Raw genomic sequence first — 91359 nt, 5'->3', positions numbered from 1 at the left:
GGACCGCGGCGGCCTTCTCCTCAGGGCTGTAACGGCGCGTCGTGGGCTTCCCGGCAGACTGTTCCTTCGGCATACCTGCATCCTCGTTTCCAAGGTCAGGAGCCTCCAACATTTCCAGGGCGATTCAGACCCAACGCGGGTAGATAGCGCCGTTGCTGCCACGGGCGATGGCGGCAATTGCGTCGCGACCTTCACCCGGCCATACTCCCGCTGTTTCAGCAGCTGCAACGCTGGAACCGCTCGGTCTCGGGCGTCGACCAGGGCGAGAAGACATCAGCATCTGCGATTTGGCGCACAGGGACAGGCTAGGCCAACCCGCGATCGTACGGCGGCTCTATAGTTCGGATAGATGAATTTCTTGTTGAGGTAATATTAGGCAAACTTATATCGACATTGACCGGCCCTCGGCGACGTCGCCATGCTGATCTTTAACTCTTCCGGCGCACCAAGTTCGGCCGCGGCAAGCTATTCATTGCTGCCTGACATGACCGCAGCTGCCACGGGAACTCCACCAGACGAGACCAATCGCTCCCGCGGTTTGGTCCCAGCGAACCGCGAAGCTGCATCGCGGATCACCTGCTCATCCTCGGAGCGACTCTCTGGCATGCCACCATTGCCGGCCCCCGGACATGTGAAATGAACACCAAACCGTTCTTCCAAGTTTCCGCAGCCGTAACGAGATAACTTCAGCCCAGGTTGTGGAGGTTTGTTTCTTCGCCCGGCGAGGTCCTGGCGCCGAGCGGAATTGTGAGCTCGAATATTTGCTGAGGAGCCAATCGCTACTTCTCGCCGAAGGCGCCCGCGAAGCTAGTGTTGCCCATGCTTTCCCTCTGGGTGGCGTCCAGAGCAGCCAGTAGGCGGGAATTCTCGATGACAATCATCTCTACGTCATGCCCCTCGTCGGCATAGTGGCGATGCCAGATCCACGGCGGCGTATACACGAAGTCGCCCGCGCCCCATCGGACGCGTTGATCGCCAATCTCCGACCAACCCGAGCCATACCGCACGAAGTGAACCGACTCATGTACGTGTCGATGAAGGTCACTCCCCTCGCCCCCGGGAATCTTCTGCAGAAAAAGCTCTACCGAGCGAGCAGGTATTCGTAGGAGCAGCCCAATCTGAGATGGGCTGCCAGTCTGGATCCAGTGAGCGTCGTCGGAGCTAACGACAAGGTGCTCCTCCCCCACGTGCTGGCTGTCGCGGCCTGCTGCTCGTGCCATACTCTTCGAGAATTCATCTATCTCGTCACGGGATAGCGTCATTGAACGGGCTCCTTCGTGTATTTCTTCGTTGAGTCCACAGAATTGTTGGCTTGCTGGGAAAGATGACACCCGGTGGAACAATGCGGTGCCAATGGGGTTCGACAACCACAGAAACGTGTAAATGTCATTGCAGGGGGATGCACCCGTCAGCATTCGTCGGCGCGGCTTGAGGTTTGGCTGGATCAGCTCTGGTTCTGCTGAGTGCGTTATCGCCCGTCGCAATTGCCGACGGCGGAGCCTCGTATGAAATGACCCTGCTTAGGGACATAGATGCCGCCATCGGAGTGAAGGTGCGCTTCGCGGCCTCGCGGCGACATGCACTGGGAACCACTTTGTGGGGCTTGTCATGAAGCGTTGAGCAGTCCGCATAGTCTGGGCGCTGACTTGCTTCTTGACTCATTGGAGCTTGCCGTACACCGCAACTACAGCTGTGCGGTCGATGGAATTCTCTGACCACACCCCGATCCGGGTGTTTGCACAGTCAGACATGACCGCAAAATCGACCGGGTCGTAATACCACTGGTTGATCAGCTCGATGCCGCTCAACGCGAGCGCTGGATTTATCGCAACGGTTTCAGACACCACGCCGCTGAATCCCGCGGCTTCCGCCCGCACCTGAGGCGTGGAACCATCCGATCCAATGTCGCCGTCGACGTTGCGGTTGGCCAGCGCATCGCGAGCGTGCCACTGGGCAGCGAGCTGGAGGGTCGGACTAATGATGATGTCGTTCGGGCAGCCCGCCTGGCGTTGAATGGTGTAGACATTGGCTACCACGCCGTCATTGAGTCGCTTGTTGTCGCCGTGCGCGACGGGCGGTATCAGTAGTGCTTGCACGGCAAGTACTGCAACGATACCTAGTGTCAAACGGGGCAGGAGACCGGACGCCGATCCCTCTTTGACCGTCTTCACCCTGCGTGGAGTGGGTACCGAAGCGTCGAATTTGTCACGGCAAGGGCGCTTTTCGTGCATCGAGTTACTCGTAAGCAATTTCATCAGTGTGGCAGTCTGTCGGGGGGCCGGCCGCAGCCTCGTCCCACTGATCGAAAAATGGACGGGATCCCACCAGCAGCGGCCGACGGCGCAGCGAGGATCAAGCTCGCCACGGCTCTTCGATCGATGCGCAAGGGGTGCCACTGAGAATTTGGTGTCACACGAACCAAAACTGAAATCGATGTGACGTGCTGATCCCAATCACGCCGGCGACCGGACTTGATCGCGATCTCCGCGCTGATCGCCTGCTGACTCGCCAGGGCGCCGTCGGGATTGCTGTCGATCAACGCTGTCACGGCGCCTACGGTACCGACGACTTCGAGACTGGCGAACCGATGAATTTCACTCAGCGGAAGGGGGCCCGAAATTGGCAGGCATTTTTCGACGCGCAGAACCACTGTCGACTCGTGTCTGCTCAGCACAATCAGCGCCTTGACGAGCGGCTAACCGGCTGACCTGTCCGAGTTGGCCCGCAGGGCCGGGCTGCCGGTTGCCAACACACACCGCCTTGTGGCCGAGTTGGTCGCCGGCTCGCCACCGCCGCGCCGCGGGGACGGGCAACAGTACGTGGTACGCAGGATTTGGAACCACCGGATTGCTGGCGGGGCCGGAAGGCCGCTTGCGCGAGGTGGCTGAACAGTTCTTGCTTGACACGCATATGCAGCTGCCCTCGCCACGGTGCACCTCGCCACGCGTAATGACGATGAGCTGCTGTACCCGAACGCATGACGCGACGTGCGTCCGTCAGCACCGTCGGCTGCCGTCGAGTTGTCGTGATTTGCAACGAATCGGTGCATCTCCAAGAAGGTCGAAGTGCTACAGGTTGGGCGCGAATCGGAGTCTCCGCAGCGCTTACGGGATAGACGTCCACGGTTCTCCCCGGCAATGTTCGGCAGAGAGCCAACGCCCTCCGTCAGTTTCGAACATTAAGCGGAGGAGTAGGCGAGTCGGTCCGCCTCAAACCCCCAAACTGCCGAACTACCGCCGAAGGAACCGCATACAAGATGACCATCACGACACCGCTCGGATCCGATGCTAGGGCGTGGGCCACCGAGAACCTTCGAGGCTTCTATATGTGTCCTGTCACGCCCCTCACCGACGATTTCGAGCTGGACGAGGACGGTCTGCGGCAGAACATCGACGCGTTTGTGGAGATGGGTTGCACTGGCCTCGTCGTCGGCGGCTTTTTCGCTGAGGGATGGAACATGACACTGGCCGAATGGCAGCGCTACCACGAGGTAGTCGCTGACGCCACCGCCGGCCGCCTTCCCTTGTTTACGATCATTCTGGACTCGTCGGCGTACCAGGCGGTCGAAAGATTACGCTTCGTGGCGTCTCTGGGCTTCACCGGCGCCGAGATAATGAACCCATCGGTGCAGCTCAAGACCGACGACGACGTCGTAGACTACTTCGACTTCGTGGCGCCTGCCACCGGGCTGGCGCTAGTGCTCTACCGGACGCCGGTATCTAGTTTCGTGTACAGCCACGACGCCGTCGCTCGCATCGCCGAGCACTCCAACGTCATCGGGATCAAGAATGGCACTTTGAGTTGGACCGACAGCATCGCATTACGCCGCCGCTTCGGGGACCGCCTTGTCATCAGCGAGCCGAATGAGCGCTATTGGGCGCATGATGCTGCGCTCTTCGGGGGCCAGGTGCTTTATGGGGAGCTCTCCCTGATCCTGTACGGGAAACGGCGGCAGGAACTGCACCACTACACCGACCTTGCCTTCGCTGGTGAACTGGCGGGGGCACTGCCTGTGTCGGCGAAGCTGGACGCAATCCGCCAGGTGTACGAAGAGGTGCTCATCGGCCGCATCGCGGCAACGGGTTCCTACGTCGCGGCGATGCCTTATCTGAAGGCGTGGTTCGAGCTGTTGGGGCTTCGTGCCGGCCCGGTACGGCCGCCCGTCAAAGGCCGGCTGTCTGCTCCGGAGCGCGAAGTTCTGCAGGAGAAGCTGACGGCCGCGGAGGCCATTTGATGCGCGTCTTGATCCTCGGCGCGGGCGGGCTCGGTTCGGTCCTGGGCGGCTATTTGGCGAACACTGGCGTGGATGTCACCCTGGTCGGTAGGCCGGCGCACACCGAGGCGATCACCCGCGACGGCCTCCGAATTACGGGCCGTCGGGGCGACCTGGTGATCACCGACAACTTGACAGCGGTCGACCAGACCGCCAAGGCCACTGGACACTTCGATTACCTAGTGTTGGCGGTGAAGGGCAAAGATACGGCGCAGGCGCTGGCAGAGGCTGACGGGCTGCGCGATGTCGTGAGCAGCGCGTTGTCGGTGCAGAACACCGTCGTGAAAGATGCGACTCTCGCCGGGTGGCTTGGGCCGGACCGGGTGATCGGAGCCTCCACGATCGAGGGCGGCACCTTGCTCGAACCGGGCCTCGTACGCAATCACCTAACAGCTGAGGTGACCGCTTACTTTGGGGAACTTGACGGCTCATGCAGTGCGCGCGTCGACGACCTGACGACTGCCTTCAGTAACGCCGGCCTTCCTGCAATGGCGGTGGGCAACATAGAGCAGGTCGAGTGGGAAAAGCTCGCGCAGATCGCGCTGGCGGCCGCGTGGTCGGTCACCGCGCTGGGCGCAATCCCTGGCGCCTCGGTCTTCGAGGGCATGGAGGTGCCTGAGGGAGCGATGTACTTCGTCGCGCTGGCGAAGGACCTTCTCGCGGTCTACCGCGCGAAGGGTTACGAGCCGATGAACTTCTTTGCGCCTCTATCCCGCCTCAAGGAACTCGACGCCCTTCCGACGGACGAGGCGATCAAGTTTGTCATCGGACAGGGCAAAGTAATGCGCGAGAAGGGAAACACGGGCCACCCCTCGATGTACGAGGATGTTCTGCGACGACGTAAGACAGAGGTCGACTTCATGCTGGGCCCTTACGTCGCCGCCGCTGAAGAACTGGCCATGGATGTGCCCACGCTGCGAGTCGCCTACCAGATCATCAAGACCGTCGACGGATTCCTGGCCTAGCCGCTGACGCCGTTCGATGGCGCTGCGCCAAGGCGAATTCAGCTCGCGCGCAAAGTATGTTGGGGAGTGACGCCGAACTTGCGCCGATAGTCCGCGCTGAAGCGACCCAAATGACCAAAGCCCCACTTCATCGCTACGCGAGCAACAGTGACGGCACCCTCGGACGACGCCGCCAGTTCTGCGTGCGCACGGATTAGCCGGACTTCGCGCAGATACGTGAGCGGGGGAACCCCGACGTGCCGCCTGAAGCTCTCTTGAAGAGCGCGGACACCGATACCAACCTCGCGCGCAAGATCGGTTGTCGTCCAACTCCGTTCGGGATGCTCCTCAATCAGGTCGAGTGCTGTCCTCAGCACTTTGGGCGGCGGCGCCGCTTGTTGGTCGCCGGCGGCGAGCGCCATGGCCTGGTAATGGGGTTGGGCGAGTAGAAACCCATGCATAAGCAAGTGTTCGAAATGTCGCCCGGTCATCGGATGTTGCACGATGCTCTCAGGGCGAGAGACCTCTCGGTACAGTATCGATAGCAGCGCAAGCCAAGCCCGGCTGCTGTCCGCCGTCAGGTTCATGCTATGCGTGATATTCAACGGTCTAATCGCAGGTCTTCCAAGCAAGCCTTCGAGTTCGAGTTCCAGATCCGCGCGGCTGAACTTCACGCATAGCTGGCCACAGTCGGCGGCCCACTTGATGCCAGCAGGACGGCCTGGGAGGAAAACCGCCGCCTGCGTGGGCGTCGCTTGAGCAGTGGCTGAGCCGCACCACGAATCGGCGTGGCTCGTGAGGGGAACGTTGATGTGGTAATCATCGAGTGCAGTCGAATTGACGAGTTCGACATCCGCACCGTACCGCAGGTAACCGATGGTCACAGCACCGATGCGGGCGGCGCTGAGCCGGGCATTCAACCGCTGGCCGCGCCCGGAGAAGCGGAGACGGTGCGGCGTGAAAATTTCCGAAGCGAGGTGCTCGGCCGCGCTCAACTGTTCAGTGCATACGGTTTCCCGTCGGCTAAAGTACGATTCCGCGATCTTCGCCGTCGCCGCCATTGGCAACACCTCACTTTCTCGCTGCGGAAAACGCAGCTCGCCGACAGAGTCTGTCGCTCCGCCGAACACCAACGCCGAAGGTCTGGCCCCCTGACTCAGGGTCGTGCGTCACGGACCGCATGCACAAAACCATTCTAGTAGAAGAGGGCTCTGTTAATCAGAGAGGTTTGGGGCGGACACCCGGCGGTGTGGCTGCGGTGATCATGACCGGCACCAGGTTGGACGTGAGGCGTCGTAATGGCACCAGCTTTCATAGCTCCTCGACCTCGCCGTCGGACCAGACAACCTTGGTTCCGTAATCAGGGTGCGCGTAGATGTGCACTTTATACAGATGGTCTAGGTCATCCCACCAAACGCAAGAGCCAGCGCCCACCATCCAGCGCTGCGCGACACGGCCATCAGAGAAAACGCATAGCTCGAATTGCACTTCATCAGGCGCGTTGTAGTTGTCCTTTGCGAAGCCATCTTTTGCGGCTGTTGCAAGCCGACGATAGACGACAGCCGTTCTCATAGCTCAACCTCTAACAATCCCATCACGTCGTCGAGGAGCTATCGGCCTTCTTCTGATGTGAGCCGTTAGCGGCGTTATTGCTGGCGGTCGGCATCGCGTATGGTGATCGCCGCCGACGGGCATTCGTGCGATGCCGCACGGGCTGCGACTACTAGACCAACCGGAATGTCGCCCACCAATGTTTCCGCCTTCCCAGCGGCGTTGATCGCGAAGACGTCTGGCGCGACGTCCACGCACAAACGGTAGCCGCAGCACCGACGTGGATCGACTTCCGCATGGACCATTTGTCCACTCCTCACTAAGTGCGCCCCTCACCGACATGGCTCAAGCGGTCCCAGGCCGAGGCGCCTGCAGTTGTCTTACAGACGTCCCGCCGACCATCTGTGAAAGGGTGAACGAGAAACGATCCGCTACTGCGTTCTGGCGCCACCTCAATCGCGGGGACCGTAGGGGTCTTGAAGAAACCGAGAAAGGCTCTCCTTGGTTTGCCACGACAGACTCTCAAGTTCCAGTGGGTCGAGCTGAATACGGAACCCAAGGCGGGGACTGGCGATCTCCAACCGCTCTCCGTTGCGGGTATAGATTTTGTCGACAGTGACGAACGCGAACTCGTTCGCGATGGTCGTTTCCGTGCTGGCATCGCCTGTCACGACTGCACCTTCCTAGGCGTTAAGTGATGCAACCTCAACGTCACCCGTTAAAAGAAGTTAGCCAGGTTGTGGGTGCCGACAACGGCGTGATCAAGCACTACCCGTCGGCTCGCTAACCGCAGGCCCATCTCACTGCGGCGGATGACATCGTGGCGCTCCGCAGAGATGAGGTCGTGCTGCGGACTGTCCCCTCTATTTCGGAACACGAGGAGATTGGAGCGGACATCGTATTCGTCCGTCCCTATCCCGGGCTGTACCCGCACATTCGACACGTGGTGTCGGATCCGTGAGGGCGGATCTTCTGCCCATGCGTATTCGGTGTCCAGACGTAGCACCCGCAGCTGCAAGCCTGCGTAGTCGTCGTCCCAGTGGGTCATTGTCGTCGAATTTCCGTCGCCGTTGGCCCGTTCTCTACTCATGCGCACCGGGATGATGTACCGGATATCTTCGGCACACAATTCCAGCCAATCGTGAAACCGGCCGTCATTTAACAGTTCCGCCTCTTGGAACAGGAAGTTCTCCATCTCGCAGCGGAGCAGAAGCTGTTGCTCGACCGTCGCTACCATGGCACACCATCCTTTATGACTTGGTTGATTGTGGTTGTGAGACAAGCAGGTGCCTGATGCCTCATCAGGCGACCTCGTCTGCATTGGTCCGAGATTGCGCGAGTAGTTGGGGTTTGGGCTCGGTTTCGCTGGCGTCATCGCCTGAGTCGGTGAGTAACTCCAACAGGCGACCCCAGAATTCGCGTTGGTTACGCTCCGCGTACCCGCTGGACAGGGGACGACCGGGCCCCTTCCACGTGTCGTCGCTGGTCAGCACACCCATGCCCATCTCGAAGTTGAGTGTCTGGCTGCCTGCGAGAATGCCTTGCGTTCCCGCAGTGATGGAGCGCCAAGTCTCGGCGTCGTCCTGTTCGAACACACCGGAGATGCCGAACGTTCGTACGTAGGTCTCATACGACTGCTGTTTGAACTCTTCGTCGGCATCCTTCTCGACGAGAAACCACGACCAGACTTCCATCGTGTCGTGTGACAGTGGACGCCACAGCCGAAATGTCAACATCGGCACTGGCATTGACTTGTTGTCCTTACCGATGAGGACGTTGAGGAACGACAGGTTGGGAAAGACCGTGCCGTGAATGAAGGCCGAACGCTGAAGCATGTCTGCGCGGTCCTGATCGCCGTAAGCCGCTGCGAGTCCATCGACGATCTCGGGTGGATAGTTCATAAAGGGCGGCATCGGTTGCCCGGGCGGCACCCCGAGGACGCCGAGGCCGTGACCGTTGGAGAGACTGATATGCGCCGGCTCCGACGCGAATTTCGGATCGGGCGGAGCCAGACCGAGCTCGACCGCCGATCGGTGCGTCATCAACGTGTGGTAGGCGTCCCCGACAAAGTTGTCCGCGCCGAGCTTCCAGTTGGAGTCGATGATCCAACGCTGGGGCTCACCCCGCACCTCCAGTCCACCCTTGGACTTCTGGGTGATCAGGTCCAGATACCACGCCATATCGCCCAAATAATCAACGAGAGGTTCTGCCTTCTCGTCCAGGCAACCGAATATCATTCCGCGGTAGTTCTCGAGGCGCGGAACCTGGGTAAGACTCCACTCGTTCTTGTCCATCTCGACCCCATAGACCTCTTTTTGTGCGGGTACACCCGCCAGAGTTCCGGTATTGCGGTAGGTCCAGCCGTGATAGGGGCAGCGGAAGTGCGAAGTGTTGCCCATCTCCGTGCGGCACAGCATTGTTCCGCGGTGCCGACACGAGTTCGCCATGGCGCGCACTTCGCCGTCTTCGCCGCGGACAACGATGATCGAACCGCCACCCAGATATCGGACCACGTAGTCCCCTGCCTGGGGGATCTCCGTCTCGTGGGCCAGGAATTGCCAGCACCGGCCGAAGACTCGCTGAGCTTCGAGCTTGTGGAGTTCTGCGTTGGCGACCAGCCCGGCGGGCAGACGGCCCTTAGCAAGGCCTTCTTGGCCCGCCGCTACCAGTTGCTGAATGTCGTTCTTACCGACAATAGACATGTACTTCTCCTACGTTTCTTGGATTGGGCTGCGTAATGTTCTCTTGGACAGATGTTCTCGTGATTGCGGCGTTCATGTTGTTGCGGCTTCGAGTGCGCCTGGTGGTGTTTGGGCGACCATCTGGTGGCCCCACACACTGGGTCGGTCGTACTGAGCGACTGTCCAGGTTTCCTCGTCGACGGTGACCGCATCCCAGCCGTACTCGAGGTCAAACCCGCTCGGTGTGCGCACGTAAAACGACACCATCCGATCGTTGACATGGCGCCCCAACGTCATGCTCAGCGGAATGTTGCGCGACATGCACAGGTCATAAGCCATCCCCACGTCATCAAAACTTTGCACCTCCACCATCACGTGGTGCAGTCCCCGCACACCCGGCATCGGAGTCAACGCGATGCTGTGATGGCGCGGGTTGCAGTGGTAAAACCACAGATCCATGAAGGTGTAAATCTCATCGCTCTTCTTGAACCCCAACACCCCCCGCAAAAACCGGTCGGCCTGCGCAAGGTCCGGCGTCGCCAGCACCACATGACCCAACCCCTGCGCACCGGTGACAAACCCCGACATCGCACGACCGGGCCGGAAGGAACCCGGCACCACCTTCTGACCGTAAAACAACTCATGACGCAACCCCGAAGGATCCGACAGCGTCAAAAAGCCCAACACACCGCGGGCCGCGCAGTCCTCCTCGGTCCCCACCTCAAACCCAATGCCCCGCTTGTGCAGCAACTCCCCAGCAGCCTCAAGCGCATCCTCGCTGCCCACATCCCAACCCGCATACAACATCCGGTTGCGCTCCCCGTGATGCACAGCCAACCGGTGATCGACGTCATCAATCCGCAACAGAACCGACCCACTGGCCGCCTCCACCGCCTCCATCCCCAAAACCTCCGGACCGAACTCCAACCACTCCTTCGCATCCGGAGACTCCACACCCACATAACCCAACGCCTTCACCAACACGTGTAAAACCTTTCTAAGGCGACCGAACGTCATTGCGCATCGCGCCGGTGGCGAGTTCCAGCCCTCCCGACGGCTGGTTCAGACCCCGCACGCCCAAGCCGCCGTCACTGTTGATGACGACGCCCGTCACCGCTCGCGAGTTTTCTGCAGACGCGAGTAGCAAGTACAGGCCGGCATGATCGGCAGGCTGCTGGGCGTACTGCAGAGGGTTCGTGACACTCATCATGTCGGCGATGCCGGGCACCGATGACAACACGTTTCCGCCCTGGCCGAGGTCTTCGATACCACGTAGGCCCGTTATCGTGCCGCCTGGAGCCACGCCATTCACCCGGATCTTCGGCGCCAACTCGTACGCCAGTTCACGCACTACGCCAACGACTGCGTGCTTGGAAGCGGTGTATAGCGGGCCGCCACTAGAGGCATAGAAACCAGAGTTGGAGACGGTGAAAATGATGCTAGGCCCATCGCTTTTGAGGAGTTCAGGAATGGCGGCCCTAGCACCAAGGAGGTAGCCCTTGACATTGACCGCGAAGATCTCATCGAAGGCGCTGCTGAGGTCGGCTCCGTCGAAACCCACCAAAGGGGCAAAGTAATCGAAGATCCCAGCGTTGCCGACGAAGACGTCGAGCTTTCCGAACGTATCGACCGTTTCGCGCACCGCCATGACGTTGTCTGCATACGACGTCACGTCACCTGTTACCGCGATGAGCCTGCCGTCGGCGTTGCCGATGGTAGCCAGGTCGCCTTCCGAGCGATCCAGGACGCCCACGCATGCGCCCTCGGCCAAGAAACGCTCGACCACGGCCAAACCGATTCCGGCTGCCCCGCCGGTCACCAGGGCGACTTGCCCGGTCAACCAACTCAAAACTATCGTCCCTCCGGTGATGCGCAATGCTCTTGTTGCTCTGCATCTGCCCACCAGTGTCCTCGCCGCTGAATGGGGGGTCTATCCGCGCAGCGCTGTCGAAGCTCCGATTCACGCGGGTCTCGATGCTCGGGCGAGGAGAGTGCGGGGGATGTCTACGCCAATGGTCCGATGGGATCGGAAGCCGCGTCCCAGACCACCCGCGGCAATGGACATGAGCGCGTGCCCGGATGTGCCTATGAGGACCTTTTCTCCGATGGGTGGCACGACAAACCATGGGTTTCGAGGCGCGCCAACTCGTGACGCCACGCGATGGTCTCGTTGAAAGCGTTACCGAGATCAGGCAGCTCTGCTGCATCAGCGTCGGGCAAATCAGCCAGAGTGCCACCCGCAGAAGCGATCTGGAGCGACAAACGCGAGATCGTGTCGACGCTGATGGCCTGCAGTACGGCCCGCTCGACGGTGTCCGCAGCACTGGTGAGGCCGTGGGCCCGGAGAACGACCACCGGCCGGTCTGCCATAGCAGCAACCATTTCCTGGGCTAGTTGCCGATTGCGCACCAATACGCCTCGCCGATAGACCGGCACGCCAGCCGCGGCGAGCCGAAAACCGGGTATGTCAAACGCTCCGACGATCGGTCGGACAGCCAGACCGGCGAGATCGGCGGCGACTACCGCCTCGGGGTGCGCATGAACCACAGCATTGACATCGCGGCGGGTGCGGAGCACTTCGGTGTGCAGTGGCAACTCGTTCGGCGGCTGGTAACCATCGTCGAGTTCTCCTTTGCCGCCCGCTGTACCGTCCAACGTGACCATCCGGATGTCCTCTGCGCTGGTGAACGCGAGCCCTCGCTCGCGCGGACCACGACATCGGATCAGCAGTCGATCTCGGTCGACGCGCAGGCTGATGTGGCCGAGGATGCCTGGCGCCAAGTCGCGCGCCGCCAGGACGCGACAGGCCAGCGCGATGGCGTGTCGTTCAGTGTCTAGCCCTGCACCCGAAGGGGTGGAGCTCATCGCCAACTCGGGGTTTCGGTGTCGACGCCGTCCTTGACGACGACAGCGAAGTCCGCGGATGCCTTACCCAAACTGCGATGGGCGGTGCTGGCAGCGCAGATGGCCATCCGGTTCGCCTCCTTAACCGTTCCTATAGGGCTTGGGCTGTTGAGGCCCCGAAGCAGAAGGCATCGTTAACCACGAGCCATCACTTCCACGCAGTTAGGCGCTACACCCAATAGCCTTACTGTATAACAGAAATTTTCTCTGTAAAACAGAGACTCTGGTTTCGGTGTGGGCCTATTGTCGCCGACAGTCCGCGCAGGCGGCGCAACAACGACATTGGGACACATACCCTTTCGCGAGCGAAGTCTCGGCCGCCCCACGGTTCTGCCGGTTGACTGGGCCAGAGGGTGGGCAGACATGCCCTCGTCCCAGGATCACGGCCACGACATCTTCCGTCGACCGTCGGGGTTCTCAGTGCAAACGTCGAGTAGATCTGCGGATAACCCACACACCCGCCGAATCAAATTTCGCGTGCCTCACGTTCGACGCGCTAAACAGTGACTTCGCAGTTCGTCCAGGCGACGGCCATTCCCATCAGGGCGCGGGGAATGGGCTCATAGACGCTGGCCCATGGCGTGTTGCCGCCGACTGCGCCGACAGCACATATCCACGATCTCAGCTCGATGTTGCCAGAGTTGAGCAGGTCTTCGCTGGTCAGTTTGCTCAGCTCGTAGCCGTTTCCGGTAGCAAGGCACTTCAGGGTGCGGCGATCGAATTCGTCGTCGATTGAACCGTGAACGCGCGGCCCATCGTAGGCAGCCCACGGAAAGCCGGCAGTGAAGTGTGAAAGTCCACCGGACGCGTAAAGACCTATCCTCTCGTCTGCAGGGCGGCGTGACCGCACGGCGTCGGCAATCGCGCGGCCGAGCGCGAAGCACCGTTTAGGCGACAACGACGGCACGTGAACGGCATTGAGGAATACCAACACCACTGGGATTTGGTGGTCTCCAAGGATATTGGCCACAATCTCGCCATGGGCGTGTGAGTGCAAGGTGGTCTCACGGAAATCGACAACGGTGGCGACGTCGAACCCCGCCTCGACAGTGTGCTCACTCAAGTCCTTACTGAGCTCGGGCGAACTTTTCCAAAACCGCGCGTCTGGCAAGAAGCGGTCAGACACTGTGAACCCATCTCCTGTGTGGATGGCTATCTGGGGCAGTGCCGAACCGTCGAAGTTCTCGTTCTGGTCATCACCGATGATGATCAGGCAATCCAGTCGGTCTTGTCTGATGCTGTCACGCAGCCTTTGAAGCCCGTTCTCGATGTGCGCGTAACGCGCCGCAGCGTCGTCGAATGGTTCTTCGTCTTTCCTCAGGCGAGGTGGGGTCTTACCGCGTCGCAATGTGTAGCTTTGCCTGTTCTTTATGCGGAAGCCTTCCCACCTGGGAGGCGGGATGAAAGTGAAGGCATGGGACGACGCGTAACCGGCTACAATCTCACCCACGATTTCTCCTCATCTGAAGTCACAGCGATACCTGGTGGGAGAGAACGACTTCGCGATCTTCGTAGGCCGACTGCAGGATGGCGAAACATACTTCTAGCGTCGCGCGCCCCCAGCGACCGTCGTGCTGAACAGGGCGGTCCTCAGTGATCGCCCGATGTAGTTCAGCCAACTCTGCGGCCCTGCCCCGCATGGTGCGCGCGACCGGTATTTCCTGCAATCCGTTCTGCCCGTACACCACCAGCCCGTCGGGCGACTGCCTGATCGCGCCGCGTTCGCAGGAAACCACGGTCAGGCCGAAGTAGGGGTGGTGGATGATCTCTCCGGGGGCGGAGTAACCCCACAGCTCCTGTGACTCTTCGGTCGTCGTCGCAGCACCGTAGCGGCCCTGTTCCTTCTGAGCTTCCAGTGCGACTTCAAGGTGGTCAGGGTTCTGACTGAGCGCAGCGAAGTTGTTGGCTACTCGCTGGTTGGCTTGGGGGCTGCGGCGGCCGCCGTCTTCTGCCACCCACGAGTGCAACTCCGCGACGTCGAAGAAAGCTCGCGCGTCATAGACGAGCGTGGCGGAAGCTCCTGATTTGAATCCGAGATGACAGGTGTATCCCCCGACGCATTTCCGGACGTCGTCCCATATTGTCGACGCACGCACTGTTCTGGCCAAACCGCCGACTATTTGCCGCACGATATCGACCTGATGGGGCCCCTGGTTGAGAACTGGCCCGCTGGTCGAGCGCAATTCCGAAGTAGGCCACGGTCGCCGATTGAAGTCATTGAAGTTCCAGGTGTTGACCATGAGCAACTCGCCGAGTTCGCCACTGCCGACAAGTTCGGCCATCGCTCGCACCGGCGCGTCAAAGCTGTGTGTGTGGCCGGCCATCAGCTGTACGCCCGCTGCCTGGGCCGCCTCGACCATTGCAGTGCAATCGTCGATCGACATGGCCAACGGCTTTTCGACGATCATGTGTTTTCCGTAATGTGCGGCCATTAGCGCATGCTCCCGATGCAGCTCGGGAGGGGTGGCGATGTAGACGACGTCCACGCTTGGATCGGCACACAGTTGCTCTGCGTTCGTGTAGGTCTGGCCGGAAAACTCGTTGGCGAAGCGGGCGAGCGAGTGTGATCGGGTATCCGCAGCCGCCACAACCCGATACGGCAGCGTCGACATGTCCGGGTACTGCTGGAAGATTCGGGCGACTGCCTGACCGATTCCGAGAAATCCTAGGCCGAGCTCGCGTGACGCGACATCTGTCATGTGCGACCTAACTGAGGGCTTGTGGACGACTGGGCATTAGAAGAAGATCGAAATCGCTCGTGGAAGAACGCTATGAGCCAGGGTGATGTCCCGGGCGGCCAGCAGCAGGCACGAGTCTTCGTCTCGGCGTAGAACGTCTTGTCGCTTGCCGATGAAGAAGCTCTCGTGGCGTTCGTGGCGTACGAGAAACACCATGACGCTGGATCGGACGCTCAGCTCTTGATCGGATACATCGGTGACCAGGATGTCGCTGACTATGCGCTGAGTGATCGTGCGTGGAGTTTCCCCGGGGGCGAGCCCAGTAGCCAGCCGGGCAATTCTCAGCTTCAGCGATTCGTAGTCGTCGTTGAACAACAGAAACGGCGGTAGGCCGTCATCATCGTCGACCGGATGCGTGCTGGACTCTGGGAATGGCATCGTGTATCTGACATCCGGCGCCAATAAGCCCAGCCACTCGTCCAGCCGCCCATCATCGAGAAGCATGGTCTCCCGCGCATAGAATTCGTTTATTCGCAGCCGCAGTTCCACGTCCAACTGGCTGGTCTCCATGGCTAGGCCGGCTCCGTCATAGTTCGGTGCCAGTGCCGATAGAACTCGCGCTGGTAGGCTTCGCTGATCTGCGGCCTGACATTGCCGGGTAACTCCGCAACCAGCGACTCCATTGGTTCGACGTCCTCGCCGAGTGAGTAGTTGAACGGCACATCCCGGGCGACTCCGGTGTCAAGGGCGTCAGACAATCGTTCGAAGTTTTCGTGATCATCGGGCGTCACGAGACCGGCCGCCGATTGCCGCTGACTCAAGACGAAGACCATGCGTTCCTTGACAGCACGGGGCGCGGAGCTTTCCACCAGACACCACTCCCAAACCTCGGTCAACCGCGGTCCCCGAGGCTGCCACATGATGAATCCCCGACCGTAAAAGGCCGTGCCCATGCCAATCATGCTGAAGTTTGGGAAGATATTGGCTACGTGAAAGCTGTAGGGCTGCACGGGGGATGTCGCCAACCGCTCGTCTTGCAGGCGCTGCCGCTCGGTTAGCCAGTCGACTGCTTCGGTACCCAGCGTTTCGGCTTGGGCGAGATCGTCCTGATAGAAATTCTTACCGACTGCCAGTTGCAGCAACCCATGGGGCGCGCAGCCGTCGAGAACCACGCTGTAGTGCTGCCCCTCGTCTATCGAAAAGTTGATGCGGGCAGTCTGCCCAGCTTTCGACAGTGCGGAAACCGATCCGTGAGTGGCAGCGAAGTGATACTGGTCGCCGCCGAAGTTCTCGGCCAACAACTTCCAGTTGACGGGCATGAGGTAGCGGTGCAGGCCGGGAACGACCTGCAGGCCGTTGGGGTCACAGTCGAGTAGAAAGTTGTCGAGGTACCACAGCAGGCCCTCCCCCAGATATTCTTCCAGCGGCGGCGCCGACTGATCCCAGCAAGCAAAGATAAGTCCTTTGTAGGTAGCTACCCGGGGGGAGACGAGGCCCATGCTGGCCTTATCGAACTGCGGCCCGTAGGCGCTCTCGGCTAGCGGAACACTGCGCAGCCGTCCGGCAGTGTCGTAACTCCAGCCGTGATAGCTGCAGTGAAAGATGTTCGCGTTGCCCTTGTCGAACTGACAGACTTTATTGCCCCGGTGCCGACATTTGTTCAGCAGCACACGAACACGAGATTCCTTGTCCCGGCATACGATCACGGCGTCGTCGGCCATATAGGTTGTGCGGAAGTCACCGGGCTTGGGGATCATGGACTCGTGGCCGACGAATAGCCACGACCGCTTGAAGATGGAGTCGAGTTCCCGCTGGTACACCGCCTCGTCGTAGAAGGCCGAGGAGTCTATCGGCAGCGCCGGGCCGGTTTTGGAACCGATTGTCTCCATCAACGTTGCCCTCGGGACTCGCGATCACCTTGAAGATAGTTGGTGAGGATTTGGTTGAACTCTTCCGGCCGTTCCCACTGCGGCCAATGGCCACAATCCTCCATCAATGCGAATTCAGCGCCGGGAATTAGCTCGGCTGCCCGCCGTCCGAATTCCACCGTCGCCGAGGGATTGTGACTCGTCCACAGCACGAGCGTGGGCCTGGTCAAGCTGGTCAATCGCTCAGCCGTGAGATTGTCCTCAGCAGTCGCCGCTGAGGGCGGCGCCGTCGCGTTCGTCAGTGCCGACCGCGATTCTTCGCTCTGGTAAAGCGCCCACCGCAGCGCCACCAGTTCATCGGTCAGGTCGCGGTCAGGGTGGTGGAAAAGCCACGCCATCCTCTCCCGCACATTCGCCGGACTCGGGTCAGCCAGGAATTGCCGGGTGACCCGGGCAAGCTCTGCGCGCCCGGCAGCGGTGCGAGCCTCGGCATCGGCGCCGACCTCTAGCGTCAACCGCGCGCCGCACACGTAGATCAACCGGTCGACACGGTCGGGATGTTCCAACGCAGTCCACGCCGCGATCCAACCTCCTAACGACTCGCCCACCAGGTGGGCTCGGTCGATGCCTTCCTGGTCCATGTATCCGAGTATGTGACTGACATAGTCCTTACGCTTCGGGGCGACCTCACAACCACTGGTGAGACCGTGACCCAACAGGTCCAGCGCATGCACTCGGAAATGACGCGACAGCGCCGTCACGTTGCGGGCGAAGGCTTCGGCGTGACCGCCTCCCCCGTGCATGAGAATGAGGTCCGGACCTTCCCCTGCCTGAATTGTCCTGGTTCGGACGCCGTCGACATCTACGAAGCGTGTTTCCGCTCCAAGCAAGCTCACACAAATTGAAGCGTCTTTGAGCAACCTTCGACGTCCCCTCAGCCAGTACAGTACCCAGTTTTTATCATACTTCCCGAATATCTGCAAGGTAGAAATTTAGGCTCCTGTGTAAATGGGACTCTCGAAGGGGAGACGATGCCCACGTCACGCGGGCGCAGCGGTGCGGCTGCCGACGCAAACTGTCGACCATCACATCGACACAGTTCTTCGCTGCGGTCGTGCAGCGTCGTATCAATAATTCTTCTGTGCCGCAATGTCATTCGCACCTCGCGACAAACCCTGAACGCCACGCGGACTGCCACGTTTCACCAAGGTCGGACGCAACCTAGCCGACGAGCGAACGTTCTTCTCGGGAGTACTCACTACCTGAGTGCACCCGATAGACCCCTCAGTTGGAGCCGTGGATGCCAAGCGAGGACCGGTGAGTGGACGTCAGCACCGTAGCGGCGTCGACCGTCCTATACCCGGGGACCGATCAGGAGGTGCGCTGGCCGCTCGGGTAGTTCTCCAAGCAATCTATTAGTTCGTTCAGTCGTGCAAGCAGCTGCTGCCTGTGTCGCGGGTTGATACCGGCAAAGAGTCTCTGCAGAAAGTCGTAATGACCGGGCAGAAACTCGGTCATGAACTGATCGCCCTTCTTCGATATCGCGACCACAACCGAGCGCCGATCGCGGGGATTCACCTTGCGTGTGACAAAACCTGCCTTGGTCAGCGTGTCCACCACGCTCGTCAGGCTGGCTTGGCGTACGGAAATAGAATCGGCCAGTGCGCCCATCGTCATCGGCCCGTCGGCGCGCTTCAGGACGGTCAGAACGTTGAACTGGCTCATCGAGAGGTCTACCGGCGTCAACTCATCGACGGCTACCCGACCGAAGGCGGTCACAGCACGGTAGAGCGCAAGCGGGAGCGCCAACGAAGAGGGGTCGTGATCGGGTCCGGCTTCGCGGGTCTTGGCCGCGACCTGTTCGGCCATCGTCAACTTCTCGGTACTCATGAAGTCCCTTGCAACGTTGATCAGCGGTTCGGCAGACATCTCCACCGGGTGGTGATCATACCGGCAAATGGTCGGTAGTCTTTCTTTCCGCTCACCGATATTCGGCCCGTTTACAATTCAGTTAGCTATACAGCGTGACGGGGGTCGCACTCAAGACGTAGGGGTTCACTTCGGAGGCATCGACCGGATTCGTTGAAGAAGTTCTGTGCTTTCGGGGTAGGCACGGTCGCGAAACTCCGAGGCCGCAACACTTTGGAAGAAGTCCACGACGGGCTCAAGCGTCCTGCTGCGGATACCGGCGTTCGTCGCCATTCGTTCCGCGAGCGCGGAGTCTTTCGTAATGGTGCTAGCGGGGGCGCGGTTTCTAACTGACTCGGTGTCGTGGCGGAAGTACGCCGCCGCCGTGGTGAGACCCGAGTCCCCCCCGCTGCACTCCGCGATCGCGTCGGCTACCTCGCCGGCATTCAATCCCATCGCCTCAGCGATTAAGAGGGCTTCCGCCGAAGCGAGGTACCAGCTGTACTTGATGTGCTGGTTGAGAAGCTTGGTGGCATATCCCGCACCTCGATGGCCGCAGTACACCAAGGTGCGCGAGACGGCGGCGAGGACATCGGCATCAGGGCCGAGCACCCCGCTTGGGCCTCCGACCAGAACGGTCATGTTCGGCGCCTTTCGGCTGACGGGGCAATCGACAAAACGCCTCCCAGCCGCGTCGTAGGCCTGACCGATGATTGCTGCGACCTCGGGATTACAGGTCGACATATCCAGCAGGGCGGCCCCGTCGGCAAGGCCGGCCAGGACACCTCGCTCCGACCCGAGCGCCACCTCCAGCACCTGACTCGGCCCCGGGAGGAACGTCAAAACGACATCACATGCGCCGGCCAACTCACGCGCGTCCGCAGCAGCCTCGGCGCCTAGCTCGACAATTGGGCGTAATACGTCGGGCCGAATGTCGAAACAGACTACGTAATGGTCCGTCGCAAGAAGTGACGCCGCCAGCGCGGAACCCATGCCGCCCAAGCCGATCACGCCGACCCGCCTCATGACACCGATCACCGAATGTCAGGCCGTAAACCGACTACCGACACCGTCGGCGAATGCCGGCATCTGCGGCCTGGTGGCTCAACAGACGGCTATCCCAGCGCCGGATCGGCGAATCGGACACTGTTTCGCTTGGCCGCCTCAATGAGGGCCTTCACGTCACCCGGACCGTTCGACGTTTCGTCCACGTCTGAAAAGAAATCCAGCGCGCCGCCCGGGCAAGACGAAGTCGTGATCCACCGGGCGCCGTCAGAGAGAACGCGATAGGCGTGCACGACGCCAGCCGGCACTCGAATCGCCTCACCCACCTGCAGGGTCGCTTCTTCGCCGCCGCGGCTTACCCACAGTTCGCCCTCCAGCACGACATAGCTTTCATCCCAGGGATGCTGGTGCGGCGGTGGGCCCGATGATTGCGGAGCGCGCACATCGAACATCTGGTACCCGTCGCCGACGAGAAGCGGGCGCATTTCCTCTGTCATCACACGCAGGGCGGTCACGTCATCGGCACGCCGCTTCGGTTGGAGCGAAGTAGACAATCCAGCTGCCCCCTCATCGGTCGCGGCCCATCAAATATGTTTAGAGAAGAATATATTTTGCCGTGCTGAAGGTCAAGGGTTCAAGGACATGGTCCGGCTTCATAGAATGATCGACAGGTTCTTAGCGAGTAAGACCGTTTGGTCGAGGAGTAGCCGGCGACGGCACAGTTGCCAGTCACCGGCGACGCGGCGCAACCGGTCCTTGCGCCGGCCGACCAGCAAATCAGTCTCATCGGCGACCCGGTTTCGATACACCAGGAACCTGCAACTCACATCGACTTCCGCGCCGTCTACTCCTTCAATACGCACGTTGGTAACCAGGTGTGACACTCGCGAGACGGGTTCTTCGGCCCAGTGCAGGCCAGTCATCAGCTGCTCCACCCGCAAAGCGACGGTCTCCTTTTTCTCGTCGAACCAGCAGATGTCGTGACCTTCCTGAGTCTGCTCCAGCTGCGCGAGGTCGTCGTAGGCGACGTTCGCCCGCAGTGGAACGGAGTACTCGTAGTCGTCGGTGAGCAGACCGAGCCATTCGGAGTAACGTCGTTCGTCGAGCAGGTCGGCTTCCCGATTGAGGAAATCGGCGATTTCGGCCTGAAGCAGCAACTTCTCTACCGCATCCTGCCTCGTGGAAATTTCACCGCCCGTTGCACTCACGACCGTGCGGCTCTCTCGTCGGATTTGGCAAGTTCGATGAGTTGAGGCCACGAGAGGTTGTCGGTGAACTCGGCCCATCGCCGGTAAAAGGCGCGTGCATTCACCTCGCCAGCGATGGGGTGGTGAGAATGCACAGCCTGGTCGAGCGCACTGGGAGTTTCCATATCGAGACCCTGCTGATAGTTGTAGGGATAGCGCCGGGCTATCACGCCCTGGCTGGCCTGCGTCGCGTAATTCCAGTTCTCCATATCGTCTTGCTCCGTCATCCCTCCAGGACCCGAGTAGCGCATGTAATAGCGGCGCAGCCAGTCACGTACATCATCGGGTGCGTTCTTGTCGATGAGGTACCACCGCCACACTTCGGTTTCGGTGGGGCTGATCGGGTGTGACACCAGGATCGTCCGCGGAAAACCGGCGGAGAACGACATATTAGGGAACATCGTCGCTGGGCCACGACCACCGAGCTGTCTGCCCTGCGCCTCTAACCGCTCTTTACGGAGTGCCCAGGCCTGGGAGAAGTACTCACTCAAGGCCGGTTCTTCGGCGAACTCAGGATAGGCGATCTCATACGCCAGGTTGTCCGATGCACCGTGGCCCGTACGAAACGACGTCTTCACTCGGCCCTTCGAAAAACCACCCTGATCCTGTCGTTCACCGTGACGCCGGGAGTTTCTGCCGCCCGGGCCGATACCCACCTGTTCAACTGAGGCGTGAGTCGTCGCCCCGTGATAGGTATCGCCCAGAAAGTTTTCTGAAACGAACTTCCAATTCGATCTGATGCGCCACTTCTGCACTCCACGGAACACCTCGGTCGCGCCCTCGGTGCCATCGAAAGCATCAGCCAGGTTGTCCAGCCAATAGTGAAAGTCGCCGACATACTCGTCGAAATCCGGGGCGGCGGGGTCCCAGCACGCGAAGATCAGGCCCTTGAAGTTGTGCACCTTGGCAGCCCTGACAAGTCCCCAACTCGCTTTGTCAAGGCCATTGCCGTAGGCCATGCCCTGCTGCGGCACACCGTGCAAATCCCCTGGAGTGGACACCAGCGAACCGTCCATCGAGTACGACCAGCCATGGTAGGGGCAGGTGAACTGCAGCGTACGGCCCTCGTCATAGCGACACACCGCCATACCCCGATGTCGGCACGAATTGAGGAGGACATTCACATCACCTTGAGCGTCACGGGTCAACAGCACCGGATCCGAACCCATCCTCGACGAGAAGAACTGGCCCGGCGCAGACACCTGCGAGGCATGGCCCACAAACAACCAGGCTCGCGGAAACAAATACTCCAACTCACGGTTGAAAATCGAAGCATCGATGAAGATTTCGCGACTGATCTCCCCGCGATCGACATCGACGAGACTACGAGCGGTTTGATCTGAACCGCCTGAAGTAATCATTCTTAACGTCATCGCTACCTTTCCTTTGCTGTAATGCCCGAACCACCCCCGAGACAGCCGTAACTCAGATCACCACAAACCGTCACCGCGTCTGCCAGCGTCGAGCTCACGTCGTACCTCGTCGAGTGGAGCCAGACCCCGGTCGGCCTGCAAGCAGCAGAACTCATGTCGGTTGAAACGCAAGTACATTCGGGAACCAACTCGTCTCAACCATGGTCGACGCACTCACCCGCTGGTACTTGCACGTTCACGGCCGTCTCACTCACACCGTTGCGAGACGTAGAGCCGAGACGGGACAACTGCGAATTGCCGTGACGATCCTTGCCTCAGCGCTCTCGGTTACCGTGTCATTAAGAATGACAACGGTTCCCGCATCACCGATGTCGAAGACGTCGGCCGCTGCAACGACACAGTTCGCGTAGCCTTGGCAGACCTCCACGTCCGCCTTGATGACACTCATTTGACCCCTTCTTGTCCTACAAACTTCTGATGAGCTTTGCTTTTGCCATCGAGGGCGATGGCGGCAATCCCTTGCACCGCTTGCCGATCCCCGGCGAAGACACCGAATTCGAGATCTACGGTTTCTGCGCCAGCCTGGGCATGCTTGCCAGTCACCGTCCATCGCGCCTGCACGACGTCGCCCGGGTGAACTGAGGCACTCATCTTGAACGGACCCAGATGCACCAACCTGCCGCGAAGGCCCATCCAGCGACGAAGCCCGGTCTCGAAAAGAGTTTCCAGGCCACGAGTATTGAAGATGATGTCGGCAAGCCCCGCGGCATGAGCGGCCGCGGCGCTGTGGTGTATCCCGGAAAACATGCGATCCGCGGCAATGTTCATCACAATGCGCTGGTAGGTCAGGGCCAGAGCCGGTCCGCGCACTTGCGCACCGACCGTAACGTCGTCGAACTGAAGTGGCGTGTTCCAGTCGACACTGGTATCGGCATCGTCCACTGAGCGCGTGCGGGGACCTCGGTCGCCCTGCTGGGCGCGGGCCGAAGTGCCGGGCTCAGGCCTGGAGGCGTCGTCTGGGTCGTAGTTGAAGACGGTATTTCGATTGAGCGCCACCAGTTCTCCCGAAACCTTCACGTACTCCGACTCGTATTGCAGGAAGACTCCGGTACCCACCCGGGTGCGCTTCTGCTCTACCGAGATGATCGTCGTAGTCCCCTGCAACCTGTCCCCCAAGTACAGCGGTGTGTGGTATTGCCACTCGCTGCTGACGTTGACCGATCGGCTGAACGGCAGAGCCAGCGTGTCGGTGATGTTGCCCGTCATCTCCTGCCCGTCGACCAGATAGGGACTGGGCTGTCCGGGTGCCCAATACGGCGGCAGCCCCCACAGCGGGGTCATCGTCACCGGGGCCACGACGCCGAGGTAGCCGTGCGCCTTCGCTGCCGCCTCGTCGTCATGCAGTGGGCAGGCAAAGGTGAAAACCTCCAGTTTGCGGCGGATGTCGTTCTGCGTCACCGAGTCGGCTCCTCGAAAGTGGATCTTCTCACCGACACGATCGCGTAACTCGTCAGCGGCGGCCATTGCCCCGCACTTCCGCAGCGGACAGCCGAAATGCCGGCAGCACAACATCATCGGCGGCGTGCACGTAGATAACCTCGACGGCCGCATCAACCAGCATCGCCGTCTGGTCGGCAACTAGGTCCACTATCCGTGCCACCATCCGCACACCCTCATCCATTTCGACAACGGCGCACACGAACGGGACGGCCTCGTCGAACCCGGGATGCAGCGCGCGGTGAATAACCGTGTGGCTGAATACCACTCCCCTGCCCGACGACCTCTGCCAAGACCAGGAGTTACTGCCGCAGCCAGCACACGTCAGGCGAGGAACGTGACGCCAACGGCCGCACCTTGAACACCGCTGAAACGACAGCTCCTGACGTCGGCAATGCTCATAGAACTCCGCCGTGAGACCTTCCAGGGATGGCAACAGCGGTGCTGCGACATCCGTTTCCGTTCGCCTCACATCGGGCCCCTTGTGAAGCGGCCAGTCACAACGCCGTCACCGACGCAATATGGCGAGAGCACCTGAACCCCATCCGCCGCCCATACCGGTCACTACGGCCAACTCCGCGTCGTGGACCTGGCGCTCCGCTAAGCCCCCGCGCAGTTGCCGCACCGCCTCGACCAGATTGTTCATCCCTTGCACGTGCGCTTCGGAGAGCAAACCGCCATTGAGATTCGTCGGCAACAGGCCGTCCGCGGCGATACACCCGTCGAGTACAAAATCCGCTGCTTCGCCCGGCTTGCAGAATCCGGCCGCTTCGATCTGCCGCAACACGTTGACAGTGAAACTGTCGTAAACCTCGAGCAGATCGATATCAGACGGGGCGACACCGGCGTCGGCAAACGCGCGCGGCGCCGCCTCGGCGAGCCCGATCTCCAATGGATCGGCCCTGTTGGCGAATTCGTCGACGGGAAATGGGCGACCTTCCGCCACGCTCATCACAAACACCGGCCGGTGCGGGCCGTCAGCCGCACATTCGGCCCCTGATACCACCACCGCCGCTGCGCCGTCGGTCTCCAAACTGCAATCGAACAAACACAACGGCGAACTGATCGGTGGAGCGTCGAGGTAGTCCTGCATCGTCAACTCACGGCCGCACATCACCGCATTCGAGTTGAGCTGCGCGTTAGCACGAAACGCAACTGCCACCGCCCCCATCGCTTCAGGCGGCACGTCATACTTGCGGACGTAGCGGTCGGCCACGAGCGCATACTGGTGCACCGCCGACACCGCGCCCTGTGGCGCGTAATAATCCCGGACAACCTTGCCTATCGCCATGTCCGCGCTCGATGCCATCCCGCGGGCACGCGGACCTGAGTACCCACACCAGCCCGCGGGAATGAGGACATGGCGAGCGACGCCCGACCAAACCGCCATCGCCGCAGTTGCCAGACCCGCCACACTTGCCGCGCCTCCGGTATGGGAAGTCACCGCGTAACGAACATTCGTCAGGCCAAGATTCGCGATAAAATCTTCGGCCGTGCCACCGTTGATCGGGCAGATGAGGCCATCGATCTCGCCAACCGACAGCCCGGCATCCACGATCGCGGCATGGGCCGCTTCAAGCTGCAGGCCAAGGTCCGTTGCCGACTCAGTGGCATCACGACGGTAGACCGTATGACCAACGCCGACGATGCAAGCCTTGTCCCGCAGCGAATTCAATGCCCGGGAACCTCTCCGTCAACGTCGACCGCCCCGACGACGCCACTCGATACCAGCGCCTCGTACTCCGAGTCGGCCAAGCCGAGCCACTCAGTCAGCACCTCTTGGCCGTGGATCCCGAGACGGGGCCCGGTGCTGCGCACGGATCCGGGAAAGTTCGTCAACCTCGGCACCACCCCGGTGACGCGGACCGGACCCAATTCCTGGTCAGCGACCTCGACCAGGCTCTCGCGAGCCGCGAACGTGGGACTGGAGAACATCTCTGCCGGCGTGAAGATCCGCGCAGCCACGACACCGGAGCTCGCGCAGGCCTTTTCGACAATATCGGAGTTGTTTTCGGCGAACCACTGGCGAACCATCTCGCCGAGCTCCTCGCGGTGCAACATCTGCAGTTCCTGTGTCGCGTACTTCGGATCGTTGCGCAGAGTCGTGCCGCCCAGCAGTTCGAGCAGGCTCTGTACTGACCGGACGGTGCCGGTCGCCACGGTGTACCACACCCCATCGCAACTGAGATAAGTATCTGACACCGGTGACGGGCTGACCTGAAACTGGTTGCCCTGACGCTCGGCAACATAGTTCAACTGGTCGTAGAGGATTACCTGCCAGTCGATACCACGAAACAGTGACTCGTAGAGAGCCAGGTCGATACATTCCCCATCGAAGCGATTCCCGATCGCTTCACGCTTGAAGAGTGCTCCGGCAACAGCGAACGCACCCATGATTCCTGTCGTGACATCGCCCAGGGAGAAACCGAAATGCGTCGGTGGTCGGTCGGGGTGCCCGGTGATGTGTACCGCTCCGCTCATGGCCTCGCCGACCCGTCCGTATCCCGGCTTTGCGCTCTCCGGGCCGATCTGGCCATACCCAGAAATCCGCAACATGATCAGCCGCGGGTTCGCTGCGTGCAGTTCCTCCCATCCCAGTCCCCAACGCTCGAGCGTTCCCGGGCGGAAGTTTTCGATCACCACGTCGGCGCGTTCGACCATTTTGCGCACCAGCGCTTGCCCCTCGGGGAGACGCAGATCGATAGCGACGCTTGACTTGTTCCGCGCCGCGGACTTCCACCAAAGGTGCACTCCGTCTTTCCTCGGACCGGACCCGCGCAACATGTCGCCTGAACCGGGGTCTTCGATCTTGATGACCTGTGCTCCGAAGTCGCCGATCAGCGACGCAGCGAAAGGCGCCGCGATCACATGCCCCAGCTCGAGGACTGTCAGACCGTCGAACAGGCTCTCCATATTGGCAGACACTTAACTCCTTTGGTGCGGCGGCGTGACATCTACTGCGTGCGATGCCGGTCGCAGCTATGCCAATGGGTCGATCAGTATTTTTACGTGTGCATCGCGGTTGACGCGCAATTCCTCGAAGCCCTGACTGACCACGGCATCCAACGGGATCTCGTCGGTGATGAGTTCACCAAGGCTGATCGCCCCCGTAGCTAGTAAGTCAAGAATCGCCGGGACCTGCCTTTGCGCTTCGTAACAAAATGAGAAGCCAATATCTGCTTCGCGCATGATGCTTCGATTGATGTCGATACCAGCCGGAGCCTCCCAAATCGCCACGACCATCAATCGACCGCGGGGGCGCAGCACGCCCAACGCCGCATCAAGCGCGGGTTGTACGCCCGCAGCGTCGAAGGAGATGTCGACGCCGTTTCCGTTCGTCAACGTCCGAACCACCTCAACTGCATCCTCAGCCAGAGGATCGATTACGCGCGTAGCCCCGACCCGGTGGGCGGCAACGCGGCGCGTCGCCGAAACCTCACTGACGATGACCTGAGTCGCACCTTGGGCAAGTGAGAACTGCACCAGGGCGAGGCCGATCGGGCCAGCGCCGGCGATGAAGACGGTCCCACCCGCTGCCAACCCGCTACGGCGGACAGCGTGGTACGCCGACGCGATCGGTTCAACGACGGCAGCCTCGGCGAGACTGATCTCATCCGGGATGCGAAACAACGCCTTCGTCGGCAACGACGCGTAGTGGGCAAGTGCTCCGTTGACAGCGAAGCCGATGAAACCGACTGTTCCGCAGAGTGCTTCAGCGCCCTGTTTGCAGAAGCCGCATTCACCGCAGCCGAAAACGCCGACGCCGCAGACTCGGTCACCTTCGGTGAACTCGCGCACGCCGGGCCCGACGCCGACCACCGTCCCGGAATATTCGTGGCCAATGACGACCCCTGGCGCAGCATGCATCGGACCGGCGATGTACTCATGCAGGTCTGTGCCGCAGATCCCCGCTCGGGCCACCTCGATGACCACTTCGCCCGCACGTGGACTCGGGTCGGGAAGCTCTTCAATCCGCACGTCTTCGCGGCCGTGATAAATAGCTGCGCGCACCTACCGGCCTACCTTAAGGACAGACCCAAATTCGCTCGGCCACAACGTTCGTGGGCCGGAGTTTCGGCGGAGGCGCCGCCGTAATGATGTCAAGCTCACCGGCACCTTAGATCCAGAATGACAGGTTGTGCGTGGGCAATGTGGTGTGATCCAGCAGGATCTCGCGCTGGACCAGTTTCAAACCCGTCTCGTCGCGACGAATAATGTCTCGGCGCTCGGCAGCGACTGTCTCCGCCTTAGGCTCGTCCGCGCGCGTGCGCACCAGCAACGCATTCGACGTCACACGGTACTCATCGCCGTCCTCACCAGACCTGACCCTGACATTGGTGATGAAGTGCCGGATCCGCGACGGAGGATCCTCAGCCCAATCCGACGACGTTCGGTGCCGCTGAATACGCATCTTCAGACTCGTGTAGTTATCACTCAGGTGCATAGAGCGCTCAGAGAACCCCGGGCCACCTGCTCTGCGAAGCGTCTGACGGACGCGCGCGAAATAGTGCACATTCGGTGCCAGCAATTCCAGCCACTCTTCGAACTCATCGCGATCCAACAGATCGGCCTCGTCGAAAAGGAAGTCTTCGATTTCCTCGCGCACGTCGCGCGAAACCCTCGCAGCCTTAGGTGGATCCTGCGGCACCGTTGTCGTCATACGTTCTCATCCCTTCTCGGTGTGGCCAGATAGTCGAAGTACTGCTTCCAGTACTCGCGCTGATTCTGTTCGGCGTAGCCACTGGCCAACGGTCGTCCCGGGCCCAGCCACGTTGGATCAGGAGCCAGATTGTCCAGTCCCATCTCCAGGTTCAGCTCCACACCACCAGCCAACTCGCCGCGTGTTCCCTTGGTAATAGCCTGGAATATCTCGGCGTCATCCTGCTCGAAGACACCCCCGACCCCGAACGTCCGAACATAAGTCTCAAACGACTGCTGCTTGAACTCTTCGGGCGCGTTGCGCTCCACGAAGAACCACGACCACACCTCCATACGAGCTGCGTCCAAGGGACGCCATTGCCGCAAGGTCAGAATGGGCACCGGCATAGACTGCCCGTCCTTGGCGATGAAGGCGTTCAAGAAGGACAAGTTCGGGAACACATTGCCATGAATGAACATCGTCCGTTTCAGCATCTCGCCATGGACGTCATCGCCGTAACCCTCGCTGAGACCGGAGACGATTTCCTCCGGATAGCCCATGTACGGCGGTGCGGGTATGCCGGGTGGTGCGCCTAGAACGCCCGCCCCGTGCCCGCCCGATAGGCTGACGTGGGCCGGCGAAACGGCCACATTATCGGGCGGTAACAACCCCAGCTCACACATCGAACGGTGCGTCATGACCGTGTGATAGCCGTCCCCAACAAAGTTGTCGGCGCCGGTCTTCCAGTTCGCGTCAATCACCCAACGCTGCGGGGCACCCCACGCCTCAAGGCCGGTCGGGCTCTTCTTCATCATCAAGTCGAGATACCAGCGCATGTCCCCGAGGTACTCATCCAGTCCCGGCGCCTCATCCGACACACACCCGAAGACAAGGCCCGCGTACGAGTCCAGCATCGGCAGAGCGCGCAACCCTAGCCGACTCTTGTCGAACGCAGCACCGTACACTGCCTGCTGCGCAGGTATCGCGATGAGATCACCGTTGTTTCGATAGGTCCAACCGTGGTACGGACACTGGAACGCCGACTCATTCCCAGACTCGGTTCGGCAAAGCAGCGTGCCGCGGTGCCGACACGAGTTCGACATCGCCCGAATCGTCATATCCTGCTGCCGCGCGACAATAATTGAGTTATCAGCGATGTAGCGCACTACATAGTCACCCGCATTGGGGATCTCGTCTTCGTGGCAGAGAAACTGCCAGGTCCTACCAAATACTCGCTTCAATTCAAGCTCGTAAAGCGCTGCATTAGCGATGAGAGACGCAGGGAGGCGACCCTTTAGGATGGAGCCGCGCGCATTCTCTAATGTTCGCATTGTCGTCGCATCAGGCGCCATCGAATCCACCGGGCGCACCTTCCTATCGATTGTGCCCGTAGAACGTGAGCACTCATGTGGGCTACACCACACGGAAGCTTACATAGGATGATAACTGTTTGCAAGCTATTATTTAGGCCACCGCGGTAACGGCGGTATCAGCCGGCATCCCCTCGCAGACCGACGTCTGCCACCCAGGACTCCAACCGAACAGGGTTCTTCTCGACACTCGCGGCCCTTGGTCCACCAATCCCGCCATCTGACCCGACTTCTGCAGACCCCACAGCGACCCTGGCATGTTGCAGGTTCGCTAGGCCGGACTGAGAGTCGTTCGTTGAGCGATCCGGCCGCGGCTTTCATTCAGTGTTTGGCGGCGGCGCTGACTCTTGCTATCGCATCGCGCAGCGCCCTCAGTTCATTACCCTCAAGTGCCGCAAGCGCTTCGGGAGCCGGGTCGTCGACCGCATTGATGGTGGCCACCATCGACCAGCCGGCGTCGGTCAGTGATACCACTTTGTACCGCCGGTTGGTGGGAATAGTCTGACGCATGACTAGGCCGCGGTCCTCCAGATCGTTGACGGCCACCGTGGCCGCCGGGGGATCGATTGTCACGGCGTGCGCGACCTCTTTGACGGTCATCGAACCGCGGGACAGCCGGAGCAGGATCCGGATGCGACTGAAAGGTAGGCCCGTCTGGTCGACGGTCGCTCGCCTCCAACTGTCGCGGTTGTCGGTGACCAGTGCGGTCATCGCGCGCCAGACCTCGTCCGCTTCCGGATTACGCGACATCGGCAGCCTCCCGTCGCGGATCGGTTCCTGCGATCAGCGGCGCCAGATGCTCTGCTGAGCGCAGCGCGCGCTTCGACGTCGAGTAGACACCGAGCGTGAAGATCAGCACACCAACTCCAGCGAACACTAGCCATAGGGGCTGGGCGGAGACCGCGAAATCTACGTTGGTGTCGCCCAATGCCGCACCAGCGACCGGGCCGCATATGGCCACACCGATGGCGACGCCCACCTGTCGGCTCGTGGATGTGATAGCCGCCGCCGCACCGGCGCGGTCGGTCGGCATACCGCTGACGGCCGCGGTTGTGACCGGTGCGTTCACCATCGAAGTACCGACGCCGAAAACCGCAAAGGCGACCAGCATTCGCCATTGCGGGGTAGCGTCGCTCATCTGCGCGAGCATGAGAGTCGCGGCGACGATCAATGCGCCGGCGATCATCAGCGACGGTCTGGCACCAAATCGCCCCACCAGCCGGCCAGACAAGGGCGAGAAGATGAATGCGCCGACGGCCACGGGCAGAAACATCAGCCCGGTGTTCACCGCTGAAAGCCCGCGCTCCCCTTGCAAATAGATTGACATCATGAACAGGAACGCGCCCCATGCAGCGAATGCGCACACCGCGATGGCCGTCGCCGAAGCAAACGGGATGCTGCGGAAGAATCGGAGCTCGACGAACGGGTCGAGGCGGCGTGACTCGTAGCGCAGGAATGTCGCGAAGGCCAGCGCTGCGAGGCAACAGCTAACGACGACGCGGGTGTCGGTCCAGCCCATCCCTGGCCCTTCGATGAGCACGAACACCAGTCCGAACAGGAAGACCATGCCCAGGACCAAGCCGATCAGGTCGACGTGGCGCATGGTGACCGACTTGGATTCGGGAACGAAGATCGCGGTCAACAGCACCGCTAGCGCGCAGATCGGCACGTTGATCCAGAACACTGCTCGCCAGTCAACATACTCGAGAAGTATTCCGCCCATGATCGGACCCAAGGCCATCGAGATGCCTACGACGCCCCCCCATATGCCGATGACGCGCGCGCGCTCCACTCTGCCGGTGAACACCTGCGTGACGATCGACAACCCAGCAGGAGTGAGCATCGAACCGCCGATCGCCTGCAGGAAGCGGGCGCCGATCAGCGTTTCGACGTTGGGAGCCACGCTGCACAGCAGGGAGGCCGACGCAAAGATTGTCAACCCGATCTGCAACGTACGCCGCCGACCGAATCGGTCGGCCATGGCACCCGAGAGCAGCAATAGCGAGGCCACCATCAAGGTGTAGATGTCAATGACCCACTGCATTTGCGAAGGCGACGCCGAAAGGTCGGCGCGGATGCTCGGGATTGCAACGTTGGCGATGGTCACGTCGATCGACACAATGAGCACGCTCAGGCAGCAGGACGCCAGGACGAAGGCCTTGTGCCGGCGGCTCAGTTGTTCGACAACAGTTTCATTCACACAACTATTTTGAAACTACAACTGATGCTAGCGCAAGTCGGCGGATACCAGTCGATTGCGTGCTGCCCGACCCGAGGCCGGACATAGCCGCCGCCGCGGGCATCGGAGGGGTTCCGGGGGCACAGCCGCGTGTCACATACCCGCAACGGAGCGATGCCGTGTCCCGAGTCGATTTTCTAATCGGTCGCTTATCGTCTGAGGCGCCGATGCACGGCCGAATGACGCCCTACGTCAAATAGCAGTTCTCCCAGAGGATTTCGACTGCGAAAAAGGTCACCGTCCGCTGTAGGCGCCTTCCAGCGCATCGACGCAGTTCAGTCCAAGGTGACGGTTACTGCCTTGACTTGGGTGTAGGACAGCAGTTCCTCCGTGGACTCTTCGGATCCAACACCTGACGATTTCCGACCGCCGAAGGGCAACCCCCAGTAGTGGCGTGCACTGCCGTTTATCCAGACGTAGCCAGCATCAAGTCCCGCAGCCATGCGGTGGGCTTGGCTTACGTCGTTGGTCCACACCGCGGCGGTCAACCCGAACTCGACGCTGTTGGCAACTTCGACAGCCTCCGCTTCGTCACGGACGGTCAGCACCGAAAGAACGGGCCCGAAGATCTCGTCGCGGGCGACATCGGCTTGTGGTGCCACTCCAGCCAATACGGTCGGGGCGACATACCAGCCTTTGCTACCAACACCCTGCGCGCGTCCTCCACCGGTAAGCACGCTGGCGCCGCCCGCCCGTCCTGACTCGATGGCCCGCAACGACTTTGAGTATTGCGCTTGGTCGATGACGGGTCCCATGTCCGTGCCGTCAACGAGCGGGTCGCCTACCTTGATGGCAGCGACCTGATCGACGACCAGATCAATCACCTCGTCAGCGATCGCTTCGTGCAGCAGCAGTCTGCTTGTTGATCCGCATGATTGGCCCGCTGTGGTGGTGAAGTTCATCCCTACCACGGCGCTTTTGGCAGCCGCCTCGAGGTCGGCGTCGGGCATGACGATCATCGGGTTCTTGCCGCCGAGTTCCAGCGTGACGTATTTGACGCCGTGCTCGGCCGCCAAGCGCTGGATATGTCGGCCCGTGCGCGGGGAGCCGATGAAGCCGATTCGCCGGACTAGTGGATGGGCAACCAACGCGGCGCCGGCAGTTGCCCCGTGCCCGGTTACCACCCCGAATAGGCCTTCGGGCAGGACCTCCCTGGCCAGCTCGGCGAGCCGGATGGCCGACAACGGTGTTTGATCGGGAGCTTTGAGCACCACGGCGTTCCCCGCCATCAGCGGAGCGGCGATCTTGGATCCTGCAAATAGGACGGGATGATTGAAGGGGACGATTCGAGCGACTACGCCGTAGGGCTGCTGCAGCGTGTAGTGCAGGTTCGCCGAGAGCGGGATAGTCCGTCCGCCGAGGTCGAGCGCGTCGTCTGCCATCAGCTCGAGCACGTCGGCCGCCCAAGTGACGTCGTCGCGCATCGCAGGCAGTGGAAAGCCGCCGTCAATTGCGTCGAGCACTGCGAGCTCTTCAGAGTGATCGCGCATGAGTGTCGCCAAGGCCCGCAGCGCGGTGCCGCGCTGGCGAGGCGTCCGCAGCGCCCAATCGCGTTGAGCGGCATGTGCAGTCGCCACCACCCTGTCGACATCCTCACTGCTGCAGTCGGGCACCTGGGTCAGCACGTCGCCGGTACACGGATCCTCCACGTCGTAGACGCTTTGGCCCTGCAAAGTTGCGACACCTAGCGGGAGCGTCCACGTTCTCATGACTGCACTCCGTGGGTCGTCTACCACTCATCGCCTCCTTGATAGTTGACACGTGCTTGTCAGCGGGCATCCTCTTGCTAGCAGATAATATCTCCGCAATACAGAAAGTTTAGCTCATCGAAAGCGTGCTCCCAAAGCTTCGTTGCCTGCCGGCTGGCTGCATCACCGCACGGATTCGAAGAATGCGCGGATGTCGTCGACGAAGAGCCTCGGTTGTTCCAGAGCGGCGAAGTGCCCGCCGCGCGGCATGGTCGTCCAATGGGTGATGTTGTAGATCGGTTCGCACCAACTTCGCGGTGCGCGCAGGACCTCCTTGGGGAAGGCAGCAATACCAGTGGGCAATTCCACACGAGTTGTCGCGTCCAGGGTCTTGAAGCTCTCCCAGTACAACCGGGCCGAGGAGGAGCCACTATTGGTAGCCCAGTACATCATGACGTTGTCGAGGAGCTCATCGCGGCTGAGCACGTTCTCGGGATGGCCGTCGCAGTCCATCCACGCTGCGAATTTCTCGACGATCCAGGCCATCTGACCGACCGGCGAATCGGCCAGTCCGTAGCCGACGGTCTGAGGCCGGGTGGACTGCTGCTCGGAATAGCCTGTCTCCCAACGCTGATAAGTCGTCAGGGCGGCCAGGGCCAGCTGTTCTTCCTCGGTCGGATCGGTGATGCCACCCGCTGGAGGGTAAGCGATCGGCATGTTCAGATGGATGGCGGCGCAGTGGCCGCGGTTGCGGCCCATTTGTGTGGTGATCGCTGCGCCCCAGTCGCCGCCTTGGGCGCCGTAGCGCTGGTAGCCGAGGCGCAGCATGAGCGTCTCCCAGGCCTGCGCGATCTTCCCGACACCCCAGCCGGCGTTGGTGGGCTTGCCGGAGAAGCCGTAGCCCGGAAGCGCCGGGCACACCACGTGGAAGGCGTCCTCGGCCCGTCCCCCGTGGGCAGTCGGGTTGGTCAGCGGCTCGATCACGTTGTGAAACTCCACGATCGAGCCGGGCCAGCCGTGGGTGATCACCAGCGGAAAAGCCTCTTGGTGCGGAGATCGCTGGTGGATGAAATGGATGTCCACGCCGTCGATTTCGACGACGAACTGATCGAATCGGTTGAGGGCGGCTTCACGGGACCGCCAGTCGTATCCGTCGGCCCAATAGGCGGCAAGTTCGCGGGTGTACCCGAGCGGGATGCCCTGGGTCCAGTCCGGTACACATTCGGCTTCCGGCCAACGGGTCCGCGAAAGACGCGTTCGTAGATCGTCGAGAACGTCATCGGCGACGTGGATGCAAAATGGTCTCACTGCGCGCAGGGCACTCAAGGTCACTCCTCACACGCTGCTATCGGCGGACTCGAGGGCCACCAGCCGACCTTGAAGTTGGGATGGTGCTCATTTCGGCTCGAAACCCGATATCAACCAGTGGGATCCGACCTTGTCGAGGCTGACCTGGACTACGGAGTCGGTCTCTGTCGGCGCGTCTTTGCCCACAGTGGTGGTTTGGTCGACGAACACCATGACGATGGCACGGTTCTTGCTTACGGAGACGGAGGCGGCGGCTGACACCCTGGCGGTGGCTGAGATTCGTTGCTGCTGCGCCCCAGGAATCACGACATCCTCAGTCAACGATGTGTATGAACCGCGAAATGGTCCCGTCAGTTGATCCCGCGCAGCCTTCAATTTCTCGGCTGCCGTTTCGGGTGTGTAGGACAGCATCGCGACCGTAGCTTCGGTGGCGACCTGAACGGTTTCAACGCGGGCGCGATCCTCGTCACCGGCGGTCCCTTCTTGATACTTGAAGTAGGCCGCGCCCAGCGCGGACAACAACGCGATAGAGGGCAAGAGCCAGAATCCGAGCATCCGCACGAAAGTGCCGCGACGATTGTCTGTCGAGGCAATATCATTGCGGTTCAAGCGTTCTGGTGCTACGGCGGCCTCGCATCCCGACGCGCTGTTCGGTGTTTTCCCGGGTGTTGGTGGTTGGTCGTCGGCTCCGGCGGAGTGGGCGGCGTCGCCGTCATCGGGCTCGACTTTCGCTGGTGAATTCCTCATACCACGAACTCCACGTCGGCGACCTTCGCATCGTTGCCGACTTTCTGCACCGTGACGCGCATTCGCCATGACCGGGGTTCCTGTTCTGGCCCATCGCCGACAGTGGTCTTCACGCTGACCGCGACCAGCACCTGGGCCGTGTCACGGGAATGCGATTCCAAGCCGGCCTCGGTAATGGTGCCCACCGATTTGGACTTCACCTTGTTGACCACGTCGATGAACGGCTGTGACCGCTGGGAGAACTCGTCGTAGAACGTGCCGGTAGCCGAGTCGAGAATGCGCTTTACTTCGACGTCGGCGTGCTGCCAGTCGATCGTGGTCAGATTCAGTGCGCCTTGCCGTCCGACCTGCACGAATAGCTGACGTTGTTCGGCGGCCTGATGCGCTTGGTAGGTCTGGAAGCCGAGCCAACTGGTCAGTGCGGCCATCGTCAACGCTGCTACCAATCCCATCACAAGCGCCAGTCGCTGCGGCTGCATTCGGTTGCGCCAAGCGCGAGAGGTGTCCCGCTGGTGTTTGCCGTCGACGACTTCGGGGTCCTTGCTGTCGGCGCCCGCACCACCAGCGCCCTTGTCGACGCCGACATCGAGGGTGTCATCAGGGACAGGCGAGCACAGTGTGGGATCGTCGCCGGGGGGGTCGTCGGCGGTGTGCATGCTCACGGTTTACCGTCCTTTGGCGGAAGCAGCATGTCCTGCCAGGTGTGCTGCCCGACAGCACTCTGGCCCAAATCCGCTTGCCTGTACTGCTTGCCATCAGGTCCGATGTAGCTGCCGGTGCTCGGGTCATACTCGGCGACCGCAATCGGGGCGGTCACCGGCACAGGGGGGGGCGGGTCTGGCGGCGGCTGCGGAACCGGCTGACCGGACAGCGTCGCGTTCGGATCACCTTTCCAGTTGGTGCCCTCATTGAGCGGTACGTAGTTCTCGTCGCTCTCGCACATCTTCACCGTCGGCGCGCGCTTCCCCGGCCGAGTCACACACGGCAGGTTGCGGGCCCCGCGGACGTTCGTGAGGCCGGACTCCTGCGGGATCCGACAGTACAAGTCACCTGGCGGCTTCGGTGGATAATCCACTTCAGACGGTGCGCGTTGTTGTTGGGCAGGTAGGTATCCCGTTCTGCACGGCGGCGGCACATTGAGGTTCAGGTTGAACGACAGGAACAGGCCTTTGTAGTCCTGTTTGGTGTTCCGGTTGGCCAGCGCGGCACCCTGGAGGCCGGCGATCTCGATCGGATACAGGGCGAGGATCTGCTCGAGGTTGGGTTGATAGGTCAGCGCCACCTGCCCGAGGCTGACCAGATTGGCCAGCAGGATGGGCAGGGTGGGCTGTACCCGGTCGAAGAGCTGACGTACCTGGTCTGCGGCGGGGGGTCCGTTGACCAGTAAGCCCTGCACCGATTCATCCTGCAGCTGCAGCTGATTGGTGACTTGAGCGAGGTTACTCGCCCAGGTCTGGATGGAATCGGAGGTTTCGGTTTGGGTGTCGAGGATGGGTTTGGCGTCGTCGATGAGGGTGGTCAGGGCGGGTAGGTTGTTGCGCGTGTCGATGGCCAGCGTGGTGGCGCCCCGCGTCAGCCGGGCCAGGTCGGGACCCAGGCCGCCGAAAGCGATGTAGGACTCGTCGATGACCGTCGTGAGGTTGTCGCGGGGGATCGCCTGAACACCGGTGTTGACCGCGCGTAGCAAGGCGTTGATGTCGGGGGGCACCGAGGTGCGGTCGGCCGGGATGACGTCGCCGTTCTTCAGCGGCGCACCGTCACCGCTTCGCGGCACGAGGTCGACGAACAACTCGCCGACCGCGGTCTGGCTGCCCACGTGGGCATCGAGGTCTGCTGGGATCTTGGTGTCCGATTGCAGCGACAGCATGGCGTCGACCCCGCCGTCGCTGAGGCGGACGTCTGAGACCCGGCCCACCGTTGTGCCCCGGTAGGTGACGTTGGCGTCGCGGTACAGGCTTGCTGCGTCCTGAAGCTTCATGGTGACTTGGTAGCGGCCGACACCGAAGAGCAGGCTTGGCAGCCGAAGATAGGCGAAGGCCATGCTTCCACCGGCCACCACGGTCACCATGGCGAAGATGGCCAGTTGCAGCCGGACTCGTTTGCTCAGGTACATTACGGTCCTTGATCCAGCCGGTAGGGGACGATCAACGGGTTTCGCGCGGTGTAGGGGCTGGGCAGTTGTCCGATCGTGCGGCCCCACTGCAATTCCAGTTCGGTGAGGTGCCCTTCGAACCGGGTACCGGTGAACAGCCCCGCGTCGATACGACTCAAAGTCAGGTCCACGATCGTGGTGATGTTGGCGTAGTCACCGCGCCACCACTTGGTCAGGTTGTCTTTCACGAACGGAATCGTGGTGAACAGGTTCAGGGACCGGGTCAGCGCCGGGCCAGCGTTAGCCAGTGATTCCAGTACCGGTCCCATGTCGTTCAGGATCTGGATCAACGAATCTTGGGACTGGTTGACCGTGTCGGCGGCCAGCGCGCTGAATTTGCCGAGCTGGTCGACCGCCTCCACCAGCTGATCGCGTTCGGCGTTGATAACCGCCAGCGCGTCGGGGATTGTTTCCAGGGCCTTGTCGATGATCGGCTTTTGCGCCGCGAACTGGGCGACCAGATCGTTGAGGCTCTGGGTGGCTGCGATGATGTCGCCGATTTGACCGTTGACGTTCGCGGTGAAGGTGTCCAATTGTGTAAGCAGGCTGCGGAAGTCGGCTTCGCGGCCTCCCAGCGCAGACGTGAGGGCGGTGGTGATGTCCTGTACTTGCCCCACTCCGCCACCGTTGAGCAGGAGGGATACCGACGCCAGGGTCTGTTCGGTAGACGGGTAAGCTCCAGCTGAGGTCAACGGGATCAGTGAACCGGCCCGGAGTTCTCCCGCGGGACGAACATCGGTGGGGGGTGCCAACTCGATGTGCAGTGAGCCCAGCAGGCTGGTTTGACCCAACGACACGGTCGAGTTGGCGGGAAGGTCGACGTCGCCGTTGAGTGCGAGTGTGAGCAGCGCATGCCAGCCTCGACGCTCGATCTTCGTGACGGTGCCCACATTGACGTCGCCCACGCGGACACGTGAGTTCGGCTGAAGGGTTTCGACATCGGGCATTTCGGCCTGAATCGTGTAGGAGCCCTGCCCGTGGCCTTGCGTCCCGGGCAGCCGAAAGGAGTTCAACCCGCGAAAGCCGCATCCCGACAGCCCGGCGACGGTCAGCGCGATCATGATCACCGCGGCGGCGCGGGCAGGCCTCGTGCATGTCATGAGCCGCCCCCGGTTGGAATCATCATGCCGGGCAACCCGGCGGCTGGGTCGGTCTGCCGATTCGACGGGCCGGGAATCGGCACTTCGGCCGGCAGCGCTGGCCCGGTAAGCGGTGGCGGCGCGTCCGGGTCGGCGCCGGTCGCGGCCGGCAGCGTCGGCTGCGGCGGAACGTAGTCCGGGCGCATCCAATCCTCGCTGTAGGTGACTTCATTCGGTCGAACAGTCGCACCGACGAAGGGGTTGACCCCGATCGGCGGGAAGTTGTATTGGCGGTTCTTGATGATCGGCGCCAAGTACTGCACACATAATTTCGCCGACTGCTCGTTGTTCAGTCGCGAGGCGGCCTGCACTGCGCCGCACAAAAAGGTGATCGGATCGGAGAAGTTGGCGACATTAAGAGCTCCGGTGAGCGTGCCCTGGGCGGGCTGGTAGAGGTTGGCGGCGTTGGACAGCGTCGTCGGCGCGATGTGCAGCAGCTGTTCGATGTCGTCGGTGCTGTCTGTCAGCGCCTGTGAAACCGACGTCAACTTGTCCGAGGTGGCGCCGATCGTGTCGCGGTTTGCGGCGACGAACGCGGTCACCTCGCCCACCACGTCATTGAGGTTTTTCACCGCGTCCCCGACTTCGGTGGGCTCGTTGGCCAAAAGCCCGGTGACCGACGCAAGGTTCTGATTCAGCTGACGTATCAGGACGGTGCTGTCCTGCAGCGCCGAGACCAGTGTCGACAGGTTTCTGACGCTGGTGAAGATGTCCGGGCTGTGATCGGCGAGCGCGGACACCGATTGGGACAGCCTGATGATGGCGTCGCGGATCGCCGGACCCTGACCGCGCAAGTTGTCGGCGGCGGTGTTCACCAGGGAGCCCAGCGTGCTCACTTCGCCCGGCTCGGTGGGCTGCAGCAAAGCGGTCAGCCGTTCGAGCTGTTGGCGGAATTCGTCGAACTCCACCGGAACAGCGGTGCGCGCCCGGGGGATGGTCGCGTTGTTCTGCAGCGTCGGGCCACCAGCGTAGCCCGGGGTTAATTGGATGGCACGGGACGTGACCAGTGTCGGGGATAAGATCACGGCTTTGGCGTCGGCGGGCACCGGGTATTTCGCGTCGAACCAGAAGGTGATTCTGACCTGTGTGGGTTGCGGTTCGATGGCCTCGATCCTGCCGACGCGGACGCCCTTGATGCGGACGTCGTCGCCGACGAACACACCGTTGCTGTTGTCGAAGTAGGCGACGACGTGAACACGATCGAGCTCGTGTGCCGCGCGTGTCACCGCAATCGCGCCGCCCACGACGAGGCTGACCAAAATGATTGCCAATCCGAGTTTGGTCCGAGAGTTCGTCATCGTCTGCCTTGGGGGATCGAGGAATCTGTTGGTCCCGGCGCGACTTCGTCGGGCGCCGGCACGACGACCGGGCTTGGGGTCGGCGGCTGCGGGGCCTGCTGATCGGGTGGTGGCGGTGCCGGCGGACCTGGTGGGGGACCACCTGGCGGAGGGGCCGGTACCGATTCGCGATACGGGTAGCGGGGATCACCCGGGTTTCCGGTGATCGCGTCGGGCAGAGTCAGTTTGGGGTCGCCCCCTTGGCCGGTCCTCGGATACGGAATCGGCAGCGCCGGGGTGCCGGGCTGGCCCACCTGAGGGTCGGTGCGCTCAGAAGGTAAGAGCACGTTGGGATCCAGACCGAGATCGGAGAACGCCGCATCGACGAACGGTTGGATGAACTGTCCGGGCACGAGGTTGGCGAGGTAGGCGTTGAAGAAGGGGCCGGCTGCGATAGTCTCGCCGAACTGCATCGCGTAGGCGGCCAGACCCTTGATGGATTCTTGGATCTGAGCTTTCCGGTTGTCGAGGATCGCGAGAACCCCGTTTAGTTTCTCGAGGGCGGGTTTGAGTGTTGTCTTGTTCTCGGCGATGAAGCCCGCGAGTTGGCGACTTACCGCGGAGATGCTGGTCGAGATCTCGTCGAGCGCTGCGCTTTGGGTGCGCAGCTGCGCCAACACCGCGTTGGTGTCGGAGATCAGCCGCACGATGTCGTTGCTGCGTTCGCCCAGGACGGTCGTCGCCTTGGCGGCATGGGCCAGTAAGTCGCGCAGCTGGGCGTCGCGCTGGTTGAGGGTTTCCGAGAAGCGGGCGATCCCGGCGACGGCGAACCGCAGATCGTCGGGGGTGTCTTGGAGGGTCTGGGACAGCACTGCCAGCGAGGCGGACAGCTGGCCGGTGTCGAGTCCGCTGATGGTGGTCGTGAGGTCTCCGATAGCGTCCGGCAACTGATACGGCGAAGTGGTCCGCTCAACGGGGATGGTGCCCGCAAGCGTCCCGGCGCCGCGGCTGGTTAGGTCGAGGACCTTATTGCCGAGCACACTGGTCGTCTTGACCGCAGCCTCGGTACGGTCGCCCAGCCGGATGCCGTCGGCTACCGTGAACGTGACCAGTACCCACTGCCCGTCGAGGGTGATGCTCTGCACTTGGCCGGCGGGAGCCCCCGACACCCGCACCGGGGCGCCGGTGGTCAGTCCGCCGGCCTCGTCGAAATACGCCGAATAGCTCTTGCCGGAGGAAACGAACGGCAGCTTGTTGTAGTTGAGCGCACCAGCGACGATAGCCGCGGTGAGAAGGACACCGATGGCGCCGATGACAATGACGTTGCGCTCGCTGAAGGTCTTCATTGGGGCGTGCACCTACCGCTGGATTGTTCGACCAGTTTGATGTACACCGGCTGCCCACCCTTCCCATTGACTTTCAGCAGCAGATCGCACAGGTAGAAGGTGAAGTAGTTGCCGTAGAGACCTTGCCGGAGCATTACCCGATATGTGTCGGGCAGGGTGTTCAGGAGGTTGTCGAAATAGTCGCGATCGGCGAGCACAGCGGTCGCGGTGCGATCGGTTTCATGGACCGTTTTCTGCAGCGGTGGTCGTGCTTGGGCGAGAAGGTCGGCGATCGAGCGGGCGGCCTCGTTGGCGTAGGCCACTCCGTTGCTAATGTCCTGTTTACGGGCTTGAAGTCCGTGCACGAGCTGCGACAGTGAGTCGATGGCCTTGCCGAACTGGTCGCTGTGCCCGGCCAGCGATCCCAACACCACGTTCAAGTTGACGATGGTTTGCCCGATGAGCTCGTCCCGGTCGGCCAGGGTGTTCGTTAGCGCTGCGGTCTGAGCCAGTATGGAACCGATCGTGGCGCCTTGCCCCTGAAAGGCTGCGATGAGCTGGCTGGTGAGGGTGTTGACTTGGGTGGGGTCTAGCGCGTTCAGCAGAGGCCGGAAGCCCCCGATCACGGCGTCGAGATCCAGTGCCGGCGCGGTGCGGTCCAACGGGATTGCGTCGCCGGGCCGCAGTTTCGTGGTTCCGCCCGCGCCTTCCTCGATCGCCAGGTAACGGTCGCCGATCAGGTTGTCGTATTTGATGACAGCGCGGCTGCCGTCGGTGAGTACCACCGAGTCGTCGGCCCCGAACTCGACCGCCACGGTGGAATCATCCCGGACAGTGAGGGTTCTGACCTTGCCGACCTCGACACCGGCGATGCGGACAAAGTCGCCGCTCGTCAGTCCGCTGACATTCGCGAACACAGCGGTGTAGCGCTGTTCGCGCTCGAAGCGCAGCTGCGCGAAGACGGCGATGAGGGCGAAGGCACCCAGAGCGCACACGACCACGAAGATTCCGAGGCGCCACAAGACGGCCGACATCTTATTGGTCACGGCGATGCTCCCCTCCGACGTTTACAGGTATTTTTCGACGATCTGCGCGGCCGGCGGTCACGGTGTGGGTCCTGCGGAGGGCGGTGGCGGGACCGGGACACCGGGATAGAGGGGCGTTCCGTCGGGGCCGTACTGGGGAGCGCCGTAGGGCGGTGCACCGGGGTAGGGGATCGGTCCGGGTGCTGGGCCGCCCGGGTAACGGATGCTCGGCGGTTCGGGGACCGCCCGAGTCACCGGGAAATAGTTGGCGTACCCGGGGAAGCCGATGCCGGGATTGGGTCGCCAATCTAGTCCGGTGCCGAACCCGGTATTGGCGATCAGCTGGCGCACCGGGAAGTCCTGGGCGACGTCGGGCAGCGAGCCGCAGCTGGGCTTACCACCTTCCCCGCCCTTGGCGGCGTTGATGGGCCGATGGTCCGGATAACGGTATGGATCGTCTCCCAGCAGCAGCGCAGCGTCCATGATGAGAGACTTGCCGTTTCCGCCGAGCATGTCGGCATAGCCGGTGTCGAGTGTGGTCTTGGCGCCAACAAACAAGCAGGTGAGCATAGGGTTGTACTTCATCAGCAAGTTCGTTGTGGGTTCCAGCAGGTTGACCGCTTTCACCAGGTTGTCTTTGCTGGCGCCTAGCAGGTCGATTCCGCTGCGGGATAGCCCCACCACGTTGAGCAGCAGCGTGTCGAGTTGCTGAGCGTGGCTGGTGATTGTTGCGCTGGTGGTGGTCGCCGCGGCTACGGTGTCGATGATGTCCTTGGCTGCCGCACTGTAAGTGTCGCTGACACCTTTGAGCGCGCGGAAGTCCTCGCGCACAGTGTCGGTGCGTGGATTCAGCTCAAGTAGAACTTGATTGCTCGCGGTGATCGCTTCACCGATCCTGTCGCCTTGTCCTCGCACCCCTTCGGCGAGCGCGCTAAGTACGGCGTTGAGCTTGAGCGGGTCGATCGTCTTGATCAGCTGCACCACATTTTGGAACACGGTGTTGACCTCGGTGGCGGTGTTCTGTGATGTCAATACTGCTCCCGCGGACAGCCGCTGCGGGCTGGGGTCGGGTGGGTAGACAAGGTCGACGTACTTCGCCCCGAACAAGGACATGGATTGGATGCGTGCCTGGACGTTGGCCGGGATGTGTCGGATCTGGTCGGGGTCGATGGCCAGCTGGATGCGCGGGGCATCCCCGCCGGTGACCGCGCTGACGCGGCCGATCTGCACCCCGCGCATCTTGACCCGCGAGTTGGGCTCCAGCACCAGACCCGAGCGGTCCGCTGTCAGGGTCACCGGCACGGTCGGGGTGAACGTCCTGTTGAACATGGCCAGACTCAGCACCACCGCCGCCACGATGCCCGTGACCAGCAACATCGCCCACCACCCGGGGGAGATCCGCCGAGCACCCGTACCGTCAGCCATGCGCCTCACCCCGCGTAGTTGAAGGTGCCGGTCTGGCCGTAGAGAGCCAGAGTGACCAAGAGAATCACCATCTGCGAGGCGATCAGCGACGTCCGGGTCGCGCGCCCGACCGCCTCACCCACACCGGCGGGACCGCCAGTGGCGTTGAGTCCGTAGTACGTGTGGATCAGCAGGATCACCAGCGCTGCGGCGACCGTGACGGCGAAGGAGAAGAACACGGCTTGCGGACTGAGAAAGGTGTCGAAGTAATGGCCGAACACTCCGGACCCCTGCCCATAGAACGCGGTGGTGATGACCCGCACCGCGAAGAACGACATCAACAAGGCCACGCAGTACAGCGGGACGACCACGATCACGCCGGCGAGCAGACGAGTTGAGGCTAGGTAGGCGATCGGCCGGATGCCCATCACCGCGAGCGCGTCGACCTCCTCGTTGATTTTCATCGCACCGAGCTGCGCGGTGGTACCAGCACCGATCGTGGCGGCGAACGCGAAGGCCGAGCTGGCCGGGGTGACCAACCGAACGTTGACGAACGCCGACGTGAAGCCGGCCAGCGCTTCCACGCCGACTTGCGACATCTGGTTGAAGGCCTGACTCGCCAGAGCGGCGCTGGTCGACAAGTTCAGGAAGGCGACGACAGCGACTGTGCCACCCACCACCGCCAAGGATCCTGCGCCGAGACCAATCGCGGCGATCTGGCGTAGCACCTCGGCACGGTAGGTCGTGGCCGCCTGCACGGTCGAGCTGATCGACTGACCGTAGAAGCGGGCCTGCTCGCCAAGCTCTCTCCACCCGGCCCTCCACTGACTCAAAACGCGAGCACTGCGGGGATATCTTTGCCTTAAGACCGCGCTTGTGCTCATTTCGTGACCTCGAATCCGACCGCGGTGACGATGGCATTGACGACGAACAGCAGCAAGAACGCGATCACAACGGTTTCGTTGACCGCGTTACCCACGCCGGCCGCGCCTTTTTGCACTCGCAAGCCTTGGTAGCAGGCGATCAGACCCGCCACGAAACCGAACAGCGTGGCCTTGACCAGAGACACGAGGACATCGCCGAGACCGGTGATCAGCGTCATACTCGCAACGAATGACCCGGGAGTCACGTGCTGGAAGTACACCGAAAATAAGAAAGCGCCAAGGAGCCCAGTAACGGTCACGACAGATGACAGGAGCACGGCGACCACCGTCGTCGCCAGCACTCTAGGGACGACAAGGGAATGAATCGGGTCAAGGCCGAGGACCCGCATTGCATCGACTTCTTCGCGGATCGTGCGCGACCCGAGATCGGCGCACATCGCCGAAGCGCCGGCACCTGCGACGACGAGGACAGTCACGAAGGGGCCGATCTGGTTGACCGCGCCCAATGCTGCGCCGGTTCCTGAGAAGTCTGCGGCGCCGAATTCGCCGAGCAACGTGTTGAAGGTGAATGACGTGAGGACAACGAGGGGAATCGACAACGTCAGCGCTGGGACCAGGGAAACCCGCGCCACGAACCATGTCTGGAGGAGGAACTCGCGCCATTGGAAGGGTGGTTTGAACATCGCGACGAACATGTCCAGCGTCATCGCGTAGAGCCCGCCAACGATGCTGAGTGGTTTCAGAGCTTTGACGTCAGCCGCTGTCGGGAGGTTCTCAACCTTGCTACGGAGCGAAAAGCCCTTCACTCAGAAGCCCCCATAAGGTTGCTGAGGTGCGCGTCTGGGACCGGAATCTCCCTCACCGTGGCTAGGCCTACCCCAACAGCACGGCCGAAATGCGTCGATGACAGCAGGCATGGTGAGGCCGGACCGCCCCCGATCGGCTGAAGCCGGCAACACGGTCACGTCGCAGCTTCCTGTTGCGGCTCAACAAAGGTTTCAACCCTCACGCCGTGTGCTGGCCGCAGCGTGATGTCGAAACGAAGTCCGATGTCGTCGCGGGTGGCAATCAGGGCTTGCCGCCGCTCGGCGGGCAGGCGGCGGAGCAGGGAGTCCTTGGCGAGATGGCACCCTGGAAGGTAGGCGCGGGTGATCAGCCGATCGAGAAGCCCTCGAGCATGCACCGACACCGCAATGAACGGCGCTGCCCCGTGCTCGGGTGCTCGAGGCGGCACCATTCTCATGCTGTAACGACCCTGTTGGTCGGTGATGACGCTCTTTGGGCGGGTGTAGTTCCGGCCGTCGCACCGCGGCCGTCCGATCTTCGTCGCCGCGTTGTCGTCGTCCCCCGCGGCGTGCCAGGTCTCGATCAGGACGTTAGGAACTGGTCGACCATCTTCATCCGTAATCACCCCGTGAAACTGAATGGCCCCGGACGCGCCCGCCGCCCGGTCGCACTGCCACCGTGGAGAAGCTGCCATGTTCAGTCTCCCCAGACGAGTCCGTCGACCTGACCTAGGAGGCGGAGTCCGGCGCCGAGCACCGCCATGTTCGCCATCGCCACCTTGACCGGGCCCACGAATTTGATCTTGCGCGTCGCGATGGCGTTCGCTACGCCGAGCTCGCCGTCCGCGACCCGGTGCCAGACGCTCGCGGTTGCAGTCAGAACGAAGTCAGGCTTTCGCCCTTCGATCTGCACCCCGCCGTAGATGGCCTCACCATCGGTGATCTCCAACTGTGAGACCTGGTCGTTGGCGTCCTGTACTCGCCATTCGATCAGCATGCTCAATTCTTTGGCACCCTGCCGGATCTCGGCCGAGTCGTTCCACAGGTCGCGGTACGCGCGTGCCCACTCGGGCGACATCAACGCAACGGCAGTCATTATCTAATCCACTCCTTCGGTCGACGAGTCAAACGGGGTACACGAGATAGCGCGGCGGAGTGTTGTCCACCACCACGAATTTCTGCTGAAACAGCGCGGTTTCATCGTCAAGGACGACGACGTCTTCGCTGTAGCCGCTGACCAGAATCCCCGGCTCGCCGGAGGCGCCGGTGTAGGTGACGAGGACGTTGGACCGTACCTCCCAGCGGTCTTCGCCGAGCTCACGCATCGCCGTACGCTGCTGAAAGTGGCGGGTGTCGTAGGGTTCGACCGTGCCCGCCCAGACCTCCTGGATCATCTTCACGCGGTCGGCCAGCCGTTCTCGGCAATCGTCCATCATGTACGCCAGCGGCAGCCCCTCACGGACGTTCTCCATCGCGCGCACCTCGTAGGCACATTCCGTCGCGAACAGGGCAAGCCACGCGGTGAAGTCTTGATCGTCGACTGCGCGGGCGTAGGCTGCCAGCAGTTCGTCCACCAGGTACGCGGCACGTGCCCGCCGATCTTCGACGCTCGATTTCAGCAAAACTCCATCACCTCCTGGTAGTGCGCCCACCAGCCGGTATTGGCGACCTCGTCGTTCTGCGACGACTCCGACAATGGTCGGCCGACGCCGGCGACAAAGCGCTGATAGCCGCCGTCCCGCGCGGTCGCCTGCACGCGGTTGTAGACGGCGGCGTCCTCGATACTGATGAAGCCGCTCGGCCCCAGCAGGTTTGACGACTGGCGGACTCGGTGGCGTGCGAAGTCCTCGGAGTCACTGGCATGGCCGAAGAACGTGTAGCGCACCTCGGTTCGATCAACCCCCAGCGGGCGGGCGTACCGGATGTTGATTGTGTCGACGTGACGCACGATCCCGGTAACCGGCCGTAACGCAATCACGCGGGCTCGGCTGTCATCCCCCATCCGCGTGACCACACTCGGGTCAGCCAGGAAACCGTTGTCCACGTAGGGTTGCGCATCGTACAGAATCGACATGTGCCCATAGGGCTTGCTGACCAAGACGTTTCCGCTGCCGCCCTGCCAGTTGAGCAGTTTGAATGCGCTGTGCAGCAGCGGCGCGTGATAGGGATCGTTGTCGATGTAGGTTTTCCAATTACTCTGAAACACCACCGTCTGGTAGCCCAGCAACGTCAAGTTCCCGTCATCGACCATGCAGTCGCGCAACGGATCCGCGCTATCGCCGAGATAATCGTCGAACGGCGGCGGCTGCGCAGCCATGCTGACGAAGATCAAACCCCACGCCTCGACTGCGTGCAGCTCCCGGAGGCCGTAGTCCTCCTCGCGAAAGTCCGGGCGAAACTGCATGCGGCGGGGCGCGCCGGCGAAACGGCCGTCATTGTTGAAGAGCCACCGGTGATACGGACACTCGAATCGCTCCGCCACCCCGCACCGGCGCTGTTCCAGTAGCGTTCCCCGATGGGCGCAGGAGTTGACGAACACGCGGATGCGGTCATCGCCGTCTCGCACCATCAGCAGCGGCACGTCGGCCAGCCATCTCGTCCGGAAGGCGTTGCGCTCGGCCAGCTCGGCCCGGTGCGCGATCGGATGCCAGTAGGGGCCATAGAAGATGCGGGTGAGCTCTTCCCGGTAGACGTCGGGGTCGCTGAACACCTCTTTGGGGATGTCCGCTGCAGAGGTGAACCGTTTCCGGATCGCCGGCTGTATGTGGTCGAACTCCAGCGTCGGTCCAAGCTTCACTGCGCTGTTCCCTTCTTCGGCGTCGCGATGTGGGTGATCGCGCCCAGGCCGTCGGCCAGGCACTTCCAGGTGTGGCCCTCGTCTTCCGACACGTAAAGCCCACCCGCCGTGGTGCCGTGGTACAGCAGCAGCTCGCCGCCTTCAGTGAGCTCGCCTTCCAGCGCCCAGACCATGTCGAACAGGCCGCGGTCGTCCTCGCTATCCAGCCGTACCCAGGAGGCGCCACCGTCGTTGCTGCGGAAGAATCCCACGTCGGCGCCGCGGCGTCGGCGCAGTTTGGACGGCGACAAGAAATAGACGTTGCCGTTGATCACGCCCATCACCAGCCGGCGCACTGCAGCCCACTTCGGTGGGATGCCGTCGGCCGCGGCGAGGAACACCACGTCGGGGTCGGCGGGATGCACCACGATCGCGTCTTCGGTGTAGTTGCGCTCGCCAAGTCCGTTGTTGGACTGCACCCAGCTCGATCCGCGGTCGGTGCTGCGGTAAATGCCCTTGCCGCCGCGGTAAGGCTTGGTGTCTTGGCCGGTGGTGACGATGAGCCGGTCGGGAGCTTCCGGGTGCAGGACCACGCGGTGGATGTCGTGACCGAGGCCATCGATCTCCTCCCACGTCTGTCCCCGGTCCCGGGTGATCAGGAGGGATCCAACTTCAATGCCGACGTAGACGACGTCAGCTTCTAGTGGGTGCACGGCGATGGTACGGACGTGCGCGATTCCCGGGCGGATGGGGAAGCTCCACCTTTTCGCTTCGGGTACGCCGAGGACGTTTCCACACTCGGCCCAGATCCCGTCTTGCCACCGCAGCAAGTGCGCTGGTTCTGTTCCGGCGTAGAGCGCGTTGGGCGTGTGCGGATCGAACGCCAGCGCGCGCACGTCGCGGTGGGCGAGGCCATCGCCGAGGTCAGTCCAGTGGTCTGCGCCCGCGGTGGCGAGAAACACGCCGTGCTTGTGGACGGCGACGGCGACGCGCTCGTCCTGGACAGCCATGGCCATGACCTGCCCCGGCAACTCGGGCCAGGCCCGGGCCTTGCCGTCGCCGGACACGGTGAATACACCGCGGCTTGTCGCGGCGACGACCATCAAGCCTCCCTCACTCACGGCTTCACCAGCACCTTGACCAGACCCTCCCGGCCCTCCAATAGCCCGCCCAATCCCTCCTTGACGGCGCGGTCCAGCGGGACTCGAGCGGTGATTTGCGGCGCGAGCGCGAGTTTTCCGTCGGCGATCAGGGCGAGAACGGCCGGGAAATCGTCGAACATGTCGTAACCGAAAACCATCCGGAGCTGAATCTCCTTGAGCAGATGGCGGTTGACATCGAGCGAGGCCGCGCCGGGCCACGACGACATCTCCATGAAACGGCCCTGTTTGCGGAGGCAGTCCAGGCCCTGTGTGAACGCCTCCGCGCTGCCCGCCACATGGAAGACCACGTCCACCCCTACACCGCGGGTCTCCTCCAGGATGCACGCGGTGGTCCCGGGGTCATGCGGATCGAGCACCAACGTGGCGCCGAGGTCGCGCGCCAGGCTGGCCCGCACGCCGCTTGGTTCCGTGACGAAGATTCGCGCAGCTCCGGCCGCGCGTGCGCACTGGATCACGGTGAGCCCGAGTGCCCCGGCACCGAGGACCATCACCGTTTCGCCGAGGAGCAGTTCCGCTCGCCGCACCGCGTGGAACGCCACCGCCGTCGGCTCGGTCAGCGCCGCCTCCTCGAGGTCCACCACGTCCGGCACTCGGACTGCGAGCCGAGAGGGCACTGCGACGTAGTTCGCGAGGCCTCCGTTTCGGGTGAAGCCGATCCATCCTGGGCGCTGGCACAAGTGGTAGAGCGACCGGTGGCAGTAGTGGCAGCTCCCGCAGAAATCCATCGGGATCACCGCGGCGCCCTCCCCGATGCGGGATTGGTCGACGCCCGCTCCGACCTCCACGATCCGGCCCGAGACCTCGTGACCGAGCACCACCGGCGGCTGCGAGAAGGTGGGCCCCGCGACATACTCGTGGAGGTCAGTTCCACACAGCCCTGTCGCCGCCACTTCGATGATGACCTCACCGTCCTGCGGCGCCGGGTCTGGCACCGACGTCAGACCGACGTCGTTGGTGCCGTTGAGAACGATCGCTTCCATCTCAGCTCGCGGTGCTTTCGTGGGTCCGGTGTAGATTCCAGCGGTTGGGGATCATGCTCATACCGCCTCGAACGCCCGGAAAGTGACGCCGGCGGTCATGCCTCCGTCGACCGGCAGTACGGCACCGGTGATGTAGGACGCCTCGGGCGAGGCAAGAAACACAGCCGGCGCCGCGATCTCGTCTGGTCCTGCGAAACGCTGCATCGCGCAGAGGTCCACCATCATCAAGGCGTGTTCGGGGTGCTCGGCCAGGAACCGTTCGATCCTCGGCGTGCGGGTGCCCCCGGGGGCGATCGCGTTCACGCGGATGTTGTCGCGGGCGAAGTCGAGGGCCATGTTCTTCGTGAGCAGCACGACCCCGCCTTTGCTTGCGCTGTAGGCGGAGCACCTGTTCTCGGCGAGGATCCCGGCCGTCGACGCGACGTTGACGATCGACCCGCCGCCACCCTGGCGCAGGAGTGGGATGACGGGTTTGGACATCTGAAAGACACTGCCGAGGTTCATGTCGATCTGGCTGCGCCACTGCTCCTCGCTGATCTCCTCCACGTTGCGAGCCAGGCTCCCGCCGACGACGTTGAACAGTGTGTCGAGCCGCCCGAACTCGGTCAGCGCCCGTTCGACGACACTGTTTGCAACATCGCTGAGGCAAACGTCGCCGGCGACGCCGCAAACCGCCGCGCCGGACTCGGCCAATTCATGCACGGCCGCATCGAGGCCCTCGCCGTCGGTGTCGGCCATGACACAGCACCCACCTTCGCGGCACCACCGCAGGGCGATCGCCTTACCGATTCCCGCGGCGGCGGCAGTGACAATTGCGACCCGGCGGTCCCCCGCCTTCACGGCACTCACGCGGCGCCGATTGGTGAACGGGCGCACTTCGCGCATAGCCTGGGCAGAAGCTTCATCAAGCACGCCCGCCGAATGCGGGAGGCTGACCCATGTATTCCAGCCATCTCCCCCAAAACCGCCGCTGATTCTGCTCGGCGTACCCGCTCGGGAGGGCCTCTCCCGGCCCTGGCCAGTCGGTGAGCGGAGTCAAGTCCATGCCCATTTCGTAGTTCAGCAGGCCTTCACCGGCGAACGGGCCCTGGACAGATTCGGTGATGGCCTTCCATGCCTCGGCGTCGTCCTGTTCGAAAACCCCACCTGGGCCGAAGTTGTTGACGTAGGACGCCTGGGACGCATCGCGCAACCATTCCGGAGCATCGCGTTCGACCAGGAACCAGGAGAGGATCTCCATCCGATCATGGGAGAGCGGATGCCATACCCGGAACGTGATGAAGAGGGTAGGGGGCGACATGTGGTCCGGCGCGATGGTCACGTTGATGAACGACAAATTCGGGAACACGGTGCCGTGAATAAAGGCTGAGCGTCGCATCATGTCCTTGTGTACCGGCGACGGGTAGGACGTCGCCATCTGGTCGACGACTTCGTCGGGGTATCCCTCGTACTCGGGAAAATCGGCGAGCGTGGGCGGAAAGCCGAGTACGCCGACGCCGTGGCCGTTCTGCAGCGAGATCTCCGCTGGTGCGCTCGCGAAGTTTGGGTCACCGGGCGCCATGCCTAGCTCGACCATCGAGCGGTGAGCAAAGAGGGTGTGGTAGGAGTCGCCGACAAAATTGTCGGCGGCTGTCTTCCAGTTCGCTGACATCACCCATCGATGCGGTGCCCCTATCACCTCCAGACCGCCCGCTGTCTTCTTCGCAATGAGGTCGAGGTAGAACGTCGTGTCGCCGAGGTAGTCGGTCAGGCTCGGCGCCTTCGGATCGACGCTGCCGAAGATGAATCCGGCGTACGAGTCGACGTGGGGGATGTGACGTAATCCCCACTGCGACTTGTCGAAGCCGCCGGGATAGGCCTCACTCATCGCCGGCACGCCGACGAGCTCTCCGGTGTTGCTGTACACCCAGCCGTGGTACGGGCATTGGAAGTGCGCGGTGTTTCCCATCTCAGCGCGGCACACGAGCGCACCACGGTGGCGACAAGAATTGGACAGCGCCTGGATGCGGCCGGAGTTGTCCCGGCAAACGATCACCGAATCGGCCCCGATGTGCCGCACGACGAAGTCGCCGGACTTGGCCAACTCCGACTCGTGTCCGAGAAACACCCAGGCGCGCCCGAAGATCCGCTCCATCTCGATCGTGTGTAGCGCGGGATCGCTGACGACGCGGGCCGGTAAGCGCCCGACCTTGAGCCCGTCCGCTACCTCCCGCAACGCGCGCCGCAGGTAGGGATCGGTCGCGTCAGCTGTTCCGGTTGTTTCGGTGGTCATATGGTTGGACCCTTTCTGGAATCGGCGATATCCACGCGGAGGTGGTGAACGGAGCTGGCCCTACAGGACTACCGACAGGTTGTCGATAGGCAACGTCGAGTGGTCGAGCAACACCTCGCGCCGAGCGAGCCGCAGCGAATCGTCGGTGCGGCGCAACACGTCGACGCGTTCGGCCGAGAGCAACTCCCACCGGCCGCTGTCTCCGCGGCTGCGGAAGAACAAGAGATTTGAGCGCACGGTCAACTCATCAGCCTCCGGTCCGGCAGTCGTGCGGATGTTGGACACGAAGTGCCGGGTCCGCGACCGAGGTGACTCGGCCCACGAGAAATCCGTCTCGCCCCGGAGGACCCGCATCTCCAAGCCCGTGTAGTCGTCGTTCCAGTGCGCGATCGCGCCCACCCAACCCGCGGAATCCTCACGGGTGGTGCGCACCGGAACCACATACCGGATGTCGGGGTCGAGCAGACCCAACCACTCTCGGAACTGCCCTCCATCGAGTAGCTCCGCCTCCCGGAACATGAACGCCTCGACGGCCTCACGGGTATCTCGATCGACCGCAACCGCGTTCATCACACCGAACTCCTCGACCAGACCATCAACACTGACTCGATATTCTGCTGAACAGATGCGTCCTCCGCTGTAGAGAATGTAAGTCACGTCACACGGCCCGTCAAGACAACATCTCCAAATGGGCAACGACCAAAACGGCTCCCACAGCAAGCCCCGCGGCGCTCGCAGAACCAGTCGCACGGCACACGTCGTCGACAGCCAGCGAACTTGCAGACGAAGCCGGAGGTATCGCGCGGTCGTCGCCGTGGTTGGCGAGGCTTGACAGCGGCGGCGGCCCTTATAACGCGCACTGTCGGTGAGAGCGCTACCGGTGTGTTCCTCGTCGAGGCGTGGCAGCACACGCACGTCTATTGGCCGGTCCCTACGTTAGGAGGGTCGAATCGCCGCGAACGTTGGGCCGGAATGGATCATTGATGGGGGCAGCCCTGCCAGAGCACGCGCCGCCATGCCTTCACACCGTCGGCGAATTTACCTGTATGCATGGATACCGCCGCGTCGTCGTCGCTGATCTACGACCGTGACGAATATGTTGGTCAGGCTCCCCGCCGGACTCAGGACAGCGGAGGGCCTGGGGGCCCGATGCGACGGCTGATTGTTTGTAATTCGGTGTAGGAATCCAGGCTGGCTGGAGAGAATTCGCGTCCCAAGCCGCTCGCTTTCGCCCCACCGAAGGGTGCGCGGGGGTCGAGGGAGGTGAAGGTGTGGCTGTTGATGAAGACGGAGCCGGTGTCGAACCGACGGCCAAGCAGGAACGCCCGCTCTTCATCTGACGTCCAGATCGAGGCGGCAAGCCCGTATTGCGATTGATTCACGAGCCGGATCACGTCGTCGAGTTCGTCGTATTTCAGCACGGGCACTACCGGACCGAACTGTTCCTCTTCGACGATTGCGAGGCGGGGATCAGCCGCAGTAACCACGCTGGGCAGCATGAAGTGGCCGTGGTCCCAGGCCGCCGAATCGAGCCGCTGCCCGAGGGTGGTGACGGTCGCGCCGCTCGCGCGCGCGTCGTCCACGATCTTCTCGACGAGGTTCTTCTGCTGAGCGTTGTTCAGCGGCCCCATGGTGACTCGGGGGTCGTCGCCGGGCCCGACGACGATTTCATCCACGGCGGCTGAGAACGCTTCCACGAAGCGGTCGTGGATGCGGGTCGGCACGTAGATACGTTTGAGACCGAAGCACACCTGGCCGGTGGTCGCGAACGCGCCTTTTACGATCTGCCGCATAGTCTCTGGCGAAAGGTCGACATCGTCGAGGAGGATCGCCGGGTCGTTTCCGCCCAGCTCGAGCGTCACCCGCTTGATGTCGCGCGCGGCCGCGGCCATAACTTTGCGCCCGGTATCGATGCCGCCGGTGAAACCAATCTTGCGAATTCTCGGGTGAGCGACGAGTGCTTCGCCGACCGCGTCGCCTCCGGTGACCATGTTGAGCACGCCCGGAGGGAAGTGCTGTTGGAGGGCTCGGATGATCTCGGCGAGAACCAACGGGGAGTTTGCCGCCGGCTTTAAGACGACTGTGTTGCCGGCGACGAGCGCGGGCGCCAGCTTCATGAATGCCAGGACCACCGGGAAGTTCCACGGCGTGATGGCGGCCACGGGCCCGATTGGGCGGCGGCGGATCAGGGTCGTGCCCCCGGTGTCGCGAATCTGTTGGTCTGCAAGGATTTCAGCCGAAATGCCTGCGGTGTAGCCGCAAATGCCCGACGCGAATTCGAGGTCGACGTGCGACTCTTCGAGGATCTTTCCGTTCTCCCGGCTCAGGATCGGTGCATATTCCTCGATCATGTCGTGGATCGTGCCTGCGGCGGCAAGTAGTGCTCCCTGGCGTTCTTCCAGGGGCCGCGATGACCATTCTGGGAACGCCATTGCGGCCGCTGCGACCGCTTCGTCGACCTGCCCGGGCGCGGCGTCTGGGACCGAACCGAGCAGTACCCGGATATCAGCCGGGCTAACGACGTCGATCGTCCGGTCGGATGTTTCCTCACGTCCGTTGATGATGAGGTTTGCGTTGATCATGCCGAAGTCCTAACTTTCCTGCGGGGAACGGTTGATTTGTGGGAGCCATGTCTGGGTCATCGGAGGATCGCCCGGCGACCGCCAGATAAGTGCCGAATCCGGCGCCGGCCGCATCGGGCGGTCATCATCGCCTGACCCCGTAGCCGGGACCTTGCCGACGCCGAACACACCCGGCTTGCGCTGTTCTGATGGACATCAAGTTTTCTTTTCGTCGGGCGGAGCGTCGCGGCTGCCGTCGAGGGCCTCTACGCCGGGGAGGAAGGGGTCGGGGATCACTAGTGCGTGGCTGACAACGATCGCGTCCACGTGGCAATCGATTGCGCACAACCGACAGGAATGACAGTCGTTGGGGTAGATGATCTTGGCTCGCCACTTGGTCGTGGCCCACGGTTCGTCGCCCTCCACCAGCCGGATCACCCCGGTTGGGCAGCTGTCGATGCAGACGTTGCACCCGTCGCACGTTGTTTCGTCGATGCTTTCGATCACTGAACCGCCGCCTCCTCACGGTAGCCTTGCGGCACGGTATATGGACTTGGATGGCGGCCGGGCGGGGCCTGCACCGGCCACGACTGGATCGGCAGGTCGCGTTCGCTGAACTGCAGATCGAATTCACCGCCGCTGCCCCGGCGCACGAGCAGCCACTTCAGCCACTCATCGTTGTCGGCGTAGGGGTAGTCGATACGAAACAGCTCCCCGCGACTTTCGGTGCGCCGCTTCATCGCCTCACAGGTGATGATCGCCAACGTCAGGTATGCGCGCACCTCATGCGCCTTCTTAAGTTCTTGATAGTCCGGCGCGAAAACGTAACGCAGTACCCGATCCCGGATCCGGTACAGCTCAGCGAGCGCTGAATCGATCCGTGCCTCCGACTTGAACAATGCGAATGCCGGATTGGCCGTCGCCTCGCCGATGGCTTTCCACACATCCACCGGCCGGACCTGCCGCAGCCGACGCATCGGCGCGAAATACTCAGCGAAGCTCTCCTGTGCCTGGTTCTCCCACACACTGCGCGCTACCGCGTGACCGCCGCGCGCCGCCGCCGCAGTGCCCGCCCGGTACCCCGCAACAGCCGAGAAGCTCGAGATCCCGCTGCCAGAAATTCCCGACATCAAATGCGGACACGCCGTGCCATACCCGGCCGCGTACAGGCCGGGCACTGTGGTGGCTCCGTCCAGGTCGATCGTGGGACCGCTGGTGCTGCTCGTGCCGAGCACGATGAACGGGGTCACCTCCAGCAGGTCAGTGGAGGGATCGACCTCAAACTCGGTAAAGGCGCGCCGCACCGTCGGAGACACTTCATACAGCACCTCTAGATCCGCCTGTGGTACGTGACGCAAGTCGAGATAGCACGGCCCTCGGCCCTCGACCATCTCGGTCATGATCGCGCGCGCGATGGTGAACAACCCGCCCTTATCGCCCCAGATCGGGTCATAGCGGTCCATGAAGTACTCGCCCGCCGCGTTGCAGAACTTGCCACCGATCCCCTGAATCTTGGCTTGACCCGGTGTGAAGAATGACCGATTGAAGTAACTCCAGGCAGCGAACTGGCCGAATTCCATGCCGGCGAACTCAGCACCCACTCGCCAGGCCGCCACATGACCTTCCCCGCTGCAATGGTCGGCGAACGCGTAATGCAGCTTGGGGTACCAAGGGCCGGTGTTGAGGATGACGCTGCCCGCCGTGAAGACATGACACTGGCCAGTGACAACATTTACCCCCACCGCACCACACACCGCACCAGCGGTGGGCCGACACCCGTCGGTGGTCAGCAGATCAATCACATCGACCCGCTCGAACAGTCGCACCCCCGCCGCTTTCATCCTCTCCTTGAGGATCTCCATACACACGCGACCATCCACACCCAGCGTCGTGCCAAGGTTGTGGCCGCGGACCGTCACATACTTCAGCGACCCATCCTCATGAGTGGAATAGGGCACACCCCACTCGATCTGCTCGTTAACCCTGTCATAGGCCTCGGCTATGTACTGCTGCACCCAATCCTGATCGGCCAAATAATTGCTGCCCACCACGAACTCGCGCGCCCACTCCGTCATCTCCTCACCCTGCACCCGGTGATCAGGGGCGTATTGGCTGTGGACATACGTCATCGGCCCTGCCCGAGACACCACCGCTTTCTCCACCAGAATTACCGACGACCCCAACTCCGCGGCCCGTAGCGCTGCCCGCACTCCGCCAATTCCCCCACCCACTACCAAGACGTCGCATTCTTGGACTGACACATCCAGGTCACTGCCCAAAACGCCAGTCACGCCTTCACCAACATCTCGATCAAATCCGTCTCGGTTGTTTCGGTGGTCATATGGTCGGGCCCTTTCTGGAATTGGCGATATCCACGCGGAGGTGGTGAGGGGAGCTGGCTCTACAGGAATACCGACAGGTTGTCGATGGGCAACGTCGAGTGGTCGAGCAACACCTCACGCCGAGCCAGCCGCAGCGAATCGTCGGACCGGCGCAACACGTCGACGCGTTCGGCCGAGAGCAACTCCCAGCGGCCGCTATCTCCGCGGCTGCGAAAGAACAACAGGTTCGAGCGCACGGTCAACCCATCAGTCCCCGGTCCGGCAGTCGTGCGGATGTTGGACACGAAGTGCCGGGTCCGCGACCGAGGCGACTCGGCCCACGAGAAGTCCGTTTCGCTGCGCAGGACCCGCATCTCCAAGCCCGTGTAGTCGTCGTTCCAGTGCGCGATCGCGCCGACCCAACCCGCGGAGTCCTCCCTCGTGGTACGCACCGGAACCACATACCGGATGTCGGGGTCGAGCAGACCCAACCATTCCCGGAACTGCCCCCCATCGAGTAGCTCCGCCTCCCGGAACATGAACGCCTCGACAGCCTCACGGGTATCCCGATCAACCCCGACCGCGTTCATCACACCGAACTCCTCGATCAACCCGCCAACACTCGCTCTATTCTGCTGAACAGATGCGTCCTCCGCTGTAGAGAATGCTAGATACGTCACACCGGCCCGTCAAGACGCCATCTCCGAATCAAGCGAGACCAAAACGGCTCCCACAGCAAGCCCACAGAACCAGCCCCACGGCACACGTGGCGGCTTTAGCCGATGCGCGATACCAGGGCGCCGGACGCGTCACCTCATTTAGACGAGATCACGCTAAGTGCTTACGAATCAGGCATTTACGACGCGTTCGACAGGCTGCGGCAGGCCAAGCAAGATCGCGACTGGGACGTGTTGATCTCGTTGACCGACTTGACTTTGCGCCGGGACCGCCCAGCCGGTCTAGCCGAGGCCTGTGGCGATGTCGTCGTGCTGTCGGTGCCTTGCTGGGAGCATTCGGCCGCGGGGCTCTAGAACAGAAAAGGCTCGCGGCGGTCGTCGCCGCTATTGTCCGCGGCGAAGCCGACAAACCCTCCGGTTGCGGACGTTAGCCGGCTCCACTCCCCCGGGTCGGCAGGCGTTGACGATTGTCGGGCGTATGGGTTCGGACATCTCCGAGTGATCGCCGGCATGGTCCCTGGCAGCCCGCCCGTGGCGCTTGTGGTTTGTGACATGCTCGCCGCGGCACGGCGGCGAAAATGCTTGTTACGCCGCACATCTGGGTGCTCGGCGACGCGTTGGGTCGGGTGCGACCTGCTATCCTGACGGTGCCCTCGATCACAATCGTGACTGGCTGACCCGTCATCGCTCACCAGTTCGGTGGGCGCGAGCAGGCGGCATTGATCCACCTAGCCACCGTCGCAGTGCTCGGCTTGGCAGTCCATCCCGAAGTTCAGCCGGTGCTGAGTGGGCTGGCGACGTTGGCTACAGACCTAGACGCTTAGGTGGCGGGGTGGTCGGCAGGTCGCCCTGGAGGTTATTCCCCGGCGTCGATGACGAGGCGGGGGCGCCGTTCGCCGCGGCAGGCGGCAGCCCGGCGGCTTCCCTTGATCGGTGGTAGCGCTCCGCAACTCCTGCCCAGCGTTCACCGTAGCGGTGGGCGGAGTCGACGACGGTCTGCGGTATGTGAACGAAGGGCGGCCGAGCAGCCCCGGCACGCCCATAGCCCGCAGTGTCGATTGCGATCTTCCACCAGGCGGACTGCATGGCTTGGAAGTCCTCCATAGTCAGGCCCAGCGTTCGAAATGGCGCCTGCATCTGGTCGGCGATGGTCGCGGCCTCTGTCCAGTCGCCACGCTGGCATGCATCGCGCAGCGAAAGCGCGGGCCAGGGGCCCATGCATACGTCGATGCTCCACGCTCCGGCAGCGCCGAACATCATTGCGGGGTACATCAACTGGTCCAAGACGAGGACCGACATCTTGTCCTTGACCGCTTTGATTGCGCCGATCACATTGAAGATGTCCATCGAGGTCTGCTTGAGCGCAACGATATTGCGAATCTGGGCCAGCTCCCTGAATGCACCGGGCGGCAATGTGATGCGGAACGCGTGCGGGTTCTGGTAGATCATAATCGCCAGCTCCGGAACGGCCTCGGCGAGGTCTTTGTAGTACTGGACCGCGTTCTCGGCCGTCTGCGGCAAATACATCGGCGGTCCGCTCATGATCCCGTCCGCCCCGAGGTCGGCGATGACGCGGGCGCGTCGGATCGAGTCGCGCGTGTTGAGCGTACTGGCGCCAACGAACACCGGAACTCGGGCGTTCACCGTCTCCACGACCGTGGTGATGAGCGTGCGGTATTCGTCGTCGGAAAGGGTGTGCGACTCCCCGGCGCTGCCGGTCGTAACGATGCCGTCGACACCATCACGAACCAGTCGATCAACCAGAGACGCCAGCGCATCGGTGTCGATCGTGTCGACCGCGTTGACATCGGCGGCGTCCGGCGTCGAGCAGGCCGGCACGAATCCCCACAGCCCTTTCATGTCACTGGGAACGAGTTCGCTGGTACGTGTTGTCATGAGCCGTGTCCAATCTGGTTTGAGGATCTTCGGAATGGCTTTTTTTGGCGGTATGGTCGCGCGGGACCGCCCAGGGTGGGACTTGAGTCAATGGTCGGTGATGCATACCCGTTCGTGGAATCCCGCCCCTCGGGCGAAGTCAACTTAGGCGCCGCGATCCGTGCTAGTAGTCGATGTCTAAGCCGCTCTCGAGTTCTGCGAGCCGATCCTGGGCTTTTCCGATCGACATCATTTTCATCATGTTGCCGACGGCTTTCATCTGCCCGGTCATGGCCGCAGTCTGGCCGTTGAGGGCACCCCGAGACAGCTCGACGTTCGTTTCGTAGCTGAGCTCGGCATCCACGTCGGGCGTGCGCGGTGGCGACCCGATACCGACGATGAGCGACCCGTCAGAGAAATGCATGTAGTAGTCATCGTTGGCCGGGCTCTGCGACACAGATACGCGGAGCAGCACGTCATGTCCCTTCGCTGCAATGCGGAACTTCTCGTCGGCATTGGCAGCGTCGGTCACCGCAGTCGCCCAGTCGTCGGTCAGGAACTGGATCGCCATTTCACCTCCATATGATCGTTTTTCGTCGTCTCTTCTGTCGAGCCGTTCATGTTGTTGCGGCTTCGAGTGCTCCTGGTGGTGTTTGGGCGACCATTTGGTGGCCCCAAACACTGGGTCGGTCGTACTGGGCGACTGTCCAGGTTTCGTCATCGACAGTGGCCCCGTCCCAGCCGTACTCAAGGTCAAACCCGCTGGGTGTTCGGACGTAGAACGACACCATCCGATCGTTGACATGGCGCCCCAACGTCATGCTCAGCGGAATGTTGCGCGACATGCACAGGTCATAGGCCATCCCCACGTCATCAAAACTTTGCACCTCGACCATCACGTGGTGCAGTCCCCGCACACCCGGCATCGGAGTCAACGCGATGCTGTGATGGCGCGGGTTGCAGTGGTAGAACCACAGATCGATAAAGGTGTAAATCTCATCGCTCTTCTTAAACCCCAACACCCCCCGCAAAAACCGGTCGGCCTGCGCGAGGTCCGGCGTCGCCAGCACCACATGACCCAACCCCTGCGCACCGGTGACGAACCCCGACATCGCACGACCGGGCCGGAAGGAACCCGGCACCACCTTCTGACCGTAAAACAACTCATGACGCAACCCCGAAGGATCCGACAGCGTCAAAAAGCCCAACACACCGCGGGAGGCGCAGTCCTCCTCGGTCCCCACCTCAAACCCAATACCCTGCTGATCCAGCAACTCCCCGGCAGCCTCCAGCGCCTCCTCGCTGCCCACATCCCAACCCGCATACAACATCCGGTTGCGCTCCCCGTGATGCACAGCCAACCGGTGATCGACGTCATCAATCCGCAACAGAACCGACCCACTGGCCGACTCCACCGCCTCCATCCCCAAAACCTCCGGACCGAACTCCAACCACTCCTTCGCATCCGGAGACTCCACACCCACATAACCCAACGCCTTCACCAACATGTGCTGTCCTCGGGCGATTCAGTGGTTCGAGACGGTAAGTGACGCATAGCGCTGCTGGAGTGCGGCCCAGTTCTTGCCGGCCTCGCGCCCTCCAGTCAAGTAAGACTCCGGCACTTCGGTGTACGGCGGTCGGGTGGGCCCGGTGCGCATAAAGCCGGCCGCCTGGAATTGGGCGTTGTCGATCTGGATGCTGTATTTGAGGAATTCGGCGAAGTTGCCGCCCGGGTAGAGCGTCTCGAGAGCGGCCTCGAGTTCGTCGGTGAGCGTTTGGCAGTCGTCCCAGCGGCGGGCTCGGATTAAGTCGCGCAAGTGGGTTACCGGCGCAGGGCCGCAGGCCACATTGCCCGACCAGCAGGCGGTGACCTCCTCTGGGAATAGCCGGGCAAAGTAGTACCAGTCGGTCTCAAGCGGCAGTAGCCGCACACGACCGCCGACGGCGCGGAGGTCGGAGAGGAAGGCGGAGCCACTGAGCAGTCCGAGATGCTTGGCAGCGACAACCTGTGGTATCTGGCTAAGCGCCTCGTATGCCGGGGTCCCGATCTTTCCCTTGAAGGCGCCCGGGTTGTCGTAGACCACCAGTGCAAGGTTCGGCAATGCCTCGGCCACATCGCGATAGAAGCGCACAATTCCGGCGTCATCGAGGGGCAGCCACATCGGACGACCGACGAACAAACCGTCGGCGCCGAGCTCGCCGAGGCGACGACCTCGAGTGATCGTATCGCGGGTGTTTAGCGTCGTCGCTCCAGCGAAAACCGGGATTCTGCCCGCGACGGCATCGACCACGGTGGCGACGAAGCTTTGCAACTCGTCCCATGTCAGCGAGGCACATTCGCCGAAGGTGCCTGTGGTCATGAGCACGTCGACCCCGCCGCGGACCATCGAGTCGGCAAGCGTCGCCGCCTCGTCGAGGTCCACGGAGAATGTTGTGTCGGGCTGGTTGGCCGTCGGGATGGAGGGTGTAGGAATGATGCCGACGACCCCGGTGATGTCATCAACAGTCAACTTCGTGTCAGGCACAGGCATTACCTTTCCGGTGAAACGTCAGCGGGCTCGGAGGTTGGCGGGGACTGGGGGAAACGGGTGCGCCCCCAATGACAGCTCGGGCTCTTCGTAGTACAGATCGAGCGCCTTGAGTGTGGGGATGTCGTTGACCGAGAACAGCACGGCATCTTCCGTCGACCGGTTGACGAAGTGATGGGTGCTCCAGTTGGGCACCGCGAAACTGTCGTGGGGCCCCCAGTCAAGTTCCACGTCGTCGACGACCGTTGTCCCTTCGCCACGCACGACGAAGTACACGGCACTCGACGTGTGGCGATGGGCGTCGGTCCGCTGGCCGGGCCGCAGCAATTGCACCCAACAATCGAGCGTCGGCATGGTCGATCCGCCTGTGACGGGGTTGGCATACCGCAGGACGACGCCGTCGTAGGGACTGCCCGCAAGGCCCGCCATCCGCTGGAGCTGCCGCTCGACGTCGCGCCAGGGATAGCGGAATGGAAAGTTCGCCGTCTTGACCTGCTCCCACGCAGGGCGCAGCAGGCCCCCGCGGTCGGCGAGATGCTCTCCCGGCTCGTCGCGTTGAGGTTGGCGCTTCTCGCCGTAGGACTCATAGAAGGGCACATTGAGTCCGAGCACCAATCCGATATCGAGCACGTCGAGCCACACGACGTTCTCCGAAGTGGCGTTCTCGTGGTCGTGCCATGTCCAGCGAGGGGTTAAGACGAGGTCGTAGTCCTCCATTTGGCACGGCTCGCCGTCCACCACAGTAATCAGGCCGGGGCCGCCTTGAATAGCGAACCGCAGCGCTGCCATGGTATGGCGGTGCGCATAGGCGATCTCGCCGGGCTTGAGCATCTGCATGCCCATGTTCATGGTGTGCGTGGTCCCCCGGGCATCCGGATTGATGAACGAGAGATTGCGTCGCGCCGTCAAACTTTCGGGCATCACGTCGCACGACTTCAGAAGCTTCGCGTGAACATCGCCCCATCGCCACAGAAAGGGAACACCGGCGGGCTTGGGGCCGCCGACGACGCTTTCCAGCATTTCGTCGTATATCCACTGCCCACGTAAGTTGGCAGCCTCGAGCTCGACGTCGAATTCGCGCAGCTCTGAACTCTCGGCGGTGGACATTAGCTACCTTCTCTGGTTTGCAGAATGACACTCTGTCAATTAGAGATTATCGGCACCCGCCGGTCGCGTCAATAGCGCACGGGCCGCACTGAGCTGACCTCTTGGGTCAGTATCCCTAGAGGGGCGAAAGGTCGAGTTCTGCAGCACGCTAGACGAATTCGCCGACTCCGCCGCCATCCAGGTCATCGGGTGCCGTCTTTCGTGGTGGTCGCGGGTGCTCCCGGATGGACTTGCGAGCGTGTTCGTTGAGCTGCTCGCGCGCCGATCTGCGGAAAGACTATCTTTCTTCAGCCAGCACGTCGGCGGCCCCGCGCCGAGTCGCGCCAGCTCCGCTAGTCATCTCGGATCGGTGCACAACACAATGAGGACACTGTTGGCGCTGGGGAGCAACTCGAGATCGGGTGAGGCGAGATAACGGCAAGGTGTTGATCTTGAGGGCCGTTTTCCCCGCTGGTGAGACGTTGTCGAATTAAGATTGCGACATCGCAGCGAGCATCTTCGGTGGACGTACGGTGCCACGTCCGATGCGGCGGCGGGTGTGGCCGCGCTATGGTGATCGCGTCGCGGCGGTGTCGGGTGGGTTCGTCAACAATTCGAGCTTCCCCCGCACACTGTCGAGATCGCTGCCGGCCTGCAGGGCACGCCTGCACTCGATCAGTGCTCGAGGCCAGTTCACGACCGCAGCGCCGCTCAGTCGTTGCTCGCCATCGGGGTAGAGCGCTGTGAATCGATTGTCGGACGACCGATCTCCGACGACGAGTGGCTCACTGAGGTGAGTTGTTTGACCGCAAAACTGGATCTTCCAGTCGTACTGGTCGCTCCAGACGTACTCGACGGGCTCGTAGCAGCGCAGATCATCGGGGTGCGAGATATTGTGCGCGACGCAAGAGGCCTGGTCGACCGCGTTTGTCCAGTGTTCGATGCGCATCATCACCCCGCGGGCGCGATGAAACCAACGCGACACGTCGCCGACTGCGTAGACGTTCTCTGACGTGACGGCACGACAGAACTCGTCGCAGACCAGGCCATCATCGACGACCAGTCCCGACGACATCAGCCAGCCGTCGTTCGGAACGGCGCCGATGCCCACCACCACTGTGTCGGCTTCAACGACGGTCCCGTCCGTGAGGCGGACCTCAAAGTTGCCGCGCTCCCCCGCAATATTCTCGACACCGACGCCGAATCGCGTGTGCACTCCGTGGTCTCGATGCAAATCGACGAACCACCCGCCGATCTCTTCGGTGAGCACTCGGCTCATCGGCACCGGCACCGGGTCGATAACCGTCACGTGCCGCCCCAGTGAACGCGCGGTTGATGCGACCTCAGCCCCGATAAATCCTGCCCCGATCACCACGAGGCGGGCACCGGCGACGAGGTCGGCTCTTAGCCGCAGACAGTCCTCTAGGGTGCGGAGCACATGAACGCCCGGTCCCTGGCCCCACGGGGATGGTCGCGCGCTCGCTCCGGTGGCCACCACCAGGTGGTCGTAGTGCAGGGGCTCATCATCGGCGAACTCCACCTGACACGCTGCGACATCCACTCCGATCGCGCGGCGGCCGAGGCGCAGCTCGATGGCGTCGGCGGCGGCAGCCTCTCTGGTGAGTAACGTCGCAGCGGCGATGTCACTCGTACCCGCAAGCAACGCTTTGGATAGTGGCGGCTTGTCGTAGGGCAGTGTAGTTTCCTCGCCCACGAGGACGACGTCGCCGTCGTAGCCTTGCGATCGCAGCGCCTGGGCCGTGCGGACCCCGCCGACAGAACTGCCGACGATGACGACCCGTGACGTCATTCGTCTACGACTTCCAACGCTGCCACCGGACAGCTGCGCGCAGCCTCCTCGACCCGGGTCCTGTCCGCGGAAGGGACCTCCGTCTTCCGGACCAACACGAGTCCCCGATCGTCGATATCGAAATAGTCATCGGCGGCTACGACACAGTTCGCGTATCCCTGACATACGGCGTGGTTAGCCTTTATGACTCCGTCCATGTGCTTTCCTTCCCTGGGTTGGTCGGGTTCAATTGCGCTGGTGTGCAGGTCCGAGGCTGAAACCGCCGTCGGGGCGGATCGTTTCGCCGGTAAGCCCGCGGGAGCGGTGCGAAGCGAGAAAGACGTAACTCCACGCGTGGTCGTGACCCGATAGCGCCACGTTCAGCGGTGTGCGAGCTGCCAATTCGCGTGCCCGGTCGGGTGCAGCATCCAGACGGCGGGCGCCAAGGTCGAGGCTGTCGAGTCCGCGCAGGTCGGTGTTCAACGTTCCCCCTGGGGCGACACCGTTCACACGGATCCTCGGCGCGAGTTCGTGAGCCAGTGCGGTGACGAGGCCACGCACCGCGAACTTCGACGCCACATACAGCAGGCCGCCGCGTCCTGGATAAAATGATGAAGCGGACTCGGTGAGGATGATCGAGGCGCCGTCCTGGCCCATCAGTGCCGGCACTGCTGCCTTGACTGAGTGGATATGACTCAGGACGTTGATGCGAAACATCTCGTCGAAAGCCTGGTCGAGTCGCTCGGCGGGGATGTCCTGAATACGGCGGTAGAAATCGAAGATCCCCACGCAGTTCACCAATGTGTCGAGTCCGCCGAACGCGTCGGCAGCGACCTGCACAGCTTCGTCGTTGGCGGTGTGGGTGGTCGCATCGCCCTCGATTACTGGGATGTCGGGCAGCTGCTGGCGCAGCGCCGCGCACTTATCGCTGTCGTACTCGAGCACGGCGACCTGGGCATCCTCGTTCAGGAACGCGTCGACGGTGGCCCGACCGATACCCGAACCTGCTCCGACGATCAATGCGCGTTTGCCCGCCAGCCAGCCAGTCATACCTCGTCGCCCAGAATCAATGGAGCCCCTGCGTTCCCCACCATGGCCGCTAAGGTGGCCGGGTTCTGCCAGGTCAACGCCTCGATCTCCAAGGCATCCAGCGACACCCACTGCGCCGATTTTGGCGCCTGAATCAACAGCCGAGCTCCGTTGCGAGTGGTCACTCGGCGCACGACGACCTCTGCGAACTCGTTGGCGATGTTGAGTGCCTCGCCGGTCGCCCCGGCCAGCAGCGTCGACAGTTCCTCGCACGCCGATTGTGGTGGTGACTGCGCGCCCTCGCCGGGTCGATTCGAGCTCATAGGAATACCGCCAGATTCTGCATTCGAAGCACTGATTCATCGACGGCGATTGTGCGCCGGGCGAGTTTGAGGGCGTTGCCATCGCGACGTAGGAGATCCTCACGACCGCATGAAAGGAGCGTGGACTCATTGACGTCGCCGCGGCTGCGGAACAACAACTCAGCGCTGTCGACCGCGAGGTGGTTGGCGTCGTCGGTGAGGAATGTGCGCACGTTGGTGATGAAGTGACGCAGACGCGACGGCGGATCCTCAGTCCAGGCATGCTCGGTGGCGAATCGGGCAACGCGGCGACTGAGTGAGTATTTGTTCTCGTCGAAATGCGCCATTCCTGCTGAGCTATCGAATCCGGCGCCGGCGGCGGTGGTGATCCGCACCGGCATGTAATAGTGAATGTCCTCGGTAAGAACACCCAGCCACCTGTCGTAGTCTTGGGCATCGAGAAGGTACGCCTCGTTGACGAGGAAGCGATGCGCCTCCAGATGGCGAGAGTCGTCGAACGGCAAGGCTTCCCCCACACGTTGGGCGCGGGCGGCGTGCGCACCGAGTACCGATGGGGCCATCGGTCGACCAGTGCGCTGATCGTTGACGGTCACAGCATCACCGACGTCGGAGCCGACTCTGCGTCGATACCGGCGACGGCCCGGCCATTGGTCTGCACCATTGGCTCAATACCTTGCGGGTTGTCGGTGAGCACAGTAGCCGGGTCGACTCGCAGCGGCGGCATGTCGAGGTAGTCAGCCCAGAGCCTCAGTAATTGCCGTTGATTGTTCTCGTTGTAACCGAGCTGAGCGTATCCAGGCCCGTGGAACTGAGCGCTGCTTAGGGTGTCGACCACCCGGGCATCGTCTGCGAGCAGCCCCATCCGGCTGTTTAGCCGCAGTCGGCGGGCCATCGACCCCCCCGCGGTGTTGGTCAGCGAAACCCAGTTCTCGACATCGTCTTGTTCGAACATTCCCGTCGAGCCGAAACACATCAAATAAGCCTTGTATGAGGCCGCCTTAAACGCTTCCGGGGCATCAGAATCCACCGCAAACCAGGACAGCACCTCAGTCTCGTTCTCGCTGATGGGCTGCCATACCCGAATCGAAATGAACGGTAAGACGTGCTCGCCGTCCTCGACTTTCGGCCAGTTGTGCACGAAACTGATGTTCGGAAAGCACGTCGCCGCCGAGATCATGAACCCGTCGGCGCCCACGACCTGTCGCTGCTGCTCGGTCCAGGTAGCCTTGGCACGACTGATCATTTCCTCCGGGTAGCCGACATAGCTCATCCGGTCTTCGAAACTCCCCTCAGGCAGCTTGTATGTGGTTCCCCCACCTCTGCCCGCCCAATAGGTTGCGCCGTCTTTGCGCTTGTGAGCCTTCGGCTCTCGGAACAGGCCGATCTCGACCACCGACGTGTGCGTCTGCGGCGTGTGGTACATGTCCCCGGCGAAATTCTCAGCTGCGATCTTCCAGTTCGCTTTTACGCGCCAACGCTGAGGACCCTGCACCTCGAGACCGTTGGGGCCCTGCTTGGTGTAGAAATCGAGATAGAACCTGAAATCACCCAGGTAGTCTTCAAGCGATTCTGCGTCAGGATCCATCGACAGGAAGATCAACCCGTTGTAACTGGCCACACTCGGCGCTGGCAAGAGGGTCTGACCCGTCCTGTTGAACCCCGCGTCTCCTCCATAGGCCTCTTGGTGAAAAGGCAGTCCGATAATGCGGCCGTCGTTGCGGTACGACCACCCGTGGTACGGGCATCTGAAATTCGACGCGTTCCCCATCTCCGCCCGACAAATCTGCATACCGCGATGGAGGCACATATTGAACATCACGCGGACTTCGCCTGCAGAATCCCGAGCGACGATGAACGAGTCCTGTAGTACTTGCCTGACCACGTAGTCGCCCGGCTGCGGAATTTCGGACTCGTGCGCGACGAACAACCACGCCCGACTGAACAGCCGCTCCTTCTCGAGCGAGAAAATCTGCTCGTCGTTGTACACGTGCGCCGGAATCATGCCAGTGCGTACTGCCGCCAACACCTCACCGTGATCCTGCATCTTCAACTCCATGACTCAGCGACGGGACCCGATCCTTGACGAAGGCGCCTTCACTGTTATGTAGAACTCGACTCTGTCTAGCAGAGAGTATGCCGTCTATTTGCCGGTGGAGTCAACCGGCCTCGCTGACACGTCGAACTGCCGCGCAGCCCTCTTCGTTGCCTCCCATGAAACGCCCACTACGCGGCGTCCCCCGCGCGGGCAGTATGTCGCCGTACCGACGGGATTTGCGACGAGTCAGCGAGGGCCCGTAACGAAAACGACTGCGGCCCGGTACCGACGCGCAAGCGTGGGATGCCAGCAGCTGCCAACGGTACTGGCCGAGCAGATGTCGTTGGAGATCCTGCGCTACCCCCGGATTGGACTGGTCATCGACGACGCCGCGTGGGAAGCAAGTCTGCGGACCGCCCGGGCCGACGGCGGTGCCAGGTGTTGTGCGGGAGGCGACATTTCGCCGCCGACGCCCGAGCGTCGCGATTCTTCGAGCTGCATTCGGCTTTCACCGCGGTAAGGTCTCTGTCATGCAGAAACCTCCAGTCGCGGGCATGCAGCACGACAGCACCGGAAAGCTCCCGCAATATCCGATCGAGTCTGTCGATAACGCTCTTCGCCTAATCCTCCTCCTAGGAGACCGCTCTGAGATCCGGCTCACTGACGCCAGCGAGTACCTGCACGTCGCTTCGTCGACCGCGCATCGCCTGTTATCGATGCTTCAGTACCGCGGGTTTGTCCGCCAAGATCCGATCAGCAGGGCATACCAGCCCGGACCGTCCTTGACAAACGTGGCGTTCGCTGTCCACTCCAGGATGGACATACCACGCACCGCCGCGCCGATTCTGCGCCACCTCGCAGACACGTTGCAAGAAACCGTGCACGTAGGAACGTTGGACGGCAGGCTCGTTCGCTTCATCGCGGCACTCGAAAGCCCTTCTGCTGTTCGAGTGATATCGCGTTTGGGTACTACACGTCCTGCACACTGCACGTCGACAGGTAAGGTCCTACTCGCCGGACTATCCGATGACGAGCTTGACCAGTTGTATCCCGACCCACATTTGGAGCCACTCACCGAGCATTCCGTGCGTACCCTCACCGAACTGCGCGCTCAATTGGCAGAGATCAGGAAAAGTGGGTTTGCGACCAGCAACCAGGAAAGTGAGGAAGGCGTCGCATCTGTTGCCGTGGCCGTACCCGTAGGAGGTTCCCAGATGAGGCTGGCACTCAATGCGTCAGCGCCCAGTTATCGATTCCGGCCCTCGGATATCCGCAAAGCTCGCACTGCCCTCACAGACGCCGCCGCCGAGCTAGCCCGCAATCTCGGCTGATGACATCCAAAGAAGTGGAAGCCGACAGTGAAATGCCCAGCGGCGCCCCAGATTTGCCTGGCTTCATTGCCACCGTCGACGCATTCCTAAGCATGGAGAAGCAGCGGAATGCCGAACCGATGTTCGCGGCGGTCCTCACCGACGACTTTCAGATCGGCTTTCGTGGTGGTTACCAGTGGAAAGGCCGCGATGGTCTGCAGACGTACCTTGACCAACGGGCCGGGATCTTCGACGAACGCCTGGAACTGCGCCACGTACTTTCCTACATCCCGGCGAAGGAAGGTGTGGTCGAGCTGACGACCCATCTTGAGTTCTACTTTCGACGCTGGAAAGCACCCTCGTTAGTCAGCGAAGAATTCACCGGGTCTGCCTTTCGCACGTGGCTGATTCACATAGCTGACAACGAGATGCGTGTGAAGCAGGTGACTATCGATGGATTCGCCAATCTCAACGAAAACGCACGGGCGGTGTTTGCGATCCCAGATGAAGGGTTCGACGAATAGGCGCTACAGCGACGAACGCGGTAGACGACCACCGACGCCGAGGCGCACGATCAAACCTCGCTTCTCCATAGCACGATGTCGATCTCGTTGAAATGAGACATCGCAATCAGGCGCTGTAGGCCCTCACGGGTTATTGGAACACTGACCTGTCCCCTTGCGACGCCTGCGAGCGGGATCGATGCTCACGATCCCGGCGACGTCCCGTACCGCGGTAATGCGCATGATGTTCTGCATTAGGTCGGTGCCATTTTCCGCGAACCGATGATGGCGACTTTCGTCAGTGCCATCATGCCTCTGAGAACGTGGCGGAAACCGTTCCCAGAGGCTCGATCTCCGCTTCGACATGAACGCCGGGCCTGACCGCGGCCATGGGTCCAAGCGCTCCCGAAAGAACGATCTGGCCAGCGCGAAGTGGCTGCCCGTACGCAGCAGCTGTCCTGGCCAACCACATCAATGCAAGGATCGGGTCACCCAGACAGGCCGCCCCAGAGCCCGCTGATACCGGAACGCCATCGGCCGACATTCGCATGACGACGTCCCGGGGCTCGAATTCGTCGATTTCCAGCCGGTTCTCCCCCAGAACGAACAGCCCGCTGGAGGCGTTGTCCGCCACGGTGTCAGCGATACTCAGGTCCCAATTCGCTATGCGGCTGTCCACGATCTCCAGTGCCGCAACGGCGTAGCGAATCGATCCTCGAATTTGATCTTCGCTTGACACATCTCTGTCGATATCTTCCGCGAGTACGAAGGCGACTTCGGCTTCGACCTTGGGCTGCAACATTTTCGATAGGGAACGAGCGTGTCGCCGGATGCGTCCATGTCCGCAAATAGGACACCGAAATCCGGTTGGTCGACGCCGAGTTGTTGCTGTACTGAAGGAGCAGTCAGGCCGATCTTTCGACCGATTACCACTCCTCCCGCCGCCACCCGGCGAGCGTTGAACTCCTGCTGAACCGCATACGCCGAATCGATGTCCTCCGCGCCGATCAGCGTGCGCACCGGTAATGCTGGTTGCCCTGTCACGAAAGCGGTTTGGATACGGTCGACGGCAGCGCGGATGATGCTGATATCGCGAACTGTGGTTGTCATATGTGACCTTCCCTTTTTGGCGGCAACGTCATCGACGTTATGGACAGGGTTGATGGGGTTCGCGCAAGTGTTGCCAGGCAAGCCCTCCTTACTGCCGAGCGCTTTTCGCATGCCGGTCGACGTCGGCCACCCCGGCAATGGACTTGAGTCGAAGATGGGAGGAGATATCGAGCGAGCCGCCGACTCCGCTGTCTTTGTATCCCTCGGCCGGGTCGGAGACACCGTGGCTCCGCGCGTTAATCGAGATGCGCCCGGTATGCATATTGCGCGCCACCGCCGTCGCACGCTCAACGTCACGACTGAACACCGCACCGCCAAGCCCAAATGACGAATCATTGGCCATTCGTGTCGCGTCCTCATCTCCGTCATGAGGAACCATGACCAGCACGGGCCCGAATATCTCTTCGCGGAACACGCGCATCGTACGGTCCACGTCGACGATCACCGTGGGCTCGACGTAGAAGCCGGTCGCAATGGACGGACGGCCACCCCCGAGGATCACCCGAGCTCCTTCGGCACGAGCCGAGTCGATGTAGTCCTCGACACGTGCACGCTGCGCCGTGCTGACAAGCGGACCAAAGACTGTCCCTGGATCCAGCGGGTCACCCACCTGAGCACTGGCCAAGCATGATGTGACGACCTCGAGTACATCGCTGAAGCGTGCGCGAGGCGCGATGACACGCGTGCACGAGTAGCAGACCTGCCCCGTATTCGGCAAGCAGGTGGTGACCAAGTTGTCGGAGAAGAGCTCGAGGTCCGCATCGTCGAGCAACACGGCCGCCGACTTCCCACCCAGCTCCGCTACGACCGGCTTCAACAAATGCCCTGCACGCGAGGCGATTACGCGACCGGCATCCGTGGAACCCGTGAAGGACACCATGTCTATGTTCGGATCGTCAACCACCGCGGACCCTGTCGTGCGGCCACCGGTGACGACGTTGATCACACCGGGAGGGAATCCGACTGCCGCAGCGAGCTCTCCGATGAGCAATGAGTCCAAAGGTGTTTCCTGCGCAGGTTTCACGACGACTGTGCACCCTGCGGCGAGAGCCGGAGCCAGCCTGTGGGCTAATAGTGACTGGGGAGCATTCCACGGGATGATGATCCCGACGACGCCCACCGGTTCACGCCTGACGATGTTCTTCCCGTCGGCACTGGCAACTTCGGGCTCGAACGATTCGGCTTCCTCGGCATAGTGACGGTAGAGAGCTATGGGACGAGTGCCATTGGTACGACGTGACCTCGAGATTACGGCTCCATTCTGGGCCGTCACGAGGTGCGCGATCTCCTCCCGTCGTTCATTGAAACGGTCGGCCAGCGCGGCGATCAGGGCTGCACGATCTTTGGATGGCGCTTCGGCCCACTCCCGCAGCGCGGCGTGCGCCGCCATCGCCGCTGACGCCACATCGGCGGGGCTCCCGTCTGGAACGCTCCCGACCCAGTCCTCGGTGGCCGGATCGGTGAGGTCGATGAAGGCATCGGAATCGGACTCCCGCCAGACACCATCGACATAGATATGGCTGTGGCGACTGCCGATCACGCCGATTCTCCGGAAAGTACTGGATTCTTGACCGCAGCGGGCGTGAAAATCGCAGGGACACTAAGGAATCCACGCAACACGTTGTTGAGCTTGCGGATGGGCTCGCCAATCGTGATCGTCTCGACGCGCTCGATCATCGATTCTAATACCGCCTGGAGCTCGATCCGGGCCAACACCTGACCCGCGCAGGCATGAAGACCGGTTCCAAAGGTCAGATGACCCGCGGCGTTTCGGTGAATGTCGAATTTGTCTGGCTCGGGATACTGGCGGTCATCGCGATTGCCGCTTCCATAGATGACAGCAACCCGCTCACCCGCGGCGATCTCAATTCCGCTTACCTCGGCGTCCACCGCTGCGACACGGGAGAAGAGCTGCGCAGGTGCTTCGATCCTCAACACCTCATTCACGACGGCGTTGACCCGGTGGGGTAACCCGCGGAGTTCGTGCCACTGCTCAGGATGCGTCCCGAGCAGCCACACCATCGCCCCAAGCGCATTGACGGTCGTGTCCATCCCCGCCGTAAGGTACGCCGAAAGTAGGTGCAGGCAGTACTCCTCGGGGATGACCCCAGCGTCGGCCGCTTCGTATACCGCGGCACCCATGCTGCCCGGGGCCAGTTGGTCCCTCGTTGCGACGTTGCGGATGTACTCGAACTGCTCGGCGATGTCGGCCAGGCCTGCCGAGGTGCGATCACCCGGCGGGCCAAAGGCGTTGAACGCACCGCTGGCCCAGCGCAGCAACTCCGAGCGAGCATCAACGGGGAGGCCGATCAGCTCTCCGACGACCTCTACGGGAAAGACCTGACTGAAGTCGGTCACCGCATCAAAGGACCCTCTTCTGGTCATCTCGTCGACAAGCGATTGAGCTCTGGGCCGAATGATCTGCTCCACACTGCGAATTGAACGAGGCCCCAAACGATCGTGGAGAACACCGCGTAGCATCTCGTGGCGTGGCGGGTCGGACGCGATGACGCTGTGTCTACGGACCTCGTTGAATTGATTGTTGAAGCCGACACCTTTGCCGGATATGAATCGCGTGTGGTCCATGAGGACTGCCCGCACTTCGGCATACCGCGCCACCGCGAGCACGCCATTAGCGGTCAGACGGACGACCGGCCCTAGCTCACGCATGCGCGCGTAGGTGGGAAACGGATCACGCAACACCTCGTCGGAGAAGATATCGACGTCGAGCTCTGGGATCGTGCTCACCGACTCTCGGCTCCTTCTGTTTGTTGGTTGCGCCCCGCTCCGAGCGAGACCTTTCCGTGTCGCCCGTCCCCTCATCCGAAGCGGACGTCGGCTACGGCGGATCCGGTGCCGGCGAGATCTTTACTGGCCAAATGCCGGTCCAGCCGGGGATACACCCTGCGCGCGTTACCCTCCACCACTGCGTGGTGTTCTCTCTCACTCAAATCGAGTTCGTTGATGTAGACGAGCGTGTCGTCCCATGCGACTCCGGTGTCCGGGTCATCTCCGCGAACCGCGCCGAGCATTTCGGACGCGAAGAGCAGGTTCGCCGGACCGATCACCCGGTGCAGCAGATCGATTCCAGCCTGGTGATAGACGCAAGTGTCGAAGTACACATTTTCCAGGAGTTCGCTTGGGTCTGGTCTGCCCAGCCGAGCCGCCAAGCCGCGGTAACGGCCCCAGTGGTACGGGACGGCGCCACCTCCGTGCGGGATCACAAAGGTCAGCTTCGGAAATCGCTGGAACAAGTCAGACTGCACGAACTGCATGAAAACGCTCGTGTCAGCGTTGAGGTAGTGCGCGCCGAGCGTGTGGAAGTTTGGATTACACGAGGTCGAAACATGCACCATCGCAGGCACTTCCAACTCGATCATGGCCTCGTACAGCGGGTACCAGTATTCGTCCGTCATCGGGGGCGTGGTCCAGTACCCGGCCGTCGGGTCCGGGTTGACGTTGCACCCGACGAAACCGAGTTCATCCACGCAACGTCGTAGCTCGTCGACCACCGCACGCAGGTCTCCACAAGGCGTCTGCGGCAACTGAGCCACTGGCGCGAAAGCGTCGGGATAAAGTTGCGCCACACGGTGGACCAGGTCGTTGGACGCACGGGCCCAAGAGGTGGCGGTGGCCTGGTCGGCTATATGGTGCTCCATCCCGGACGCTTTCGGCGAGAACAGCATCAGATCACCACCTCGCCCGCGAAGCACGCGCAGCTGATTGTTCTCGACGCTCTCTCGGAGCTCGTCGTCACCGATCCTCACCGCTGCCGGCGCGGGCACGCTGGGATCTTCCAAGGCCGCGAGCTGTTGGTCACGAAACGCCTGATGCGCCGGCGGTGCCGTGGTGTAGTGACCGTGGATGTCAATGATCACCGCACGGCGTCCTCGTAGTCGACATAGCGTAACCCCGCGCGGGCAAGGTCGCCGCGCATGTTGTTGACGTCGAGGCTGAGTTCACCACGCATGTAACGCTTCCGGTTCGCGGCTTCCCTGGTCTCGCGCAGCTTGGAGGCCGCTGCGACGGCAGCGGCCTCCGTGCGGGGGACGACGACGACACCGTCGTCGTCGCCGACAACGACGTCACCCGGTTCCACCCAGGCGCCGGCGCAAGTGATCCCAATATTGACCGAACCAAGGCGTTTCTTAACCGTGCCCTGTGCTGAGACACATTTTGACCAGACCGGGAACTTCATGGCGGCGAGTTCATTGACGTCCCGGCATCCGGCGTCGATCATCAGACCACCGACACCCCGGGCCGCGAGTGCCGTGGCCAGCAATTCACCGAAATACCCGTACTCCGAGGGCTCTTCGGGAGCGACCACCAGGACATCGCCTGCCTGACACTGCTCCACCGCCACATGGATCATCCAGTTGTCATCTGACGGCACACTGACAGTCACCGCGGATCCGCAGACCCGTGCACCGGTGTAGATCGGCCTCATGTACGCAGCGAGCAGCCCGGTGCGGCCCTGTGCTTCATGAATGGTCGCAACTCCGAACTGGGCGAGTTCGTCCCGCACCGCGGGATGGGCGCGAGGCGGATTGCGAACGACCACGGACACCGTCAGGACTCCTTTCCCAGCCAAGGCATCAGCGAAATGTGGATCACGTCGGCGTCCTCTGTCTCACCAGCCAGCGCTCGGATAGCCCTGTCGACCTGATCGAGCGCGAACTTGTGCGTGGACAGCCGCTCCAGCGGAAACCTGTGCGAAGCAAGCTGTTCGAGTGCGAGCTCACACGCACGGTAACTATGGCCGCGTGCGCTTCTGATCGTGATGGCCTTCTCCGTGAGCTTCTTCACCGGAAAATCGGGGAACGCAGCGAGTTCCCCCTGGATGAGCAATGTGCCCTCACGGCGTTTCAAGGCGTCGATGCCGAGTAACACCGGTCCCACACCAGCCCGCGAGGTGCAGTCGAGTACGAAGTCGACGCCGCGCCCGTTGGTCAGGTCCATTATCCGGTCGTGGGGAGCTTCGGCGTCGATGTCGATGACCTCGTCTGCACCGAGTTCCAGCGCGAGGTCCAGGCGAGCCTGGTCCCGCGAAGCGCCCGTAACGATTATTTGGGACGCGCCGGCTTGCTTGCAAGCCACGACTTGCGACAGTCCCTGCTGGCCCGGTCCTTGAATCAGGACAGTGTCGGCGTAACCGACACCTGCGGCGATCAGTGCCCACTCGATGCCGTTCGACAAGGGAGTAACGAGACCGGCCAGTTCAGCATCGACACTGTCGGGCACCTTGTGTACCACGGCATTCCACGGCAAGTACATGTATTCGGAGAAGCCACCCCACAGCGTTCCGGCGTTGTTGGCTGAGGTGTAGCCGTACCTGCGCGCATCGGCGTTCGTTCGCCAGTCGGTTGCCTCGCAGTGGCGGTACTCGCCGATCCGGCACCATTCGCACTGATAGCAACCAACGTAATGCTCGACGAAGATTCGGTCGCCTTCCCCCACACCGTGCAACCGCGTGAACTTCTTTCCCGCCGCGGCGATGATGCCGACGTTCTCGTGGCCCATGATCACCGGCTCGTCGAACGGCGGTTGGGAATACATCTTGACATCTGTGCCGCATATCCCGGCGACCTCCACCTTCAGCAGCGCGGAATCATCGGACAGTTCCGGCAGGGGCAAGTCCCGCAACTCAGTGGTGTTCGGCGCCGTACGTACAGCAGCCAGAACGCGCTCGACCAACTCATCCTCGCAATCACCTTATGGCACGATGGTCATGCCAATTTACCATCTGCATCATCGGCCGCCATTGCCGGTAACTGCCCTTTTCCAAGGCGTTGACATCGCCGCCTGACCTTCGACCCTCGGGAATGATCGTTGGGCAACACACTCCGCGACACGATCCGGATACGCTGCTCTCAGCATCAGCGCGATGTGCTCAAAGCCGTGGCCTAAGTCTAAGACGGCCGCGCTCGCCACAGGGCGATCCGCACATTGCCTGTTGTGCCGCGGTCATGATTCCGAATGATGGCATGACGTGCCACGGCCCGGAGCGACAGTGACACAATGGTCATGCCAATTTACCAACATGCACCAAGCCGCCAGAGCCCGGAGACTGATGCCCGAAAACCGCCGCGTGCTGACCACCCTGACGCGCTCTCAAGGAGCCAACCAAGCCGTCAAGGACGGCACGGTAGCTCCTGCAGGATTTCAACTGAAGTTCGAGGAAATACCCTTGTTGGTCAACGGGTTCCGCCGAATGGTTCGTCACCTCGAGTTCGACGTCAGCGAGATGGCGCTAACCACCTACCTGACCGCACGTGAACACGGTGTCGCCTTCACCGCCTTACCAGTCTTTCTCGTGCGGGGATTTCACCACGGGGCCATCCTGTACAACCGGCACTCGACGATCCGACACCCGAAAGACCTCGAAGGCCGGCGGGTTGGCGTCAACCGCGGGTATACCGTCACCACCGGTGTGTGGGCGCGCGGCATTCTCGCCTCGGAGCACGACGTCGACCTCGACCGAGTGACTTGGCTGCTTTCCGGCGACGAACACGTGGAGTCGTACGTCCCTCCGCCCAACGTGGTCTCCGCCGGCCCCGGCGCAGACCTGGCCGATATGCTGATCGCAGGCGAAATCGATGCGGTCATCGGCGTCGACGTCGACCATCCTGATGTCGCGCCGTTGATCGCCGACCCCCACGGTGCCGCAATCAGCGCCTTGCGTGATCGTTCGTTCTACCCCATCAACCACCTCATCGTCCTAAAGGACGAGGTGCTGCAGCACTACCCGGACGCTGCGGCTGCAGTGTACGCAGCATTCAGTAAAGCTAAGGAGCGCTATGTCGCTCGGCTCTCCGACGGACGGGTGACCAGCCCAACCGATCGGATGTACGCCGAGGTGATGAAGACGACGGGCGCAGACCCGCTGCCCTATGGTATTGAGGTGAACCGGCCAATGCTGGAGCAATTGTTGGAGTTCGCACTGGCGCAACACATTTTGAGCCGACCGATCAAGATCCAGGACGTATTCATCTAGCTTCCGCGGGTGCGGGACGGATCAGTTCGCGAAGCGAAACCGAGACATCGCGGGCATCCTGGACCCGGATTGTGGATCCTTGGGTGAGCGCCTTTTGTACTGCCATGTAGTCACCTGGCGCGTTGACGGAGTCAACCGCCATCAATGTGTCGTCGTGGTAATAGAGCACGGAGAATGACTCACGTTCGGGAGCGCCGCGAACCATGTAGTAGTCGTGTCCCCTCGACAGGCCGGCGATGCGAAGCTTGAGATCGAACTGTTCGGACCAGAACCGCGGCACCGGCAGGTCTGACTCCACCCCGCCCGCCAATGTCGCGGCAGCCGCTTTGGCCTGAATTATGGCGTTTTGAACCGACTCCAAGCGCACTTGGCCGCTGCCGGTACGCCAATCGGGTTGAACAGTGCAATCACCCGCCGCTACGACGTTCGGATTGCTGGTACGTGCGAAGCGGTCGACAACAATGCCACCGTCACAAACGAGATTTAGTTGGTCCGCGAGTTCGGTCCGTGGCACGACTCCGATACCGATAATTACAAGATCTGCGGGAAGGCTACTGCCGTCTGACAATTCCACCGATTGCACGCGGGCATCCCGCCCGGTCAGCGACACTACTTCCGCGTTCAGACGTATGGTGACACCGCGGCGCGCGTGCGCATCGAGGTAGAAGCCGGAGACCACGGGTGCCACGGCTCGCCCCATCAACCGATCGGCGGCCTCAACAACAGTCACCGTTTTACCTTGGGCACGCGCAACCGCCGCGGCTTCGAGTCCGATGAACCCGCCGCCGACCACGACGACGGATTCTGCTTCGCCCTGGAGCTGGCGCAGCTTCGCGGCGTCATTCGCTGTCCGGAGATAGATCACCCCCTCGAGATCGGCGCCCGGCACTGCCAGTCGTCGCGGACTGGCGCCAACAGTCAACGCCAACTTGTCGAACCACAGCGTTTCTCCTGACGCCGTGAGCGCGACTCCTGACGGCCCCTCGCCCTCGAGTTCAAGCCAATTGACAAGCTCACCCGTGAGTACCGAAATGTCCTGGTCGGCCAAATACGTCGGGGCACGGAGTAGTAGCTGGTCGAAGCCGATGCCGCCTTGCAAGTAGGACTTCGACAATGGGGGCCGTTGGTACGGCGCGTGCAGCTCCTCGCCCACTAGTGTTATTGGTGCGCCTTCTCCTGCTTCACGAAGCGAAAGGGCCAGTTGCATTCCTGCTTGACTGGCACCGACGATCAACGTCCCTGCGCTCACCCTCACTGCTCCTCAGGGATGTGAACGATCAGGCCGTCGAGCGACTCGATCATCGTGATCTGACAAGACAATCGGCTGGACTCACGCCGCTCGGCGGCAGCACCGAGTTCGAGCACGTCCTCTTCCATTTCCTCAGGCCCACCGAGGTACACAGCGAACTCTTCGTCGACATAGATGTGGCAGGTGGCACAGCTGCAGTTTCCGCCACACTCGCCGACGATGCCGGCGACGCCGCTGCGTACGGCGGCGGCCATGACCGACTCGCCGGGATGCGCATCCACCACGCGCTGCACTCCGTCCACAGCGATGAACACAACCTTCGGCATGTCGTACTCCAGTCAAAAGATTAAGGACTGACCATAATACCTTGCGGTTAACAACCTACGGGGTACGGGACGGAAAGGATGCGCATCGACGCGAACGGCTGTGAATCGCATGCAATCGTGGCAAGCTGCCACAGGGATTTCCGCCGCTGCTCGCGGCGGATCGACTGATGACACGGGTTCTGCCCTATTGGAATTCCGCGATAGCAGTCGATTGGCGAACCAGCCAGTCACATTGGTTGTGGCACATGGGAATCAACTGCGAACGATTCGTATGATTGTGGAACAGATGATGCCCGCGCAGGTACGTGCCCTGGACATACCGACCGGAGGGGCGCTGCGTTATGACACAGGCGATAAGCTAGTGCCACTGTTACGAGGAGGCGTCTACCTCTAAGCGGCCACGCCACGCCAGCGCTCAAGTGGCAGACGGCCGCACACTGCCGGGCGATCTTGGCCTTATCATTGGGCCATGCCTGCATCCGAGAGTCCCGCGACGACCCCACCGCCGGCTGATTCGATGTTCAGCCCGGTCAGTCCGGGGCGGGCCTCGGCGATGATTGTCGACCAGATACGTGTGTTGATTCGGGAAGGTCAGCTGCGGCCGGGCGACCGGCTGCCTGCCGAACGTGAACTTGGCGACAAGCTCGGGGTGAGCCGGGTTACGGTGCGCGAAGCACTGCGCGGCCTCGAGGCGAACGGCATGGTGCGCATCAAGGTCGGCGCCCACGGCGGCGCGTTTGTGACGGCGCCAACGAGCCAGCGTATCGGTGAAGGCATCGAGGATCTGCTCAGCTTGTCGGGCCTCACCGACAAAGATGTGACCGAAGCGCGGCAGGTTTTCGAGATCGGAATCATCCCGCTCGTGTGCGAGCGTGCGACTGAACAGGACATCGACGAACTGACAGAGATCTGCAACCGGGGCGACGCGGCTTTGAAAGAAGGTTTTTATCCGATGGAACTGTCAGCGGAGTTCCATGCACGCGTCGCCCAGGCCAGCCATAACAAGGCAATCGCGATGCTGGCTGAATCTTTTCACGGACCCACTCTGCTCTCGATGCGCCACGTCCAGCAGTCACACCCCGAGATGGGTATCCGAGGCATTCGGGAGCACCGCCAGTTTGTGGCGGCGATCAAGAAGCGCGATGTCGACAAAGCGACGTCCGTGATGCGTACCCATATCGGCCGAACGGCAAAGCACGTCTCAAAGGGCAACTGACCCCAGAAAACTCATGACCCGCGCCGGCGCAGTTTCGGCGGTCTGGGCTGCGACCGGAACGTCCCAATACTCGTTGATGGGAAGGCACTCTTGTAGATAACGCGCCGCCGAGGGCGCATGCGACGCATCTTCACCCGGCACGATGAGCGCGGGCACGTCCGACACCAGTAGGTCATCGGCTTCAGGGCCAGGCACGGTGTCACGGTCGAACAACAGAGCCGCCATCGCCGCGACAGTGATCTGGTAATGAAGGCCGTTGAGACCGCGGTATTGCGCGGCGAAATCAGGGTCGGAGCGCAACACGGTGACCCACGGGCCCAGTCTGGCGTCTGAGGAGAAGTTGCCGTCGGTCGTTGCCGCCAGTTCGGCAACACCGGCCAGCCCGTGCTCCGCGGCGTAGGCAAGGTGGGCGCGGAACCGTTCGAGCTGCTTTCGCCGGTACCGTACGCCGCCGGCCGGCGAATACAGCACCATCCCCCCAACCCGCCCGCGATGAGCGCTCGCCATGCACGCCGCGATCGAACACCCAATGCAGGCACCCATGATATGCACTCGGCCCAGCCGGAGATGGTCCAACAGGCCGACACCCTGTCTCACGTAATCAGCCCATGAGACACGCTCGACGCGCCCGCCAGACTCGCCGGCCTCACGCTTGTCGAACGTGATGCATTGGAACCGCTCCTGCAACTGTGACAGCATCCGCGTTCGACGATAGAGGCCGTGCTTCTCCCACGCGTCCATGGAGGCGGCGAAGCCGCCGGGCGAGAACATCAGCAGCGGCGGGCCCGAACCTGCTACCGAGTAACGCGTTTCAATGCCATCGATCCTCGCCGAAGCCACGCTCAACGTCAAAGACCTCCCTTGATCTGGCGAGCAGCCCGCACGTCATCTGCATACGCCGTGATGGCGTCCAGCGCGATCTGGGCGACGTTGGCATAGGTATCTGGTGGGCTGTCGAGACCTTCGACGCTGTAACCGATGGCGGCCGTGGCCATCCGGATCCGGCCGTCCAGCCACGGGCCGCCACCGAATCCACCGAGCACCGGGATGGACACCGCCTCGGCCACTGCCGCTCCAACGACGGGTCCCGAATTCGTGAAGTTCAGCAGCACCGCGCCCGCATCAGCGAGACGACGAGCCTCACAAACCATCTCGTCGAGAAGTTCGTCTGAAACCGCATCCTTGGCGCTCGGTGTGGCGCTATACGTCACACCGTATTTGAGAGAAGTCTGCGGTGTGATCCCGAACTGAGCAAACACGGGAATCCCTGCACGCGCCACCGCCGTGACGGCATCTAGATGCTCGCATGCCCCGTCTAGCTTCACCATGTCGACGCCGCCTTCCTTTGCGAGACGAATTGCCGCCCGCACAGCACTCTTTCGCCCGTTCTGCAGCGGACCGAACGGGAAATCACAGGACAGCAAGGCGCGCCGGACACCGCGGCGCACTGCCTGACACACCACGACCATCTGATCCATGGTGATTTCAAGCGGATTCGGCTGACCCCACAGGTTGATTCCCACAGTGTCACCAACCGACACCAAGTCGACGCCGGCACGATCGACTATCCGTGCCATCTGGTAGTCCCACGCCACCACACCGACGATCTTTTGTCCTCGCAGTTTCATGTCCTGCAGGTCAGTGAGTTTCACGTTCGTGCCCACGACGGATCCTTTCAGGCTCGCAGCGCTGAGAGCAGATCGGAAACGTCTTCTTCGTGAGCGCTGACGACGAGTACGCGCGTGTGAGGCCGCAGCACGGCCACTGTCTGACTCGCCGCGGCGCCTCTCCCGACGACGACACCGGCGGTCGAGATGGCGCGAACCGTGCTCGCCGCACCGATGATGCTTGCTGCAGCGGCATCCGCGGCGGTGGTGGCGACCATGACGACCACATCTGCGGCGGCGAGTTCCTCCGCCAGACTGGAGACGGCACCGTCGGGGTCGAGCAGCGAAACCGAACCCCGCTCCCCCGCATCCCCTGTTACTTCGGCTACCAACAGGAAGCGTGCATGTCCCCACGGCTGAGGTGAAAGCCGCTCGATGATCGCTCGTGCACCGCCGTCGAGCGCAATGACTCGCGCGCCTTTCCGACCGGCGATCGGACGGTTGATTCGGTATCGCATCTCGGCGGCCGATGTCGCACGCGCACAAATGCTCCCGAAAATCGGCTGGAGTGGACTGGTCATACCGATGTCTGCCGCACGCCTTGGCGCACCTTGAGATCTTCTCGGCAGGCCTCGCTGAACGATGCGTCACGCGGGAGTACGACGGCGGCAGACCGAACACGATGATGTTCAGGGTCAACACCTGGAGGTGTCGCACCCTTGTCGCGCAACGCTTCCGCCGCCCGCTTCAACTTCTGCCGCGCCTTGATGATGCCGCTGTCGGCGGACACCAACCGTTCCTTGGTCCGATCGACGATCGGCCCCATACTCTCCTGCAGGGACGAGTCCTGGATTGCGATGCCCCGCACGCCCGAGTAGGTGTCGCCGCGCTTCTGCGCCGCGCGATCCATCAGATAGTCGTTGTCCTTATTCGCCTGCGGGCGGTACGTCCCAGGGATGTTCGCACTGTGCACACCGTGCCCGTCCTTCATCGCCTGAACTTCCCGCGAAGTCAGCGGTCTTACAGGGTGGTAGTCGAACGAATACGCCCAGCAGTTCTCATCGTCGATGGGAATCCAGAAGTGGCCGTGGACGGGATGATCCCCTCGTGGCGGCACCATTGTGAAGCACGGCATCACCCACGGCGTGATGCGCCAGTAGTAATGGTCGGCGTCTGCGTTGCGGCGGGCTCCAACGAATAAGCCACCCTCGGAGTCCGCGACCTCGAAGAACGGCTTGAGGTCCGCCATGTTGTACTCGTTACCCTTGCTGCCCTTGAAAAGCGGGTCCGACTTTAGCCCCGCGGAGTGCAGGAACGACACATGACTGGAATCGATGCCGCCCTCGAAGGCTTGCAGCCAGTTGCATTCCTGCCATCGTTTGGACGTGAAGGTCTGCTCGGCTGGCACGAGAGCAAATTCGAATTCCGGTAACGGCGGTTGGTTCGCGGGGTCACCCATATAGGTCCACAGCACGTCCCCGATCTTGATCAACGGGTAGGACGTCAGTTTGACGTGCGCGCAGAACGTCGACCCCTCAGGCTCGGACGGCACCTCGACGGCTTGTCCCGTGACGTCGTACTTCCAGCCATGGTAGGAGCACCGCAGACCGCCCTCTTCGTTACGCCCAAACCACAGTGATGCGCCACGGTGTGCGCAGAACTCATCGATCAAACCGAAGTTGCCATGACTGTCTCGAAAAGCGATCATGCGCTCATTCAGCAGCTTTATGCGTACCGGCGGGCAATCATCCGGCGGCAGCTCCTCGGCAAGCAAAGCTGGAATCCAATACTGGCGGAACAACTCCCCCATCGGCGTCCCCGGCCCGGTCCTGGTCAAAAGCTCGTTGATCTCTCCGCGTAGCACCTTTACCTCAGTTACTTCTCTGTCTCTCACCATCGGCCGTTCACGCCCGATCACATCGCGCTAATAGTAATACCATTAGGTATTCAGGACCAACCAGCCGCCGCGCTCGAAGTCCTGGGCGTTGGTCGAAGACCCGCGCCGATATTGGACGGCCCGTCAAAGACGCCGGGACCGGACTCTGCCGTCAGCGGTATGGGTGAGCGCAGACTTGCACCGTGGAGGCGATTATCGACGGCGTCTCACTTTGTCAGACGTCACGGTAGGTCGAGACTCAGACAAATACTCCGCCGCCATCGACGATCAGGACTTGACCGGTGATGAACGCGCTGCCGCCGCTGCATAAAAATCGCACCACGGACGCGACATCCGCGGGGAAAAGCGTCCGCTTGATTGACCGGCGGTTGACCGCCTGCGCGACGTAGTTGGGATCGTTGAGTTCGTTTGTGGCCTCGTCGTCCACGAGCCCTGGGGCGACTGCGTTGACGGTGATTCCACGCGCGCCCAGCTCTCGGGCCGCAGCGCGGGTGAGGCCCTCGACTGCAGCCTTGGAGGCGATGTAGTGCGGAAAACCGAGCGTTCCCGTCCGCGCGGTCGTCGAGGAGACGTTCACAACGCGACCGCCCCGCGCTGGCACCGCCGGCAGAATGGCTTTCATCGCTTGCCACGTACCCCGCACATTGATGCGTAGGACGTCGTCCCATTCTTGGATGGTCAATTCTTCCAAGGACTTCTTGGCGCCGAGCGCTTTATACATCGCAGCGCAATTGACCAAGCCGTCTATCTGGCCGAAGCGCTCCACGGTGTGTTTGACGAGGTCTGCAAGCGCGTCTTCGTCGGTGACGTCCACACGGTGATAGATCACCGCCGGCCGACCGGGCGGTGGCGCGAGGTCGGCAACCACTACGTCGGCGCCAGCCCGCACGAGATCTGCAACCACTTCATCACCTATGCCACTGGCGCCCCCGGTTACCACGATGACGTTGCCGGCGATGTCGAACGGGTCTCGGTCAGCCACGGCAGCGGATCACAGGCGAACGACGGGAGGGGTCGGCATCAGGGAGTCCGCCGGTCTAAATGCGTAGCGTCCGTTACAGAGGCAACCTCACCTGCGAGCAGCGCCCTGAGTTCATCACCATTCTTGCCCTGCTGCGCGCAGATCGCATACTTAATCAGTCTTTTTGTCTCCGCGGTGTTTTCGAGACGTACTAGTGATCGGTCGCGGAGATCTGCTCGAGTGCGAAGCGCTGCAACCGGACAGCTGCGCGCGGACTCGTCGACCCGCTCCCGCTCGGAGATCTCGATTTCGTCTCGTAGCAACATGAGGATGCCAGCATCTGGCCAGCTGTTTCTGCTAAGCAGAGCCATGCTCTGTACCATAGCAGTGGACGCGTACCTGGCCAACTGCTGCGACGATCGCCGGAGGCCCCGGCTCACCCCGGGGCCTCTAGCGGTCGAGTACTGAGAAGGGTCGAGGTAGTTGTCTCACGCATCGCGGAGGTGAATCGAGCTATGTCGCGCCATTTAGCGTCGAGTTGATTGCATCGGCGGCCGCCAGCATCGACCGCCGATCAATGTGTGAGTAGAGACCGATTGTCGTGCTAATCGACTCGTGTCCCATATGCGCTTGCACTACGGGCAACGGCACGCCGGCAATCACCATCCAACTCGCACACGTATGGCGCAGATCGTGTATTCGTGGCCGGGCCGGCAATTTGGCCTTGTCGATCGGCTCGCCATGCGCGTTTACTGAGGGCCACACCCGCTCGACCGCAGGTTTCCAGATGCGGTCGTGAAACCCATTGTGGCGAACCGGTCGGCCTGCCTTATTCGTAAACAGCCACTCGCCGGAGTAATCGAGTTTGTCGAGAACGCTGGCGGGGACGTTGATTGTTCGCACCGACCTTTTGGTCTTCGGCGGACCGAGTTCATAACCGCCGCGATCGTAGGTGCGCTTCCACGCCCGCGAGATCCGTACGGTGCCGGCGTCCCTGTTGACGTCCGTCGGCTTGAGTGCTGTCGCCTCACCCCAACGACATCCGCTGGCAACGAGGAACTCTATGAGCGGCCGCCAGTACTCAGTCACCGAATTCAGGAGTCGGGCGACGTCGTCGCCGGATAGGCAGACCATCTCCTTGCGCTCTGAAGTGGGCAGCCGGTGCCCTGCCGCAGGATTGCTGGGAATCCGTCCGGCTCGCACCGCGGCATTGAGCGCCGAAGACAAGAACCCGTGTTTGTTGGCAATGGTCTTGCCCGACGCGCCGTTATCGACAAGGGCCTGCATCCACTTGGAGACGTCGTCGCGCGAGAGCGCCGTCAGCGCGAGGTCGCCAAGCGCCGGGCCGATGTCTTTCTGGGCATACGAGCGGTAGTCGTACAGCGTGGACTTACGCACACCGGTCAAGTGCTCGATGTGATGTTCAAGCCACTCCCCGACCGTCATGGCCGTCATGTCGGGATCGGCTCCGATGACCTCAAGTGCCTTGGCAGGTCCAAACCGGTCGGCCAGATTCTTGAACTTGGCGGCCGACTGAAGGTCTTCGAAGGAGGTCGAGGTCTGCTTGCCATCCAGGCGATACAGCACCTGTACATAGCTGGTGCCGTCTTTTCGCGTCATCTTCCGCAGCGAGGCCATGGAGTCAGAATGCCACCGATGTTGATGAGATGTTGATGGGAAAAGAAAACAGGTCAGGATCTGTGGTCCTGACCTGCATCTTCTTGGTGGAGCTGCCGGGAATCGAACCCGGGTCCTACGGCGTTCCCTCAAGGCTTCTCCGTGCGCAGTTCGCTATGCCTCTACTCGGATCTCCTGATCACGCGAACAAGTCAGGATGACGATCCCAGTCGCTGTTTGATGTCCCGATGAGTCCCGCGACCGAACTCACCGGTTTATCCCTCTAGCTGATGCCAGGCACCGGGTCGAGGGCTCTCCCGGGCTGACAGACTAGCTGTCGCTTAGGCAGCGAGAGCGTAGTCGCGCTGATTGGAATCGGCGCTTAATTGGTTGCAACGACGCTTAACGGTGGTCTCTTGCCTGCACCGGCACGCTTCCCTTGATTCGACACTCGAAGTCGAAACCGTTCAGCCCCTGTGTAGTTGTCTAACAACGCGCCCGCCGATCTACGGCAGGACATTCCATGGTACGCGACCTACAACGCCCGGCACTACGTATTTATGCCCGCGCCGGCCCAAAGCCCCTGGTCAGATCACGTAGTTGAGGTGATCGACGACACGCCTGGCGACCTCCCCGTCGCCGCCGAAGCCAATCTCGTCGGCGTGCTGGGCCAACGCGACACGCCCGCCGGCCAGCCGCGCGAACAGCAGGGCGTCAAGCGTGATCGTCGCCGTCGGCTCCGCGCCGCCGAAGTCCTCGACGACCTTGCCCCGGCCCTGGACCGCGACGTTAATCGTCCTGCCCAGCGGCCCGGTCAACACGATCGACACCCGCGACCCGTCGGGCGCCCCACCCAGTTTGCCGACCACGAAGCCCATACTGGCCGCCATCTCGTCGAGCGCCAATACCGCGGGCGCGCCCGTGGGGTCCGACGCCGGCCGCCCCAGCGCATCGCGGATGTCGTGCTCATGCATCCAGCAGTCGAATATCCGGACCCGCATGAACCGGCCATAGCTGTCCGGGCCGGCCGGCGTCGCGGTCACCTGGTTCCACTCGTCGTCGCCCATCGCGGTCAGCGCCGCACGACGCTCGGCGGTGATGGCCTGGAAACGGTCGCTCAACTCCGCGCCGCTGATTGTCCGCAACTCGAGCACCCACCGCTCGTTGAGCACACCGATGTCGTTGCGCACGTGCTCTAACAGCGACACATCCACATCCGACTGTGGGAGGTCCATGCCCGCCAACATCGACTCCGTGCCGACCATGTGCGCGGTCACGTCGTGCACCGTCCAACCGGGCAGCGACGTCGCGGCCTGCCAGTCCGATTCGCCCAGGCCCGCCAACAAGTCACCGATCGTGTGCCATTCGGCGAACAAGGCGTCGAGGACCGCGGCCTTGTCGAGCGTGGTGACCGGACGCGAGGGGCTGCTCACCGCCCGACCGTACCGCTCGTCACCGACGACCGTGCTAGGAACCCGCGACGCTACGGTGTGTCGACGGCATGAGGTTCGACGGCAGATCGGTGATCGCAGTGGGCAACCCGAACAGATACCCCTGAGCCAGCGAGCAGCCGGCGAGGAACACCATCTCGGACTGCTCGACGGTCTCGATGCCCTCGGCGATCACTTCCAGGCCCAAGGGGTCGCACACCGCGATCACCGATCGGTACAGCGTGGCGGCCTGAGCGGGTTCGGGTCCAGCCAACAGGCTGCGGTCGAGCTTGACGATCTGGATGGGTAACGCGTGCAGATAGGTCAGCGAGTTGTACCCGGCACCGAAATCGTCCAGGGCCACCTTGACGCCAATAGCCCTGAGCCGCCGTATTTGTGCGGCCGCCTCGTCGAGATCGACCACCGGCACGGTTTCGGTGATCTCCAACGTCAGCCGACCGGGTTCCATGTCGTAACGCTCCAGCGTGCTGGCCACGACATCGCGGAAGCCGGCGTCGCGCAAGCGCGCCGCCCCGATGTTGACCTGCAGATCGAGACGCGAGCCAGCGGCGGTGACTTCCCGGCAACTCTTGTCCAGCACCATCGCGTCGAAGGCATCGCCGAGCCCTGCGGCCTCGGCGGCAGCCACGAACGTCTCGGGCGGTATCTGCGTGCCGTCGGGTGCGGTCCACCTCGCCAGCGCCTCGATGGCGACCGGAACCTCCTCCGGTAACCGAACGATGGGCTGATAGACGAGGCTGAACCCGGCCGGCGGCTCGCCGTCGGCGTGACGCAACGCGGCGGGAAAGTCCACTGCCCGGCCGATCATCGACGGGTAGACGACGACGATGTCTTTTCCCAGGCGTTTACCCTCATACATCGAGTGGTCGGCCTTACGCAGCAGATCGTCGGGCGTCTGGCTGTCGTCACCGGCATGCGGCCGCACCAGGCCCATGCTCGCGCGGACCCGCACGCTCGAGCCGTGAACCGCGAACGGCTCGCGAAGCGCGGCCCGGACGCGGTCGGCGACGACTTCAGGTGCGGCCACGTCGCTGTTGATCAGAATCGCGAACTCGTCACCGCCGATGCGTGCCAGGGTGTCCGATTCCCGCACGCATCGTCGGAGGCGTTCGCCCACGGCCCGCAGCAGCTCGTCACCGCCGGCGTGCCCGAACCGGTCGTTGACGACCTTGAAGTCGTCGAGGTCGACGAAGATCAGCACGAAACCGCCTCTGGTTGCCGCGGTTTCGAGCTCCTTGCCGAACAGCAGCCTGTTCGGCAGCCCGGTCAAGGCGTCGTGATGAACCTGGTGCGCGAGCCGGCGCTGGGCGTCGAGCAGCCGCACCGTCAACCTGTGCTGCGCGCGCATCGCGAAGGCCTGGCGCGTGGCGACGAGCAAAACCATCAGCACCGCTCCGACAACCAGCACCCCGTCGATCTCCTTGCCGATCATCACGTGGTAGCCGTAAAGCATTGCAATTCCGGCGAATCCGGCGAACGGCAGGACCAATTGCACCCAGTCCATCAGCCGATCGCTGCTTTGCGCGGCGGCTTCTGACTGCGGCGTCGGTGTGGCGAGTGCGTAGATCACCAGTATGAGTCCGATGATGAACGCGCCGCCGCCCCACAAGTCACCGTTCTGCAAGCCGACGGTCCGGAAGTAGGCCACCAACCGGTCGGCGCACGCGAGCAACATGACCCCGCCGGTCAACAGCAGGCAGTCCGCCCGATATGGCCGGCCTGGCCGATAGAGACTGGCGAAGAACACCCCCGCCACCACCGCGCACAGCTGGAGCAGCGAATAGGTCACCAG

General features: G+C 62.2%; 89 protein-coding genes, 1 other RNA gene and 2 pseudogenes (1 of these 92 only partly in view). 8 read left to right on the top strand and 84 right to left on the bottom strand.

Annotated elements, in window-relative coordinates; translation table 11 throughout:
• Positions 1-779 precede the first annotated feature (779 nt).
• A complete protein-coding gene (locus tag CEX87_RS04555) occupies positions 780-1262 on the bottom strand; it encodes a cupin domain-containing protein (protein WP_094286177.1) in 483 nt (160 codons plus the stop codon).
• A 405-nt stretch (positions 1263-1667) separates the two neighbouring features.
• Positions 1668-2126, bottom strand: a pseudogene (locus tag CEX87_RS04550) (CAP domain-containing protein); the annotation flags it as partial.
• A 314-nt stretch (positions 2127-2440) separates the two neighbouring features.
• On the opposite strand from CEX87_RS04550, the gene CEX87_RS27325 reads away from it, so the two are divergent.
• From CEX87_RS27325 to CEX87_RS04530, 4 genes are all read left to right on the top strand, one after another.
• Complete coding sequence (locus CEX87_RS27325) at positions 2441-2707, top strand: hypothetical protein (RefSeq protein WP_198957151.1); 267 nt, start codon at positions 2441-2443, stop codon at positions 2705-2707.
• 10 nt (positions 2708-2717) lie between these two features.
• Positions 2718-2888 carry a hypothetical protein gene (locus CEX87_RS27890; RefSeq protein WP_332888867.1) on the top strand — a complete coding sequence of 57 codons (171 nt, stop codon included), beginning with the start codon at positions 2718-2720 and terminating at the stop codon, positions 2886-2888.
• Between the two features lie 368 nt (positions 2889-3256).
• On the top strand, positions 3257-4234 hold the full coding sequence (locus tag CEX87_RS04535) for a dihydrodipicolinate synthase family protein (RefSeq protein WP_094286171.1): 978 nt from the start codon (positions 3257-3259) through the stop codon (positions 4232-4234).
• Positions 4234-5238 (top strand): ketopantoate reductase family protein, encoded by a 1005-nt coding sequence (locus tag CEX87_RS04530; RefSeq protein WP_094286169.1) that lies wholly within the window; start codon positions 4234-4236, stop codon positions 5236-5238. The genes CEX87_RS04535 and CEX87_RS04530 overlap by 1 nt, the downstream gene beginning before the upstream one ends.
• Positions 5239-5276: 38 nt before the next feature.
• Here CEX87_RS04530 and CEX87_RS04525 read toward each other — a convergent pair whose 3' ends face one another.
• The 65 genes from CEX87_RS04525 to CEX87_RS04205 all read right to left on the bottom strand — a co-directional run bounded on the left by CEX87_RS04525 (position 5277) and on the right by CEX87_RS04205 (position 69335).
• Entirely contained in the window at positions 5277-6278 is a 1002-nt protein-coding gene (locus tag CEX87_RS04525) for an AraC family transcriptional regulator (RefSeq protein WP_094286167.1), read from the bottom strand.
• Between the two features lie 250 nt (positions 6279-6528).
• Positions 6529-6789 carry a hypothetical protein gene (locus tag CEX87_RS27055; protein WP_142301069.1) on the bottom strand — a complete coding sequence of 87 codons (261 nt, stop codon included), beginning with the start codon at positions 6787-6789 and terminating at the stop codon, positions 6529-6531.
• A 74-nt stretch (positions 6790-6863) separates the two neighbouring features.
• The gene (locus tag CEX87_RS04520) at positions 6864-7073 is read right to left on the bottom strand and encodes a ferredoxin (protein WP_014211498.1); all 210 of its coding nucleotides are present in this window, start codon (positions 7071-7073) and stop codon (positions 6864-6866) included.
• 147 nt (positions 7074-7220) lie between these two features.
• The gene (locus tag CEX87_RS04515; protein ID WP_014211497.1) at positions 7221-7439 is read right to left on the bottom strand and encodes a hypothetical protein; all 219 of its coding nucleotides are present in this window, start codon (positions 7437-7439) and stop codon (positions 7221-7223) included.
• Between the two features lie 47 nt (positions 7440-7486).
• Positions 7487-8005, bottom strand: a complete 519-nt coding sequence (locus CEX87_RS04510; RefSeq protein WP_094286165.1) for an aromatic-ring-hydroxylating dioxygenase subunit beta — start codon at positions 8003-8005, stop codon at positions 7487-7489.
• A gap of 64 nt (positions 8006-8069) precedes the next feature.
• A complete protein-coding gene (locus CEX87_RS04505; protein ID WP_094286163.1) occupies positions 8070-9470 on the bottom strand; it encodes a Rieske 2Fe-2S domain-containing protein in 1401 nt (466 codons plus the stop codon).
• A 72-nt stretch (positions 9471-9542) separates the two neighbouring features.
• A complete protein-coding gene (locus CEX87_RS04500; protein WP_094286161.1) occupies positions 9543-10433 on the bottom strand; it encodes a VOC family protein in 891 nt (296 codons plus the stop codon).
• Between the two features lie 13 nt (positions 10434-10446).
• The gene (gene hcaB / locus CEX87_RS04495) at positions 10447-11298 is read right to left on the bottom strand and encodes a 3-(cis-5,6-dihydroxycyclohexa-1,3-dien-1-yl)propanoate dehydrogenase (protein WP_142301068.1); all 852 of its coding nucleotides are present in this window, start codon (positions 11296-11298) and stop codon (positions 10447-10449) included.
• 236 nt (positions 11299-11534) lie between these two features.
• Complete coding sequence (gene phtC, locus CEX87_RS04490; RefSeq protein ID WP_011559089.1) at positions 11535-12314, bottom strand: 3,4-dihydroxyphthalate decarboxylase; 780 nt, start codon at positions 12312-12314, stop codon at positions 11535-11537.
• Between the two features lie 535 nt (positions 12315-12849).
• Positions 12850-13803, bottom strand: a complete 954-nt coding sequence (locus CEX87_RS04485; protein WP_069416773.1) for a DODA-type extradiol aromatic ring-opening family dioxygenase — start codon at positions 13801-13803, stop codon at positions 12850-12852.
• A gap of 19 nt (positions 13804-13822) precedes the next feature.
• A complete protein-coding gene (locus CEX87_RS04480; RefSeq protein WP_069416772.1) occupies positions 13823-15052 on the bottom strand; it encodes a Gfo/Idh/MocA family protein in 1230 nt (409 codons plus the stop codon).
• A 36-nt stretch (positions 15053-15088) separates the two neighbouring features.
• Positions 15089-15601, bottom strand: coding sequence for an aromatic-ring-hydroxylating dioxygenase subunit beta (locus tag CEX87_RS04475; protein ID WP_069416771.1), 513 nt, complete (start codon positions 15599-15601; stop codon positions 15089-15091).
• 2 nt (positions 15602-15603) lie between these two features.
• On the bottom strand, positions 15604-16920 hold the full coding sequence (locus CEX87_RS04470; protein ID WP_011891579.1) for an aromatic ring-hydroxylating oxygenase subunit alpha: 1317 nt from the start codon (positions 16918-16920) through the stop codon (positions 15604-15606).
• Entirely contained in the window at positions 16920-17819 is a 900-nt protein-coding gene (locus tag CEX87_RS04465; protein ID WP_094286157.1) for an alpha/beta fold hydrolase, read from the bottom strand. The genes CEX87_RS04470 and CEX87_RS04465 overlap by 1 nt, the downstream gene beginning before the upstream one ends.
• A 451-nt stretch (positions 17820-18270) precedes the next feature.
• Positions 18271-18789, bottom strand: coding sequence for a MarR family winged helix-turn-helix transcriptional regulator (locus CEX87_RS04460; protein WP_036348802.1), 519 nt, complete (start codon positions 18787-18789; stop codon positions 18271-18273).
• A 165-nt stretch (positions 18790-18954) separates the two neighbouring features.
• Positions 18955-19833: an NAD(P)-dependent oxidoreductase gene (locus tag CEX87_RS04455; RefSeq protein ID WP_011559082.1), complete on the bottom strand. Its 879-nt coding sequence runs from the start codon at positions 19831-19833 to the stop codon at positions 18955-18957.
• A gap of 89 nt (positions 19834-19922) precedes the next feature.
• The gene (locus CEX87_RS04450; RefSeq protein ID WP_011559081.1) at positions 19923-20366 is read right to left on the bottom strand and encodes a cupin domain-containing protein; all 444 of its coding nucleotides are present in this window, start codon (positions 20364-20366) and stop codon (positions 19923-19925) included.
• 99 nt (positions 20367-20465) lie between these two features.
• Complete coding sequence (locus CEX87_RS04445) at positions 20466-21020, bottom strand: 3-phenylpropionate/cinnamic acid dioxygenase subunit beta (protein WP_094286155.1); 555 nt, start codon at positions 21018-21020, stop codon at positions 20466-20468.
• Positions 21017-22432, bottom strand: coding sequence for an aromatic ring-hydroxylating oxygenase subunit alpha (locus CEX87_RS04440; protein ID WP_083043724.1), 1416 nt, complete (start codon positions 22430-22432; stop codon positions 21017-21019). Before CEX87_RS04440 ends, CEX87_RS04445 begins: the two co-directional genes overlap by 4 nt.
• Positions 22433-22682: 250 nt before the next feature.
• Positions 22683-22880: a ferredoxin gene (locus CEX87_RS04435; RefSeq protein WP_094286154.1), complete on the bottom strand. Its 198-nt coding sequence runs from the start codon at positions 22878-22880 to the stop codon at positions 22683-22685.
• On the bottom strand, positions 22877-23956 hold the full coding sequence (locus CEX87_RS04430; protein WP_094286153.1) for an FAS1-like dehydratase domain-containing protein: 1080 nt from the start codon (positions 23954-23956) through the stop codon (positions 22877-22879). Before CEX87_RS04430 ends, CEX87_RS04435 begins: the two co-directional genes overlap by 4 nt.
• Positions 23943-24401 (bottom strand): Zn-ribbon domain-containing OB-fold protein, encoded by a 459-nt coding sequence (locus tag CEX87_RS27805; protein ID WP_094286152.1) that lies wholly within the window; start codon positions 24399-24401, stop codon positions 23943-23945. Before CEX87_RS27805 ends, CEX87_RS04430 begins: the two co-directional genes overlap by 14 nt.
• A 36-nt stretch (positions 24402-24437) precedes the next feature.
• On the bottom strand, positions 24438-25604 hold the full coding sequence (locus CEX87_RS04420) for a thiolase C-terminal domain-containing protein (RefSeq protein WP_094286151.1): 1167 nt from the start codon (positions 25602-25604) through the stop codon (positions 24438-24440).
• The gene (locus CEX87_RS04415) at positions 25601-26854 is read right to left on the bottom strand and encodes a CaiB/BaiF CoA transferase family protein (RefSeq protein ID WP_094286150.1); all 1254 of its coding nucleotides are present in this window, start codon (positions 26852-26854) and stop codon (positions 25601-25603) included. Before CEX87_RS04415 ends, CEX87_RS04420 begins: the two co-directional genes overlap by 4 nt.
• 54 nt (positions 26855-26908) lie before the next feature.
• A complete protein-coding gene (locus CEX87_RS04410) occupies positions 26909-27940 on the bottom strand; it encodes a 2,3-butanediol dehydrogenase (protein WP_094286149.1) in 1032 nt (343 codons plus the stop codon).
• 106 nt (positions 27941-28046) lie between these two features.
• Positions 28047-28589 carry an aromatic-ring-hydroxylating dioxygenase subunit beta gene (locus tag CEX87_RS04405; RefSeq protein WP_094286148.1) on the bottom strand — a complete coding sequence of 181 codons (543 nt, stop codon included), beginning with the start codon at positions 28587-28589 and terminating at the stop codon, positions 28047-28049.
• Positions 28586-29920, bottom strand: coding sequence for a Rieske 2Fe-2S domain-containing protein (locus CEX87_RS04400; RefSeq protein WP_233151287.1), 1335 nt, complete (start codon positions 29918-29920; stop codon positions 28586-28588). Before CEX87_RS04400 ends, CEX87_RS04405 begins: the two co-directional genes overlap by 4 nt.
• 339 nt (positions 29921-30259) lie before the next feature.
• The gene (locus CEX87_RS04395; protein ID WP_013470368.1) at positions 30260-30688 is read right to left on the bottom strand and encodes a MarR family winged helix-turn-helix transcriptional regulator; all 429 of its coding nucleotides are present in this window, start codon (positions 30686-30688) and stop codon (positions 30260-30262) included.
• On the bottom strand, positions 30678-32138 hold the full coding sequence (locus CEX87_RS04390; protein ID WP_094286146.1) for an MFS transporter: 1461 nt from the start codon (positions 32136-32138) through the stop codon (positions 30678-30680). Before CEX87_RS04390 ends, CEX87_RS04395 begins: the two co-directional genes overlap by 11 nt.
• A gap of 314 nt (positions 32139-32452) precedes the next feature.
• Positions 32453-33886 carry an aldehyde dehydrogenase family protein gene (locus CEX87_RS04385; RefSeq protein ID WP_094286145.1) on the bottom strand — a complete coding sequence of 478 codons (1434 nt, stop codon included), beginning with the start codon at positions 33884-33886 and terminating at the stop codon, positions 32453-32455.
• Positions 33887-34048: 162 nt separating this feature from the next.
• A complete protein-coding gene (locus CEX87_RS04380) occupies positions 34049-35173 on the bottom strand; it encodes an epoxide hydrolase family protein (protein ID WP_198957150.1) in 1125 nt (374 codons plus the stop codon).
• An 87-nt stretch (positions 35174-35260) separates the two neighbouring features.
• Positions 35261-35920: a hypothetical protein gene (locus tag CEX87_RS04375; protein WP_094286144.1), complete on the bottom strand. Its 660-nt coding sequence runs from the start codon at positions 35918-35920 to the stop codon at positions 35261-35263.
• Complete coding sequence (locus CEX87_RS04370) at positions 35917-36582, bottom strand: Mce protein (protein WP_094286143.1); 666 nt, start codon at positions 36580-36582, stop codon at positions 35917-35919. Before CEX87_RS04370 ends, CEX87_RS04375 begins: the two co-directional genes overlap by 4 nt.
• The gene (locus CEX87_RS04365) at positions 36579-38033 is read right to left on the bottom strand and encodes an MCE family protein (protein ID WP_094286141.1); all 1455 of its coding nucleotides are present in this window, start codon (positions 38031-38033) and stop codon (positions 36579-36581) included. Before CEX87_RS04365 ends, CEX87_RS04370 begins: the two co-directional genes overlap by 4 nt.
• Positions 38033-39172: an MCE family protein gene (locus CEX87_RS04360; RefSeq protein WP_094286139.1), complete on the bottom strand. Its 1140-nt coding sequence runs from the start codon at positions 39170-39172 to the stop codon at positions 38033-38035. The genes CEX87_RS04365 and CEX87_RS04360 overlap by 1 nt, the downstream gene beginning before the upstream one ends.
• Complete coding sequence (locus CEX87_RS04355; RefSeq protein ID WP_094286137.1) at positions 39169-40509, bottom strand: MCE family protein; 1341 nt, start codon at positions 40507-40509, stop codon at positions 39169-39171. The genes CEX87_RS04360 and CEX87_RS04355 overlap by 4 nt, the downstream gene beginning before the upstream one ends.
• Positions 40506-41834 (bottom strand): MCE family protein, encoded by a 1329-nt coding sequence (locus tag CEX87_RS04350; RefSeq protein ID WP_094286135.1) that lies wholly within the window; start codon positions 41832-41834, stop codon positions 40506-40508. The genes CEX87_RS04355 and CEX87_RS04350 overlap by 4 nt, the downstream gene beginning before the upstream one ends.
• Positions 41831-42859, bottom strand: coding sequence for an MCE family protein (locus CEX87_RS04345; RefSeq protein ID WP_083043738.1), 1029 nt, complete (start codon positions 42857-42859; stop codon positions 41831-41833). The genes CEX87_RS04350 and CEX87_RS04345 overlap by 4 nt, the downstream gene beginning before the upstream one ends.
• Before the next feature lie 57 nt (positions 42860-42916).
• Entirely contained in the window at positions 42917-44263 is a 1347-nt protein-coding gene (locus CEX87_RS04340; RefSeq protein ID WP_094286133.1) for an MCE family protein, read from the bottom strand.
• A gap of 5 nt (positions 44264-44268) precedes the next feature.
• Positions 44269-45126: an ABC transporter permease gene (locus CEX87_RS04335; RefSeq protein ID WP_069416750.1), complete on the bottom strand. Its 858-nt coding sequence runs from the start codon at positions 45124-45126 to the stop codon at positions 44269-44271.
• Positions 45123-45932 (bottom strand): MlaE family ABC transporter permease, encoded by an 810-nt coding sequence (locus CEX87_RS04330; RefSeq protein WP_094286131.1) that lies wholly within the window; start codon positions 45930-45932, stop codon positions 45123-45125. Before CEX87_RS04330 ends, CEX87_RS04335 begins: the two co-directional genes overlap by 4 nt.
• Positions 45933-46087: 155 nt before the next feature.
• Positions 46088-46606 carry a dioxygenase family protein gene (locus CEX87_RS04325; protein WP_094286129.1) on the bottom strand — a complete coding sequence of 173 codons (519 nt, stop codon included), beginning with the start codon at positions 46604-46606 and terminating at the stop codon, positions 46088-46090.
• A gap of 2 nt (positions 46607-46608) precedes the next feature.
• On the bottom strand, positions 46609-47007 hold the full coding sequence (locus tag CEX87_RS04320) for an SCP2 sterol-binding domain-containing protein (protein WP_071948733.1): 399 nt from the start codon (positions 47005-47007) through the stop codon (positions 46609-46611).
• A gap of 28 nt (positions 47008-47035) precedes the next feature.
• Positions 47036-47533: an aromatic-ring-hydroxylating dioxygenase subunit beta gene (locus CEX87_RS04315; protein WP_067395663.1), complete on the bottom strand. Its 498-nt coding sequence runs from the start codon at positions 47531-47533 to the stop codon at positions 47036-47038.
• On the bottom strand, positions 47527-48621 hold the full coding sequence (locus CEX87_RS04310) for an aromatic ring-hydroxylating oxygenase subunit alpha (RefSeq protein ID WP_233151271.1): 1095 nt from the start codon (positions 48619-48621) through the stop codon (positions 47527-47529). Before CEX87_RS04310 ends, CEX87_RS04315 begins: the two co-directional genes overlap by 7 nt.
• Before the next feature lie 83 nt (positions 48622-48704).
• Positions 48705-49808, bottom strand: a complete 1104-nt coding sequence (locus tag CEX87_RS04305) for a beta propeller repeat protein (protein ID WP_233151270.1) — start codon at positions 49806-49808, stop codon at positions 48705-48707.
• The gene (locus CEX87_RS04300) at positions 49805-50830 is read right to left on the bottom strand and encodes a 2,3-butanediol dehydrogenase (RefSeq protein ID WP_094286125.1); all 1026 of its coding nucleotides are present in this window, start codon (positions 50828-50830) and stop codon (positions 49805-49807) included. The genes CEX87_RS04305 and CEX87_RS04300 overlap by 4 nt, the downstream gene beginning before the upstream one ends.
• 57 nt (positions 50831-50887) lie before the next feature.
• A complete protein-coding gene (locus CEX87_RS04295) occupies positions 50888-51715 on the bottom strand; it encodes an SDR family NAD(P)-dependent oxidoreductase (protein WP_094286123.1) in 828 nt (275 codons plus the stop codon).
• 19 nt (positions 51716-51734) lie between these two features.
• Positions 51735-53102 (bottom strand): Rieske 2Fe-2S domain-containing protein, encoded by a 1368-nt coding sequence (locus CEX87_RS04290; RefSeq protein WP_094286121.1) that lies wholly within the window; start codon positions 53100-53102, stop codon positions 51735-51737.
• Positions 53103-53162: 60 nt separating this feature from the next.
• Entirely contained in the window at positions 53163-53672 is a 510-nt protein-coding gene (locus tag CEX87_RS04285) for an aromatic-ring-hydroxylating dioxygenase subunit beta (protein WP_011777800.1), read from the bottom strand.
• A gap of 551 nt (positions 53673-54223) precedes the next feature.
• Positions 54224-55684, bottom strand: a complete 1461-nt coding sequence (locus tag CEX87_RS04280; RefSeq protein WP_094286119.1) for an aldehyde dehydrogenase family protein — start codon at positions 55682-55684, stop codon at positions 54224-54226.
• A 195-nt stretch (positions 55685-55879) separates the two neighbouring features.
• Positions 55880-56170 (bottom strand): 4Fe-4S dicluster domain-containing protein, encoded by a 291-nt coding sequence (locus tag CEX87_RS04275; RefSeq protein WP_069417028.1) that lies wholly within the window; start codon positions 56168-56170, stop codon positions 55880-55882.
• Positions 56167-57894, bottom strand: coding sequence for an FAD-binding protein (locus CEX87_RS04270; RefSeq protein WP_233151286.1), 1728 nt, complete (start codon positions 57892-57894; stop codon positions 56167-56169). The genes CEX87_RS04275 and CEX87_RS04270 overlap by 4 nt, the downstream gene beginning before the upstream one ends.
• A gap of 170 nt (positions 57895-58064) precedes the next feature.
• On the bottom strand, positions 58065-58574 hold the full coding sequence (locus CEX87_RS04265; RefSeq protein WP_094286222.1) for an aromatic-ring-hydroxylating dioxygenase subunit beta: 510 nt from the start codon (positions 58572-58574) through the stop codon (positions 58065-58067).
• An 891-nt stretch (positions 58575-59465) separates the two neighbouring features.
• Positions 59466-60521 carry a dihydrodipicolinate synthase family protein gene (locus tag CEX87_RS04255; protein WP_233151269.1) on the bottom strand — a complete coding sequence of 352 codons (1056 nt, stop codon included), beginning with the start codon at positions 60519-60521 and terminating at the stop codon, positions 59466-59468.
• Positions 60522-60720: 199 nt separating this feature from the next.
• The gene (locus tag CEX87_RS04250; RefSeq protein WP_094286113.1) at positions 60721-61107 is read right to left on the bottom strand and encodes an SCP2 sterol-binding domain-containing protein; all 387 of its coding nucleotides are present in this window, start codon (positions 61105-61107) and stop codon (positions 60721-60723) included.
• Positions 61108-61153: 46 nt separating this feature from the next.
• Positions 61154-62044, bottom strand: a complete 891-nt coding sequence (locus CEX87_RS04245) for a VOC family protein (RefSeq protein WP_094286111.1) — start codon at positions 62042-62044, stop codon at positions 61154-61156.
• 18 nt (positions 62045-62062) lie between these two features.
• Positions 62063-63067 (bottom strand): dihydrodipicolinate synthase family protein, encoded by a 1005-nt coding sequence (locus tag CEX87_RS04240; protein ID WP_233151268.1) that lies wholly within the window; start codon positions 63065-63067, stop codon positions 62063-62065.
• An 18-nt stretch (positions 63068-63085) separates the two neighbouring features.
• Positions 63086-64171, bottom strand: coding sequence for a cupin domain-containing protein (locus CEX87_RS04235; RefSeq protein ID WP_094286109.1), 1086 nt, complete (start codon positions 64169-64171; stop codon positions 63086-63088).
• A gap of 547 nt (positions 64172-64718) precedes the next feature.
• Positions 64719-65960: an NAD(P)/FAD-dependent oxidoreductase gene (locus CEX87_RS04230; protein WP_094286107.1), complete on the bottom strand. Its 1242-nt coding sequence runs from the start codon at positions 65958-65960 to the stop codon at positions 64719-64721.
• The gene (locus CEX87_RS04225; protein ID WP_094286105.1) at positions 65957-66157 is read right to left on the bottom strand and encodes a ferredoxin; all 201 of its coding nucleotides are present in this window, start codon (positions 66155-66157) and stop codon (positions 65957-65959) included. The genes CEX87_RS04230 and CEX87_RS04225 overlap by 4 nt, the downstream gene beginning before the upstream one ends.
• Before the next feature lie 28 nt (positions 66158-66185).
• The gene (hcaB, locus tag CEX87_RS04220; protein ID WP_094286103.1) at positions 66186-66989 is read right to left on the bottom strand and encodes a 3-(cis-5,6-dihydroxycyclohexa-1,3-dien-1-yl)propanoate dehydrogenase; all 804 of its coding nucleotides are present in this window, start codon (positions 66987-66989) and stop codon (positions 66186-66188) included.
• The gene (locus CEX87_RS04215) at positions 66986-67291 is read right to left on the bottom strand and encodes a hypothetical protein (protein WP_094286101.1); all 306 of its coding nucleotides are present in this window, start codon (positions 67289-67291) and stop codon (positions 66986-66988) included. The genes hcaB (CEX87_RS04220) and CEX87_RS04215 overlap by 4 nt, the downstream gene beginning before the upstream one ends.
• The gene (locus CEX87_RS04210; protein ID WP_094286099.1) at positions 67288-67884 is read right to left on the bottom strand and encodes a 3-phenylpropionate/cinnamic acid dioxygenase subunit beta; all 597 of its coding nucleotides are present in this window, start codon (positions 67882-67884) and stop codon (positions 67288-67290) included. The genes CEX87_RS04215 and CEX87_RS04210 overlap by 4 nt, the downstream gene beginning before the upstream one ends.
• Complete coding sequence (locus tag CEX87_RS04205) at positions 67881-69335, bottom strand: aromatic ring-hydroxylating dioxygenase subunit alpha (RefSeq protein WP_094286220.1); 1455 nt, start codon at positions 69333-69335, stop codon at positions 67881-67883. The genes CEX87_RS04210 and CEX87_RS04205 overlap by 4 nt, the downstream gene beginning before the upstream one ends.
• Before the next feature lie 521 nt (positions 69336-69856).
• On the opposite strand from CEX87_RS04205, the gene CEX87_RS04200 reads away from it, so the two are divergent.
• Entirely contained in the window at positions 69857-70657 is an 801-nt protein-coding gene (locus tag CEX87_RS04200) for an IclR family transcriptional regulator (RefSeq protein ID WP_094286097.1), read from the top strand.
• Positions 70657-71160, top strand: coding sequence for a hypothetical protein (locus CEX87_RS04195; protein ID WP_094286095.1), 504 nt, complete (start codon positions 70657-70659; stop codon positions 71158-71160). The genes CEX87_RS04200 and CEX87_RS04195 overlap by 1 nt, the downstream gene beginning before the upstream one ends.
• A gap of 286 nt (positions 71161-71446) precedes the next feature.
• Here the strand turns inward: CEX87_RS04195 and CEX87_RS04190 are convergent.
• The 6 genes and pseudogenes from CEX87_RS04190 to CEX87_RS04165 all read right to left on the bottom strand — a co-directional run bounded on the left by CEX87_RS04190 (position 71447) and on the right by CEX87_RS04165 (position 77883).
• Positions 71447-72249, bottom strand: a pseudogene (locus CEX87_RS04190) (2-keto-4-pentenoate hydratase).
• Positions 72250-72337: 88 nt separating this feature from the next.
• Positions 72338-73789: an aldehyde dehydrogenase family protein gene (locus tag CEX87_RS04185; protein ID WP_094286093.1), complete on the bottom strand. Its 1452-nt coding sequence runs from the start codon at positions 73787-73789 to the stop codon at positions 72338-72340.
• Positions 73786-74997, bottom strand: a complete 1212-nt coding sequence (locus CEX87_RS04180; RefSeq protein WP_094286091.1) for a cytochrome P450 — start codon at positions 74995-74997, stop codon at positions 73786-73788. Before CEX87_RS04180 ends, CEX87_RS04185 begins: the two co-directional genes overlap by 4 nt.
• Before the next feature lie 71 nt (positions 74998-75068).
• On the bottom strand, positions 75069-76127 hold the full coding sequence (locus tag CEX87_RS04175) for an amidohydrolase family protein (RefSeq protein WP_094286089.1): 1059 nt from the start codon (positions 76125-76127) through the stop codon (positions 75069-75071).
• Positions 76124-76816 (bottom strand): 4-carboxy-4-hydroxy-2-oxoadipate aldolase/oxaloacetate decarboxylase, encoded by a 693-nt coding sequence (locus CEX87_RS04170; RefSeq protein ID WP_094286087.1) that lies wholly within the window; start codon positions 76814-76816, stop codon positions 76124-76126. The genes CEX87_RS04175 and CEX87_RS04170 overlap by 4 nt, the downstream gene beginning before the upstream one ends.
• 2 nt (positions 76817-76818) lie before the next feature.
• Positions 76819-77883 carry a zinc-dependent alcohol dehydrogenase gene (locus tag CEX87_RS04165; RefSeq protein ID WP_233151267.1) on the bottom strand — a complete coding sequence of 355 codons (1065 nt, stop codon included), beginning with the start codon at positions 77881-77883 and terminating at the stop codon, positions 76819-76821.
• A 436-nt stretch (positions 77884-78319) separates the two neighbouring features.
• Here CEX87_RS04165 and CEX87_RS04160 point away from each other — a divergent pair, with 436 nt between their 5' ends.
• Positions 78320-79243: a substrate-binding domain-containing protein gene (locus CEX87_RS04160; RefSeq protein ID WP_094286083.1), complete on the top strand. Its 924-nt coding sequence runs from the start codon at positions 78320-78322 to the stop codon at positions 79241-79243.
• Here the strand turns inward: CEX87_RS04160 and CEX87_RS04155 are convergent.
• On the bottom strand, positions 79236-80492 hold the full coding sequence (locus CEX87_RS04155; RefSeq protein WP_094286081.1) for an NAD(P)/FAD-dependent oxidoreductase: 1257 nt from the start codon (positions 80490-80492) through the stop codon (positions 79236-79238). The two genes, CEX87_RS04160 and CEX87_RS04155, sit on opposite strands and share 8 nt — an antisense overlap.
• A gap of 2 nt (positions 80493-80494) precedes the next feature.
• Complete coding sequence (locus CEX87_RS04150; protein ID WP_094286079.1) at positions 80495-80818, bottom strand: 2Fe-2S iron-sulfur cluster-binding protein; 324 nt, start codon at positions 80816-80818, stop codon at positions 80495-80497.
• A gap of 469 nt (positions 80819-81287) precedes the next feature.
• Between CEX87_RS04150 and CEX87_RS04145 the strand changes: the two genes are divergently transcribed.
• Entirely contained in the window at positions 81288-82034 is a 747-nt protein-coding gene (locus CEX87_RS04145; RefSeq protein ID WP_094286077.1) for a FadR/GntR family transcriptional regulator, read from the top strand.
• Here CEX87_RS04145 and CEX87_RS04140 read toward each other — a convergent pair.
• The 9 genes from CEX87_RS04140 to CEX87_RS04100 all read right to left on the bottom strand — a co-directional run.
• Positions 82020-82886: an alpha/beta fold hydrolase gene (locus CEX87_RS04140; protein WP_233151266.1), complete on the bottom strand. Its 867-nt coding sequence runs from the start codon at positions 82884-82886 to the stop codon at positions 82020-82022. The genes CEX87_RS04145 and CEX87_RS04140 overlap by 15 nt on opposite strands.
• On the bottom strand, positions 82883-83698 hold the full coding sequence (locus CEX87_RS04135) for a 3-methyl-2-oxobutanoate hydroxymethyltransferase (RefSeq protein ID WP_094286073.1): 816 nt from the start codon (positions 83696-83698) through the stop codon (positions 82883-82885). Before CEX87_RS04135 ends, CEX87_RS04140 begins: the two co-directional genes overlap by 4 nt.
• 11 nt (positions 83699-83709) lie before the next feature.
• The gene (locus CEX87_RS04130; RefSeq protein WP_094286071.1) at positions 83710-84222 is read right to left on the bottom strand and encodes a 3-methyl-2-oxobutanoate hydroxymethyltransferase; all 513 of its coding nucleotides are present in this window, start codon (positions 84220-84222) and stop codon (positions 83710-83712) included.
• A complete protein-coding gene (locus tag CEX87_RS04125; RefSeq protein ID WP_233151265.1) occupies positions 84219-85559 on the bottom strand; it encodes an aromatic ring-hydroxylating dioxygenase subunit alpha in 1341 nt (446 codons plus the stop codon). The genes CEX87_RS04130 and CEX87_RS04125 overlap by 4 nt, the downstream gene beginning before the upstream one ends.
• Positions 85560-85776: 217 nt before the next feature.
• Complete coding sequence (locus CEX87_RS04120; protein ID WP_094286067.1) at positions 85777-86520, bottom strand: SDR family NAD(P)-dependent oxidoreductase; 744 nt, start codon at positions 86518-86520, stop codon at positions 85777-85779.
• A 492-nt stretch (positions 86521-87012) separates the two neighbouring features.
• Positions 87013-88137 carry a tyrosine-type recombinase/integrase gene (locus tag CEX87_RS04115; RefSeq protein ID WP_094286065.1) on the bottom strand — a complete coding sequence of 375 codons (1125 nt, stop codon included), beginning with the start codon at positions 88135-88137 and terminating at the stop codon, positions 87013-87015.
• 84 nt (positions 88138-88221) lie between these two features.
• Positions 88222-88591, bottom strand: a transfer-messenger RNA (tmRNA) gene (gene ssrA / locus CEX87_RS04110).
• 112 nt (positions 88592-88703) lie between these two features.
• Positions 88704-89549: a maleylpyruvate isomerase family mycothiol-dependent enzyme gene (locus CEX87_RS04105; protein WP_094286063.1), complete on the bottom strand. Its 846-nt coding sequence runs from the start codon at positions 89547-89549 to the stop codon at positions 88704-88706.
• A 34-nt stretch (positions 89550-89583) separates the two neighbouring features.
• Positions 89584-91359, bottom strand: partial view of a putative bifunctional diguanylate cyclase/phosphodiesterase gene (locus tag CEX87_RS04100; protein WP_233151264.1) — the 3' portion only. The gene runs 528 nt beyond the window's last position; 1776 of the gene's 2304 nt are visible here — the last part of the coding sequence; its start codon lies beyond the right edge, outside the window; it ends in the stop codon at positions 89584-89586.

The organism is Mycobacterium lehmannii (assembly GCF_002245535.1).
In the GTDB taxonomy this organism is placed as follows: domain Bacteria; phylum Actinomycetota; class Actinomycetes; order Mycobacteriales; family Mycobacteriaceae; genus Mycobacterium; species Mycobacterium lehmannii.
This window is presented reverse-complemented; position numbering and strand designations above follow the sequence as displayed.

Bases quoted from the DNA above. Each gene is read 5' to 3' on its own strand.
- CEX87_RS04555 (WP_094286177.1), bottom strand. From the start codon at position 1,262: ATGACGCTATCCCGTGACGAGATAGATGAATTCTCGAAGAGTATGGCA.
- CEX87_RS04535 (WP_094286171.1), top strand. From the start codon at position 3,257: ATGACCATCACGACACCGCTCGGATCCGATGCTAGGGCGTGGGCCACC.
- CEX87_RS04530 (WP_094286169.1), top strand. From the start codon at position 4,234: ATGCGCGTCTTGATCCTCGGCGCGGGCGGGCTCGGTTCGGTCCTGGGC.
- CEX87_RS04525 (WP_094286167.1), bottom strand. From the start codon at position 6,278: ATGGCGGCGACGGCGAAGATCGCGGAATCGTACTTTAGCCGACGGGAA.
- CEX87_RS27055 (WP_142301069.1), bottom strand. From the start codon at position 6,789: ATGAGAACGGCTGTCGTCTATCGTCGGCTTGCAACAGCCGCAAAAGAT.
- CEX87_RS04520 (WP_014211498.1), bottom strand. From the start codon at position 7,073: ATGGTCCATGCGGAAGTCGATCCACGTCGGTGCTGCGGCTACCGTTTG.
- CEX87_RS04510 (WP_094286165.1), bottom strand. From the start codon at position 8,005: ATGGTAGCGACGGTCGAGCAACAGCTTCTGCTCCGCTGCGAGATGGAG.
- CEX87_RS04505 (WP_094286163.1), bottom strand. From the start codon at position 9,470: ATGTCTATTGTCGGTAAGAACGACATTCAGCAACTGGTAGCGGCGGGC.
- phtC (WP_011559089.1), bottom strand. From the start codon at position 12,314: ATGAGCTCCACCCCTTCGGGTGCAGGGCTAGACACTGAACGACACGCC.
- CEX87_RS04480 (WP_069416772.1), bottom strand. From the start codon at position 15,052: ATGACAGATGTCGCGTCACGCGAGCTCGGCCTAGGATTTCTCGGAATC.
- CEX87_RS04475 (WP_069416771.1), bottom strand. From the start codon at position 15,601: ATGGAGACCAGCCAGTTGGACGTGGAACTGCGGCTGCGAATAAACGAA.
- CEX87_RS04470 (WP_011891579.1), bottom strand. From the start codon at position 16,920: ATGGAGACAATCGGTTCCAAAACCGGCCCGGCGCTGCCGATAGACTCC.
- CEX87_RS04460 (WP_036348802.1), bottom strand. From the start codon at position 18,789: ATGAGTACCGAGAAGTTGACGATGGCCGAACAGGTCGCGGCCAAGACC.
- CEX87_RS04455 (WP_011559082.1), bottom strand. From the start codon at position 19,833: ATGAGGCGGGTCGGCGTGATCGGCTTGGGCGGCATGGGTTCCGCGCTG.
- CEX87_RS04440 (WP_083043724.1), bottom strand. From the start codon at position 22,432: ATGACGTTAAGAATGATTACTTCAGGCGGTTCAGATCAAACCGCTCGT.
- CEX87_RS04435 (WP_094286154.1), bottom strand. From the start codon at position 22,880: ATGAGTGTCATCAAGGCGGACGTGGAGGTCTGCCAAGGCTACGCGAAC.
- CEX87_RS04430 (WP_094286153.1), bottom strand. From the start codon at position 23,956: ATGGCCGCCGCTGACGAGTTACGCGATCGTGTCGGTGAGAAGATCCAC.
- CEX87_RS04405 (WP_094286148.1), bottom strand. From the start codon at position 28,589: ATGACGACAACGGTGCCGCAGGATCCACCTAAGGCTGCGAGGGTTTCG.
- CEX87_RS04400 (WP_233151287.1), bottom strand. From the start codon at position 29,920: ATGGCGCCTGATGCGACGACAATGCGAACATTAGAGAATGCGCGCGGC.
- CEX87_RS04395 (WP_013470368.1), bottom strand. From the start codon at position 30,688: ATGTCGCGTAATCCGGAAGCGGACGAGGTCTGGCGCGCGATGACCGCA.
- CEX87_RS04385 (WP_094286145.1), bottom strand. From the start codon at position 33,886: ATGAGAACGTGGACGCTCCCGCTAGGTGTCGCAACTTTGCAGGGCCAA.
- CEX87_RS04375 (WP_094286144.1), bottom strand. From the start codon at position 35,920: ATGAGGAATTCACCAGCGAAAGTCGAGCCCGATGACGGCGACGCCGCC.
- CEX87_RS04365 (WP_094286141.1), bottom strand. From the start codon at position 38,033: ATGTACCTGAGCAAACGAGTCCGGCTGCAACTGGCCATCTTCGCCATG.
- CEX87_RS04360 (WP_094286139.1), bottom strand. From the start codon at position 39,172: ATGACATGCACGAGGCCTGCCCGCGCCGCCGCGGTGATCATGATCGCG.
- CEX87_RS04355 (WP_094286137.1), bottom strand. From the start codon at position 40,509: ATGACGAACTCTCGGACCAAACTCGGATTGGCAATCATTTTGGTCAGC.
- CEX87_RS04350 (WP_094286135.1), bottom strand. From the start codon at position 41,834: ATGAAGACCTTCAGCGAGCGCAACGTCATTGTCATCGGCGCCATCGGT.
- CEX87_RS04340 (WP_094286133.1), bottom strand. From the start codon at position 44,263: ATGGCTGACGGTACGGGTGCTCGGCGGATCTCCCCCGGGTGGTGGGCG.
- CEX87_RS04335 (WP_069416750.1), bottom strand. From the start codon at position 45,126: ATGAGCACAAGCGCGGTCTTAAGGCAAAGATATCCCCGCAGTGCTCGC.
- CEX87_RS04325 (WP_094286129.1), bottom strand. From the start codon at position 46,606: ATGGCAGCTTCTCCACGGTGGCAGTGCGACCGGGCGGCGGGCGCGTCC.
- CEX87_RS04320 (WP_071948733.1), bottom strand. From the start codon at position 47,007: ATGACTGCCGTTGCGTTGATGTCGCCCGAGTGGGCACGCGCGTACCGC.
- CEX87_RS04300 (WP_094286125.1), bottom strand. From the start codon at position 50,830: ATGGAAGCGATCGTTCTCAACGGCACCAACGACGTCGGTCTGACGTCG.
- CEX87_RS04295 (WP_094286123.1), bottom strand. From the start codon at position 51,715: ATGCGCGAAGTGCGCCCGTTCACCAATCGGCGCCGCGTGAGTGCCGTG.
- CEX87_RS04290 (WP_094286121.1), bottom strand. From the start codon at position 53,102: ATGACCACCGAAACAACCGGAACAGCTGACGCGACCGATCCCTACCTG.
- CEX87_RS04285 (WP_011777800.1), bottom strand. From the start codon at position 53,672: ATGAACGCGGTTGCGGTCGATCGAGATACCCGTGAGGCCGTCGAGGCG.
- CEX87_RS04280 (WP_094286119.1), bottom strand. From the start codon at position 55,684: ATGATCAACGCAAACCTCATCATCAACGGACGTGAGGAAACATCCGAC.
- CEX87_RS04265 (WP_094286222.1), bottom strand. From the start codon at position 58,574: ATGAACGCGGTCGGGGTTGATCGGGATACCCGTGAGGCTGTCGAGGCG.
- CEX87_RS04255 (WP_233151269.1), bottom strand. From the start codon at position 60,521: ATGAAAGGGCTGTGGGGATTCGTGCCGGCCTGCTCGACGCCGGACGCC.
- CEX87_RS04250 (WP_094286113.1), bottom strand. From the start codon at position 61,107: ATGGCGATCCAGTTCCTGACCGACGACTGGGCGACTGCGGTGACCGAC.
- CEX87_RS04245 (WP_094286111.1), bottom strand. From the start codon at position 62,044: ATGTTGGTGAAGGCGTTGGGTTATGTGGGTGTGGAGTCTCCGGATGCG.
- CEX87_RS04240 (WP_233151268.1), bottom strand. From the start codon at position 63,067: ATGCCTGTGCCTGACACGAAGTTGACTGTTGATGACATCACCGGGGTC.
- CEX87_RS04235 (WP_094286109.1), bottom strand. From the start codon at position 64,171: ATGTCCACCGCCGAGAGTTCAGAGCTGCGCGAATTCGACGTCGAGCTC.
- CEX87_RS04230 (WP_094286107.1), bottom strand. From the start codon at position 65,960: ATGACGTCACGGGTCGTCATCGTCGGCAGTTCTGTCGGCGGGGTCCGC.
- CEX87_RS04225 (WP_094286105.1), bottom strand. From the start codon at position 66,157: ATGGACGGAGTCATAAAGGCTAACCACGCCGTATGTCAGGGATACGCG.
- hcaB (WP_094286103.1), bottom strand. From the start codon at position 66,989: ATGACTGGCTGGCTGGCGGGCAAACGCGCATTGATCGTCGGAGCAGGT.
- CEX87_RS04215 (WP_094286101.1), bottom strand. From the start codon at position 67,291: ATGAGCTCGAATCGACCCGGCGAGGGCGCGCAGTCACCACCACAATCG.
- CEX87_RS04205 (WP_094286220.1), bottom strand. From the start codon at position 69,335: ATGCAGGATCACGGTGAGGTGTTGGCGGCAGTACGCACTGGCATGATT.
- CEX87_RS04200 (WP_094286097.1), top strand. From the start codon at position 69,857: ATGCAGAAACCTCCAGTCGCGGGCATGCAGCACGACAGCACCGGAAAG.
- CEX87_RS04195 (WP_094286095.1), top strand. From the start codon at position 70,657: ATGACATCCAAAGAAGTGGAAGCCGACAGTGAAATGCCCAGCGGCGCC.
- CEX87_RS04160 (WP_094286083.1), top strand. From the start codon at position 78,320: ATGCCCGAAAACCGCCGCGTGCTGACCACCCTGACGCGCTCTCAAGGA.
- CEX87_RS04150 (WP_094286079.1), bottom strand. From the start codon at position 80,818: ATGCCGAAGGTTGTGTTCATCGCTGTGGACGGAGTGCAGCGCGTGGTG.
- CEX87_RS04145 (WP_094286077.1), top strand. From the start codon at position 81,288: ATGCCTGCATCCGAGAGTCCCGCGACGACCCCACCGCCGGCTGATTCG.
- CEX87_RS04130 (WP_094286071.1), bottom strand. From the start codon at position 84,222: ATGACCAGTCCACTCCAGCCGATTTTCGGGAGCATTTGTGCGCGTGCG.
- CEX87_RS04115 (WP_094286065.1), bottom strand. From the start codon at position 88,137: ATGGCCTCGCTGCGGAAGATGACGCGAAAAGACGGCACCAGCTATGTA.